At 40.9% G+C, this 115343-nt stretch carries 78 protein-coding genes and 2 pseudogenes; 48 read left to right on the forward strand and 32 right to left on the reverse strand.

Going from position 1 to position 115343, the window contains the following annotated elements:
* Positions 1-316: 316 nt before the first annotated feature.
* The 14 genes and pseudogenes from KKC46_20315 to KKC46_20380 all read right to left on the reverse strand — a co-directional run bounded on the left by KKC46_20315 (position 317) and on the right by KKC46_20380 (position 23123).
* The gene (locus tag KKC46_20315) at positions 317-3010 is read right to left on the reverse strand and encodes a PAS domain S-box protein (GenBank protein MBU1056145.1); all 2694 of its coding nucleotides are present in this window, start codon (positions 3008-3010) and stop codon (positions 317-319) included.
* Between the two features lie 249 nt (positions 3011-3259).
* Positions 3260-3612: pseudogene (locus KKC46_20320) on the reverse strand (four helix bundle protein).
* Between the two features lie 171 nt (positions 3613-3783).
* Entirely contained in the window at positions 3784-4227 is a 444-nt protein-coding gene (locus KKC46_20325) for a response regulator (protein MBU1056146.1), read from the reverse strand.
* Between the two features lie 169 nt (positions 4228-4396).
* Positions 4397-6904, reverse strand: a complete 2508-nt coding sequence (locus KKC46_20330; GenBank protein MBU1056147.1) for a PocR ligand-binding domain-containing protein — start codon at positions 6902-6904, stop codon at positions 4397-4399.
* Positions 6905-7154: 250 nt separating this feature from the next.
* On the reverse strand, positions 7155-7262 hold the full coding sequence (locus KKC46_20335) for a hypothetical protein (GenBank protein MBU1056148.1): 108 nt from the start codon (positions 7260-7262) through the stop codon (positions 7155-7157).
* Between the two features lie 165 nt (positions 7263-7427).
* Positions 7428-9503, reverse strand: a complete 2076-nt coding sequence (locus KKC46_20340) for a response regulator (protein ID MBU1056149.1) — start codon at positions 9501-9503, stop codon at positions 7428-7430.
* 76 nt (positions 9504-9579) lie between these two features.
* On the reverse strand, positions 9580-9945 hold the full coding sequence (locus tag KKC46_20345) for a four helix bundle protein (GenBank protein ID MBU1056150.1): 366 nt from the start codon (positions 9943-9945) through the stop codon (positions 9580-9582).
* A gap of 152 nt (positions 9946-10097) precedes the next feature.
* A complete protein-coding gene (locus KKC46_20350) occupies positions 10098-10460 on the reverse strand; it encodes a response regulator (GenBank protein MBU1056151.1) in 363 nt (120 codons plus the stop codon).
* Complete coding sequence (locus KKC46_20355; protein MBU1056152.1) at positions 10457-11959, reverse strand: PAS domain S-box protein; 1503 nt, start codon at positions 11957-11959, stop codon at positions 10457-10459. Before KKC46_20355 ends, KKC46_20350 begins: the two co-directional genes overlap by 4 nt.
* A 607-nt stretch (positions 11960-12566) precedes the next feature.
* Positions 12567-16394, reverse strand: coding sequence for a PAS domain S-box protein (locus tag KKC46_20360; GenBank protein ID MBU1056153.1), 3828 nt, complete (start codon positions 16392-16394; stop codon positions 12567-12569).
* A 379-nt stretch (positions 16395-16773) separates the two neighbouring features.
* Positions 16774-18438, reverse strand: coding sequence for a response regulator (locus KKC46_20365; GenBank protein ID MBU1056154.1), 1665 nt, complete (start codon positions 18436-18438; stop codon positions 16774-16776).
* Between the two features lie 299 nt (positions 18439-18737).
* The gene (locus KKC46_20370; protein MBU1056155.1) at positions 18738-20189 is read right to left on the reverse strand and encodes a sigma-54 dependent transcriptional regulator; all 1452 of its coding nucleotides are present in this window, start codon (positions 20187-20189) and stop codon (positions 18738-18740) included.
* Entirely contained in the window at positions 20189-21655 is a 1467-nt protein-coding gene (locus KKC46_20375) for a response regulator (GenBank protein MBU1056156.1), read from the reverse strand. The genes KKC46_20370 and KKC46_20375 overlap by 1 nt, the downstream gene beginning before the upstream one ends.
* Before the next feature lie 79 nt (positions 21656-21734).
* Complete coding sequence (locus tag KKC46_20380; protein ID MBU1056157.1) at positions 21735-23123, reverse strand: sigma 54-interacting transcriptional regulator; 1389 nt, start codon at positions 23121-23123, stop codon at positions 21735-21737.
* 210 nt (positions 23124-23333) lie between these two features.
* On the opposite strand from KKC46_20380, the gene KKC46_20385 reads away from it, so the two are divergent.
* From KKC46_20385 to KKC46_20475, 19 genes are all read left to right on the forward strand, one after another.
* Complete coding sequence (locus KKC46_20385) at positions 23334-23603, forward strand: hypothetical protein (protein ID MBU1056158.1); 270 nt, start codon at positions 23334-23336, stop codon at positions 23601-23603.
* 13 nt (positions 23604-23616) lie between these two features.
* A complete protein-coding gene (locus KKC46_20390) occupies positions 23617-24489 on the forward strand; it encodes a methylenetetrahydrofolate reductase (protein ID MBU1056159.1) in 873 nt (290 codons plus the stop codon).
* A 31-nt stretch (positions 24490-24520) separates the two neighbouring features.
* Positions 24521-27562: an FAD-dependent oxidoreductase gene (locus KKC46_20395; protein ID MBU1056160.1), complete on the forward strand. Its 3042-nt coding sequence runs from the start codon at positions 24521-24523 to the stop codon at positions 27560-27562.
* Entirely contained in the window at positions 27562-28029 is a 468-nt protein-coding gene (locus KKC46_20400) for a hydrogenase iron-sulfur subunit (protein ID MBU1056161.1), read from the forward strand. The genes KKC46_20395 and KKC46_20400 overlap by 1 nt, the downstream gene beginning before the upstream one ends.
* Positions 28026-28694 (forward strand): methylenetetrahydrofolate reductase C-terminal domain-containing protein, encoded by a 669-nt coding sequence (locus tag KKC46_20405; GenBank protein MBU1056162.1) that lies wholly within the window; start codon positions 28026-28028, stop codon positions 28692-28694. Before KKC46_20400 ends, KKC46_20405 begins: the two co-directional genes overlap by 4 nt.
* Complete coding sequence (locus KKC46_20410; protein MBU1056163.1) at positions 28691-29620, forward strand: methylenetetrahydrofolate reductase; 930 nt, start codon at positions 28691-28693, stop codon at positions 29618-29620. Before KKC46_20405 ends, KKC46_20410 begins: the two co-directional genes overlap by 4 nt.
* 93 nt (positions 29621-29713) lie before the next feature.
* Positions 29714-30100, forward strand: coding sequence for a response regulator (locus KKC46_20415; protein MBU1056164.1), 387 nt, complete (start codon positions 29714-29716; stop codon positions 30098-30100).
* A 3-nt stretch (positions 30101-30103) separates the two neighbouring features.
* Positions 30104-30604: a hypothetical protein gene (locus tag KKC46_20420; GenBank protein ID MBU1056165.1), complete on the forward strand. Its 501-nt coding sequence runs from the start codon at positions 30104-30106 to the stop codon at positions 30602-30604.
* Positions 30604-31170, forward strand: coding sequence for a hypothetical protein (locus tag KKC46_20425; protein MBU1056166.1), 567 nt, complete (start codon positions 30604-30606; stop codon positions 31168-31170). The genes KKC46_20420 and KKC46_20425 overlap by 1 nt, the downstream gene beginning before the upstream one ends.
* 71 nt (positions 31171-31241) lie before the next feature.
* Entirely contained in the window at positions 31242-32678 is a 1437-nt protein-coding gene (locus KKC46_20430; protein MBU1056167.1) for a PAS domain S-box protein, read from the forward strand.
* Positions 32679-32702: 24 nt separating this feature from the next.
* Positions 32703-34178: a response regulator gene (locus tag KKC46_20435; protein MBU1056168.1), complete on the forward strand. Its 1476-nt coding sequence runs from the start codon at positions 32703-32705 to the stop codon at positions 34176-34178.
* Positions 34179-34354: 176 nt separating this feature from the next.
* Entirely contained in the window at positions 34355-35941 is a 1587-nt protein-coding gene (locus KKC46_20440) for a cytochrome C (protein MBU1056169.1), read from the forward strand.
* Positions 35942-35962: 21 nt separating this feature from the next.
* The gene (locus tag KKC46_20445) at positions 35963-36997 is read left to right on the forward strand and encodes a 4Fe-4S dicluster domain-containing protein (GenBank protein ID MBU1056170.1); all 1035 of its coding nucleotides are present in this window, start codon (positions 35963-35965) and stop codon (positions 36995-36997) included.
* The gene (gene hybB, locus KKC46_20450) at positions 36997-38166 is read left to right on the forward strand and encodes a Ni/Fe-hydrogenase cytochrome b subunit (protein MBU1056171.1); all 1170 of its coding nucleotides are present in this window, start codon (positions 36997-36999) and stop codon (positions 38164-38166) included. Before KKC46_20445 ends, hybB begins: the two co-directional genes overlap by 1 nt.
* Positions 38167-38191: 25 nt before the next feature.
* Positions 38192-38338, forward strand: a complete 147-nt coding sequence (locus KKC46_20455; GenBank protein ID MBU1056172.1) for a hypothetical protein — start codon at positions 38192-38194, stop codon at positions 38336-38338.
* Positions 38339-38352: 14 nt separating this feature from the next.
* The gene (locus tag KKC46_20460; GenBank protein MBU1056173.1) at positions 38353-39864 is read left to right on the forward strand and encodes a 4Fe-4S dicluster domain-containing protein; all 1512 of its coding nucleotides are present in this window, start codon (positions 38353-38355) and stop codon (positions 39862-39864) included.
* 10 nt (positions 39865-39874) lie between these two features.
* Positions 39875-40744, forward strand: a complete 870-nt coding sequence (locus KKC46_20465) for a CoB--CoM heterodisulfide reductase iron-sulfur subunit B family protein (protein ID MBU1056174.1) — start codon at positions 39875-39877, stop codon at positions 40742-40744.
* An 8-nt stretch (positions 40745-40752) separates the two neighbouring features.
* The gene (locus KKC46_20470; GenBank protein MBU1056175.1) at positions 40753-43785 is read left to right on the forward strand and encodes an FAD-dependent oxidoreductase; all 3033 of its coding nucleotides are present in this window, start codon (positions 40753-40755) and stop codon (positions 43783-43785) included.
* A 122-nt stretch (positions 43786-43907) separates the two neighbouring features.
* Positions 43908-45032: a Coenzyme F420 hydrogenase/dehydrogenase, beta subunit C-terminal domain gene (locus tag KKC46_20475; GenBank protein ID MBU1056176.1), complete on the forward strand. Its 1125-nt coding sequence runs from the start codon at positions 43908-43910 to the stop codon at positions 45030-45032.
* Positions 45033-45112: 80 nt separating this feature from the next.
* On the opposite strand, the gene KKC46_20480 is transcribed toward KKC46_20475, so the two are convergent.
* On the reverse strand, positions 45113-45466 hold the full coding sequence (locus KKC46_20480; GenBank protein MBU1056177.1) for a response regulator: 354 nt from the start codon (positions 45464-45466) through the stop codon (positions 45113-45115).
* Between the two features lie 276 nt (positions 45467-45742).
* A complete protein-coding gene (locus KKC46_20485; GenBank protein MBU1056178.1) occupies positions 45743-46459 on the reverse strand; it encodes a hypothetical protein in 717 nt (238 codons plus the stop codon).
* Positions 46460-46755: 296 nt separating this feature from the next.
* On the opposite strand from KKC46_20485, the gene KKC46_20490 reads away from it, so the two are divergent.
* From KKC46_20490 to KKC46_20510, 5 genes are all read left to right on the forward strand, one after another.
* Positions 46756-47874 carry a response regulator gene (locus tag KKC46_20490; protein ID MBU1056179.1) on the forward strand — a complete coding sequence of 373 codons (1119 nt, stop codon included), beginning with the start codon at positions 46756-46758 and terminating at the stop codon, positions 47872-47874.
* 1 nt (position 47875) lies between these two features.
* Positions 47876-49624, forward strand: coding sequence for a sigma 54-interacting transcriptional regulator (locus KKC46_20495; GenBank protein ID MBU1056180.1), 1749 nt, complete (start codon positions 47876-47878; stop codon positions 49622-49624).
* A gap of 404 nt (positions 49625-50028) precedes the next feature.
* Positions 50029-51753, forward strand: coding sequence for a DEAD/DEAH box helicase family protein (locus KKC46_20500; protein ID MBU1056181.1), 1725 nt, complete (start codon positions 50029-50031; stop codon positions 51751-51753).
* 32 nt (positions 51754-51785) lie between these two features.
* Positions 51786-52847, forward strand: coding sequence for a virulence RhuM family protein (locus tag KKC46_20505; protein ID MBU1056182.1), 1062 nt, complete (start codon positions 51786-51788; stop codon positions 52845-52847).
* 36 nt (positions 52848-52883) lie between these two features.
* Complete coding sequence (locus tag KKC46_20510) at positions 52884-56087, forward strand: DEAD/DEAH box helicase family protein (GenBank protein ID MBU1056183.1); 3204 nt, start codon at positions 52884-52886, stop codon at positions 56085-56087.
* Positions 56088-56185: 98 nt separating this feature from the next.
* Here the strand turns inward: KKC46_20510 and KKC46_20515 are convergent, their stop codons facing one another.
* Complete coding sequence (locus KKC46_20515; GenBank protein MBU1056184.1) at positions 56186-56401, reverse strand: hypothetical protein; 216 nt, start codon at positions 56399-56401, stop codon at positions 56186-56188.
* A gap of 150 nt (positions 56402-56551) precedes the next feature.
* Positions 56552-57784, reverse strand: a pseudogene (locus KKC46_20520) (ATP-binding protein).
* A 392-nt stretch (positions 57785-58176) separates the two neighbouring features.
* Here KKC46_20520 and KKC46_20525 point away from each other — a divergent pair.
* The 8 genes from KKC46_20525 to KKC46_20560 all read left to right on the forward strand — a co-directional run bounded on the left by KKC46_20525 (position 58177) and on the right by KKC46_20560 (position 72270).
* Positions 58177-58602, forward strand: coding sequence for a response regulator (locus KKC46_20525; protein MBU1056185.1), 426 nt, complete (start codon positions 58177-58179; stop codon positions 58600-58602).
* A complete protein-coding gene (locus KKC46_20530; protein MBU1056186.1) occupies positions 58595-60898 on the forward strand; it encodes a 4Fe-4S dicluster domain-containing protein in 2304 nt (767 codons plus the stop codon). Before KKC46_20525 ends, KKC46_20530 begins: the two co-directional genes overlap by 8 nt.
* Positions 60891-64271, forward strand: a complete 3381-nt coding sequence (locus tag KKC46_20535) for an FAD-dependent oxidoreductase (GenBank protein ID MBU1056187.1) — start codon at positions 60891-60893, stop codon at positions 64269-64271. Before KKC46_20530 ends, KKC46_20535 begins: the two co-directional genes overlap by 8 nt.
* Before the next feature lie 144 nt (positions 64272-64415).
* Positions 64416-64838 carry a hydrogenase iron-sulfur subunit gene (locus KKC46_20540; GenBank protein ID MBU1056188.1) on the forward strand — a complete coding sequence of 141 codons (423 nt, stop codon included), beginning with the start codon at positions 64416-64418 and terminating at the stop codon, positions 64836-64838.
* A gap of 18 nt (positions 64839-64856) precedes the next feature.
* Entirely contained in the window at positions 64857-66002 is a 1146-nt protein-coding gene (locus tag KKC46_20545; protein MBU1056189.1) for a 4Fe-4S dicluster domain-containing protein, read from the forward strand.
* 9 nt (positions 66003-66011) lie between these two features.
* Positions 66012-69479 (forward strand): FAD-dependent oxidoreductase, encoded by a 3468-nt coding sequence (locus KKC46_20550; GenBank protein MBU1056190.1) that lies wholly within the window; start codon positions 66012-66014, stop codon positions 69477-69479.
* A gap of 180 nt (positions 69480-69659) precedes the next feature.
* Complete coding sequence (locus KKC46_20555; protein MBU1056191.1) at positions 69660-71153, forward strand: PAS domain S-box protein; 1494 nt, start codon at positions 69660-69662, stop codon at positions 71151-71153.
* Complete coding sequence (locus KKC46_20560) at positions 71146-72270, forward strand: response regulator (GenBank protein MBU1056192.1); 1125 nt, start codon at positions 71146-71148, stop codon at positions 72268-72270. The genes KKC46_20555 and KKC46_20560 overlap by 8 nt, the downstream gene beginning before the upstream one ends.
* 11 nt (positions 72271-72281) lie before the next feature.
* Here KKC46_20560 and KKC46_20565 read toward each other — a convergent pair whose 3' ends face one another.
* The 7 genes from KKC46_20565 to KKC46_20595 form a co-directional block, all read right to left on the reverse strand.
* Positions 72282-72530 (reverse strand): zinc ribbon domain-containing protein, encoded by a 249-nt coding sequence (locus KKC46_20565; GenBank protein ID MBU1056193.1) that lies wholly within the window; start codon positions 72528-72530, stop codon positions 72282-72284.
* A gap of 15 nt (positions 72531-72545) precedes the next feature.
* A complete protein-coding gene (locus KKC46_20570; protein ID MBU1056194.1) occupies positions 72546-73373 on the reverse strand; it encodes an MBL fold metallo-hydrolase in 828 nt (275 codons plus the stop codon).
* Positions 73363-73839: a hypothetical protein gene (locus tag KKC46_20575; protein MBU1056195.1), complete on the reverse strand. Its 477-nt coding sequence runs from the start codon at positions 73837-73839 to the stop codon at positions 73363-73365. Before KKC46_20575 ends, KKC46_20570 begins: the two co-directional genes overlap by 11 nt.
* Positions 73840-73968: 129 nt before the next feature.
* Positions 73969-74793, reverse strand: a complete 825-nt coding sequence (locus tag KKC46_20580; protein ID MBU1056196.1) for a DUF364 domain-containing protein — start codon at positions 74791-74793, stop codon at positions 73969-73971.
* A 152-nt stretch (positions 74794-74945) separates the two neighbouring features.
* On the reverse strand, positions 74946-75707 hold the full coding sequence (locus KKC46_20585; GenBank protein MBU1056197.1) for an EF2563 family selenium-dependent molybdenum hydroxylase system protein: 762 nt from the start codon (positions 75705-75707) through the stop codon (positions 74946-74948).
* Positions 75708-76009: 302 nt separating this feature from the next.
* Positions 76010-78283, reverse strand: coding sequence for an RNA-binding transcriptional accessory protein (locus tag KKC46_20590; GenBank protein ID MBU1056198.1), 2274 nt, complete (start codon positions 78281-78283; stop codon positions 76010-76012).
* A gap of 240 nt (positions 78284-78523) precedes the next feature.
* On the reverse strand, positions 78524-78967 hold the full coding sequence (locus tag KKC46_20595) for a hypothetical protein (GenBank protein ID MBU1056199.1): 444 nt from the start codon (positions 78965-78967) through the stop codon (positions 78524-78526).
* Positions 78968-79831: 864 nt separating this feature from the next.
* On the opposite strand from KKC46_20595, the gene KKC46_20600 reads away from it, so the two are divergent.
* The 6 genes from KKC46_20600 to KKC46_20625 all read left to right on the forward strand — a co-directional run bounded on the left by KKC46_20600 (position 79832) and on the right by KKC46_20625 (position 91480).
* On the forward strand, positions 79832-81187 hold the full coding sequence (locus KKC46_20600) for a GGDEF domain-containing protein (GenBank protein ID MBU1056200.1): 1356 nt from the start codon (positions 79832-79834) through the stop codon (positions 81185-81187).
* 661 nt (positions 81188-81848) lie between these two features.
* Positions 81849-84284 carry a hypothetical protein gene (locus KKC46_20605; protein ID MBU1056201.1) on the forward strand — a complete coding sequence of 812 codons (2436 nt, stop codon included), beginning with the start codon at positions 81849-81851 and terminating at the stop codon, positions 84282-84284.
* Positions 84284-86590 carry a hypothetical protein gene (locus KKC46_20610; GenBank protein ID MBU1056202.1) on the forward strand — a complete coding sequence of 769 codons (2307 nt, stop codon included), beginning with the start codon at positions 84284-84286 and terminating at the stop codon, positions 86588-86590. Before KKC46_20605 ends, KKC46_20610 begins: the two co-directional genes overlap by 1 nt.
* A gap of 1322 nt (positions 86591-87912) precedes the next feature.
* Positions 87913-88851, forward strand: coding sequence for an alpha/beta hydrolase (locus KKC46_20615; protein ID MBU1056203.1), 939 nt, complete (start codon positions 87913-87915; stop codon positions 88849-88851).
* A gap of 86 nt (positions 88852-88937) precedes the next feature.
* Positions 88938-90299, forward strand: a complete 1362-nt coding sequence (locus KKC46_20620; protein ID MBU1056204.1) for an FAD-dependent oxidoreductase — start codon at positions 88938-88940, stop codon at positions 90297-90299.
* A 365-nt stretch (positions 90300-90664) separates the two neighbouring features.
* Positions 90665-91480, forward strand: a complete 816-nt coding sequence (locus tag KKC46_20625; GenBank protein MBU1056205.1) for a ZIP family metal transporter — start codon at positions 90665-90667, stop codon at positions 91478-91480.
* A gap of 1 nt (position 91481) precedes the next feature.
* On the opposite strand, the gene KKC46_20630 is transcribed toward KKC46_20625, so the two are convergent.
* Positions 91482-93014, reverse strand: a complete 1533-nt coding sequence (locus KKC46_20630) for a bifunctional GNAT family N-acetyltransferase/carbon-nitrogen hydrolase family protein (protein MBU1056206.1) — start codon at positions 93012-93014, stop codon at positions 91482-91484.
* A gap of 358 nt (positions 93015-93372) precedes the next feature.
* On the opposite strand from KKC46_20630, the gene KKC46_20635 reads away from it, so the two are divergent.
* Genes KKC46_20635 through mtaB form a run of 3 tightly spaced genes read left to right on the forward strand, consistent with a single transcriptional unit; the run spans position 93373 to position 96166 of the window.
* Entirely contained in the window at positions 93373-93798 is a 426-nt protein-coding gene (locus KKC46_20635) for a 4Fe-4S binding protein (protein MBU1056207.1), read from the forward strand.
* Positions 93799-94863: a tRNA 2-thiouridine(34) synthase MnmA gene (mnmA, locus tag KKC46_20640; GenBank protein MBU1056208.1), complete on the forward strand. Its 1065-nt coding sequence runs from the start codon at positions 93799-93801 to the stop codon at positions 94861-94863.
* Positions 94856-96166: a tRNA (N(6)-L-threonylcarbamoyladenosine(37)-C(2))-methylthiotransferase MtaB gene (gene mtaB, locus KKC46_20645; GenBank protein MBU1056209.1), complete on the forward strand. Its 1311-nt coding sequence runs from the start codon at positions 94856-94858 to the stop codon at positions 96164-96166. Before mnmA ends, mtaB begins: the two co-directional genes overlap by 8 nt.
* A 161-nt stretch (positions 96167-96327) precedes the next feature.
* On the opposite strand, the gene KKC46_20650 is transcribed toward mtaB, so the two are convergent.
* Positions 96328-96933 (reverse strand): PEP-CTERM sorting domain-containing protein, encoded by a 606-nt coding sequence (locus KKC46_20650; GenBank protein ID MBU1056210.1) that lies wholly within the window; start codon positions 96931-96933, stop codon positions 96328-96330.
* Positions 96934-97842: 909 nt separating this feature from the next.
* On the opposite strand from KKC46_20650, the gene KKC46_20655 reads away from it, so the two are divergent.
* Complete coding sequence (locus tag KKC46_20655) at positions 97843-97992, forward strand: hypothetical protein (protein ID MBU1056211.1); 150 nt, start codon at positions 97843-97845, stop codon at positions 97990-97992.
* 346 nt (positions 97993-98338) lie between these two features.
* Positions 98339-100579, forward strand: coding sequence for an adenylate/guanylate cyclase domain-containing protein (locus tag KKC46_20660; GenBank protein MBU1056212.1), 2241 nt, complete (start codon positions 98339-98341; stop codon positions 100577-100579).
* A gap of 24 nt (positions 100580-100603) precedes the next feature.
* Here KKC46_20660 and KKC46_20665 read toward each other — a convergent pair whose 3' ends face one another.
* Both KKC46_20665 and KKC46_20670 read right to left on the reverse strand, forming a co-directional pair.
* Positions 100604-102355 (reverse strand): FecR family protein, encoded by a 1752-nt coding sequence (locus KKC46_20665; protein ID MBU1056213.1) that lies wholly within the window; start codon positions 102353-102355, stop codon positions 100604-100606.
* A gap of 14 nt (positions 102356-102369) precedes the next feature.
* A complete protein-coding gene (locus KKC46_20670; GenBank protein MBU1056214.1) occupies positions 102370-103815 on the reverse strand; it encodes a DUF560 domain-containing protein in 1446 nt (481 codons plus the stop codon).
* A 475-nt stretch (positions 103816-104290) separates the two neighbouring features.
* Here KKC46_20670 and KKC46_20675 point away from each other — a divergent pair, with 475 nt between their 5' ends.
* Positions 104291-104752 (forward strand): N-acetyltransferase, encoded by a 462-nt coding sequence (locus KKC46_20675; protein MBU1056215.1) that lies wholly within the window; start codon positions 104291-104293, stop codon positions 104750-104752.
* A gap of 315 nt (positions 104753-105067) precedes the next feature.
* Complete coding sequence (locus tag KKC46_20680; protein MBU1056216.1) at positions 105068-106678, forward strand: fumarate hydratase; 1611 nt, start codon at positions 105068-105070, stop codon at positions 106676-106678.
* A gap of 74 nt (positions 106679-106752) precedes the next feature.
* Here KKC46_20680 and KKC46_20685 read toward each other — a convergent pair whose 3' ends face one another.
* The gene (locus KKC46_20685) at positions 106753-107643 is read right to left on the reverse strand and encodes a hypothetical protein (protein ID MBU1056217.1); all 891 of its coding nucleotides are present in this window, start codon (positions 107641-107643) and stop codon (positions 106753-106755) included.
* Between the two features lie 334 nt (positions 107644-107977).
* Between KKC46_20685 and KKC46_20690 the strand changes: the two genes are divergently transcribed.
* Complete coding sequence (locus KKC46_20690; protein ID MBU1056218.1) at positions 107978-109753, forward strand: adenylate/guanylate cyclase domain-containing protein; 1776 nt, start codon at positions 107978-107980, stop codon at positions 109751-109753.
* A gap of 220 nt (positions 109754-109973) precedes the next feature.
* Here KKC46_20690 and KKC46_20695 read toward each other — a convergent pair whose 3' ends face one another.
* Positions 109974-110732: a lipopolysaccharide kinase InaA family protein gene (locus KKC46_20695; GenBank protein ID MBU1056219.1), complete on the reverse strand. Its 759-nt coding sequence runs from the start codon at positions 110730-110732 to the stop codon at positions 109974-109976.
* A gap of 752 nt (positions 110733-111484) precedes the next feature.
* Between KKC46_20695 and KKC46_20700 the strand changes: the two genes are divergently transcribed.
* Together KKC46_20700 and KKC46_20705 are read left to right on the forward strand one after the other, a co-directional pair.
* Positions 111485-112702 carry a glycoside hydrolase family 3 protein gene (locus tag KKC46_20700; protein MBU1056220.1) on the forward strand — a complete coding sequence of 406 codons (1218 nt, stop codon included), beginning with the start codon at positions 111485-111487 and terminating at the stop codon, positions 112700-112702.
* 65 nt (positions 112703-112767) lie between these two features.
* Positions 112768-113223, forward strand: a complete 456-nt coding sequence (locus tag KKC46_20705; protein MBU1056221.1) for a hypothetical protein — start codon at positions 112768-112770, stop codon at positions 113221-113223.
* Positions 113224-113753: 530 nt separating this feature from the next.
* Here the strand turns inward: KKC46_20705 and KKC46_20710 are convergent.
* Positions 113754-114974 (reverse strand): 4Fe-4S binding protein, encoded by a 1221-nt coding sequence (locus KKC46_20710; GenBank protein MBU1056222.1) that lies wholly within the window; start codon positions 114972-114974, stop codon positions 113754-113756.
* Positions 114975-115343: the final 369 nt, after the last annotated feature.

Below are 115343 nucleotides of genomic sequence, written 5' to 3' on the forward strand. Positions count from 1 at the left end.
ACATAGTCTTTATATATTAATTAACTTAGCACAACCCCCTTTATCCCCCTTTGCTAAGGGGGAATTTGCAAGAAGCATTTGACTTCCGAACCACTTTCAAAACGTTTCAGTTTGGTCAAGCTCAAGGCCGGAGAAAATTTCTACCTCAAAAATACATTTAGTATTTCGAGGATAACGCTAAAGGTTAGTGCTGATGCTTCACTACTTGTAACTTCGTGCGAAATTTGAGTCCAACGCTTAAGATCGGCCAAAATGGGGCGTTTTGGAAATGGCTCCCTATTTTGGTCATTACAATTTGTTTGTGATTTGTATTTTGTTATTTGTTATTTATGACTTGTGATTTGTCATTTCCCCCACAAAGTACTTCAAACAATACCTTGCTCAATGATTGGGCTTCAAAAGGTTTAGGCATTATACCCTTAAAACCGTATTCCTTAAAATTCGACAAAACTGTATCTTCGGAATAACCGCTGGAGACAATAGCTTTAACTTCAGGATCTATCTCCAGCAATTTCTTAATCGCCTCTTGTCCGCCCATTTGGCCTGGAATTGTCAAATCCAGGATAACGGCATCATAAGGCTTTTTGGATTCTTTGGCTTTTTTATACATCTCAATAGCTTCAGTACCATCTTTTGCGAATTCCGGTTCGTAACCCAATTTTTGCAGAATTTTCCCAACTGTTTTTCTTAATGACTCATCATCATCCATTACCAGAATCCTGCCATGACCGGTTATTAGCCTGGCTTCCTCTTTTTCGGGCACAGATTTTTCAGAGGCCGGCAGATAGATGTTAAATGTTGTGCCAACTCCCAACCGGGATTGTACGGTAATATAGCCATCATGCTTTTTGATGATGGAATAGGTCGTGGTTAACCCAAGGCCGCTTCCCTCCTGTTTTGTGGTAAAATATGGATCAAATATATTTGAATAATACTTTTCGGCGATACCTACTCCCTGGTCTTTGATGGATAACCTGACATACCTGCCCGGATTGAGCGGCAAGCCATGCGTTTCGTTTATTATTACATTCTCCGCCGCAACTCTGATAATCCCGCCCTCCGGCATGGCCTGATTTGCATTAATCACAATATTATTGATGACCTGACTGATCTGCCCAACATCAACTTCAACCACCCAGAGGTCTTCTGCCATAAAAAACTCGCAACTTGATTGTGAGCCTCTCAATACAAAGAGTGAGGATTCTTCTACAATTTCTTTTATCGAAGCAATCTCTTTTAAAGGGGCACCCCCCCTGGCAAAAGTCAGTAGTTGTTTGGTCAGTGCCTGAGCCTTTGCAGAAGCTGCCTCAGCTTCACTTAACAGCTCAAATCTTTCATCATCACGCTTTGTCTGCATTCTGGCCAAGGCAATATTGCCGATAATCGAGGTCAGGATATTATTGAAATCGTGTGCAATGCCTCCTGCAAGAATTCCAATGGATTCAAGTTTTCGGGATTTTAAAAGTTCCTCTTCTATTTTCTTCCGTTCTGTAATATCCTGCACAATGGCTATCAGATATTGTTCGCTCTCTATTTCAAAACATTCAATCGACAAAAGAACATGCCGGGCTTCGCCTGACTTACGCCACAAATCTATTTCGTAATTACGTAGTGAGCCTGTTTCCTGTAGTTTTTGCATTGCTTTTTTGCGATTTGCCGGATCTCCCCAGATACCAAGTGAAACCGAAGTTTTACCAACCGATTCGGCCCGGCTGTGGCCAAAAGTTTCTATCCAGATTTCGTTAACCTCAATAATTGTGCCGTCTGCCATCCTACTGATCGTCATGGGATTGGGGCTGGCACGAAATGCTTTGGAAAAGCGTTCTTGTTCAACGTGCAGCGCCTCCTCCACAATTTTTTGTTTGGTAATGTCACTTATCGTGGACATTAGATAAAGAGGTTTTCCTTCCCTGTCCCTTCGTAATGTTGTGCTTACATCAGCCCAGATAACGGAACCATTCTTGTGAAAATATCTTTTTGATAATCGTTCGGAATCCTTTTTACCGGAAAGAAGTAAATCAACAACTTTTTTGGAAAATTCAACATCATCAGGATGGGTAATATCTTGCCATCTCAAGTTTTTTAATTCATCCTGTAAATAACCAAGCAACATATTGAAAGCCTTGTTTGCCTGCATTTCACCGGAAGGAAACGTTATTGATTGCCCAATAACTGAATGTTCAAATATATGCTTAAATTTGTCTTCGCTCTCCCGCAGGGCATCTTCCGCCTGCTTACGTTCATCAATAACATCAAATATAACCACAAAGTGCTCTTTTTTCGGGCTATAAACTGAGATAAAAAACCACTTTGATAATGTTCGTATATATATTTCAAAGGCCTCAGGTATGCCGGTCAGTGCAACACGGCCTAAACGTTCAAACAACTCAGGATCGGCCTCACGTAAGCCCGGAATAACTTCAGATACCCTTTTTCCCAAAGCCTTTTTTAGACCTGTCAATGTTTCAAAAGCCCTGTTAACATCAAGATAAATATAATCCTGCGGCCTGCTTTGCTCAAATATCATCCTGCAATAAGCATATCCGTTCATCATGTTCTCGAATAAGGATCGGTATTTCTTCTCGCTTTCCTTTAGAAAGAATTCGGCTTTCCTGCGCTGTTCTTCCAGAGTCTGTTTTTCGATTGCGGCAAAAATGGTTTGCGGCAATTTCCGGATATGCTTGGGGCGCTTGATTACATAATCGGATGCACCCTGTTTAAGCGCCTTAACTGCAATTTCTTCGGAGCCTGTTCCGGTAACGATAATGACCGGAATGCCTGAATCATGTGCCTGGACAGTCTCTAAAACCTCAAGCCCCTCAAACCCGGCAATGTTAAAATCGCTTAAAACAAGATCAAACTCACGATTTTTTAACAGCGCCTCAAATTCATGCTTATCGGAAGCTTCCGTGACTTCAAATCCGCCATGCTCCTTTTCCAGAACATCTTTGACCAATTCACGATCAAGTTCGTAATCATCGATGTAAAGTATTCTGATTTTGTTGTTCATGATGGTAACTCCGTTTAGTATTGAATATTGTATATTGAAAATTGAATAATTGTAGTATCGCTCCGTTTTAAATTGTATATTGAAAATTTGTGGTGTCGCTCCGTTTAATATTCAATATTGAAAATTGTATATTGAAAATTTGCGGTGTCGCTTCGCTCCATTCCTCGTCTTTCATTTTTCAATTTCCAATCTTCATTATTCAATCTTCAATATTCAATTTTTCATTATTCATTTCTCCTTGTTCATTATTCAATTTCTTCTGGCTGTTTTGCGACTGGCATAAAAAATTGCTGTCAGTTCCTTTGACTCATTCAGAAGTTGTTCAACACGATCAGATTTCTCCAGTCTTTCATCGACAATAAATTCCAGCCAAAATGAAGCCTCGTCCGATTCTTCCAGAACTATGCTGATCTTTGCTATAAAACTTGCCTTGGATTGCGCTAAGCAGGATGCTCTGTAGTTGGGGCAGCTACAGATGTAGAGCAACGGATTAACTGGCCGGCAATATGGTTCTCCAGTCGGCCCTTCGGCAATGCCAAAGCCAATTTAACACATCTATGGGCAAACTCCTTTGTTCTGTTTTTCAAATCCTCGTCTTTCATTTTGCCTCAATTTTCAATATTCATTATTCAACTTTCAATATTCATTATTCAATATTCAATATTCAATTTTCAATATTCATTATTCATTATTCAATTTTCATTATTCATTATTCATTATTCATTATTCATTATTCATTATTCAATATTCATTATTCAATTTTCTATTCCCCATTACTCCATCGGCGGCTCCACATTTAGCGTTAGCCAGTAATCGGAAACTTTTTTGACTACTTCCAAAAACTCTCCAAAAGAAACCGGTTTTACAAGATAGCTGTTTGCACCATTGTCATAGCTCATGGCTCTGTCTCCTTCGTCCCTTGAAGAAGTAAGAATAATTACAGGCAGGCGTTTTAGTTTTTCGGTTTCTTTAATCGTCTTTAGTACTTCATGGCCGTCAATTCCCGGCATCTTTAGATCCAGCAAAATGATATCCGGCAATGGATATTGATTGCGGTCAGAATATTTTCCTTCGCCAAACATAAATTCAAGCGCTTCTTTTCCGTTCCTGACCACCTGAATTTTATTCCCCAATCTGGCCTCTTTAAACGCATCAACGATCAGTTCAACATCCATCGGGTTATCTTCCACCAGAAGTATTGAAGCAGGTTTTATCATTGCGGTCTTCTCCTAATTCATTCGGTTATTGTAACTACTCAGGTTGTTTGGTTCACGGTTCACAGTTCACGGTTGATTGCCTTGAGGTCTTCAAAATGTTCAATTCTAACCGTTCTCTAACCTTGAACCGTGAACCCTTGAACTGTGAACCTGAGTAGTTGCCAGTTATTTATGTGCTTATTGGCTTTAAAAGTTTTATCTTAAAAACGCTTCCTTTGTCCGGCTCCGATTCAACCCAGACCCGTCCATCCATAATCTGAAGCGCTTTTTTAACAGCAGCCAAACCAATACCCGTTCCCGGATAATCTGCCTGGCTATGAAGTCTCTGGAATATATTAAATATTTTTTCATGATACTCCGGTGCAATACCTATTCCGTTGTCGGCAATTGATAGCACAATGTATTGATCGCTAACTTCCAGCCCAACATCAATAATCGGTGTTTCATCCGGTTTATGGTATTTTATGGCATTTTCCAGAAGGTTGATAAAAACATGGGTTATTAGTTTAAAATCACCCTGAACAGCCGGCATCTTTTCAGGAAGAAGGATACGAGTGTCTGTTTTATTTATTTGATCTGCAAGTGTCTCAATTGCTGCTTTAAAAGCTTTGTCAAGCAAAACACTTTCGGATTTTATAGCCTTACGTCCCAAACGGGAAAATTGAAGCAGATCATCAATCAACCCATCCATTTGCCTGCTTGCCTTCACAATATTACCGAAATAGTGCTGGCCTTCTTCATTTAAAGACGCTTTATGCCTGCGGTCAATGATTTCGGCAAAACCGCCGATGGAACGCAGGGGCGCCCGCAAATCATGGGATATGGAATATACAAAATCTTCAAGCTCCTTGTTAACATCTTCAAGCTGGGCAGTACGCTGCCGAACACGCAATTCCAGATCCCTGTTTAGTTTATGAATCTCCTCCTCTGTTTTTTTGCGGTCGGTAATATCCTGGAAAGTGCCATACACTTTAATACAGCAACCTTTCTCTCTTATTGCCCGCCCGATTGCACGGCACCATTTAATATTGCCCTTTGCAGTTTGCAACTGCGCTTCAAAATCCAATGGCCGATCATCTTCAATCAGCGCCTGCATTGCATCAGAAACCAGAGACCGGTATTCGGGAAGATAATACTCAATGTGTTCATCCGGGCCGGGAATGGGCTGATCATAATCAATTTCAACAATATCGTAGGTACCCTGTGTCCATTTGGACATGCTGGTAGTAAGATCCATTTCCCAACCACCGATTTTTGCAATTTTGCCGACTTCGGTTAAAAGTCTTTCGCGTTCTTTCAGCGCTTCTTCAGCAATATATCTGTCAGACTCATCTCTGTAAACGGCTACAATCTCTCCTGAGGGCAGTTTGAAAACCGTATTGTCTACCCATTGGGAAATCCTGCCATCCATATAATGAGCCATCGGCAGCCGCTCTGTTTTTCCTGTCCGGTACACACGCTGTAAAACTTCAAAAAGGCCCAATTCCCTGATACCCGGAAACAAACTGGTTATTGATTTGCCGATGGCATTTTCCTTTTTAACCTTGGAAAGTACCTGGCCGGATAGATTAATATCAACAAACCGAAAATCCTTCCCATCATTTTCAACCGCATAAACAGCAACACCATCATAAAGGTTTTCAAACAATTCCCGAAATCTTGATTCGCTTTCCTTTAAGCTAAGCTCAACATGCTTCCTATCTGTAACATCCCAAACGGTCGATATCATCAATGACTTATTTGGAACCGGCACATTTTGCGCAGAAATAAAAGAGGTCTCTTCACCTTTACGGGTAATCGGCACATCTTCCCAATGTAACTGCGCCGGGTCACCACTGGCGTAATCATCCATTACCCTCTTTTTGATTTCTTCCCTGAACTCATGGTCCTCATAAGCGGCAATCCAAAAAGCGTCAGGGTCGGCAAGTGCTTCTCTTGTTGTTCGGTGTAACTTGAAAAAGTTGTCGTTCATATATTCAAACTTTACGGCAGGAAGTTCAACTGAATGCACAGCTATTCCTATCGGCAGGTTGTCCATGACCGACTTGATAAAGGATTCGCTGTCCCAATGCGCCTTTTCCGTCCGCTTGCGTTCACAAATTTCCTTTTCAAGTTGTATGTTAACGGAACCAATTCTGGAAATATATTTAGTAAACTTAACTAAAAACTGCATAAGATAATTAACGGTTTTCCGGTTAATCCTTGGCACACGTCGTAATGCATCCAAATAGAGATCTTTGTCAAATCCGCATGTTTCTGCCTGTTTGATAAAAAACTCTTCATCGATTTCTTCATCATCATAAAAAAATTGCCCGGTATATATATTTCCTAAATGATTCTCCCCAACATACAAAGGTGTAACAACATCCCATAAACCGTTTTTGCATTTATAATTGATATATTCTCCGGGTTTTAGATTTTTAGCTAAAAAAAGATCGCTTTCGGTGCAATTGCAAGCTGTTTTGGGATATATTCTATGAAATTTGGTACATATATCCTGCCATCCAGTAGCTTCGATTACATTCCCTTTCAGATCAAGTACGGCTGTCGCCATATGAGTCAGATTATAAAAATCTTCCATGATCGTTCGGAGTTCTTCAACATTGATGATAGAACATAGGTCAAGCTCAGCAATATTTTGTTCTGATTCTTGATAGGTTGGTTTTGTTGTCGTCATAAAAGACTCCATCCCAAAAATTCAAAATTTCAATTTGTGTTATAATCAAGCAAATACCATTGCCGTGCAGCACTTTTTATCAATTTCAGGTAAAACTTAAGATGAAGGGAAACGTTTGAAGCTAAATATTAAATCCCAAATAACAAGCATCAAGTTACAATGAAAATCCAAACTCCAAATCCTAAAAATCAATAACCAAGTTACAATGAAAGCTCAAATAACAAGGGGGGCTGACAATCAATGATCTTAACTATTTGCTTTTCTCAAGTATTGATGAAAGAATCTTTTTCAGTTCGTTTGCTTCCTGCATCAAATTTAGGGCTTCATTTGCATTCTTTATCTGATTGGATTCATGAATTAACCTGAGCCAGTAAGCGCTTTCTTTTGCTTCCTTTCTGCTTAAAGATCATATACAGGTTTATTATCTGTCATTTGTTATTTGTGTTTTCCCCTTGTTTGTTATTTGCGATTTGTCATTTGTGATTTTTTTGTATTTTGTATTTTGAAATTTGTTATTTATTTGTTATTTGTTATTTGCGATTTCTCCCTGAAGCACTTCTCTCACTTTACGTCCCAAAGACTCGGGTGAAAAGGGTTTAGCTATAAATGTTTTTCCAGGATCAAGAACCCCATGATGTACAATACTATTATCCATGTAGCCTGACATATAAATGACCAACACTTCCGGCCTACAGGCTTTTAATTTTTGCTCCATGTTCAGGCTGCTTATTCCCGGCATGATAACATCCGTTAATATGAGGTGAATGGGGCCCTTATAATCTCCGGAAACTTTAACAGCTTCTTCTCCGTTTGCGGCTGCCAGAATTTTATAACCATAGCCATGGAGAACTTTTACTATAAAATTAAGTACCAACTCATCATCCTCCACAACAAGAATAGTTTCCGAACCGGTCAGGGAATCTGTTGTTTTAGCCTTCCGCTCTGTTTTAGATGACGGTTTCCCGACCCGGGGCAGATAAATCTTGAATGTGGTTCCTTTTTCAGGCTCGCTGTAAACCCATATATTTCCGCTGCTTTGCTTTATTATACCGTAAACGGTGGAAAGACCCAGCCCGGTTCCCTTCCCTTTTCCCTTTGTTGTAAAAAACGGCTCAAAAATATGGGCTTGATTTTCTTTTGGGATACCTACTCCCGTATCGCTTATACTTAACAATACATAAGAGCCTGGTTTTACTGCCACATGAGCGTTTGCATATTCTTCGTCTATATATATATTTTCCGTCTCTATGGTAATCTTTCCACCCTTAGGCATGGCATCCCTGGCATTTACCACAAGATTCATTATAACCTGCTCGATCTGACCCTTATCGGCCTCTACATGCCCTAAATCAGGGGTAAGTAATGTTTTCAGTTCAATATCTTCTCCAATCATCCGGCAAAGCATTTTTTTCATATCCAAAGCTATTGCATTAAGATTGATTACCGCGGGTTGAAGAACCTGCTTCCGGCTGAAAGCTAAGAGTTGACGGGTCAATGTGGCGGATCGTTCCCCGGCAGCTCTGATCTGCTCAATATTTTCACGCAACGGATCATCCTCCGGAATGCCAATAAGGACCAGATCCGAATTTCCTATAATCGTTGTGAGAAGATTGTTGAAGTCATGGGCAATTCCTCCTGACAGAAGGCCGACAGCCTCAAGCTTCTGAGATTGCAGGAGCTGCTGTTCCAAACTCTTTCGATCTTCTTCAGCTTGCTTCCGCTCCGTAATGTCCTGAACCGTTGCAAAAATTTCGGGTTTTTTCCCCGGCCTTTGCCTGATATTGCCTACAGTACGGACAAATAAAATCTCACCGTCTTTGCGAATGATCCGGTACTCATGTGGAAGCAGTTTGTCCTGACCGGATGCAATACAGTTATTAAGCCATTTAGTCACATGTGCCAGATCATCCGGATGATGGATTTTCTCGTTGACTTTGACATAATCGAAAGCATCGGATTTATCGTAGCCAAGCAGATCAAACAGCGCATCGGACCAGGTGAGTTTTCCGGTTTCCACGTCCCAGGTAAAATCACCCATCCTTGCCAATCTCTGTGCTTCAATCAATCTTGCTTCGCTTTCGCGAAGGGCTTTTTCGGCCTCTCGCCGCACCTGGACTTCTCTTTCCAATTCCATCATCTTCTGTTCAAGCTTTCTTACTAAACGTTCACTGTAAAGCTTGAACATTTCATCTTCATCCACCGGAACCGGCGCTAAAGCAATACTACAACTCCTGGCGGTCATCATTACATCACGAATAGCCTCCATAAATACATCCGGCTCACATGGCTTTAAAATGAACCTGTCCGCACCGATCCTGATGGCAAATTCCTGATCCTGCGGGCCGGTGTATGTGGCAGTATAAATGATGAACGGAATATGACACAAATTCTCATCTGTTTTGACTATTCGGCATAACTGAAATCCGTCCATTACAGGCATGAGAATATCGCTGATGATCAGCTCGATCTCCCCGGCATTGAGCTTTTCAAGCGCCTCTGCACCATTTGCCGCCGCCTCGACATCATGGCCGTTACCCTTGAGCAGTACTTCCAGGAGGTAAAGGTTTTCTTCCATGTCATCTACGATGAGAATTTTCATTATTTTCCTCCTTCCTTTGGTATTTTTGATTTGCGATTGTTGATTTAAAAGCTGTTTCCCAATCGCAAATCCTAAATCACAAATCGTGTTGCTTTCGATTCTGTGAGGTCTTTCTAGTTGCAACAAATATTGATGTCAATTCATGTCCCTCTTTGAAAAGAGGCAAAACCTTTTCCTTTGTCATCAATTTTTCATCCATTATAAACTCGAGCCAGAATTCGGATTCATCTGACTCTTCTATCACGATGCTTATCTTGGCAATGAATGCTGCCTTAGACTGTGAGTGTAGTGTCGCCCGGTAGTTTGCCGCAACGGAAGTGGAACACCGCGTCAACTGACGCTCTAAATGTCTTCCGAGCGTCGTTTTTGGCAAGGCAACAGCAAGCTTCACACAACGATGAGCAAACTCTTTTGTTCTCTTTTTCAACTCTTCGGAATCCAAACAACCCTCCTTATAGATTGATGCTTTTCGATTTATGGATTTCACAAGCAACAATCACAAATCGCCAATCACATATCAACAATCACATATCGCCAATCACAAATCAACAATCACAAATCAACAATCACAAATCGCCAATCACAAATCGCCAATCACAAATATCTCCTGATTTCTTCTGCAAAAGTCTCAGGATCAATCGGTTTTTCGATGTAACCTGCGGCACCGGCCGCCAGGATCTGTTCCCGATCCCCAACCATGGCATAAGAAGTAACCGCAATAATGGGCACGTTCTCCAGTTCTTTGTGTTTCTTGAGTTCAGTGGCGACAGCATATCCGTCCATTTCAGGAAGCTGAATATCCAGCAATATTGCTTTGGGCTTGTGTTGCAGAGCCTTGTCAATACCCTTCCGGCCGTTTTCAGCACCAATTACCGTAAAACCGTTTTTTTCAAGCAGAAAACGCATCATGTAAAAATTCTGCTGATTGTCTTCAATAATCAACAAAGTATTGCTCATGGTAAACCTCCAGCCTGTTCCGGAAATCGTATGGTGAAAATGCTGCCCTTGCCCCATTGGCTCCGGACATCTATAGTTCCACCCATCATATCCAGCAGTTTCTTGCATATGGAAAGCCCCAGACCTGTACCCTCGTGTTTGCGTGTAAGCCCGGTATCGATCTGGTGGAAAGGTTGAAAAAGGCCGGAGAGTTCTTCAGGCCGCATGCCGATGCCGGTATCTGAAACAGACAGAAGATATTTATCATTTTCAATGCGGCATGAAATACTGACATATCCTTTTTCTGTAAATTTTACTGCATTGTTTAGCAGATTAAGTATTATCTGTTCCAGACGACGCTGATCCGTTGTTGCGGTTTTGATATCATCTGCAATGTCAACCCTTAGATCAAGCCCCTTCTTTTCGGCCATAGGCAAAACCAATTTGACCATTTTTTCAATGGTCGGCTTCAATTCAAAGGATGCAACGGAAAGCTCCAATTGACCTGCCTCGATTTTAGAAATGTCAAGCACATCGTTGATCAAAGACAGAAGATGGCGGGAACTGCTTTGCACCATTTTCAATTGCTTATACTGCTCTTCGTTGATAGGCCCTGCCAGTTCCTGGAGCATAATACCGGTAAATCCGATGATGGAATTAAGCGGCGTACGCAATTCATGGGACATGGTAGCCAGAAAGGCGGATTTGATCCTATCGGAGGATTCCGCCCGTTCCTTGGCAATAAGCAACTCTGCGGTGCGATCGGCCACACTTTGCTCGAGGACCTCAGCGTGCAGTCGCAATTCATCATTGAGCCTGTGAATTTGTTCCTCAGCTTGCTTTTGGTCGGTTATGTCGGAGCCAATGCTCAAAACCTCTTTTATCTGTCCCTGCTCATCGAACACCACTTTGTTTGTCCAGTCAATCCATACCCGTTCGCCATTGCGGCGCATGTTCTCATTGATATTACGCTCAAATTTTTGCGGATCAGATAGAATCTCTTCCATCAGCGGGCGTAAATCTCTGCCCGTACTCTCATTTTCCGGTACTATGGTTCCTATCACATGCCGGCCAAGAATCTCCGTTTCCTTATAGCCGAAAAATTTCAGGCCGAAATCATTTAAAAAAGAAATATGCCCATCGCACGACCAGCGCAGGATGATACTGTTAGCCAGCATCACCAGTTCGCGATATTTTTGTTCATTTGCACGCAATTCCCGGGTACGGGCATTCACTTGATATTTCAAAACTATGCTTCCCGCCAGACTTATGAGCAGAACAATGGCCGCAACAAGACCAATGACTTTAACCCAATCCGGCAATTTTAACCGCACCTCTTCAGAAATCCATTGTTTAAGGGACTGGTAGTATATCGACTGTGTGTCTTTTTTCAGATTTATGAGATGAACATCAATAGCGTTCAATATTTTTTGGTTAGTAGCTTTGGGTGCTGCAAAAAAGAGATTGGAGGGATAGAAAATAACCGCTGTATCTTCAAGACCATATTCCTTTGCATGCATAAGCCCATAGAAGCTATTAGATATGGCAGCATCAGCCTCACCTTCGGCAACCTTCTTAAAAACGGTTTGGTAATCAGGCAGTGAAATTATAGTAGTATTTAACCCGAAACCGGAAGCAAGCTGATTAAACACATCCTGCTGAACCGAACGCTCCAAAACCGCAACCCGCTTACCGTTCAGATCCAGTATGGATCGGATCTTGCTGTCTTTGCGGGCATACACCTGAAACCATGAGGACAAAACCGGAACCTTGTGAAAGGAAAAGATTCCTGCACGATCCGCCGTATAGGCAACATCAGGCATAAGATCGATTTCCCCCTTTTCCAGGCGTTTCAAACCCTCGCCCCAGGTACCGTGTACATAGCGGAGATGCCAACCTTCACTATTTGCAATATGCTCTATTATATCAATAAATATACCGGAAGGTTTGCCGGACTCTGAAATGAAAATTTTGGGCGCATTTTCATAGACCCCGACAGTCAGGACTTGATCATCTGCCACTGCAAGCGAATACCCAAAACATATAAAAAACAAAAATATGAACGCCACATACAACCCGAATTTGTGGGCAGCATATGCTATTTTAACTTTTTTCATAGTTTCTTTCTCAAGTTTCTATTTTCTTCAATACTTCTCTCACTTTGCGTCCCAAAGACTCGGGTGAGAAGGGTTTAGCTATAAATATCTTTCCCGGATCAAGCACCCCATGATGTACAATAGCATTATCCGTGTAGCCGGACATATAAAGTACTGACAATTCAGGTCTATATGATTTTAATTCTTCCTCCATGTCCCGGCTGTTTATTCCGGGCATGATAACGTCCGTTAATATAAGGTGAATGGGGCCATGATAGTCTTCGGAAACTTTAATAGCTTCTTCCCCGTTTAAAGCTGTCAGAACTTTATAACCATATCCCTTGAGTACTTTTATTATAAAATTAATCACCATCTCATCATCCTCCACAACAAGAATGGTTTCCGAACCGGTCAAGGAATCTGTTGCTTTAGCCTTGCGTTCCATTTCCGATACCGGTTTTTCAACACGGGGCAAATAAATTTTGAATGCGGTTCCTTTTCCAGGCTCGCTGTAAAGCCAGATATTACCATTACTTTGCTTTATGATACCGTAAACGGTGGAAAGACCGAGGCCCGTTCCCTTCCCTTTTCCCTTTGTTGTATAAAACGGTTCAAAAATATGGGCTTGATTTTCTTTTGGGATACCTACTCCCGTATCGCTTATACTTAACATTATATAAGAGCCTGGTTTTACAGACACGTGAGCGTTTGCATATTCTTCGTCTATATTTATATTTCCTGTTTCTATTGTAATCTTTCCGCCCTCCGGCATGGCATCTCTGGCATTTACCACAAGATTCATTATAACCTGCTCAATCTGACTCTCATCAACCTCAATTTGTCCCAAATCCGGAGATAAAATTGTTTTCAGTTCAATGTTTTCTCCAATCATCCGGCAAAGCATCTTTTCCATATCCAACGCTATTTCATTGAGGTTTACTACCGCGGGTTGAAGAACCTGCTTCCGACTAAAAGCTAAAAGTTGCCGGGTCAGTGTAGCGGCACGTTCACCGGCAACCTTGATCTCTTCTATCTCTTCCCGCAATGGATCACCCTTTGGAAGACCCATAAGAATCAACTCTGAATTTCCCATTATCGTTGTAAGAAGGTTATTAAAGTCATGTGCAATTCCCCCGGATAGAATGCCGATAGCCTCAAGCTTCTGAGACTGCCGCAACTGCTCTTCCAGATTCTTTCTTTCTGAAACATCCCTGGCAACACCCATCACCATTTTCCGGCCTTTTATTTCCAGAGGGAACGTCCTGAATTCAGCATAATTCTGCTTTCCGTCTTTTCGATTGGTAATAAATTCTTCCGGCCCGGCAGGAAGACCCTGGGCATTTTTATCTAAAAATTTTGCTGCTTTTTCGGCTGATTCCTGTGGAATCAGCGATAATTCCGCTAAAGACTTCCCTATGAGTTCTTCTTTGCTGTAACCTATCATCTTCTCTGCAGCCAAGTTGCAGTCAATAAACCTGCCTTCAAGATCATGCAGGTAAATAGCATCGGGTGCATATTCAAACAGAATCTTAAACCGCTCTTGGCTCTCTTTGAGTGCATCATCGGATTTCTTTCTTTCTGTAACATCTGTAATAAAACCCACATTGCAAGGGATTCCATCGATCGATGTAAGTGTTGTATTAAAATCTGCATAGATGATTGCCCCATCTTTTTTGATACATGGGATATTTTTTACCATCCCCCCACTCTTTCTCTCCAGCTCTGTAAATTCCGGAATAAAACTGTCAAAGTCATTTTGGGGGTGAATGTCCATAACATTCATTTTTTTTAATTCATCCTGCGTATATCCCAGCATCTTGCATATAGCCGGATTAGCATACTGGAATTCCCTGTTTTCCATATCAATTATTAAAATACCTTCGGCTGCACCTTCAAACAGGGTTCTGTATCTTGCTTCAGAATAGCTTAACTCTTTGACTATTTCCCTTTGTTTTTCTTCCTGCTCAATATTGTAAAGACCGAAGGCAATGTCATCTGCAACCTCGTGAAATAAGGCCTGTTCTTCCTGATCCAGGGAAAAGGATTGAGGCACTAAATCTGTAAGAATCCCATAGACTTTTCCGCCGTACTCAAGTTTTACACAAAAAGATGCATTACCTGTATAAATGGGTAAAATGGGGCAATCCGAACATTCAATGGGCCTGTTTGTTGTGATCACAACTTCGCTTTGGGCCAGAGCTTTTCGTATGCATTGGGGAAATTGACTCCTTTTAAGAAAATTTTTCAATTGCCCGAATTTTTCCCCGAGGCCTGACTCTGCAATATGTATGGGTTTTCCGGATGAGTCCAAAAGTAAGATCCATGCGCTTGCGAAGCCACGGGTTGCAACAAGATTCTCACATGCACCTTTTACCAGAAGGTCACGATCTTTCTCCTTGGTTATGAGCTGGTTGACTTTTCTAATCGCTTTGATTATAGCGTTTAAATGATTTGCCCGCTCTTCAGCCTGTTTTTTTCCCGTAATATCCATTGAAAGCATAAAGATTCCTTCTGGAACAGGCTGGATGCTCATATAAAACCATGCCTTATCACCATCAGGATAAGTAAATTCATTTTCCATGGAAACAGAACTGCCGGCATCCATACATTTTTTCATAACAGCAAACGCCTTAGTATCTTTGATACCGGGAAACACATCCATTATTGTATGACCAAGCAATTCATCTTTAGTGCGGCGGCATTGTCTGACAGTTTCTTCGTTTACATAAAGATAGCGCCAGTCAAAACCTACAATCTCGCAACCTTCCATCATACTATCAAGTACGCTGCGATAGCGATCTTCACTTGCCCGCAAAGCCTCTGCTGCTTCATATTTCTCCTGATAGAACCTGGACTGCCTGCGACGCCAGATCAGACCTATTCCAATACCGGTTCCGGCAAGCAAAGAACCGATAAGGATAATTATTACCCATAATTGTTCTTTTAGTGGCGCATATATTTCAGTTTTATCCATTTTTGAGACAATAAACCAGGGGGAATCGGGTATAGACCGCACAAAAGCAACCACCGGTACTCCGCGGTAGTCTATTCCTTCAACTATTCCTTCAATTCCCAAAGCTGCTTTAGAAGCAGGCAAATCACTTTTTGGGTTTATGGGAATTCTCAGGTTAAGACTTGTTTTTTTTTGGAATCTTAGCTCGTTTAAGAATAGCACATCACCTGCATCTCTCCTGATTAAAAGAGTTTCAGCAGTTAGACTGTATACTGGCCATGATTGAATTAAAGGATAAAGATATGTATCAGGATTTATTCGAAAGACAAGAACGCCCAAAGGAAGATTACCATTTTCTTCATATAAGATAGGAACAAGGATCGATTGGTAAATAGGACTCCCTGGCGAATCCCGATGGAAACCAAGAAAAGTCACTTTACCTGAGTCAAGTACTGCAGTAATATCCCGCAGAAGATGGGGAGAAATCGGTTCTATTGATTCCGGATCAGACGCACGCACTATACCACTGACATCTGTTAAAAATACCCGGTTATACTGATAGGAAGTCCGAATCTTGCTAAGCCATGTCTTCAGTCTCTTTTTTGCATCAGTGTCAAGGGGTTTTTCAAGATATTTACTTACCAGAGAGGCAAAATTGTCATTTTTATAATATACAGAGGCATCTCCCAGACGTTCCTTTCTCCAATTCACAATTTCCGACACTTTCAAATCCGCAATAGAAGAAAGCTGGCTTTCCACACCGGCCCGGAAATTTTTCTCCTGATTGCTATAGTAAAAATATCCTGCTGCGATAATGCCTATTGTAAGAATTATATAAAGTAAGATAGGAATATATGAATAATATTTCCCAGTGCGATCCATAGTTTTTGATGTGTCAACTATCATTGTGCTTTCCCCCGTTAGCCATACGAAATAGCTTTTTGATCGCTTGAATTAAAGAAAAAGAGCATAATATAGTTAAGTATTCTCCTTAGTAATTAACTATTTGTCAAGAATAATTGTGGTTTTATGCAATAATTATTTATATTTAAAGCCATTGGAATACGGTTGCCTGATAGTTAGTTAATTGAAGATGCTTAGGCTCTATGAATTGAATAAAAGAGTGGACCGATAAGTGTCCTATCAAAAAAAATGTATGAGGAGATGTTTTAAGTCCTACTTAGAAAAACCCTGGTTTGATAAGCTTTTTATCAGTATCAAGGTTTTGAAAAACAAAAGCTGTTTTTCAGAAGGCCCCTAAGCTAAAGGGGCCTTCTGAAAATAGTTATGCTGCGATACGTAACGCTTTTTCGGTTGCGGTTCTCAGTTCGGCAGGAGTAAATGGTTTGGCTATGTAATCTACAGCACCGAATCTGGCAGCTTCAACAGCAGTTTCTATGCTTGCATAACCTGTAACGATTATCACTCTTGCATCAGGCTGATTAGTTCTTACAGCCTTTAAAAGCTCAAGCCCTTCAACACCAGGTATTCTAAGATCAAGCAGAACCAGACCGTAGTGACCTGAGCTGATTTTTTCAATAGCCTGATTCTTGTCCGAAGCCTGATCAATCTTATAACCTTTTTTGGCCAAAATCTTACGCATATTGTTATTTACAGCAACTTCATCGTCTATGATAAGAACGGTGTTTGACAAATCAGCATCTATTTGTTTGATACGATCTGCCTTTTCGCTTTTTTCAAGAAGAGCAGCAACATTCTTTTTAAGTTGTTCATAAGGTATCATAGAAGTGCCATCCGGCTGGAGGTTCATGGCATATTCAACACCTGCAGCCTGGGCAACTTCTTCAAATTCAAACGGCATATCAATACCAATCAACTTTTTGATATCCTGCTTTGGTGCTACATCTCCCGAAACCTTTTTGGCTTTTTTCTTCTGCGGGCAAAGGTTTGATTTTACTCCTGCCTTGCAGGTATTTCCCAGCTTTTTAAATATATCGCAAACCATCTCTCCAAGAAGGCAGTAATTCTCTACAGGTTGCTCCATTTTCACCTCAACTACAGGAGTGTCAGAACGCCCAAGGGTTTCGACATATTCTTTGCCGGTTGCCTTTTCTACTTCATTTCGGTCAAATGGCATGTCAACATCAATCATCCCACCATTTTTTAGTTTGAGACCTGCTACTGTTTTCTTTAATGTTTCATACGGTACAAAAGAAAGCCCCTCATGATGAAGATTGGTTACATATTCAGGTCCGGTGACAGATATTACTTCATCATAATTAAAAGGCATATCAACTCCAATGAGTTGGGATGTATCTGTTTTCCTGGTTTTCCCGGATGATTGTTTTTTCTTTTTCTGTGGGCATGCACTTGTTTTTACACCTGCTTTACAGGTTGCTCCAAGCTTCTTGAAAATCTCGCACACCATGTCACCAGTCTTGCAATAATGCTCCAGCGTTTCAATAGGCTTAGCCTCAACAACAGGCATATCTGAAGGCCCAAGACTTTTCACATATTCTTCACCGGTATATTTGGCTACTTCCTCTGCTTCAAAGGGCATATCAAAATCAATTACATCTATGGTTTCAACTTCTTCAGCAGGTGCCTGAACCTTTGGCAGATCGCCTTTCAATGCATGGGAAACAGTGCTTCTCAGTTCATCAGGAGTAAAAGGTTTAGGCAGATAGTCAAGTGCGCCCAGCCGGATGGCTTTCATGGCCGTGTCGGTAGAAGCATAAGCTGTCATCATTAAAGACTTCATTTCCGGATAATCTTTTTTTACCTTTTTTAACAGCTCCAGTCCGTTCATTTCAGGCATTACAAGATCAGAAATAACAAGCGAATAGGACTCTTCAGACATTTTATCCAGGGCTTCTTTGGCACTAAGTGCACAAGACACATCATAATTATTTTTGGATAATATTTTTACTACATTCTGGCAAATGCCTTGTTCATCATCAACAACCATAATTCTTGGCATAGGTTCCATATCGCTCCTCCTTATCTTGTGGTGTGTTTTATATATAAATTGATATTAAATTTTAAAATTGAATTAAATTTTTACTTTATTTTAAAGCAGAATATATGCCAAAAAATCATAAACGCTGTTTTGCATAGCATTTCAATTATTTATATGATTTGCTTGTGATGTGATTTTTTAAAAAGTGTATAGAAAAGATATACGAAATTTATAAAACAATGGGAGGAATTTGTATGTTCTTATAGAAATATATTGTAATCAAGTGTGTACAAAAAAAATATACAGTGTACAAAAAACGAGTTGGTTAATTAAGAAAGGTTCTTTTTAGGCTGCCTGAGAATTTTATGTTTTTTCATCAGGGCCTGAAAATTCGTACGCTGAATACCGGTTTTTTCCGCCGCAAGAGTTACATTCCAGTTATGTTGTGTTAGTGCGTTTAATATAAAATTTCTTTCAAGCTGTTGTGAAACCTGTTGTCTTAGTTCTTGCTTTTTTTGTTTTAACTCTTCATTGGTCACTGGCGTTACAGCAAGCAGGTTCTCCGGATTGATGATTATAGATTCCGGCTCATTGCTATCAGCAAAAACTTCTATCTCAGGAAAATGATTTGATTCAAGGATTTCTCCTTCACAAAGAATTACCGCCCTTTCTATAACGTTTTTCAGCTGGCGTACATTTCCAGGCCAGTTATATGACATAAGCCTCTGCAACGCTTCAGGTGCAATAGCTTTAACCAATTTATTAATTTGTTCGCTAAAAAGCTTTAAAAAACGTTCCGAAATTTCCGGAAGATCTGAAAGTATCTCGCGCAATGGTGGAGTATTTATCGGATATACCATAATACGGTAGTAAAAGTCTTTGCGGAATATTTTATCTTCAACCATTTTTGCAAGATCCTGGTTAGTAGCAAAAATCAAGCGTATATCTACTTTTTGAACTTTATCTCCGCCTACAGGAATAAACTCCCTGTTTTCAAGGAACCGTAAAAGTTTCCCCTGAATTTCATAACTGATGTTGCTGATTTCATCTAAAAACACAGTACCTTTATTTGCACGCTTAAATATGCCGTCTTTATCCTGATATGCACCGGTAAAGGCCCCCTTCACATGACCGAATAATTCACTGGATAAAAGATTGTCAGACAAAGTTCCGCAATCCACTGCAAAAAACACTTCTTCCTTCCGATTGCTGTTGGCATGTACTGCACGGGCAACAAGCTCTTTTCCTGTACCACTTTCCCCGTAAATCAGAACCGTTGAATCAGTTGGAGCTACTTTCTGTATCATTGAAACTACCTGCCGGATTTTGGGATTTTTTCCTATAAGCTGGTGAGAAAGTCTTTTGATCTGTCCGGCTGATTCATGTATGGGTTGTTTTGTATGTATATGTCTTGCAGAAAGCGCCTGCCGGACAACCGAACGAAGCTCAACAGGAGTAAAAGGTTTAGGCAGGTAATCAAAAGCTCCAAGTTTCATAACCTCAACAGCCGATGAAATCGATGCATATCCGGTAATGATAATCACTTTTGTATCAGGGTATTTCTCTTTTATACTTCTTAATAATTCCATACCTCCCATACGGCTCATCTTAAGATCCGTTATCACTACATCAAAAGGGACTGTTTTCATCATAGCAAGTGCATCATATCCATTTTGGACATAATGGACTTCAAGATCATTTTTTGCCAGAATCTTTAAGCAGGCATTGCCGATATTTACTTCATCATCAACAATCAATACCCTGGGAAGTTTATCATTCATTATTTTTCCTTCAAACCTGTAGGAAGTACTATGGTAAATGTAGTTCCATGCCCCGGTTTGCTGCTCACATCAATAGCACCGCCATGCTGCTCAATAATACCGCTTGTGATGGATAAACCAAGCCCGGTACCATCCTCTTTTGTAGAGAAAAAAGGATCAAATATTTTATCTATTACTTCAAAAGGTATCCCATTACCTGTATCGCTGACCATTATTATGACTTGATCTTTAGCTGATTTATACGAAACGGACAAAGTTATACTTCCTCCGGGATCTACTGCATCAGTAGCATTTAATACCAGATTGATAACCGCCTGCTCAATTTGCCCTTTGTCAAAAAGCAGCTTTGGTATTGAATCAGTACAATTAAAATTAATTGTGATATTTTTAAAAGCAGCTTGTTTCCTGGTAAGCAAAGCGCACTCTTCCATAATCTCACAGATATCATATTGCTTTTTTTCTGGTTTGGATTGGCGGGCAAAATTTAAAAGGCTGGTAACAATTTTACGGCAACGCAAAGTCTCACTGGAGATAATGTCCAGTTCCTGATAAATGGGGTTGTCTTTTTGAAGATCTTCCTGAATCAGCATGGCTGTCGTCAAAATGGTTGTAAGAGGATTGTTTATTTCATGTGCCACACCTGCTGCAAGCCTGCCTATGGAAGCCAGTTTGTCCTGTTGCAGCATGGATTTCTGAGTCTTTACATCACGGGTAACATCTCTTGACAATTCAATTACACCAGTTACTTTTTCATTTTCAATCAAAGGATAGCAGGATATCAGACAATATATTTCATTACTATCTTTATCCAGATGAATATGAGTTGCCTGAGAAGAGCTTCTATTCTCAATAGATTCTACAAGCGGACAGGGATGTTCAAAACCGGAGCACGGAATATCGCGGTGATGAGTAATTTCATAGCAAAACTTTCCTATGGCATCTTCCCGATTGATTCCTAGCTTGTTTAACATCGCGTTATTTATATCCTGAATCTTGTAGTCCGGAGCAATCTTTATTACTTCTTCATGAATCATCTGGTTAATAAGGACATCGCACATTATTTCATTATCATTGTAAAATTTAAGATTCTCACGCAATCTGACTAGTTCTACCGCTCTTTTTATTGAAATTATCAGTAATTCTATATTTACCGGTTTGATTAAAAAATTTGAGGCGCTATTCTTAAGACCCTTTAAGGCCGCTTGAAGATCATCATTTTCCACAATAAACAGAAATTCAGCATCGGGAAACTTTTTTTTCATCTTATCAATCAGTTCAATGCTTTTTGTATCCGACATTATAATATCGGCAATAACAATATTAAGCTTTTTTCTGCCTATAAGATCAAAAGCAGTTTCCATGTTTTCGGCAGCAACAAACTTGTAGCCGACACCGGCAAGTGATTCACCAAGTACTTTATGGATATCCTCATCGAAATTAATCAGAAGAATAGTATAATTGATCATATCATCATTTCCGTTTCATCAAGTTTGATTTAATAATATTTTTTAATCAGGAACAGGGAATAACCAATAACATACAACATCAGGAGGTTTCAACATGTCGGGTGGCGTTGATGCCATATCGCTTCATCCGGTTATAGATGGTGACCCGGGAAACCCCCAGCAGGTCTGCGGCTTTGGACTGGTTGCTGCCGGTTTTATTAAGTGCTTCAATAAGTTCCTGCTTTTCAATTTCCCGCATGTTGAAAGAGGTCCGTCTGGGTTCGGGTCTGCCAGGGCCCTTTTCCCGATAAATAGCCGGTGGCAGATGGCCGGGTAGAATCAGTTCGTCGTGGCAGGCCACAAAAGCGTATTCAAATGCACTTTTCAGCTCCCGGACATTGCCCGGCCAGTCATAGTACATCAGGACATCCATCGCCTGTTTGCTGATTCCTTTGATGTTCTTATCGCTTTTCAACCGGATTTTCTGAAAAAATGTTTCTGCCAGAAGCGGAATGTCTTCCATGCGATCGCGTAAGGGAGGCAGATGAATCGGAATTACATTAATGCGAAAAAAGAAATCCTTTCGAAATTTGCCCAGTTCCACCAGCTTGGGCAAATCCCAGTTAGTCGCTGAAATGATTCGTACATCAACGGGAATCGGGGCGTTAGTGCCCACCCGTTCAACGCTTTTCTCCTCCAGTACGCGCAACAGTTTGATCTGGGTTATCAACGGCAGATCTCCGATCTCATCCAGAAAAATATCCCCTCCGGATGCGGTTTCAAACCGGCCTACACGATCCCGGATTGCCCCCGTATAGGCGCCTCGAACATGCCCGAACAGTTCACTTTCCAACAGGGAATCTGTCAGGCTGGCGCAGTTGACCTTGACAAACGGACCATTGCGGCGCTCTCCTATTTCATGGATGGCCTGTGCTACCAGCTCTTTCCCGACGCCGCTTTCTCCGTAAACAATGACCGGTGCATCTGAGAATGCAGCATTTTCAATCATATCAAAAGTCTGACGCATGGACGGACTGACTCCGATAATGCCGTGAAATCCATCCCGGGATCGCAATTCCTGGCGGAATGCCTCGATCTGGATATCTTTTTCAATTAAATCGGAAATATCCGTAAGTGTGCCCACAGCGCCGATCACGCTTCCGGAGCTGTCTTTCAAAAGCGATGCATTCTGCACCACATTAATAATCCGTCCGTCTCTGGCGCGGATGGTGCATTTACGCGTGTTCAACTCTCCAAAACGAAACAAATCACACCATGGTTTGTCCGCAGAATAATTTTGCCCCTTGCATCCGTTGCATTCCAAAATGCCGCACTCCCTGCCAAGCAGCTCATCCTGATTGTAGCCTGTCATTTTTTCGAAGGCACGGTTTACAGAGACAATGGCACCGCGGGTGCTGACGATCATTATACCATCTTGAATGGTGTTCACCACCGTTTTCCAATACCGGTCCAATTCCTGTTCAGACATAACTGTAAAACATCCTGTAAAGGTTTAACACATGTAAAGGACAAATTTTTATCAGTTTAACAATTTCAGAGCAAGCAGTTTATATGATTCACCTTGGTAATAATTTAGTTAACCTAATGATATCAGATAAAAACAGATAAAAGCTAAAAAGTATTTTTTGGAATGGTCCGAATCTTGCTCTAACCGCTGTAAAATAGGAGGAACTTCAGAGTGAAGGGACAAGTCGACTACATGCTGGATGTTCGAGGAATTATCTCCCCATTCTCTTTATTGAAGGTGTCTTTGATATATCAGCAGATGAAACCCTGCCAGATCATGGAAATCACCGGATGTGATCCGGACATGCAGAGGGACCTGCTTCGAATATTGCCTGATGCATCCTACGAAGTTATTTGCAGGGAACATCAAACAACAGACATGGAAAACATGAAAGTACGTTTGGAAAAAAGAAACCCGATAGACGTCAAGCCGTTGAAATAAGAAGGGAAAAAACATGACTATTCAAAAACGATTACAAAACGGAGAATTCGTCGTTCTGGCGGAAATGAACACACCGAAAGGCGTTGACATTTCGCGGTTTATTACTGACGCCAAGCGCATTAAGGGACGTATTGACAGCATTGTTGTCCCTGACATGGACAACGGCGTGATGCGAATGAGCGCACTTGCCGGCGCTGTTCTGATTCAACAGCAGGGAATAGAGGCAATCATACATATCTATGGACGGGACCGAAACCGGATGGCCCTTCAAGGCGATTTGTTGGCCGCCCATGTTCTGGGTATCAAAAATCTCATCGTGGTCCAGGGAGATGACATGGCTAATAGCGACCATCGGACGGCGATTCCGGTTGATGATCTTGATGAGCTGGGTTTGCTCGCCGCAATCCGGTCCCTTCAGGCCGGAAAAGACCTGGCAGAGTTTGATCTGGACGGACAGCCCGAATTTCATACCGGCTGCCGGCTCTCGCCGTTTGCGGATGATGCCGGGATGAACAGCGAACTGAATATGGCAAAGGATAAAATTGCCGCAGGAGCAGAATTTATCATAACACCGCCGGTGTTTGACATAAATGAGTTTAAGAAATTCATGCAGAAAGCCTCAGATCTCGGTGTACCGGTGATTCCCACAGTCTTTTTGATCAAATCGGTGGCGGTTGCCAGGTATATCGCAACTAATGAACCTGGTGCGCATATTTCCGAAGAGATCATCCGACGCATTCGAAAATCGCCGGACCGTGAAATGGAAGGCATCAAAATCGCCGGAGAAACCATTGCTCAGCTTCGAAAAATGGCGCAGGGCGTTCTTATTCAGGCCATGGGATGGGAACACCGCCTGTCAGCCATTCTGGATGCGGCAGGTATTTGACATGCAACCCTCAAAAAAGAAAAAGAGAAATATGAAAAAAACAGACCCAATTCAAACTATTGACAGGGTTCTGGTGATCGGCGGCGGGGTCGGGGGTATTCGCACGGCGCTGGATCTGGCTGAAGCTCGGAAAAATGTAGTTCTGATCGATAAGGCAAATGCTATCGGAGGACTGATGACGCTTCTGGACCGGACTTTTCCGACCAATAACTGCGACCTTTGCACCCTCTCTCCGACTCTGTCAGAGAGCAGTCGAAACCAGTATATTCAATTGATGACCCTGACAAAAATCGTAAGCCTGGACGGTGAGCCCGGAAATTTTACCGCAACACTGGTAACATCTCCCCGTCATATCGACATGGATAGATGCACCGCCTGCGGGGAATGCCGCAAGCAGTTTCCTGAGTGTGTGGATTTCAATCCGGGCCTTGATCATCGGGCACCAACCTGTATGCGCTATCCCCAGGCCACCCCCCAGGCATTTTCTATTAACATGAGCCGTTGTTCCAATCCTCAGGCAGTTATTGCATGCTGTCCGGCAGGCGCCATTCTTGCTGATGATCCGGAACGTGAAGTCAGGCTCCAGGTGGCGTCAGTAGTACTTGCACAGGGCGCAGAAATATTTGATCCGGCCGGATTAGACAGTTTCAGTTATGGCCATGATCCCGATGTAGTGACAAGCCTGGAATACGAACGCATTCTGTCGGCTTCCGGGCCTACTCAGGGCAAGCTGGTCTGTCCTTCAGACGGCCGGATTCCAGCTAAAATCGCCTGGATTCAGTGTGTGGGATCCCGGGGGCTTCAAAAAGGCGCCGTGTCCTATTGCTCAGGCGTTTGCTGCATGTTTGCACTTAAAGAGGCCATGGTGACCAAAGAGCGCTTTGAAGACAGTATTGATACTGCGATATTTTATATGGACATCCGAACTTTCGGCAAGGACTATGAACGCTATTATGACCGCAGCCGTAACACATCCGGTGTGCGGTTTGTTCGAAGCCGTCCGCACAGCGTATTCCGAAAAAACGGACAGGATCAGCTCAGCATCACCTTTGCGACTGAGGATTCCAGCACGCTTAAGGAAGAGTTGTTTGATATGGTGGTTCTGTCCACCGGCTTTCGGATAACAAATGACCTCCGGCAGACTGCCACTTGCCTTGGAATCGAGCTGAATGGACACGGATTCGCGCAAACCGACGGTTTCGATCCGGTTGTCACATCCCGAAGCGGTGTTTATGTCTGTGGTATGTTTGAAGGTCCTAAGGATATTCCTGAAACCATGATTCAGGCCAGCGCCTCAGCCTGCATGGCCGCAACTCATGTTCCGGCAGCAGCGGCAATCTCCGAGGGCGACAGCGAATTTGTTTCCGAAAGAAATGTGACCGAAGAAGATCCACGGGTAGGAGTGTTTATCTGCGACTGTGGAGAAAATATCGGCGGCGTGATTGATGTTTCCGAACTGGGGGCATTTGCCGCAAAGCTTCCGGGAGTTGCCATTGCGGAGGGTGTAGGACACGGGTGCAGCCGTGAATCCATGAAGCATATCGAGGAGGCGATTGTCAGATACAAACTCAATCGGGTGGTAATCGGCGGATGTTCGCCCCGAACGCACGAAACGCGGTTTCAGGATTTGCTTCGGCGCAGCGGGCTGAATAAATACCTGCTGGAAATCACCAACCTTCGGGATCAGGATACATGGGTTCATAAGGATATGCCAAAAGAAGCCACTGCCAAGGCCAGGCAGTTGATATGGGCATCGGTTCAGTCGGTGAAAAAGGCCAGGGCCCTTGCGGATAACCGCTTGCCAGTCAACCGGGATATTCTGGTCGTGGGCGGAGGCGTAGCGGGCATGAGCGCATCTATGAGATTGGCCGATCAAGGATTTAAGGTTTTTCTGGCAGAGCGGCATTCCATGCTTGGAGGCGTAGCCAATCTTGTACGAAAAACCCTGGACGGCAAAGATGTTCAGCTATTTATTCAGGATCTGATTCAAAAAACTTTGTCCCATCCCAATATTCAGGTGATACTTAATGCATTTATCGTTGATCACAGCGGCATGCCGGGTATGTTTAAAACCGGAATGCAGGTCGGAGCCCGGATGTTTTACCGGCAGATCAGCCATGGCATAACGATTCTGGCAACAGGCGCGCTGCCCAACCGTCCGGAAGGATATTTGCTCGGCCGTCATGCGGCAGTAATGACCCAGCTGGATGCTGATGCGCTGCTGGAGGACATGCCTGCTAAGGTGTCCGACTGGAACAATGTGGTTATGATTCAGTGTGTGGGCTCCCGACTGCCGGATAACCCCAACTGCTCCAGGATCTGCTGCCAGACAGCTATCAAAAATGCTCTCAGGATTCTGGATATCAATCCCGAAGCACGTATTTTCATTCTGTATAGGGATATGCGAACCTACGGATTTCAGGAAGACTATTATCAGACCGCCAGGGAGCGTGGTGTTATCTTTGTCCGGTATGAAGCAGCCCAACCTCCCGAAGTCAGAGAAGCGGAAAAACTCGTGGAAGTCGCCTTTACCGACCCGATACTGGGGCGCCGTATTGAGGTGACTGCTGATGTATTGCTGCTGAGCACCGGCTTTATCAGTGATGATGAATCAAGCGAAGATCTGGCAGCAATTTTTAAAATTCCCCGAACCCCGGATGGGTATTATCTGGAAGACCATATCAAGCTGCGGCCCGTTGATTTTTCCAAGCCCGGGTTTTTCATGGCCGGAACCGCGCATTCTCCACGGTCTATCAGGGAAAGTATTGCTCAGGCTGAGGCTTCGGCTGCCAGAGCCCAGACACTTCTCAGCCGTGACAGCATCAGCATCGGAGCAGCTATTGCCCGGGTCGATTCCAAAAAATGTGCGGCCTGTCTTGTTTGCGTACGGGCCTGTCCGTTTGGGGTTCCATTTATCAATGCGGACGGCTATTCGGAAATTGATCCGTCCAAATGTCATGGCTGCGGCGTGTGCGCCTCTGAATGTCCGGCCAAGGCTATTCAATTAATGCAGTTTGAAGATGACCAGATTCTGGCAAAAATATACGGATTGCTGGAAAGGATGGTGGCATAATGGAAAAATTTGAACCGGTTATTATAGCATTTTGCTGTCATTATTGCGCATATACTGCTGCGGACATGGCCGGAAGTCTGCGATTATGTTATCCGGCCAATGTTAAAATAGTCCGCGTTCCGTGCTCCGGAAAAGTGGATACGATCCATATTCTGAAGGCATTTGAAGGCGGCGCTGATGGCGTCTATGTGGCAGGATGCCTGGAAGGAGACTGTCATTTTAAAAACGGTAATGTCCGGGCAGCCAAACGGGTGGCATATACCCAAAAATTGCTGGACGATATCGGCATCGGCGGCCAAAGGCTGGAAATGGTCAATCTGTCCGCCGGGATGGGGGAGCGTTTTGCTGAAATTGCCCGGCAAATCACTGAAAAAATCCGGAAGTTGGGACCCAACCCAATCCGAAATTTGACCCGGCCGTTGTCCGAGGCCTCGGTCCATATATCAAAGGAGTTACCATTACAATGATTACAGCGGAACCTAAACCCCTGGAGGAAATCATTGAATATATCCGGCCTTTTCAGAAAATTCTGCTGGTCGGATGCAACGAGTGCGTAACGGTTTGTTCTGCCGGTGGTCGCAAGGAAGTCGGCATACTGTCCTCATTGTTGCAGATGTCATTTCTCAAGCAGGGAAAAAATTTGCAGATTCGGGAGCACACCCTGGAACGTCAGTGTGATCCGGAATATATTGAAGAACTTACGCCTATGATCGATGGTGTGGATGCCATAATGTCCATGGCCTGCGGGTGCGGTGTACAAGAGATAAGCCGCCGGTTTAAGGATAAACCGGTGTTTCCCGCGATCAACACAAAATTTATGGGCGCATCGGAACGGCAGGGAGTGTGGGCCGAACGGTGCCAGGGATGTGGTGACTGCCTGCTGGGCATTACCGGAGGCATCTGTCCGATCAGCAGGTGTTCAAAGCAGTTGATGAACGGTCCCTGCGGCGGTTCCACGACCGGGAAATGTGAAATCAGCCCGGACGTTGACTGTGCCTGGCAGTTGATCTGGGATCGGCTCAAGGCGCTGGGATTGGAAGACCGGTATGAACGGATCATCCCGGCCAAGGATTGGAGACCTGGACGGGGCGCCGGCCCCCGCAAAATTATCAGAGAGGATTTGGCAGAATGAAAACCGAAAGCGTACTCGAAAAAGTTTTAAAATCCGGCAATCTTGCAGTAACATCGGAATGCGGCCCACCGCGGGGAGCAGTGCCGGAAAAGGTCCGACAAAAAGCCGAATTACTAAGAGGTTATGTCGATGCGGTCAATGTCACGGATAATCAAACCGCCATGGTTCGCATGTCCAGCTTTGCAGCCGGTGTTATTTTACGGCAGATGGGTCTTCACCCGATTCTTCAGATGGTTACGCGTGATCGAAACCGGCTGGCTATGCAATCCGATATTATCGGAGCGTATTCCCATGACATCAATAACATGATTTGCCTTTCCGGTGATCATCCGAAATTTGGCGATCATCCCATGGCTGCAAGCGTTCATGACATCGACTCCATCCAGTTTGTACAGATGGTGAAAAAAATGCGGGATGAAGGAAAATTCCAGGGCGGTGCGGATATTGAAAATGCACCAAAAATGTTTATAGGTGCGGCTGCTAATCCCTTTGCCGACCCTTTTGAACTCCGGGTTGCCCGTCTGGCCAAAAAAGTGGCTGCCGGTGCAGATTTTATTCAGACCCAGTGCATTTATAATCTGGACAAGTTTGAGAAATGGATGGAAGGGGTTCGAAGCCGCGGCCTCCACGAAAAAACTTATATTCTGGCCGGTGTTACTCCTATTAAAACTGTAGGTATGGCCCGGTATATGAAAAACAAAGTGCCGGGCATGGATGTTCCTCAGGAAGTAGTGGACCGCATGGCCGGTGTTCCCAAGGAAAAACAGGCTGAAGAAGGCATTAAAATCTGTGTGGAAACCATCGAACGCCTTAAACAGGTCAAAGGTGTCGCAGGATTTCATATCATGGCTATCGAATGGGAGCAGAAAGTGCCGGAAATTGTGGAACGGGCAGGGCTTTATCCCCGCCCGGATATTGGGGTTTAAGAAGTATCCGAACTTCAAACAAAGTTACGGATAATTGAAAATCATATCTTTTTAATACTGTTTAACATTGGATTATAAAACGGAGATAAAAACATGAGTGACAAAAAACTTATTCTTGTAGTGGACGATGATCCGGATCTGGTCGAATCCCTGGCTATGAAGCTGGAAAGCGAAAATTTCCGGGTGGCAAAAGCCTATGATGGTGTGGAAGCAATGGATCAGATCAAAAAAGATCGGCCGGCTTTAATCATTCTCGATGTCATGATGCCGAGAAAAACCGGTTATCAACTTTGCGAAGAGCTGAAGAAATCCGAAGAAACCAAAGGCATTGTTATCCTTCTGCTTACCGCAGTGGCTGAGGCTGTGACTTCCACCAGCTATACCCACTGGGAAGGTAAAAGCACACTGGCTGATGACTATATCCCAAAACCGGTCGATCTGGAAAAGCTGATGGAAATTGTCAGGGATTATCTTTCTTAAGCAATGAATCCGACCCTATCCAAATTGCCCATTGGCGGCCTTAAACTGAGTTCGGAGCTGGTCCAGATTCGTCTGCTTCCGAACTCTGATTTTTCCGTAAATGAGATGTTCAGCCGTCTGGCTGAACATAAGATCAATGTAACGATTGTGTCCCTGGATGCCACGGATGATCAACTGACGGGAATCGGCTGTATTTTAGCCGAAGACCGTGCGCTGGCCGAACGCGCGCTTTTGCCGCTTGCAGCCGCCATCGACATGCTTTCACCGGTCGGTGCGATAACAATTTTCCCTCATCAGTCCAGGCTTTTGCTCATCGAAAAAATCTTATCTGCCATGGTTCAGGATGGATTGCCGGTTTATGGCATCGCATCCTCCCATTCGGCTCTGACACTAACCACCGATTACCGCCAGCTCGACAATGCGGTTTCCGCTGTTAGCCGTATTGTATCGCTGCCGGAAAACCATGCGCCGTTTCGGCCTGAATTCAGGGTAAAGCAAATCTGATGGAAACTTTTGCAGTTTACTGGGAACCCATTATAAAGACTTACGATATAACCGAACGCACCGGACTGAGTTTGATCTCTTTCGATTTGGAATTTAACCGGATCTGTGATAAAGAGAGCTGGCTGACTAAAATCGCATCCAGGTTAGATGGTTCGCTGATATTGATTTTTTCAAGACCGGCATTGCCGTCAGGTCTTCGTCTTCATCTGCTTTTTGATAGATCCCTTAAAAGGGTTGAGAAAATTAACTCGGTTGAGGATAAAATGCAGACTGCTCAATCTATGGATATAAATCTTGATAATTCTGACGGTGTCTTTTCAGGACTGCGGATTGATAATCCGGTGGAACTAGTTTATTTTCAGGGCCCGCATTACGGGGACCGCTACGGCATTGTGAATGCGGCAATAACAGTTCTGGCTGAACGCAAAGTGCCTCTTATTGCCGCTGTCTGCACCGGTGCATCGGTATATCTGATCACCCCCGCAGGAAAGGCACGCGAAGCCAAAAATGCCCTCGGACAAGCGTTCAGCACACCAAAAACCGGCAAAAGTGAACCCAAAAAGTGAATTTGAAACTGCCACAGAAAATTGACTGGAGACCACGGGTCTTTGACTCACTGTCTTTCCCTACCCTGATTATGGACTGTAACGGCACTGTTGTATCAGTCAATCAGAAACTGCTTGAAAAATATCATATTTTAAAATCCCAAGTCGTTGGAAAATCCTGCAAGGAAATTTTTCGCAATTTATTTGATGATCCTGATCTTCCTTGCCACCAGGAAACGTGCCCCCTGGATAAAACCATTGCCGAGGGTGTGGGCCACTCCGTTTTGAGACAGATTGAGAGGCAAAATGGTAGCAAGTATTGGGAGGATCGGGTCTTTTCCCCCATTCTGGACGATGCCGGAAATGTTATATATGTGATAGAGTCGATTCGGGATGTGACCCGGACCAAGGCGCTGGAAAATGTTCTACACGACATTCGGGTATTCATGAACCGGCTCGTTCAAAGCTCAGCCAGTGCGATATTGTCTGCGGACCGGTCTGGACGTATTCTGCTGATGAATGAAGCTGCTGAGGAACTGTTCGGCTATGACTTCGATCATACCGCAAATATCAGCGTCGTCGATTTGTACCCTCAGGGAGTAGCCCGGGAAATTATGAAGAAACTGCGGGATGATGATTACGGGGGACGCGGAAAACTCCCGGCAACCCATGTCCACATCCTGACAGCCAGGGGAGAAGCTGTTCCTGTGGAAATGACCGGGGCAATTATTTATGAAGGAGACAATACTGAAACAGCGACCATGGGGATTTACAATGATATCCGGGAACGATTGGCCCTGCAGGACGCCCAGTCCCAGTTGGATCAATCCGAAAAAATGGCGTCTCTGGGCAGGCTGGCGGCCGGGGTTGCGCATGAAATCAACAACCCTTTAACCGGCATCCTGATGTACGGCAACCTGATGAAGGAAAAGATGGAACCGGATCACCCGTTACAGTCAAACATCACCTATATTCTGGAGGACGCGGAACGATGCCGGGAGATCGTGAAGAATCTTTTGGCCTACAGCCGTCAATCCGGTACATCGCAGGAACGTTTTTCAATAAATGTCATGGTAGAAGAAAGCCTTCGCCTGATTCGGGATCAAAGCCTGTTTATGAATCTCACTACTCAAAAAGAGTTTTCTGATGAGTGTATGATGGTTAAGGCGGACCAGAACAAAATGTGCCAGGTTGTTATAAATCTTGTAATAAACGCTATTGATGCCATGAATCCAAACGGAACTCTGACGCTGAAAACATACCGAAGTGACGATCAGAAAAGAGCATGCCTGGAAATAACAGATACCGGGTGCGGCATTCCGGCTGAAGATCGTTTACGGATATTTGATCCGTTTTTTACGACCAAAGACCCTGGTAAGGGAACCGGTTTGGGACTGAGCACCGCGTATGGCATTATTAAAGACAACAAAGGTGACATCGTCATCAAAGAAACCGGTCCCGGAGGAACTACCTTTCTGGTGGAGTTGCCGCTGGACACGGATTCAATGGAATTGATGTCGATTGGATAAAAAGTAGAAAGCATAAGGATTGGAATGACAACTGAAGCACTAGTTCAAACAAATTATACACCCGGAATCCTGGTTGTGGATGACGAGGTCAGAATCCGGGATGCATGCAAGCTGGTTCTGGAAGATTGTGGGTACGGAGTATGTGTTGCTGCTACCGGTGCAGAAGGTCTTGAATTGATACGGGACCGACATTTCGATATAATTCTTCTGGATCTGATGATGCCGGAGATGTCCGGCTTTGATGTATTGGCCAAGGTTAAGGCTTTACATCCGGACACCGTGATAATTGTAATTACCGGATATGCAACGCTGGAGCACTCGCTTGATGCCATGAAAAAAGGGGCGTTTGATTTTATCCCTAAACCTTTTACTCCGGAACATCTTCGTGCCACCATTGCCAAAGCTATCTATTATACACAAACTCTTCGTGATATTTCAGATTCCCGTTCACGGCTTCGAACCCTTGTGAACCGGATTTCGGACGGCGTGATGTGCACCAATCACGAGCATCAGGTTGTGCTGGCCAATCCGGCATTTTTACGGATGGTTGGATGCGCTGCCGAATCGGTGATCGGGAGGTGTACGAACGAATTCATCAACATTTCAAGGATTCGGGAGATGATTCAGGAAACGCTTAACATGAACGATTCAAAATCCATGGAATTGGCAGAAGAAATCCCGGTTTATGGTGATAGAAAGTCCGAAGAGATGATCCTGAATGTCCGGTGCGCCCCATTTCGGGATCGCACCGGCAGAAACATAGGCGTCATTACCGTACTGCACGACATCACCACGCTCAAAAAAATGGACCGTATGAAATCGGAATTTGTGTCCATGGTGAGCCATGAGATTAGAAGCCCGATGAACTCGGTATTGATGCAGATTCAGGTCATTCTGGACGGACTGGCAGGGGAACTGACCGAAAAGCAGCGGGACATTTTAACACGGGCTCATATGAAAATTGAAAACCTATCCAATATGACAACCGAACTGCTTGACCTGGCGCGGATCGAGTCCGGCTTGATCACCCTGGAGCGGGAGTCCGTTGGTATGGCAGACGTTATCCGGGATCAGATCACTTTTTATCTCCCCTTGGCTGCATCCGCATCCATCGAGATGGATATAGATATTCCTGAAGAGCTGCCGCCTGTACTGGCGAACCGTCGGAACATGGAAGAAGTTCTGTCCAACCTTATTACAAATGCGATTAAGTACAGCCCCGGCGGCTGTCGGATCACGGTTTCAGCATCTATCGCCAACGACTATCTGCATATTCGGGTAAAAGACACCGGCATGGGTATCAGCGCTGAAGATCAACACCGGATTTTTGATCGGTTTTACAGAGTAAAAGATAAAAAAACCAGGTATATTAACGGCACAGGTCTGGGCCTGGTAATCGTCAAAAGTATTTTGGAATCCCACCAGGGTCGTATCAAAATCGAAAGTCAGGAAGGAGAAGGCAGCACTTTTTCTGTTTTTCTGCCGATTCTGACCGGCTGATCTTTCTGCCATGATCAGTGGCATCGGGGGTGTTTTTTAAAATAACTGTTCCGATGTCATTGACTTAAGGCAAATTTTCCCCTTATATTGTCTTTTGGTAAAGGCTCATGTTTTAGTTGTTAATTTACATATTGTTTGAATTATTTAAAACTAATATTTTTAAGGAGTGGCGGAATATGAATAAGGGGAAATATCTGCTGGGTTTTGTCTGTATTTTAGCGGTTTCCATTGTTTTTATATACAGCACCCGCATCCTTGGGTCAGGGCAGATTTCAGATGTTTCATCCCGGTCAAGGTCAGATGTAATTCAAATCGATAAAATGACTGCTTTTGGCAGACTTGAAAAACCGCCTGTTGAATTTCTTCACAACGCTCATACCGAAGCCCTGGCCAAAAAGAAAATGGATTGTACAGCCTGCCATTTAACCGATAATGACCGGATTTTTCTCAAATTTAAGCGAATCAAGGATACTGACAGGATAGAGGTGATGAATATTTATCATAAAGGATGCATTTCCTGTCATGGAGAAATGAAAGCAGCAGGGGAGAAAGCCGGGCCGGTTGAATGCGATGGCTGCCATAAGGAAAAAACACTATATTCATCTTCCGGACAGCCGATGGGCTTTGATAAATCCCTTCATTTCCGTCATTCGGAGGTGCAGGATAAAAAATGCGAACGGTGCCATCATGAATATGACGAAAAGGCAAAAAAACTTTTTTATGCAAAAGGTAAAGAAGGAACTTGCCGGTATTGCCATCAGACTGAAACAAAAGATAATTTGATTTCAATGCGCCTGGCTTCACATATTGCCTGCATAGATTGCCACAGGAAAAATCTTTCCAAAAAGATAGCTGCCGGTCCTGTAAACTGTTTGGGGTGCCATGATCGTGAAGCACAACAAAAAATTAAAAAAATATCTCCGGTTCCTCGAATGGATATGAAACAGCCTGATATTGCTTTGCTCAAGACCGCCAAAAAAGGCAGCGGTGTCGATACCATGAGCTTAAACAGGATGAATTTTGTTCCTTTTGATCATAAGGCTCATGAGTCCTATAACGATTCCTGCAGGATCTGTCATCATGAAAGCCTCAAGCCGTGTAATGAATGCCATACTCTTGCCGGAATAAAAGAGGGCAAAGAGGTAAATCTTGAAAAAGCCATGCACCAGGTTAACACAGGCAGAAGCTGTCAGGGTTGCCATGTTTTAAAGCAGGATGATGAAAACTGTGCAGGTTGCCATGCCTTCATGGGAAAGACAAGCAGGACAGAAGATGAGTTATGCCTTCAGTGTCATATGGTACCGGTGTCTGAAAAGAAAAAATTATTAAAACCGGACGACGAAAAAATGTTGGCAACTGCAAAGCTACTTTCAAGAACCCCTGTTACCGGCACTTATAATGAAAACGATATTCCGGAAAAAGTTATTATAAAGAATCTTTCCAACAAGTATGAGGCGGTTGATTTTCCGCATCGCAAGATTATTAATACTCTTGTAAGCAATATCAAAGATAACAAACTTGCAGGATATTTTCACAGCCAGGAAGGAACAATTTGCCAGGGATGTCATCATAACAGCCCTGTTTCCAAGAAGCCGCCTCAATGCGGAAATTGTCATGGCAAAGCCTTTGATGAAAAGAATCCATTAAAACCCGGAATAATGGGTGCATATCATCTGCAGTGCATAGGTTGCCATAAAGAGATGGATATCAAAAAACCTGCCGGGTGTACTGATTGTCATAAAAAAATTAAAGATAAAATGTAAGTTGAGGTGTTTAATATGTCGATATCACGAAGGAAGTTTCTGGGCTGGATTGGTGCGGCAGGTATAGGTTCTACTGTGGGCAAATCGGCTCTTGCTTCCGGCAATAAACATTTTGAGGGCTATCCCGGGAGTTTCGGTGTGTTGCATGACATTAGCCGATGTGTCGGATGCCGGAGTTGCGAGGCGGCCTGCAACAAGGTAAATGATCTTCCTGTTCCCGATAAAGCATTTACGGATATTAGCGTTTTGGATGAAAAAAGGAGAACAACCTCAAAGGCATACACAGTGGTTAATAGATATGATGTTGCTGGTAAAAAAGAACCGGTTTTCAGAAAAAATCAGTGTAATCATTGCCTTGAGCCTGCCTGTGCATCCGTATGTTTTGTCAGGGCTTTCAAAAAAACGCCAACAGGCGCTGTTACCTATGATCCCAACGTGTGCGTGGGATGCCGTTATTGCATGATAGCCTGCCCTTTTGAGATTCCGGCATATGAATACAATAAAGCGCTTGAGCCGCGTGTAATGAAATGCACCATGTGCTATCCCAGGATATCCAAGGGGCAACTTCCCGGATGTGTCGAAGCCTGTCCGGTTGAAGCACTGACTTTTGGGAAACGGGAGGATTTGCTTATGATAGCGCGTGAACGTATCCGAAAATACCCGGACAGATATATTAATCATATATATGGCGAGACCGAAATGGGTGGCACAAACTGGCTGTATATTTCAGGCGTAGCCTTTTCAGATATCGGGATGCGTGAAGACCTCGGTGTTACGCCTGCTCCCGAGTTGACTTCCGGAGCTCTTGCGGCTGTTCCTGTTGTTGCCGGCTTATGGCCTGTGCTTTTGATGGGAATATACGCCATATCAAAACGCAAAGAAAGTATTTCGCAGCAGGAGATTGAAGATGCCGTCCGGGCTGTTTCGGATAAGGCTGATTCAGAACTGGCCCAAGCCCTGGCAAAGGCTCGGAAAGAACAAGAGGCTGCCGTTAGAAAAGAGGTCAGGAAAGCTCTTGAAGAGGCTGCCCGGTCCCGAGACAAGGAGGATATCTGATGTCTGACAAAGCTGCTAATGATGCCAAAACATGGTTTACACCCTTTAATGTCATATCCGGTACTATCATCATAATAGGTATTGTAATCACCATCTTAAGGTTTACCCGCGGATTGGGAGCAGTTACAAATCTTTCCGATAATAATCCATGGGGGATATGGATCGGCTTTGATCTGCTTGTAGGTGTTGCCCTTGCGGCAGGAGGATATGTAACATCGGCAGCCGTGTATATTTTCGGAATGAAAAAATACCATTCTGCGGTAAGACCTGCGGTGCTTACGGGGTTTCTCGGTTATGCGCTCGTAGTTGTAGCTCTTAACTATGATGTGGGCATACCCTGGCGCCTTCCATATCCCTTTATTTATCAGGGAACAACTTCATTTTTGTTTGAAGTGGCTGCATGCGTTGCTTTATATCTGACCGTTTTATTTCTCGAATTTATGCCTGCTCCGCTGGAATGGCTTGGTTTGAAAAAAGTAAGAGAACTTGCCGTAAAGCTGACTATGGTTCTGACTGTATTAGGCGTTATAATTTCCACATTACATCAGTCATCTCTTGGCGCAATTTTTCTTATTGCGCCTTCAAAGCTTCATCCTCTGTGGTATTCTCCCTATCTGCCGACCTTTTTTTTCATATCAAGCATTATAGCCGGATTATCCATGGTTATATTTGAAAGTACTCTTTCGCATCATTATTTTGCGGACAAAATGGACGAAGTGCATATCAAAGAAAATGAAGGCGTGACGCTGGGCTTTGGTAAAGCAGCGTCTTTGGTTCTTGCAGGTTATTTTATGATAAAGATTATCGGGATAGCCGGAGGAAACAACTGGAATCTGCTTGGAACCTCGTATGGACTCTGGTTTCTTGTCGAATTGTTGGGGTTTGTTGCTTTGCCGTCATTTTTATATGCAGTTGGAGTTCGCAATAAAGATTTAACACTTATTAAATGGACTGCTGTATGGACGGTGCTTGGCGTTGTTATCAACCGTCTTAATGTTTCTCTTATAGCATTTAACTGGCAGCTTCCTTCCAGCCAAAGATATTTTCCAAGCTGGATGGAAATAGCTATTTCTGTTTTTGTAGTAACTGTCGGTATTGTTGTTTTCAGATTTATCGTAACAAGAATGCCTGTTTTTTATGAACATCCGGATTACAAAGATAAGCACTAATACTATGTAGAAAGGCAGGAATTTTATGGAAACTATATTTTATACCTATCAGGATTTTTATACACATACCAAAGGAGTTAGCTATCTTCTGATGATTGCTGCCCTGATCGGCATTGCTTTGTTCTGGAATTTTCTGACCGGAAAAGATGACGAGAAAAAAAAGAAACCATAAAGGGAATCTGACATATGTTTTACAATATTGTGCTGTATATTTCTCTTACAGTCTTTGGAATCGGTCTGATTTATAAAATTTGCAGCTGGTTTCGTTTCAGTATCGGAATCAATAGCCAAACTATTACGGCATCGGAAAGATTTACGACTGCTTTGAAAGGGCTATTATCTGTCATATTCAGTCAAAAGCTTTTGACGCTGATCAGGGCTTTTGTCGTGGATGTGCTTTTTCAGATGCGGATACTAAAAGAAGACAAGCTTCGCTGGATCATGCATATGCTCATTTATACCGGTTTTATGTTTCTGCTGTTTATGCATGCTCTTGATAGAATCATAAAGACATCGCTTTTTGACAAGTATTATCTGGCGCTCAACCCCTTTTTGCTTTTTTTCGGATTTATGTTGATTTCAGGTATAGCAATCGCTATTTTTCGACGTTTTGTTTTGAAAGTACCGCGCCTTAAAACCAATGGCATGGATTACTATGTCATCATTATATTGTCAATCGTACTGCTTACCGGCATCACATTGGAATCTACCAAACTCACATCGTATAACCACTATCAGAAGATCTGGTATATACATATTCTTGCATGTTTTTTTGGGCTTGCTTATCTGCCGTTCAGCAAAATGTTCCATATATTTACTACCCCGGTAAGCCTGCTGGCAAATGCCGTCATGGATAATAATTCCGATCCGGCCAATATCATGACCCGCCAGGTAATGGAACTGGATGCATGCATGCATTGCGGAACATGCAGTTACCGGTGTTCTGTTGCGGTTGCTTTTGACAGTATAGGAAATGAAAATATACTGCCTTCTGAAAGAATGGTGTTTCTGAAGAACTATATTACCCGAAAGGATATCGGCGCACGGGGTCTTGCAGCTATTCAACAGGGCATATATCTTTGCACCAATTGTGATCGTTGTACGGTTGTTTGTCCCGCAGGCATTAATCTGCGGGATCTGTGGTATAACGTCAGAGAAGAAATGATTCAACGCGGTCATAGTGTTCCTCTGATGCTGACGCCTTTTTCTTATTGCCGGGGGCTTAAGCAGCAGGAACTTGATCCAAAACAGTATGATATGCCGTTAGAGAAAGCGCAAAAAGCTTTAACAGATCAGTTTGATCTTCTAAACAAAACCGAAGAAGTCATCCCATTGATATCTGAAAACAAAGAATTTAATAAAACAGCCGGCCTTTCCGTACGCGCCGGCACCTATTCTTATTGTTTTACATGTGAAAATTGTTCGACGGTTTGCCCTGTGGTCGAAAATTACAAAGATCCGCAAAATCACCTTGATCTGCTGCCCCATCAGATAATACGTTCCTTAGTTTTTGGTCTCAAAGACCTGGCGTTGGGTTCAAGAATGCTGTGGTATTGTTTAACCTGCTATCAGTGTCAGGAGCACTGTCCCCAGGGTGTGAAAGTGACGGATATATTTTATGAGCTTAAAAACCTTGCCGTAAAAGAGGCAAACCGTTCTTCAGACGGAACCGTTTCTGAGAAACGTGCCGGCAAATAAGGATTCGATGATGAAATTTGCATTATTTATTGGATGTAATATTCCTGTCAGAGTTCAGCAGTATGAACTCTCCGCTAGAGCTGTGCTGGGTAAACTCGGCGTTGAAGTTGTTGATATTCGTGAATTCAAATGCTGCGGCAATCCTATGCGAAATACAGACAACAGGACTTTTGTGCTGATGGCCGCCAGGAACCTTGCTTTAGCTGAAAAACAGGGTTTGGATATGATGGTGCTTTGCAAATGCTGTTTCGGCAGCCTGAAAAAAGCCTTACACCTGATGAAGCAGCAGCCTGAACTTAAAGAAGAAGTTAATGTGTTTCTGGCCGAAGAAGGCTTAAATTATTCGGGAACGGTTAAAATAAAGCATTTTCTTTCCGTTCTTTATCATGACATCGGTGTAAATGCCCTGAAAGAGAAAGTAACCAGAACATTTAAAAGCATTAAAATTGCACCTCATTACGGATGTCATGCCTTAAGACCCAGTGATGTCACAGAGTTTGATGATCCGGTTGCCCCCGTTTTGTTTGACGAACTGGTAACCGCCACAGGCGCCCAAAGCATCGACTGGCCGTTAAAGCTTGAATGCTGCGGTTCTCCGCTTATAGGTGTTAATAACAGTCTTTCCATGGATTTAACCAGGAAAAAACTTGCTGATGGTAAACGGGCCGGCGCTGACTATCTGTGTGTTGCCTGTCCGTTTTGTCAGATGCAATTCGGCAGGGTTCAAAAAATGATGACAGCTTCAAGTGATATGGACAAATGCCTTTTAAGCATCGTATACCCACAGCTTCTCGGACTTGCTATGGGTATCGGAGTGAATGAATTGGGGATTAACATGAATATACTTGATATCAGCAGTATTGAATCCTTTTTGTTGTAGGAGAAAAAATGTCCCAAAAAGAAATTGGCGCTGTGATGGTAGTTGGTGGCGGCATTGCCGGCATGCAGGCGGCTCTGGATGCGGCCGATTCCGGTTATTATGTTTATCTTGTTGAGAGATCGTCTTCCATTGGCGGGCTGATGCCGCAATTTGATAAAACCTTTCCTACCAATGATTGCGCCATGTGCATCGTCTCGCCCAAACTGGTCGAGGTCGGCCGGCACATAAATATAGAGTTACTGACATTATCGGAAGTTCTAAACATATCAGGTGACAAAGGCAACTTTGAGGTATCTCTGAAGCAGTTTCCCCGTTATGTTGATATGGATAAATGTATCGCCTGCGGGCTGTGTGCGGAAAAGTGCCCAAAAAAAGTTATAAATATTTACGATGGCTCCTTAAGTAAACGCAAGGCCATCTATGTTAAATATGCTCAGGCAGTTCCCCTGAAATACGCCATTGATCCCGATAATTGCCTTTTTTTAACCAAGGGGAAATGCAAGGCTTGTGAAAAATTTTGCCCTGCCGATGCCATCAATTATGATGATCAACCCAAAGATATGACACTCAATGTGGGAGCGATTATCCTGTCAGGCGGCTGTGAAACTTATGACCCGAAGCACCATGATGTCTACGGTTACACAAAATCTTCCAACATCGTCACTAGTCTGGAATTTGAACGGATACTTTCGGCGTCGGGACCTTACAGTGGACACATGGTTCGTCCGTCGGATAAAAAAGAGCCTAAAAAAATCGCATGGCTTCAATGTATCGGATCAAGGGATGTGCATATCGGCGCTAAGGGCTACTGTTCGTCGGTTTGCTGCACATATGCAATCAAAGAAGCCACGCTTGCTAAAGAACACAGTAAGGAACCTTTGGATGCTGCAATTTTTTATATGGATATCCGCACCCATGGAAAAGACTTTGAAAGATATTACAACCGGGCCAGGGATGAATACGGTGTCCGTTTCGTCAAATCCAGAATCACGAATATTGTACCGACGGACAGCGGCGATCAGCTGATCCGGTACCTTGACGAATCCGGTAATCGGGTTGAAGAAAAATTTGACATTGTAGTTCTTTCTGTGGGTCTGGAGGTGTCTAAGACTCTATCTTCTCTTGCTAACGCTAATAATATTCGATTGGATACTTACGGCTTTGTCAAAACCAACAGCTTTGAACCGGTCAGCACATCCAGGCCCGGCATTTTTGTTTGCGGCTCTTTCGAGGCCCCGAAAGATATTCCCTCTTCGGTCATTGAAGCGAGCGCATCTGCCGGCAGCGCCGGAAGTTGCCTGACCGAATCCCGCTGGACCCTGACCAGGCAGAAAGAGCTTGCCAAAGAGATGAATACGCGTGGCGAACCGCCCCGGATAGGTGTTTTTGTTTGCTGCTGCGGCACCAATATTGCCGGTGTGATTGATGTTCCGGCAGTCGTTGAATACGCTAAGAACTTGAAATCTGTTGCCTATGCCGAGCAGAACATGTTCAGTTGCTCTCAGGGCACTCAGGACAGCATGTCCGTTATCATCAAAGAAAAGCAATTGAATAGGGTGGTCGTGGCCGCCTGTACTCCCAAAACCCATGAACCTCTCTTTCAGGAGACCCTCACAAATGCAGGCTTAAACAAGTATGTCTTTGATCTGACAAATATCAGAAACCAGTGTTCCTGGGTGCATAAAAGTACCCCTGAAGCCGCAACAGAAAAGGCGAAAGCTCTCGTACGAATGGCAGTTGCAAAGGTTGAACTCATGGAGCCTCTCAAAGAAGCCGAACTTCAGGTCAATCAGGCGGCTCTCGTAATCGGTGGCGGCATAGCCGGAATGACAGCAGCAAAAACTTTTTCAGATCAAGGATACCACACGTTCCTGATAGAAAAAACCGACCGGCTGGGCGGTCAGTCCTTGCATATTCATCAAACCTGGCAGGGAGAGGATGTACAGCAGAATTTAAGCCGAATGACAGCCGGGATCCAGGCGGATAAAAATATTGATATTTTTACAAACGCTGAAATAATCAAGACGGACGGTTTTGTCGGCAACTTCAAAACCACCGTCAGGACAGGAGATAAGACAGAGGAACTGATACATGGCGTTACAGTTATCGCATCAGGGGCGTTGGAACTAAAGCCGGATCAGTATTTTTACGGCAAGGATGAACGAGTACTTACAAGTCTTGAGCTGGATCGTAAACTGATTGAAAATGATCAGGCCGTATCGCAGAAAAAAACAGCCCTGTTTATTCAGTGCGTCGGTTCCAGAATTCCCGAAAGGCCTTATTGCTCCAAGGTCTGTTGTACCCATTCCATCAAAAACGCATTAGAGCTTAAAAGGCTCAACCCGGAAATGGGTATATATATCCTTTATCGGGATATGCGCTCTTACGGGTTACGCGAAGATCTTTACCGGGAAGCCAGGGAAAAGGGGATTATTTTCATTCGATATCATGCGGATCAGGGCATAGATGTCAGTTCCGATGAAAAAGGTTTGAAAGTCAGGTTTACCGACACCGTCATACGCCGCAAAATGGAAATAAATCCGGATATTCTGGTGCTTGCTACAGCCATAACACCGCCCACAAAAAATCCGCTGGCGCAACAATACAAGGCTACCCTGAATAACGATGGTTTTTTCATGGAAGCCCACATCAAACTCAGGCCGGTTGATTGCGCAACGGATGGAGTTTTTATTTGCGGCCTGGCTCACGCACCCAAGCCGATTGACGAATCCATTGCTCAGGCGGTGGCAGCTGCAACCCGCGCGATAACCCTGCTTGCACGTAAAACCATTTATACCAGCGGAACCATAGCCGAAGTTGTTCCTGCGGCATGCAGCAGCTGCGGAGTTTGCGTTTCGATTTGTCCGTACTCGGCTCCTTCTTTTATTGAAGAAACCGCCAGATTCTTCCCCGGCAAAGCCAATATCAATCCGGCGCTTTGCAAGGGATGCGGATTATGCGTGGCATCCTGCCGATCCGGAGCCATCAGGCTTAAAGGTTTTGATAATGACCAGATATTTGCGCAGATATATGCACTGTGATTGTTTGTTGGTTGATACAATAATATCTTATATTGATTTTTGATAAACAAGCTGCTTTTTGATATACTTCTTTTAAATAATAGAAGGCAGCTTCCTATTTTTATACCAAAGAGGAGGTAGCTATGAAAACTTTTTCCGATCTGATTGAGGAAGTTCAAAAACAGGGACTCTGCCAGCGCTGTGGCGGCTGTGTGGCATTTTGCACTGCCCTCAACTACGGGGGTCTGGAGTTGGATGAAGAAGGCAACCCCCGGTATAAAGCTGAAGGAAAAGAAAACTGTATAGGAGGCGGAATTTGCTATTCTATATGCCCTGAGACCCACGAACTTGATGAGGAAGTCAAAAATCTCGTGAACTGGGAGGCGCCTATGGGCCGCACTCTTTGCTCCCTGGTGGCCAGAACTACAAACCCAGCCATTAAGGAACGTGCCACCGACGGCGGGGTGGTAACTGCGCTGCTGCTCAATTTGTTTGAAAAGGGCCATATTGATGGGGCCATCGTCACCAAAGAGTCAGGATTGTTTCAGCGGAGACCTTGGCTTGCCCATAGCAAAGAGGAAATCATTGGATCTGCCGGCTTCCATTTTGATGCTTCTCACGGCCTGCAGCTCTTTTCGGAACTATATTCAACCTATTCCCCTTCCTTTGTTAAAGTCGGCTACATTAGCTCTAAACGTTTAGACCGGGTTGCCTTTGTGGGAACCCCCTGCCAGGTTAATACTATCAGGAGAATCCAGGCCCTGGGGATTGAGCCCGCTAACGCCATTACAATCATTTTCGGACTTTTCTGTACAGGTAATTTCATTTTTGGTCCCGAACAGCAGCACCAACTGGAAAAGATCGGCGGTTTCCGATGGAACGAGGTTAACAAGATCAACGTTAAAGAGCATCTCATGATACATCTGCGCAATAAGGAGATACGTCACATCTCCCTTGATCAGCTTGATTTCATGAAGCGCCATGCCTGCCACTACTGCTTTGATTATAGCGCTGAATTTGCGGATCTTTCTTTTGGCGGCTTAGGCTCGCCGGAAGGCTGGACAACCGTAATAACGCGTTCTCTTCAGGGGCAGGCTGTGTTAAACGATGCTTTGGGAGGAGCTATTGAGACATACGGGCACAATGATCCCCCCATTCTGGCCACTGAAATTCTCGCAAAAGTCATGGAATTGTCCGACAGAAAAAAGCAATCGGCTGCAAAAAATCGTATGAGAGAAGTACAACAGCCTGAGAGAACAGGAGACTAACAGGGCCAATATTCACCATTTTTTCACCTATTCTCATTTTAAACTTATTACCAAACAGATAATAAAATATTTGCCACGCCTTACCCTATTGTTCTTTTGAGTATTCCAAGCAGTTTATCCGGATCAAAAGGTTTAGGAAGATAAGCAACAGCATTTTTAATTGAAAGGTGCCTGCCCGCAAGACCGCTTATTACTAAAACAGGAATATCTTTGAATTCTTCATTTTTTGAAATTTTTCTGTAAAAATTTGTTCCCCATTCTTCATGCATCTGAAGATCAAGAGTTATAAGATCAGGTTTTACCTTTTTTAAGGCTTCGCACCCTTCAATTCCGCTCGATGCGGTTAATGTTTCATAGCCGTTATCATTAAGAATGCTTACAATATATTTTACAATTACAGGATCATCATCAATTACAAGAATTTTTTTTGCCATGGTATACCTCGTTTTTTTCATTAAGAAATATTAAGAATTCGAGTTAGTATATTAATTATACACTATTTTAATTTCATAAATAGCATACAACGTCAAAATAATAAATAAAGTTGTAGGAGCCACTTTCAAAACGTCCCAGTTTGGTCAAGCTCAGGGCGGGAGAAAATTTCAACCACAGGAATACATTAAGTATTTCGAGCATAGCGCTAAAGGCAAGCGCTATACTTCACTACGTGTCACTTCGTGCGAAATTTGAGCCCAACCCTGAGTACCAATCTATTTCCCATAAGGACAAAAATGGGAAAGCCCCAGGAGGCGGGCAGGTCCTGCAATGGAGACCCCAAAAAAAATAACGGGCTTTTGTTTCATAAAAGCGCCTATCGTGTCATTAATAAGTGTAGTTCCTGTGACAATTGCAACATCGCACCAGTTTAGATTTGCTTCCGTCTCTTCCGGGGAATCTATCATCACGCCAAACTTTTGTTTGCCGATATTTTCCGAATCCAGATCAGTAGCCCGCACCTCAAACAGGCCGGACAGCGCCTCCAGCATCCTGGGCTGGAGCCCTACCAGAGCAACTTTGGGTTTTCCAAATTTATTTTGGACATATGCAACCAGTTCACCGGCGCAAAGAACAGGATCATGATCCCGGCAGTGTACAGTTTTTTCAACCATCCCCAGATGTCTCATCACAGCATTAACAGTAGCAACAAATATTGCCCGCCTGAAATTGTTGGTAGGCTCCATTTGAATAACCTGTGAAAGGCTACCGGTAAAATCGCCGAATCTATCCGTAAATGCCTGCCCCAGGGCGCCTTTAAATTCCGCCTGCATTACCCGTTCTTTTCCCTTCTGTATGGGATAATCCTGTTCTTCGGGATTTCCTATCGCCTCTTCCGGTGTGAGAGTTCTGGCAACAACTCTGATCTCTTCGGAACCTAATCCTCTTTTATCAATTATTTCCGAAAATTTATTTCTGATTTTTTCGTACATGTTTATCTCCCTGCATTTTATAATATTCTGATCCATTTAAGCTTAAATGTCAAAATAACAATGCTGCCTTTTTCCAGTCCCATTTCATAAAAGTCTTTCGGGTTAAGTTCGGCAAGAAAAAGGAAGAGATACATTTATCAGTATTTTTATAACAGACATTATTGTCAATACTTTTTGTAAATATGCGGCTTTATCTGCACTTATAAACGTGTTATATTAACTTTAAGCACTAAGATTTCACATCATCTCTTCACAAGGTTGCTAAGCTAATGAAATAATAACTGTGGATAAATCTAATGCCTGATAATAATTCATGGACAGTTGTTGTAATAGATGACGAAGAAGATATCCGGGATGTCATGGCTATGATGCTAAAAGATTCCGGTTACCTGGTTAAAACTGCTTCCGATGGTATCGCAGGAGTGGATCTGTGCAATAAAATACTTCCGCAGATTGTAATAACCGATATCCGTATGCCGGGTATGGATGGTATAAAGGTGCTTGAAACTCTTAAAATAAACATCCCCGATACAGAAGTAATTGTTGCTACCGCATTTGGTGAGATGGATATTGCAATACGGGCTCTACAGCTTGACGCTTCAGATTTTATAACAAAACCGATTGGCCATGATGCCTTTTTTACAGCTTTAACCCGGGCAAAAGATCGTTATACGGCAAGAAAGAAATTAAAAGACATCCAGCATCAGGACAAGATGATGTCGCTTGGACGACTTGCAGCAAGTGTGGCGCATGAAATCAATAATCCTCTTTCCGGTGTTTTAAATTATATAAAACTGATGCATAAGACTCTGGCAAAAGGAGCTTTATCGGAAGAAAGCAGAATAAAATTCATATCTCAGTTAGAGCTTATCGAAAGTGAGCTTGGCCGCTGTACCCAGATAGTATCCGGTCTTTTAACATTTTCCCGCAAGTCTGATCCGGCTTTTATAAAAATCAATATTGAAAATCTTTTAAACCATTGTGTGCTTTTAAGCCGACACAAAATGGAGCTTGGCAAAATTGATCTAAAATTATATACAAGCCCTTATTTACCTGAAGTAAAAGGTGACTTTAACCAATTGCACCAGTGTATCATTAATTTATTATTTAATGCTGTTGATGCAATGCCTGACGGCGGCACTCTTGAGCTAAGCGCTGAAAATGACCCAGATAAAGGTTTTGTGGCAATAAGCGTAAAAGATACAGGACACGGAATTAGCGAAAAAAATCTTGCTCATATTTTTGAACCTTTTTTTACAACCAAAAGAAATGGATATGGTATAGGCCTCGGCCTTCCAACAGTATATGGAATAATAAAGCGACATAAGGGCAGCATTGATGTAAAAAGCCGGCCTGACAAGGGCTCGGTTTTTACTCTTAGGCTACCTTCAGATAGTAAATTACCGGAAAGTTAAAATGTCTCAAAAAACACAAAACAAAAACGACAGGAATATCGAAAGCGATCAGTTGCTGGAATTATTGGATGAATTGAATGTCGGCGCTTTCACAGTAAATATTCACCGCAAAGTATCGTCCATGAACCTAACCGCACAGGCGCTTATGGGGCTTAAAGAAGACGAAGCCGAAAACCAGGATTGCCGGGAAGTATTTTGCGGTGTTCCATGCATGATAAAATGTCTTTTCAAAAGCGGTAAGGCATGGGATGATGATCCGACTACCAAAGTAACTGAAGCCCCGCACAGACTCGTTACCCGCCTTGCAACGCCAATATATGATTCCAAACAGGAACTGGTTGGTTGTTTAACCATTTTGCAGGATCATTATCCTATTACAGATCTGATTAACCGGGTTCATTTTGAAGAAAGAAGCCTTAAAATGATCCTGGAGAATCTTGATATAGGCATTTTCACTGTTAACCGCGGAGGACATATCACTTTTTTCAATAATACGGCGGAAACGATTTCAGGATATGCCAGAAATCAGGTTCTTGGAAAACCATGCGCAACACTGTTTGAAGGGGCAGGAAAAATCGATCTTGAAATGCTGAAGGATTCCATAGAAAACGGCAACACACGCAGCAACCGTAATGGCCGTATGAGAACCAATAACGGTGATATCATACCGATACGCGCAAGCTTTATGGCTCTTAAAAACGAAAAAGGATATATTGTCGGAGGACTTTCAACTTTTTATGATCTTACGGTAGTTTATCAGCTTAACAAGGCTATCAGCGACCGCTATACGTTTCATGACATGATCGGCAAAGATCCTTCAATGCAAAAGATATTTGATATTACGCGTGTTGTTTCAGGTACAAACTCAACTGTTTTAATAGAAGGCCCTACCGGAACCGGAAAGGATCTTCTGGCAAAAATAATACATTCCGAAAGCACTAGAGCCGGCAAACCTTTTGTTAAAGTAAATTGCGCAGCCCTTCCTGAAAACCTGCTTGAATCGGAGATGTTTGGCTATGTAAAGGGTGCTTTTACCGGTGCAGACCGCGATAAACCCGGAAGATTCCAGGAAGCTTCCGGAGGAACAATTCTGCTTGATGAAATTGGCGATCTTCCGCTGTCTCTTCAGGCAAAAATGCTGCATGTGTTAGAAGATAAAAAATTTTATCCTCTTGGCAGCAGGCGTCCCGTTAAAGTGGATATCCGCATTCTATCGGCAAGTAACCGCGGCCTTAAAAATCTTGTTGATAAACATCAGTTTCGCGAAGACCTCTATTACAGGTTAAATGTTTTGCAGATAGAAATTCCTCCTCTTAAAGACAGAAGATCCGATATTCCGCTTCTTATCCGGCATATCATGAGAAAACATTTCGGGCCAAGTATGCACCTTACAAAAGATATTTCGGAAAAAGCAATGGAAGTACTTCTTAATTACAATTATCCAGGTAATATAAGAGAACTGGAAAACATACTTGAACACGCATTGATCATAAGTCAGGAAGAACGAATAGAATTGCACCATCTGCCCAATTATATACTAAAGGATTTTAAATCTTCGTGTACCAATTTTGATGAGAACCAGGATCACAAAAAACCGGCAACAGCAAATAAAGAAAGAGAGACCATTCTAAAAGCCCTGCAAAACAATAAATGGAACCGCACACAAGCAGCAAATGCTTTAAAAATGGAGCGCACCACGCTTTGGAGAAAAATGAAACGTTATAATATTATAAAGCAACTGCCAGAATAATGTTCCGATTGCAGCTGGTTTGAATTGTTTAAATACAGACTTATCAAAGGTTTTATGGCTGGTAAATATCCTGTGGTTATTGAAAGGTATCTGGGAAAATAAATTTCTATGTTAAGCTTTATTTACAATCATGAATATTAGAAACTTAAGTGTAATTTATTCTGCTTCTAATATCCCCATAGTTTTAACTCATTTATGATAAGTTAACTCATCAAAATAACCGGATAAAACGTTTGACAATATATTGTCCGCAAATATATTGTAACGCTGTTCTTTTTGGTTTATTAATGAACAACAATTCATTCTTGGGCTTAAAGATAAGGCAACTTTGAAAATTTGAGAACGACAGAGTAAATAAATTGGTTAAGGCTATCGTTGCACGAAACATAAAAGGATTCGAAGAAATGATAACGGGCTATCATGCAAAGTATTATGCGCATGAACTAAGCCGGGTTGGTGGAAGTGGCATTGTCAGGCTTGGCCGTGCATTATTCGATGCATGCGTTGATTTGAATCCTTACCAGATTGAGGCTGCTCTTTTTGCGCTTCGCTCTCCTATTTCAAAAGGTGTTATGCTTGCTGATGAAGTAGGTCTTGGCAAAACAATTGAAGCAGGCTTGGTGCTTTGCCAGTACTGGGCTGAACGTAGAAGACAAATTCTTATTATATGCCCGGCATCGATACGGAAGCAATGGGCACTGGAATTATCTGAAAAATTCAATCTGCCTTTAATTATACTTGATGCCAAGACATTTAAGGAACAGCAAAAAAACGGAACTCATAATCCTTTTCGGGATAACAAAATAATAATCTGTTCAATGCATTATGCGTCAGGCAAAGCTGAAGAAATCAAAGAAATCGCCTGGGACCTTGTCGTTATCGATGAAGCTCACAAATTGCGCAATGCATACCGGCAAAGTAACCGGATAGGACAGCATATCCGATGTGCTACTGAAGATCGAAAAAAAATCCTCCTGACTGCAACACCGCTCCAAAATTCCTTGATAGAGCTTTATGGCCTGTCAACCCTTATCGATGATCGGCTTTTCGGAGATCTGGCTTCGTTCAGAACCCAATTTATAAATTATAGCGGAGATATCTCTGAATTGCGAGATCGTCTGTCAACTTTCTGCCAGCGCACGCTTAGAAGTCAGGTAACTGAATTCGTACGTTATACTGAACGAAAGCTTATAACTCGCCCTTTTAAACCAACCGAGCAGGAGCATAAACTGTATGAGGCCGTATCAGCTTATCTCAAACGGGACAATAGCTACGCAATACCATCCGGCCAAAAACATCTGCTTATCCTTATAGTCCGTAAGGTACTTGCTTCTTCTCCGCATGCAGTCGCCGGCACTTTGGAAATCATGCGGGACCGGTTGCTTAAACTTAAGGAAGAAACTAAAAAAAGTTTGAATGCTTTGGAGGTTCTAATCTCCGGTGAAGAGCTTGACGACGATCTTATGGATGAACTTCTCGAAGATGAGGAAGATAGCCTTATTGGAAGTGCTTCACAATCAACTGAATTGCCATCTGAAACGGCTTCAAAGCAGGTTGACCTGAAAAAGCTTGAAGCTGAAATCAGCGAACTGAATGATTATATCCGTTGGGCCAGAAGTATCGGTATAGATACCAAGACCAAAGCGCTTTTGAAAGCACTGGAAATCGGCTTCAGCAAGATGGAAGAGTTGGGAGCAAGCAAAAAGGTTATCATATTTACTGAATCGAGGCGTACGCAGAGTTGGTTGAAAGATTTTCTTGAAAGCAAAGGGTATGCCGGACAAGTTCTGACTTTTAACGGCACCAACAAAGATGACACATCAGGACTGATTTACCAGGAATGGTTAACCGCAAACAAAGATAAGGACCCAGCCAATCCCAATAACGGGCAGCGCGAGAAGGTATTGATTGTCTGGCGCAAGCTTACCGGCGATCTTGAGAAAGATAATGCCATGCTGGATGAGTGGTTTCAGAAAAACCGCATCAGCACCCGCGATTTCGAATTCAATACCATCTATGTGAATGGCAGCAATAACCTGCCGAACCTGAAACTGGATGACGAAAACTGGAAGGTGCGTCTCATTGAAGAAGAATTTATGAAACGCATGTGGGATGTGGAGGAAGTGTAATGACTAAACACGATACCCGCAAAAAGCATGAAATGGATACCTCTAAAGGCGAAGTGCTCGTTTATCAGACTGACGACGGTCGGATAAAATTGGATGTGCGTCTGGAAAATGAAACTGTATGGCTGACCCAACAAATGATGACGGAGCTTTTTCAAACAAGCAAGCAGAATATAAGCCTTCATATTCAAAGTATTTATGAGGAGGGCGAGCTGCTTCCGGAGGCAACTGTCAAGAAATACTTGACAGTTCGTTTTGAGGGAAACAGGGAAGTTCGACGAGAGCTTGATTATTATAATCTCGATATGATTATTTCGGTTGGCTACAGAGTGAAAAGCCTGATCGCAACCCGGTTTAGAATCTGGGCAACCCAGCGGCTGAAAGAGTATATTATCAAGGGGTTTGTTATGGATGACGAACGGCTGAAAAATCCTCCCGTGAAGGGTTCCGCCGTTCCGGATTATTTTGATGAAATGCTGGCGCGTATCCGCGATATCCGTGCCAGTGAGCGAAGAATGTATTTACGGGTGAAGGAAATCTTCGCTATGGCATCTGATTACGAACCGTCATGGTCGGAGACAACGAAATTTTTCAGCATAATTCAGAACAAGCTGCATTTCGCTGCTACTGGTATGACCGCTGCCGAGCTGATCCAATCGCGCGCGGATCACCTGCTTCCCAATATGGGTCTGACCATCTGGAACGGAAGCGCAGTTCGTAAGACCGATGTTGGTATTGCGAAAAACTACCTGAAAGAAAATGAAGTCGATGAGCTGAACCGGATTGTCGTTATGTGGCTGGATTTTGCCGAAGATCAGGCCAAACGCCGTAAGCAGGTGTTTATGAAAGACTGGGAGCAAAAACTGGATGAGTTTTTACGCTTCAATGAGCGAAGAGTGCTTCCTAATGCCGGGAAAATAAGCAAACAATCGGCCGAGGATCATGCCGGAGCGGAATATGAAAAGTTTGAAGTGCGGCGCAGAGAATATAAGGAGTCTTTGGGAGAGTCGGAATACATAAAACAACTGGAAGAGGCGGCCAAACAATTGCCTGCCGGAGGCAAAAAAAAGGGAGACAAGAAGCATGGCAAAGCGTAACGCCAAAAGCATCAAAAACATGCCTTCCGCAACAAACTGCTGCTCAACCAGTGGCTTATAAGTCTGTTTGGTATCGATCCTCTTGCCGAGCATAATCTGTACGGTCAAAAATTGCGACCATTCCATTTACTTTCTGATCCAATCAGGAACCAGATAACGGAGGGAGTGGACCATGACAATCTTCACCACTTCTACCATTCACTTGTGGACAGCAATCTTTTCTGGAATGATACTTGCTCATTGAGCAAGGATCAAATACTGCTCTACGAAGAAAACATTGTCCGGCAGACCAAAACCATCAATGAAAAACGTCATCGCCGGATAGTCTGGAAGTATTACCAGTGGCTCACATTGCTTTTTGTTGAAATATACCTTGATCGTTTCTTTAGCAACCGGGAAGGTTTGTTGAATGAACTTAATGAATTTGTTGAGCGTTTCAACCGGCATTGGAACGATTACGCCGATGTACCTTTTTATAACGAGGATGACCTGAACAAACTTTGTCTGCAAAATGCAACCGGCAGCGGCAAGACTTTGCTTATGCATGTAAACCTTTTACAGTACCGTCATTATGCAAAGATGCATCGCAAGGATAAGGATCTTTCCCGCGTCATTCTGCTAACTCCAAATGAAAGACTTTCGGAACAACACGTTTCCGAATTCCAGGATAGCGGTTTTGGGTTTGTCGAAAGGCTTCAGCCTCAAAAATCAGGTTCTTTAAGTAAAATAGATGTTGTAGAAATCACCAAGCTGGCCGACCAGGAAGGCCCTAATACTATAGCCACCCGCAGTCTGGGCGACCAGAATCTGCTGTTGGTGGACGAAGGCCATCGCGGAATGAGCGGAAAGGAAGAAGGTGTTTGGTTTACGCGGCGCGGTGATCTTTGCGCAAAAGGGTTCACATTTGAGTATTCAGCGACCTTTGAACAAGCTGTTAAGGCTTCAGGAAATTCCGACTTTGAAAACAGTTATGCCAAAACTGTTGTTTTCGACTATTCCTACCGCTGGTTTTATGAAGATGGATTCGGAAAGGATTATCAGATTCTTAATCTACCCAAATCCTTTGAAGAAACCTATGCAATATATATGACCGCATGCCTGCTCAAGTTCTACCAACAGCTTCGCATTTACGAAGAAAAGACAAAGGAATTCGAAGCATTCAACCTGGAAAAACCGCTTTGGATCTTTGTAGGAAGTACTGTTTCCTCCGGAAGGATGACAAAGGACGACCAGATCGTGGCTACCGATGTGGCATTGATCATTCAGTTTATTGCCGACTTTCTGGATAACCGGCAAACAGCAAAACGCCGGATACATGAAATCCTTACAGGCAAGGGTCAGGATACCGGGCTTCTGGACAAAGACGGCAACGATATCTTTGCCGGAGCTTATACATATTTGGCCCGATCCTTAAATGCCGGTGAAAACGAAGAAGATCTTTATCGGGATATTCTCTTGCGCCTGTTCAATAACTCCGCAGGTGGAAACCTCACTCTTGAACGCATCAAAGGAGAATCCGGCGAAATAGCGCTGCGTGTAGGTACATCAGAGATTCCTTTTGGCCTGATTAATGTCGGTAATACAAAAAGCCTCTGTGATCATGTAGCCGGGGTCGCCGCTCAAAATGACACCCGTCTTACCGTTGCAGACACTGACTTTACCGAGGCTATGTTTGCATCCGTTAAAAATTCCACATCCCCGGTCAATCTTCTGATTGGTTCAAAAAAATTTGTCGAAGGTTGGGACTGTTGGCGTGTCAGCACTATGGGCCTTATGCACGTAGGCAGATCCGAAGGTTCGCAGATAATCCAGTTGTTTGGCCGTGGTGTCCGCCTGAAAGGTTATGCTTGGAGTCTGAAACGCAGCGGCAAATCCCATGCTCTTATCCATCCTGCATTCATTGAAGAACTTGAAACACTTAATGTATTCGGCATTGAGGCTGACTTCATGGAGAAATTCCGTGAATTCCTCAAAGAAGAAGGTCTTCCGGGTAATGAACGCCGCAAGGTCATCACCATACCTTTGAACGTGACCTACGATTTTGGCAAGAAATTAAAAATGTTGCGCCCCAAACGAAAAGCATCTGATGGCAAGGAATATGATTTCAAAAAAGATGCGCCGGTGCCATCTGTTGGCGCTGTTCCTGATTATATGACGCATAATACGGTCGTAGCAGATTGGTATCCGCGTATTCAGGCCGTACAGTCGCGGGGAACAATGCTTGCGACCAAAAAAGACAGTGTTTTGCTGCGTGAACAGCATCTCACTCTTCTGAATTACGATGAACTTTTTTTTGAACTTGAGCAGTTCAAACGTGAAAAAAGCTGGTACAACTTAAATATTTCCAAAGAAGGCATAAAGGAACTACTGTCCCGAAATGACTGGTACACCCTTTACTTGCCGGAGGCCAGACTGAATCCGGAAGATTTTGATGGTGTTATGCTCTTACAGCAAATAGTTACAGAACTGCTGAAACGATATTGTGAACATTTCTATAACTATTGCAAACGCGAGTTTATTGAACCGCGCTTGGAACTGCGGGAATTGACACCTGATGATGACAACTTGCCAAAGGAAGAGTTTTATCAACTAATCGTTGACGGTGATGAGGAACAGGTTATTCAGGGAATTCGGCAAATCAAAAAAAACCTGGAAGAGAAAAAGGATGAGCTGCTTAAGATAGGTGATTTAAACGCATGTAATTTTGGCAAGCATCTTTTTCAGCCTTTGTTTCATGTCCGGGCTGGCGGAAAGGTTACCGTTTTACCTGTAGCTCTGAATGAAAGCGAATATAGATTTGTAACCGATTTAAAAAAATGGTGTGGCAACCATAAGACCGGATTGGATAAGGATGGTATTGAACTCTTTCTTCTCAGAAATATGAGCCGAGGCAAAGGAGTAGGTTTCTTTGAGGCCGGTAATTTTCACCCCGACTTCATACTATGGATTCTGACCGGAAAAAAACAATATGTCACCTTCATCGAACCACATGGACTTTTGCACGAAGGCCCTGCAAGCGATAAGATATTATTTCACAAGCGCATTAAAGATGTAGAAAAACGCCTGAACGATCCATCTGTAATTTTAAACAGCTTTATACTCTCCTGGTCGAGATATCCACAATTGAAATGGGGCAGCACTCAGGAGGAGCTTGAAAAAATGCATGTCCTATTCATGACTGATGACCCGGACGGTTATATCGATAAGCTCTTAAACGAATTAAGGAGGCTGGCGAAATGAATATCCAACAGGCATCTTTATAAAAGCGCTGATATTGGCATTAGATTTAGAATATGTAATAAAAAAAATTTATTTTGAATAGATTGAGCAATAACATATCAATTTATAAAATAGGAATATTTTATAAATATCACAGTTTCACCCAAGCCTTTGATAAGAAGAATCAGTAAAGCCCGTTCGCAAAAACCGATTTTCTGCTCTTTCAAACAGAAGCAGGCTGCACTACATCCGCCTATTCGAATTACCTTCCACCAAGGTGCAGCAATTACGCGCCGGGTAAGCGGAAAGGTTTGGTCACAGCAATGCAGAAGCATGCACCATCCATAAGGTCGGGGTATTCGTCAAGGAAAGTCCAGACCCCTGGCATCAGAAGTCGTAACACGAGAGGTAGTCTTGTTGATAGCATCCAGCGGCAGTGCGAATTCAACGAGTTTTTTCTTATATATCATGTCCTCTCCATTTATTCAGATCACCTTCCACCAAGGCACAGCCATTACGCGTCGTGTAAGCGGGAAAGTTTGATCACCGCCATACAAAAGTAACGCTCCATCCACAAGATCGGGGTATTCATCAAGAAAAGATTCCAAACCTTTGGCGTCGGCGGTTGTAACACGGGCGGAGGCATTGATCTCTATGGGCAGCAGCTTGTCCGGTGTTTCGATAACAAAATCCACCTCAATCCCAGTGGCCGTTCGCCAGTAGAGCACTTCGGGACGAATTGCCTGCAGATCACGCCATGCTAAAAGGTCCGTAAGTACCATATTTTCCAGGTGAGCCCCCCTCGGTTCAATTTCCCCGGCCAGGAAAAGAGCAAGTCCGGTATCACTCCAGTAGAGCTTGGGCGATTTGATGAGCCGACGGGTTCGATTAACGCCATAGGCGGAAAGGCGCACAGCCTGATAGCTTGCTTCCATGAGGTTGAGAAAGCGGTGAACCTGGGGTTGGGCGATACCTACATCACGCCCCAGTTCGGTCTGATTGACAAGATTACCAATACGCAGACAGGCCGCCCGCATGAGGCGGCGAAAATCAGCAAGGTTTTCCACTGCACGCAGGGCTTGCAGATCACGTTCCAGGTAAGTCTGCACATAACCGGAAAACCAGAGCGCACGATCCTCTCTGTTGGTGAGGCGGTGAGCCGGAACAGGCAATCCGCCCAGAATGGCTGCGTCTTTCCACCCTTCAGGATAGCTTGGCTGAGCATCCAGCATCTCGCGCCAGCCGGAATAGGGTGTTGTCAGCAGCTCACTCCATATCCCGGCGCAACCCAGCCCCAATCGTTCGCGCCTGGTGAAGGGCCAAAGGGTTACATACACCGCCCGCCCAGCCAGTGTTTCTCCGATTCTTTCCAGCATTAGCAGGTTGGCCGACCCGGTGAGAATGAAACGGCCAGGAGTGTGTGCCGGATCGGTATCAACGGCACGTTTAACTGCTATCAGTAGCTCACGGGCGCGCTACACTTCGTCAAGCACCAGACTGTGGGCCCTTGCCACTACAGCTTCGGGTTCCGTCTCAGCCTGAGTGCGCAGGTCAAAGTCGTCCAGTGTGAGGTAAGGTCGTCCTTGCAACAGTGGCAATGCATGCAACAACGTTGTTTTGCCGGTCTGTCGGGCGCCAAGCAGAACCACCACCGGGGCAATACGTGCCGCCCGCTCGATTGCGGAAGCTGCTGCACGTGGTAAAATTGAATCAGGTATTATGGTTCCCATGCATGTATGATAATCATACTTTTAAAGAATATGCAACTTGTTCATATTTTACGATTCACTATTAAAAGAAATATTAATAAATTTTAAAATAGTGTTGCATGCAACACTATTTATGTTGCATCTTTTTGCAATATTATTTTATTTTATAATTATATATAATATTTATATGGTATTCTTTAATAATTAATGTTGCATATTATGTTGCTTTAACTTGACACCCCTTTTCCGGTTTTCCTTTCATAAACAATATCCCATTGAAATTAATAGATATCTTACTACCACCCTTTTTTGGCACAACCTGTGCTGTTTATTTCCATATTAAATACGTAGAACATGATTTTTTATAAACGGAGCATTTCAGTTCGCCGAGGAAAACATTTATGGAACATGGAAATAAAATCAAAAAAATATTAGTTGTAGCTGATGAATTGGATATACTGATTTTTCTTTCAAATCTTTTGCGGGCTGAAGGCTTTGAAGTAGTTGAAGCCAATAATGGTGAACAGGGTTTAGCAAAAGCACGAAAGAATTTGCCTGCTCTTATAATACTTGATGTTATGATGCCTGAAGAATCCGGGATTCAGACTTATCAGGCATTAAAGTATGACAAACGGCTCCAGCGCATCCCGGTTATAATGCTTTCGGCAATAAACAAAGAAACTTTTTCCCATTACCAAAAATTTGAAAGTATAAAGGCAAGGCAAGGCATTCCGGAACCGGAAGCTTTTCTGGAAAAGCCGCCGGAAGCAGAAGAACTTATAAATACCGTGCTCAAATTAATGCCAACGGATAGATGTCATGATTAATAATTCTGTCGATCCAAAACTTTACAATGAAGTTGCAAAATTCGGAGCAATGGATATGGAAATCTGCATGCAGTGCGGAGCATGCAGTGCATCATGCCCTTTATCTGAAGGAAATAATCCCTTTCCCCGAAAAATATACCGGTATCTCCAGCTTGGTTTAAAAGATAAGCTGCTGAAATCATCCGTACCCTGGCTTTGTTATTACTGCGGTGAATGCAACAAGGAATGCCCCAGAGGAGCAGAACCTGCAGAAACCATGATGGCTGTCCGGCGCTGGTTGACTACTCAATACGACTGGACCGGACTTGCCAAAAAGCTTTACCTGTCTACAGCCTGGGAAATCGGCGCATTAGCCTCAGTGGCACTTTTTATTGTATTACTTTTTGTTTTTTTTCACGGCCCCATAATTACCGATCATGTTTCGGTAAATACATTTGCACCGGTTATCTGGATTGAAATCGGTGATCTTTTGATGGCAACAATACTTTCCACTTTTCTTCTTTCCAATGCATTCAGGATGTTTCGATATATAATGGGGGACACAAATGCACCCTTTATTCTTTATATTAAGGAAGCAAAAACATTTATTTTAAACTTTGCCACACAAAAACGCTGGAGTAAGTGCTCAGATGATAAAAGCCGATGGGTGAAACACTTCATCCTTGTAACCGGCTATCTTACCATGATGACGCTTATCATTATTTGTATACGATGGTTTCAGGTAGATGACAGCAGCTGGCATTTTACAAGTATTTTCGGCTACTATGCCACAGCTGTTCTTCTTTTTATAACAGTGGAAATGTTTTTAAGCCGTATGAAAAAGCAGGAAACAATACACCGTTATTCAGAGCTTTCCGACTGGCTTTTTCTGATACTTCTTTTTCTTACAACTTTAACCGGAATAATGATGCATATAGTACGTCTTGCCGGATGGCCCATGGGAACATACGTAATATATGTTATACATTTAGCAATTGCAGTACCTATGCTTGTGATTGAAGTTCCTTTCGGAAAGTGGTCCCACATGTTCTACAGACCGTTGGCTCTGTTTTTATCTGCTGTAAAAGATAAGGCATCAAAGGCATCCGATATAGATATTGAAGAATTAATTGAAAAAGCCGGCGAAACATTTATGGTATGCCAGCAATGCGGAACATGTACCAGCGTATGTCCCGTTAATTTAGTTTCAGATTACAGCCCCCGCCGTATTTTGCGCAAACTTGCATTTAATAACGGAACACAGGAGTCGGTCGAAAATGCCGCATGGGATTGTCTTACATGCAACACATGCGGCATAAACTGCCCGCGGGGGATAGACATAATAGAAGTCATACGTGCTGTAAGAACCCTCAATATATCTTCCGGCAAAATTCATGAATCACTTAAAGCGCCTCTTGACAGCTTGAAAATAAACGGCAACCCATGGAACGAAGATCCTAAGAAGCGAATTGACTGGACAGACGATTTAAGTATCGCATCCTTTACACCCGATAATAAATACTGCCTTTTCACATGTTGCACAACGGCTTATACTGCCGAAAACCAAAAAGCCGGACGTGCTTTATCGCAACTTATGGATCATGCCGGAGTTAATTTCGGCACACTCGGCAATAAAGAAAATTGCTGTAGTGATATCGCCCATAAGGCAGGTGCAGATGATACATTTAGTAAGCTTATCACAAGAAACACCGAAATGTTTTTGTATGAAAACGTAAAAACAATACTTGCAACATCACCTCATTGTTTAAACTCCTTTAAAAACAATTACCCTGGTTTAAAGGGCCAAGTAAACTGTGAGCATTATACCGAACTTCTCGAAAGACTGATTTTAAAGGGCCGTTTAACACCTTTTGGAAAAATCGAATCAACGGTTACTTATCATGACCCCTGCTATCTGGGTCGATACAATAATATTTACGAAGCGCCGCGGCGTATACTGCAAAGCATTCCGGGTCTTAAGCTCGTTGAAATGGGAAATAACAGAGAAGGCAGCATTTGCTGCGGCGGATTTGGCACAGACGCCTGGAATAATTACTACAATAGTGGCCGGAAAAGCAATCAGCTTGGTATGTTGCGAATAGAAGAAGCGCTTGATACAGGCGCTGAAATGATTGTAACCGCATGCCCGTTTTGTGTTCTTACGCTAAATGACGCTGTAGAAAAACTAGGTGTAAAACACCGGATAACCGTTACTGATCCGGCACAATTGCTGCTGCAATCAGTTAATACAGTATACGAAGTTGATATTACAAATAACATCAAGCCGAGTTATAATAAAGAGGTAGTTTATGCCTGATAGAATCGGATTTTATATCTGCCATTGCGGCATTAATATAGCCTATAGGGTTCGCGTGAAAGAAGTTGCCGAATATGCGGCTACCTTACCAAATGTTGTGGTTTCACGTGATTACCTGTTTATGTGTTCAGATCCCGGACAGGAACTTATAGAAAAGGACATTCGCGAACATAATTTAACCCGTGTGATAGTGTCATCATGCTCACCCAGGATGCATGAAAAAACGTTTCGCGCCGCATGTCAAAGGGGCGGCCTTAATCCATACAAAGCATTTCATATGGTATGTGTTCGCGAGCATGTTTCATGGGTAACCGAAAACGAAGATGAAGCCACCGAAAAAGCAAAAACCCTTGCAAGAGCCGGCATTATGAGAGTTGTAAATCAGCATATACTTACTCCTGCTACGTTTCCGGTGTGTACAAACACCCTTGTGGTAGGCGGTGGCATTGCAGGCATGCAGGCATCTCTTGATATATCCAAAGCAGGATATAAAGTATATCTTGTAGAAAGACAGCCTACAGTAGGCGGGCATATGCTGCAATATGACAAGACATTTCCTACCCTTGACTGTGCGGCCTGTATCGGCACGCCGAAGATGGTTTCAGTAGGCCAGGAGCCGAACATCAAATTACTCACTTATAGCGAGGTTGAAGATGTTAGCGGTTTTGTAGGTAATTTCAAGGTAAAGGTCAGAAAAAAATCCCGTTTTATTGAAAAAAACTGCACCGGCTGCGGTGAGTGCGAAAAAGTATGCCCGGTTGAATTTACAAATGATTGGGATGTAAATACTAAAATCAGAAAGGCTATATACCGCCCGTTTCCCCAGGCAGTTCCTATTACTTATTGTATCGATAAATATGACAGAGCCCCTTGTGTCCAGACCTGTCCGGCAGGCACAAATGTGCAGGGATATGTAGCATTAATTAAATCAGGGAAGTACAAAGAAGCCCTGAATCTGATTATGGAACGACTGCCTTTGCCGGCAACACTGGGACGTGTTTGCCCTGCCCCGTGTGAAAAAGCCTGCCGCAGAGGCGAAGTAGATAGCGCTGTTGCTATACGTGACCTGAAGAGATTTGCGACAGATCAAACGGATATTTCCATGCTGCCCACACCTGATATCAAAGATCTTGACGACAAAGTGGCGGTTATAGGATCAGGTCCTGCAGGTCTATCGGCAGCATATTACCTGCGCTTAAAAGGTTACCAAATTACTATCTTTGAAGCCCTGCCGGTCTTAGGAGGCATGCTTCGTGTAGGTATACCGGATTACCGGCTTCCGCCTGATATACTTGATAAGGAAATCAAAAACATCCTGCGGCTTGGTATAGAAGTTCAAACGGAGAAAAAATTAGGAATTGATTTTAGCCTTGATGATTTAAAAAACCAGGGCTTTAAAGCGATTTTTCTCGGAATCGGCGCTCATAACAGTCTTAAACTCGGCATTCCCGGTGAAGAAGGTTTAGAGGGTGTTATCGATGCTGTCAAGTTTTTAAGAAATGTAAATCTGGGTATTATAAAAAAACCCGGTGACAAGGTCGTAATTATCGGTGGCGGCAATGTGGCTATTGATGCTGCAAGATCTGCATTGCGAATAGGTTGCAAACAGGTAAATATTATTTATCGCCGCAGCCGCGAGCAGATGCCGGCTTATCATGAAGAAATCAGGGATGCGCTGGAAGAAGGAATTAAAATCCATTATCTTACAGCGCCAATTTCTATTCATGGAAATAACGGGCAAGTTGATGCTGTTGAGTGTATCAAAAACGAACTTGGTGCGTCTGATGCAACCGGCCGTAGCCGGCCCGTGCCCGTTTCAGGATCGGAGTTTGTCATTAAGTGTGATGCGGTAATTCCCGCAATAGGACAAAAAACGGAAGTAAAATGGCTTGTCGAAGATAAACTTGTGCAAGTTTCAAAACGAAATACCATACATGTAAATCCGCATACCATGCAGACAAATATTTCTTACATATTCGGAGGAGGCGATGCAGTCAGCGGGCCTGCAACTGTTGTTGAAGCTGTATCCGCAGCCCGGAAAGCAGTTGATGCTATCCACTGTTATATTTGCGGAGATGATCTTGATATATTGAGCGCAAACTTAGCTTCAAAGGGTACACCGGGTCAAAACTGGGCTGAAATACCCCAATTTATCCAAAAAAATGACAGGGTAAACTTGCAGCATCGGGAGGTCAGGGAACGCATTACTTCTTTCAAAGAAGTCAGCTTAAGATTAGCGGAAACAGAAGCAATAAATGAAGCTTCGCGTTGCATAAATTGCGGCGGATGCTGTGAATGCAAGCTTTGCGTATCTTCATGCGAAGCAAAAGCAATTAATCATTTAATGAAAGATGAGATAGAAGAAATCGATGTCGGATCAATAATTGTCGCAACCGGTTTCGATCCTTTAAACCCAAGTCCCATGCCTCAGTACGGTTACGGTAAGTATCCAAATGTATTTACCAACCTGGAGTTTGAACGTCTTTCAAATGCTACGGGACCAACAGGCGGAAAAATCCTTAAACGAAACTCTTATGACCGTTTGAAGTTTACGGAACCTCCCAAAAGTGTCGCAATTTTACATTGCATAGGAAGTCGCGACATCAATTTTCACGAATACTGTTCACGTACCTGCTGTATGTATGCGCTTAAATATGCGCATCTTATCAAGGATAAATGCGGGCATGATACCGAAGTATATAATTTCTATATTGATATGCGCTGCTTCGGCAAAGGGTATGAAGAATTTTACAAACGCGTTCAAAGTGAAGGTGTACGCATGGTTCGCGGCAAAGCTTCACGGATTGAAGAAAAAAACGGTCTCCTCACAGTAACAGCCGAAGACACACTTTCAGACAGAATATTAAAAGTTCCTGTTGAAATGGTTATCCTGTGTACTGCTATGGAACCGCGTCCCGATACAAACGAGGTATCGCGAACATTTGGAATAAGTGTTGGAGGTGACGGCTTTTTTCTTGAAGAACATCCGAAACTCGAACCGGTTTCTACTGCTACAAGTGGTATTTTTCTGGCGGGAACATGCCAGGGCCCAAAGGATATTCCGGATACCGTTGCACAGGCAAAAGGAGCTGCCGCCGAAGCCCTGGCCTTAAGTGCTTCGGGAAAAGTATCAGTATCTCCTATGATTTCACATATAGATCCCGATGTATGTATAGGCTGCCGGATTTGCATAGATCTATGCGCCTATTCGGCAATTGAATTTAATGAATTAAAAAGAATAAGCGAGGTTAATGAAGCCGTATGTAAAGGCTGCGGAAGTTGTTCCGGCTACTGCCCAAGCGGCGCCGCCCAGATCCGGCATTTTACGGGCAAGCAGATCTTTTCCGAAATCGACGGCTTGCTGGCAGGTTAATATAACTACATTAACATCAGACATAAAGTTTATCAAAATGGTGCAAGTATTCAAAAGTTCGGGGTTAAAACATAATCAGATTTCACGTGAACCCTTGACCCCTCGAATCCTTGAATCCTAATATTTACTGAAAGGAACTTAAATATGAGCGAGTTTGAACCGACAATTGTGGCTTTTTTTTGCAACTGGTGTACTTACACTGCTGCTGATTTAGCCGGAACTTCACGTCTGTCATACCCTCCTAATATAAAAATCATCCGGGTAATGTGCACCGGCATGGTTGACCCGCAATTTATCATCAAAGCCTTTTTGGAAGGTGCAGACGGAGTGCTGGTCAGCGGCTGCCATCCTGGCGACTGCCATTATATTAACGGAAATTATAAAGCACGCAGGCGAATCAAGCTGTTAAAAGAAATCCTTCCTCAATTCGGATTTGATTCTAAAAGATTAAGATTAACATGGATAGGAGCAAGTGACGGAATTCGTCTGGCAGAAATTATGCGCGAACTTGTATCACAAATCAAAGAACTGGGCCCCGGCCAAGCAAAATTGAATATGGTGATTTAGAATGTATTCGGAGGGAATATGACGGTTACGGCAAAAATTAATATTAAAAATCAGGATATATCGGAATCCATAAGAAGTTTTCTGGAAGATATTCTTAAAACCGGAATTGTTCAGGCAATGCTTGTGCCTCAGCATCTCCCGATGAAAAAAATGGTAATGCCCACGCTGGTAACTGATCCAAAATATTTAGAAGGTGTTGATACTCTTGCACCGGCATTTCCAATGAATGCGGCAACAATTGCCGCCAAACTCACACGCAAGCCAATTGGCGGTAAAATAGCAGCTGTATTGCGCCCCTGTGAGATCAGAGCATTTATTGAACTGGTTAAACTAAACCAGGCCCAAAAAGATGATATTATTTTGATATGCGTAGATTGTTTAGGCGCATTTCAAAATAATGACTATTTAAAATTCTTTAGTCAAAAAACAAAAGAAGCAAGCACCCTGTTTTATAAAAAGGTTATTGAAGAAAATGCTGTTGAAATAGAAGGAGTAAAACTTGCTACAGCCTGTATGGCATGTGAACACCCGGTTTCCGAAAACGCCGATATCCAGATCGGCCTATACGGTATGAAGACTGACGAATCCTTACTGGTTAAGGCTCAATCACAAGCCGGAGATAATATATTAAAACAACTTAATCTTAGCGCCACAAATGAACCTGCGGGCAGACAGAGTGCTATCAATAATCTGATCAAACAGCGCACCGAATATAAAGATAATATGTTCGATAAAACGAAGGAAGCAACCGATAGCCTGGAAAAAATATCCGAGTATTTTGCTTCCTGCGTCAATTGCTATAATTGCCGGGTGGCATGCCCTGTTTGCTATTGCAAAGAATGTGTTTTCGTTACGGATGTATTTAACCATGATCCTTCCCAGTATTTAAGCTGGGCTAAACGGAAAGGTATCATTAAAATGCCTACCGATACCCTATTTTATCATATCACGCGTCTGACTCATATGAGTACGGCTTGTGTCGGCTGTGGCCAGTGCTCAAACGCCTGCCCGAACGATATCCCGGTTATGGAGCTGTTTCGTTCCATAGGCGATATCACCCAAAAGGCGTTTGATTACCAGGCAGGTCAAAGTATTGAACAAAGACCTCCTCTGTCGATATTTAATAAGGACGAATATCAAGAGGTGGTAGGAATAAACGATTAAGAGGTATTTATGACCAAAAAATACGGCAAGGCTCTGGTTGTAGGCGCCGGAATAAGCGGACTTCGCACCGCTTTGGATCTGGCAGAATACGGCTATGGCGTCACGCTGATAGACAAGGCACCGAATACAGGCGGCATATTAAGACAGTTGGATTATCAATTCCCAACGGATACTTGCGGAATGTGCAAGATGCTTCCGCTGTACAATCGAGATAAAGGCTCACAATATTGTCTGCGTAAAGGTTTATTTCATGAAAATATTGAAATACTTCTTTCAACACAACTTACATCGGTTGAAGGCGAAGCAGGACAATTTCAGGCAACGGTAAGACAGCATTCTAACTGGGTTGATCCAAATCTTTGCACCGGCTGCGGTTATTGCGCCGATGTCTGTCCGGTAGAAGTACCTGACGAATTTAACGAGAATATTGGAACTCATAAAGCAATTTATCTGCCTGTTCCTCATGCCATACCGAATCCGTATATAATTGATATTTCATCATGTACACATTGCGGGGCATGCATATCAGCTTGCCCGACAGGTGCAATTAATTTGCCGCAGGATAAACGAAAATCCTTTCGTATACTGGTAGTGGATGATGAACTGATTATGCGTGATTCTTTAAAAGAATGGTTAATAGACGATGGGTTTTTGGTTGATATGGCTGCTTCCGGCGCCGAAGCTCTCGATAAACTGAAAGCACAAGCTTACGATTTAATGCTTTTAGATATCATGATGCCCGGCATGGATGGAGTTGAAGTACTTCAAAAAGCCAAAGAGCTTTTTGATGATCTGAAAGTAATTATGATGACCGCTTACGCAACCGTTGAAACCGCTGTTGAAGCCATGAAAATCGGGGCTCTGGACTATCTGGTTAAGCCGTTTGATCCTGATGTTTTAATCCCGATGATTGCAAAGATATTTCAGGATACCACAGCCGTTGTCGAAGAAAGGCAGCTTGAAGTAGGCGCAATCGTGCTTTGCGGCGGAACCGGTTTTTTCAATCCAAAAAGCGAAAAGAACTTGTTTGGTTATAAGGCTTATCCCAATGTTTTAACAAGCCTTGAATTTGAGCGCATGATAAGCGGAACCGGCCCATGCAATGGTACTCTGTTACGGCCTTTCGATAATAAACCTGTAAAAAAAATAGCATGGATACAGTGTGTCGGATCACGCGATTTGCAAACCAATGCAGATTTTTGTTCAGGAATATGCTGCATGTTTTCAATCAAGGAAGCGCTGCTTGCTAAAAGATCAAGTACTCAAGATATAGAAACAACTATCTTTTATATGGACTTAAGAACATACGGAAAAACCTTTCAGCGTTACCGTAAACAAGCCCAAAATATATATGATGTTAATTTTGTAAGAGCTAAAGTTCATTCGGTTTTTCCGGATACAGCAACAGGTGATTTGATTGTCCGCAATATGGATATCTCCGGCAATTTGAAAGAAGAAAGGTTTGATATGCTGGTGCTTGCTGTTGGCCAGAGACCGGCGCAAGAAACATCTGAAATGGCGGAATTTCTGGGATTAGATTTAAATCAATGGGGATTCGGAAAAACCGAGCCGTTTTCGCTAACTAAAACCGGCATTGACGGAATAACATTCGGAGGTTCTTTTGCAGGACTAAAAGACATCAGCGATTCACTTATACAAGCGTCATCGGCAGCTGTTAATGCTTCACGGATAATTCATTCAAAAGGAGGAGAACTTTCAATAGAAGATAAGAAAAGTCCGCCACAAAATGCCCTGACAAAAGCAATCCCTAAAATTCTGACTGTAATTTGTACTTGCGGTAACAGGTTATCGCAATCAGCAGATTTAGATTATATCAGCAAGCGGCTTAAATCCGACCCCTTAGTTGAGAATATTGAATTTCTGGAACAACTTTGCACAAGACAATCATTGGATACTCTTATAAATATAATTAAAACGTCAAATCCAAACAGACTTCTTATCGCAACATGTCTTCCCTATGTATATAAATTTAAGATAAATGAGCTTTGTAAACAAACAGGCCTTAATCCTGACTTAATTTCTATAGTTGATATAAATACTGATATATCACATTTGCTTCGCCCTAATTCCTGCGATGAAATACAACAATATAATGTTTCAGACACAAAAATATCACATGCTGTCGAACAGCGGCTTTTGTCCGTAATTGAAACCGGTATAGCAAAGCTTAAATGGGCAAATTTCTCGGAAACTCAAACAATTCCTATTTGCCAAAAAGCCCTTGTAGTAGGCGGAGGGATAGCCGGTATGACTGCTGCTATGGCAATTGCCGATCATGGCTTTGAAGTGGATATTATAGAGCAGTCCGACGAATTGGGAGGTAATCTGAATTGGCTGAAAAAAACATTGGATGGATATTCTACAAACGAGTTGCTGGAAAAAACTCTTGATCTTGTTCAAAAACATCCGAAGATCAATACTCATACCCAATCAACAGTAACCGGCTCTTCCGGTGAAATAGGAAATTTTCATACTGATATAAAAGATTCCGATAATCAGGTTCATACATTACAACATGGCGTAACTATTTTAGCTACAGGAGGAAGACAGGCAGACACCCAGTCTTATACTTACGGTGTAAATCCGGTTGTTATCACCCAGAAGGAATTGGAACAAAAACTTTCGGATAATACTATTGACCCTGAAAAACTAAATTCTGTGGTAATGATCCAATGCGTTGATTCCCGGCAGGAACCGCGTAATTACTGTAGCCGCGTCTGCTGTGCAAATGCCTTAAAACATGCGCTTTTTCTCAAGGATAAAAATCCCGCTATCTCGGTATATATTCTTTACAGAGACCTTATGGTATATGGTTTTCATGAAACATATTATACACAGGCCAGGAATGCGGGCATTATGTTTATACAGTATGACACTGATAATAAACCCATTGTTAATGACGAAAACAACAAAACACAAATCTCGGTGTTTGAACCGATACTGGGAAAACAACTACAAATTGAAACCGATCTTGTGGTTCTGGCTACAGGCATTGTGCCGAATATGCCCCGTGATTTAGCAGAAGCTTTAGGTGCATCACTTGATTGTGATAATTTTTTTCAGGAAGCGGAATCAAAATGGAGACCGGTCGATTCACTCAAAGAAGGAGTATTTGCCTGCGGTCTGGCTCATTCTCCCCGTAATATTGCCGAAACTATTGCTACAGCAGAAGCAGCTGCCCAAAGAGCACTTGTAATTTTAAGCCATAAAAATCTGGCCGGAGGAAAGATTAGTGCAAAAGTACATCACAGTATTTGCGCTTTGTGCGAACAATGTATTGACGCATGCCCATACGGTGCACGTAGCATAGATTATGAAAACGAACAAATTATTATCAATCCATGCATATGCCAGGGCTGCGGGACATGTGTTGCGGTATGCCCTAATTGCGCTTCCACATTGGATGGATTCGCCACGCAGCAAATATTTGCAACAATCGATGCTGTGATCAATTAACACAATTATTTAATACGGAGCCACTTTCAAAACGTTTCAGTTTGGTCAAGGTCAAGGCGGGGGATAATTTTAACCGCAGGAATACATGGAGTATTTTGAGGATTAAAATTATCACCCAACGCAGAGATCGGGCAAAATGGGACGTTTTGAAACTGGCTCTACGGAGATAGTATTAATAGTATGCTAAAAGAAACCGGCACAAAATGGTCCGAATTAAATATACATACAAGTGAATACCAGACTTTGTTTGAGCTGGTCCCCTGCCTTATAACATTACAGGATAAAGAGTTCAGGCTTATTCGTTACAATCATTTGTTTGAGGATCATTTCCATCCCGAGCCAGGTGATTACTGTTACCAGGCCTATAAGAAAAGAGATTCAAGGTGTGAGAAATGTCTGGTGGCTATGACTTTCGATGACGGAAAATCGCACTATGGAGAAGAATCCAGTCTTAACAATGACGGTACATTTACATATTGGATAGCGCATACATCTCCAGTAAAAAACGAAAAAAATGAAATTATCGCTGTTATGGAAGTTTGTCTTGACATAACGCACAGAAAAGAACTTGAAGAAAACCTGATAAAATCTGAAAAAAAATATTATTCAATATTCAACAATATTCCCAATCCTCTTTTTGTTCTTGATATAAATTCGCTTAATATCCTTGATTGTAATGAAAGAGTAACATCGGTTTACGGATTTTTAAAAGAAGAAATAAATAATAAATCATTCATGGATCTCTTTATAAAAAAAGAAAAAATTGATTATACCTTCAAAATGAAAGCTTATTCAAAATTAAACCGGGTAAAACAATTAACAAAAAGCGGAGAAACTATCATAGTTAATATAGGAATTACTCCTTCCGAATATCCGGGACAGAAAGTTTTACTTGTAGTAACAGATGATATAACAAAACGTCTCGAGGTGGAGCAACAAATAATACAGGCAGGTAAAATGGCAACTCTTGGAGAAATGGCTACAGGAATAGCACATGAACTCAACCAGCCTTTATCTGTTATTAAAACGGTCAGTAGTTTTTTTATCCGTAAGATAAATGACAATGAGTCAATAGATCAAACCACTCTTAACAATATGCTGGTAAAAGTCGACAATAATGTTGATCGGGCATCCCGGATTATTAACCATTTGAGAAATTTCGCCAGAAAATCGGAAATAGATTTTGAAAAGGTGCAGGTTAATGAAGAACTTGAAAGGGCGTTTTCAATTTTTGCCCAACATCTCAGGGTAAGAGGTATTGAAGTGTTATGGGACACCGACAAAAGCTTGCCGATGATTATGGCTGACCCTCAAAGGCTTGAACAGGTATTTATAAACCTGTTAATCAACGCAAGGGATGCCATTGAAGAAAAATACAGGAATATGAATTCTGCCGAAGCTGAAAAGAAAATCCATTTAAAAACATATATGGATAATAATAATGTTGTCATTGAAGTATCTGATACCGGTGCAGGAATTCCTGAAGCCATATCCGATAAAATATTTGAACCGTTTTTTACTACAAAGGAAGCCGGAAAAGGCACCGGTCTGGGTTTGTCTATCAGTTACGGGATAATCAAGGATTTCGGAGGAACAATATATTCCAGATCGATAGAGGATCAGGGAGCATGTTTTATAATCACTCTTCCTGTACAGGATAATAAAAATGGATAATCAAATACTGCTGGTTGATGATGAAGAAGATATTCGTGATGTTTTAGGCGTTTATCTGAAAGACAAGGGCTACAGTACACTTCTTGCAGAAAACGGCAATGAGGCTTTAAATATTTTCAATGAACATGCTCCGCCTATAGTTATTTCAGATATAAAAATGCCTGGTATCGACGGAATTGAACTACTTAAAAAAATCAAGCGGGATAAGCCTGACACTGAAATCATAATGATAACCGGCCATGGCGATATGGAACTTGCCATTGCAAGTTTACAAGATCATGCGGCGGATTTTATCACAAAGCCTATAAACGTAAATATTTTAGATGTGGCTCTTAAAAAAGTAGAAGAAAAAATTATAGCACGAAGGCAGTTAAGAGAATATACCGAAAATCTGGAAAAATTGGTTAAGGAAAAATCCGAACTGCAAAGCCATTTGTCTTCTTTAGGACTTATGATAGGTTCCGTTTCTCATGGCATAAAAGGTCTGCTTACTTGTCTGGATGCCGGTATGTACCAGGTAGAATCCGGATTTTCGAAAGAAAATTCAGCCGAAATTGAAGAAGGATGGAAAATAGTCAAACTCATGGTTGACCGTATAAGAAGAATGGTTTTAGATATTCTTTATTATGCAAAAGAAAGAGATCTGAACTGGGAAAAAGTAGATGCGTTAAGTTTTTCCGCAGAAGTTGCAGATATTATGGAGAGAAAGATTACATCTGACGATATTGAATTCGTACGCGATTTTGATGACACCCTGGGAAACTTTGAAATCGATACAGGTTGCATAAATTCAGCCTTGATCAATATTTTCGAAAACGCAGTTGATGCATGCATCAAAGACAAGTCAAATGAAAAACACAAAATCATATTTAATGTATCACAGGATAAGAATAATATCTATTTTGAAGTAAGCGATGATGGAACAGGTATGGACAAAGATATATGTGATAAGCTTTTTACATTATTTTTTTCATCCAAAGGCAGTAAAGGAACAGGGCTTGGCCTTTTTATTTCAAATAAAATAATCAAGCAGCACGGAGGTTCAATAAAAGTAGTTTCAGCACCTGGGCAGGGATCAAAATTTACAGTAAATATTCCAAAGACAGCAACTTGTTAAAGTTGCTAAAATCAAGCCTTTCCGCAACAGCTTCCCGGTCCGGAACACTGAGCCTGGTTGGGTGAATTACCGCAGCAAGCCGTGTCTTTTGAACCTGGAAATTTCCCCGCCTGCTGGCCCATATAAGATGAAGGCTTAGAAAGTTGCTTCTCCATACTTTTGCTGCCGCAATATTTACATAATGGCAAATCTTTATCAGCAACAATCAGAATTTCGGTTGTTTTACCACAATCCAGGCAAAGATAATCAAATAACGGCATATAAAAAACTCCTTTTTAAAATATATATTTTGCTCCTGCAAAGCCAGGTTCAACATAATGCTCAAATGCTGTTTTCAATACCTTCATTGCATTATCACCTGTACAGTGACAAGGGTGCAAGTCCATCGGTAAAAACGACTGTAATGCGGAAATGGTCATATCAATACGTTTTTTATCTGCATGAAGCAGATGAAAGCCCCCGATAACCGATAATATCTTCTTTCCCTTGTTCAAACGCGAAATATGGTTTAAAGTATTTATCAATCCGGAATGGCAGCAACCCACAAATACTACAAGACCCTTTTCTGTATTAATCCACAAAGCAAGATCATCATCAATCAAATCTTCATATAATCCCTGCGGATCAAGATAAAACGCCCCCCCGGTATCCTCATAGCTTGTTTCCCTCGGTATTGGACATGCTATGCCGATGTTTTCATTAATTAACACAGTTTGGGTAACCCAGTTTATATTTTGGGGAGGTAAATTTAAAACAGCCTTCATAGAGTCCGGCTGGATATTTATCAGTCTTGCCTTGCCATCACTTATGACATACCGGTTTTTCATAACTGCAGGATTACAATAAACAGTAAGGTTTTTAGAGTTTTCTGTAACCCGGGAAACTCCACCGGTATGATCAAAGTGGCCATGACTTAATACCAGAATTTCGGTAAGACCCAGATCTACCCCCAGTGTATCTGCATTAGATGCAAGTGCGCCTCCCATTCCGGTATCAAATAAAATCCGTTCTTTTCCGGTTTCTATCCATAAAGAAAAGCCGTGTTCCGCCAACAACCCTTCAGCAGCCCGGTTATCCACTAATATTGTAACTTTAATTTTCATATCCCGTTTCAATTATGTGTTCACAATAGCTGTCCCCTGCCGGAATGGATTTTCCAATATAGTATTTCAATTTCGGATTCAATACTTCCACAACTGTTTTTTCCATAGTGGTATGGGCTAAACACATTTTGGGGTCTTTGAAATTAAGAGGGCAATGATCGGCTCTGATTACTGCCCTTGTTTTGCTAAGTTCCACAAGACCTGTATCATCCTTGCCCCATGCCACTGTTTCAAAAATTCTTAATATAAAACCTGCAATTGATTCAAGATCACGATTTTCCAGTCTCTTTTTTGCTCTTGCAGCTATATCCAGACCATATTCACGGCTCATTTCAGATATTAGTTTTAAGCCTTCATCACCAAATTTATTGTAAATAAAATCATAATTACTTCGCAGCCTTGAATACAGGCCACTTACCGCACTTCTATAGATCTGTTCAAGAGAGCGTTCACTGTTATCTTTCATATTATTTATCTTTCGAGCCACTTTCAAAACGTTTCAGTTTGGTCAAGGTCAAGGCGGGTGAAAATTTTAACCGCAGGAATACATAGAGTATTTCGAGGATAGCGCAATGCTTCACTACGTGCAAAATTTTCATCCAACGCTGAGATCGGCCAAAATGGGGCGTTTTGAAACTGGCTCTTTCATCATTGTAAAAAGCCTTATAGAGCCTGTTCTTTTTAACTGCCTGAAATTAGTACCCTCGCTTATATGTTTTAAAGCAATATTTATATCCGTTACTTTACTACCTGATATAATATCAAACCCGAAATCAAATATTACTTCGTTCATCGGAGTAGTTGGTCCCAAAAGCATTTTCAAGCTGTGTTGCGGGCATAATTTTAATAAATTCTGTAAGGTATGGTTTACCAATGTTGTGCTGGATATGGCTATAATATCTGATTGTGGAAGATATTTTTCGGCACTATCTTCAGGATAATCACCTTTTATCGCTCTTTTTTCAATAACCCACAGATTCTTTGCCGTTTTCCTTAAAGCATCGGTAAAAGGGAAATGTCCTATAACGGAAACATTTTTATTTTGACCATATTTTAATAATAACTCACCGGCATTGACATCAACAGTTTTTGATTCGTTAATTTCATTTAATGAATTTACAGCAGCAAGTCCTAATGAAGCTTTCGATATATCATCTGAAAAACAATATTGTGCAAGTTCCATTGCAGTCATATCTGTAAGTGACACAGGGGTAATTTCTTCTCTTGCCTCGTGAGCACAGTGCTCGCCTATCATTGTAGATGAAAGCCCGCAATACCTGCTTACTACAGCAGTCCAGTGAAGACCTATTCTTACTTCCTTTATTTTCTCATCACCATCCAGACTGTCAATAATGGCTCTTAAAATATACTGTCCATTCATGTTTTGAATGCTGCTGTCTTTTAGCGTAGTTTCATCCAAATTATTTAATTCCCCTTGCATCCAGTAGAGACGCAAAATCTTGCGTCTCCAAAATCTTGCGTCTCTACGACCTTACGTCTCTATAATATCGTGTCCATAAAATTCTGCATCTTTACAAACATGTGCCTACATAAATATAGGGCAGTTTCTGTTCACGAAGGTTCATTGTAATAATGCATGATCGCTTCCAAAACACTTCCGCCTATGGCACGAGCCTTTTCAGTAATAGTATAACAATATTCTTTATCGCTTCTCGGATCGATGTCTCCTATCTTTTCATTTTCCGTTACATCAATTTCGCGTATAAGCCCGCGAAGTATTCCATCAATAGCTGACGGCACCGGAGTTTTGTCCACAAAAAGTATAATATCGTCTTTGTTGATTTCATCTCCAAGTCGTTTAACATGCTTTACCTTGCCTTTATGAGGCGCACGCAATACCCGTTCTTTGGTGTAGCCTTTTGTCGGACCGGGAATACCTGTATGCGGTTCAGCCGAACCATTGTAAATGAGCCTGCCAAGATTATGACCTCTGTTGCTTTCAATGATTACATGGGCGTTCTGGGATGCAGTAAAGCCCGGCCCAACACCTATAACCAGAGGTGCTTCATCAATTTTAGTTTTTGTAGTTCGCTTCGCCATTATTGCATCAACTACTATATCAGGCTTTATTTCACTGATAATGGTCCATGAGGGATCTACAATTACCGCAATATTTTCTCTACCCCATACTTTATTAACTTCATCATAATTTACTATATATTCAGCCTTTACACCTTCAACTTCTTTTGTGTTCTCATATACGGCCTCGGAAAAAGCCACCATTCTTCTTACAGTAACCGGTTTTGGAATCTCGGTCATAACAATTTTTTTTAAATTCGACATATATAGTCTGCAAGCAATTCCAGTAGCCATCTCACCTGCACCCTTTATCAATATTTTAAGATCTTTCACCTATCCAAGCCCCCTTAACTGGTAGATTCCTGCTCTATTAAATATCTTTTAAAATAATCAGCATTAATTATGCCACATTCATTAAATGTCAATAATTTGTTGATATATAATCGATTTATATAGATATGTTTGTTTTAATGTGAAAAGCAGATATAAATGATAAGCGCATATATTTGCATATATGCGCTGTTTGCTATACATGGAATTGCATTGATGCAATGTATTAATATCAAAGAATTTCTTGCTGCAATATTTTATCAGGTTCACTTTTTAGGAATATCTAATAGTTTTTCAAATGGATTATTAAATGGAGTATTTTTCGGTTTTACGGGTTGCGCCGGTTTTTTAATAAATTTTTTCCCTTTTATTTCTTCAGTGGAGTTTTCAGATTTTATTTTTTTACCAGGAACTTTTTTCAAAGAAAGTGAAATTCTTTTTCTGTCAACATCAACCTCTATTACCGTTGCCATGACTTTCTGGTGAACTTTTACTACATCGCCCGGATTTTTAATAAACCTGTCCGATAGTTCGCTTACATGCACAAGACCATCCTGGTGAACTCCTACATCCACAAACGCACCAAATGCCGTAACATTTGTAACAATACCCGGAAGCTTCATACCGGCTCTTAAGTCTTCCATCTTTTCAACTCCGCTTTCAAAAGCAAATTCCTCAAGTTCTTTGCGAGGATCACGTCCCGGTTTGGCAAGTTCTTCCACTATATCGTTTAAGGTAGGAATGCCGACTTCTTCCGTTACGTATTTTGAAATATCTATATTGCTTCTTTTTGAAGAATCATTTATCAAATCTTCCACCACACAGGATAGATCTTCAGCCATTTTATACACAATATGATAACTTTCAGGATGTACTGCGCTTGTGTCAAGAGGATTATCTCCTTGGATTATTCTTAAAAATCCTGCCGATTGTTCAAATGCTTTTGCTCCAAGCCTTGGTATTTTTTTAAGCTCTTTTCTTGATTTAAACGGTCCGTTTTCATTTCTGTATGTAATAATGTTTTTTGCAAGCTGAGGGCCAAGTCCTGAAACATAGGTAAGAAGCTGAACACTTGCCCTGTTCACATCCACTCCGACTTTATTAACACAGCTTATTACAACATCATCAAGAGATTTCTTAAGAGCGCTTTGATCAACATCGTGCTGATACTGGCCGACTCCGATTGACTTAGGATCTATTTTAACAAGCTCTGAAAGAGGGTCCATAAGTCTTCTTCCTATTGATACGGAACCCCTTACAGTTAAATCAAGATCGGGAAACTCGTCTCTTGCAGTTTCAGAAGCAGAGTAAATTGATGCTCCGCTTTCGTTAACCATAATAACCATAATTTTCCTTGAAAAATCAATGTTTTTACAAAATGATTCCGTTTCCCTGCCCGCTGTGCCGTTTCCAATAGCTATGGCTTCAATTTCAAAACGTTCACAAAGTTCCTTTGTTTTTACAATGGCTTCTTTTTCGCCTTTTTCGGAAAAATGGGGATAAATTGTATCATGATGTAGAAGTTTTCCCTGCCGGTCAAGACAAACAACTTTGCACCCGGTTCTGAATCCCGGGTCAATTCCCATTACCCGCTTTGCTCCAAGAGGCGGGGATAAAAGCAGATGACGAAGGTTTTCAGTAAAAACCCTTATTGCTTCCAGATCAGCCTTTTCCTTGGTAAGAAGTCTTGCTTCAGTTTCCATTGATCGTGAAAGCAATCTCTTATAGCTGTCATGAACTGCAATTCTCACCTGATCGGAATCTTTGCCGTCGGTTTTAACAAAGAGTTTTTCAAGCAAATTAATTGCATCTTCTTCATTTGGTGCAAGCGTTAAATTAAGAATATCTTCTTTTTCTCCCCTTCGCATTGCAAGTACTCTATGTGAAGGAGCAGAAAACGCAGGTTCATTCCAGTCATAATAATCCTTATATTTTATGCCGTCCTGTTCTTTGCCGCCTGCTACTTTACTTACAAACATGCCTTTTGAAGAAAAAAGATTCCTTAAAGATGAACGCGCCTGTTGATCTTCATTAACTATTTCAGCGATTATATCCCTTGCGCCTGAAAGTGCGTCTTCAACAGTCTCAACTCCCTTTTCTATATCAATAAATGATTCTGCTTCCGTATAAGGATCTGCTCCTTCCTGTGCAAAAATAATCATGGCAAGCGGCTCAAGCCCTTTCTCCTTTGCAATAGCCGCTTTCGTCCGCCGTTTCGGTTTAAATGGAAGATAAATATCTTCTAAAACTGCTATCGTTGGAGCAGCCATTACTTTTTCACGAAGTTCATCTGTAAGATGGCCATGTTGTTCCAATGATTTTAAAACAGCTTCTTTTCTGTTATCCAGTTCTTCAAGTCTTTTCAGCATATCTCTTATGTCAGTAATTACTACTTCATCAAGACTTTCAGTAGCTTCTTTCCTGTATCGCGCAATAAAAGGGACAGTGCCTCCTTCTTCAAGCAATGTTGAAACAGCTCCAACCTGCGATAATTTCAAACTCAGTTCACTTGCAATATTCGATATATGTGTTTCGTTCATTTATTCCCTTATTTTCACACTGTATTTTTTAAGATATGTTGTATGATTTAATGAATTGTGAAAGAAGATTCTTCTTTTTATGAAAAGACATACTTCAGAGCCACTTTCAAAACGTTTCAGTTTGGTCAAGCTCAAGGCGGGAGAAAATTTCAACCACAGGAATACATTAAGTATTTCGAGGATTGAAATTTGAGCCCAACGCAGAGATCGGCCAAAATGGGGCGTTTTGAAACTGGCTCTTCAATTTGACTTTATCTTGGTTCTGTTCAGTCTAATAATTGCATCTTTAAATGAAATATGTTCACCTTGATTACCATAATTTTTATAAGGAACAACGCTGGGTTTTTTATGAACAATTCTTGCAATTCCTTCCCTGAAACTGAAAAATTTTTCCTCATCCTTCTTTGAAAGATATGGCTCTACTGCGGAAGATATCTTTATTTCACCTTTTTGATCATCAGCAATTGGTTCAAATATGAAGCCGTCTTTTGCCGGAATGGCTCTTACTTTTATATTTATTGTTCCGTTTTCAGGTTTTGCGCCAGTTTGGGCTATAGCTTCCCGGCAGAACCTGTTTAACTCATCTATCCTGTTTTTAACCATAGGTTCATTGCCGGCTGATAATGGCAATGAAATTAATATTGTAAAGGATAAAACCATAAGAAATATTAAGATTTTATTCATACAGCCTCCTTATTTATTGTATGGACAATAATTTATTATATGTAAAAGTTTGATGTCTTGCTTTGTACAATATCATTACTGTTTATTTCGGTCAATTTATTGTTTGTTTTAAGCGCTTTTCAGGCTTACGGCGTTATTTTAATGGCTATGGCTATATCGGTTTAAAAGGATAAATTGGGCTGCATATGCATATCTCGAAGATGCATGACAATAAAGAAGACAGAAGCAGATTCAATAGTTTAATAGAATCTTTCTTTCTTGAAAGAAAACAACCGGAATCACTTCAATGAAATAAAATGCTTTTTATGTATTATGTATCTACAAGTCTTTAATGGTGGGTAGTTGTCAGAATAGAGTATAGCAGATGGAAAGAGAGGAACAAATTTCCCAGTTGTGAGGGAACCGTGTATGAGTTGAATATAGTGGAAGTAATTACTATAGTGCCGCACTCATATCGCAGGCTGATTACCTGGAACAAAAAATCGGTATTTTTTTTGTCGATAGCGATGATACTGTCAATCGAGTCAAGAAAATGACGCTTTATAATATTTATCCTTCTTTTCTTGTGAGATATGTTTTTGTCAATTCACAAGCCGGTTCCTAAACCTCAACACCTTAAAAACATTCGATTCTTATCACTCTCCAACCTTTGAATCGTTAACCATTGTGCTGTGAACCTGAGTAGCTACAATATATTTTATCGTCTGATATAGAATTGGCACGATTTCTGCCTAATAGTATATTGATCTTTTTATGCAGATCATATCAATATTGTTTTGATTGGTATTTTTGGGTTCAATTTTAAAAAAATAAATTTCTGACAACTTATTATCTTGTCTTAATTAAGAGAGGAAAAATATAAAAATGGGAGAAGAAATCCAGGCTAAATACGATAGCCTGAAAAAAGAATATTTATCCCTTGAAACAGTTTGTCAAAATGAAAAAGAATGTCTCTTGAAAATTATAAGCACCTTGGGACTCATTGTTGATATTATTCCGAAATATAGTGATAAATATCGGGAAATCAAACAACTGCTAAAGGATGATGATACTATCTTGTCTATAGATAGTATTTCCAAGAAGACAAGCATTTTAAGAAGAAGCATATTTGAAGAAGAAACCAAGGCAGCCGATGAATCCATTGCAGGTAAGAAGGGAAGCCATGATAAGCAATTATTAGAACCATACAAAGTCTTAGACAGGGTTGCCTATGTCCTTACGGATAATTTTTATCCTTTAAACGATGAAATGAAACAACTATCAGAGACTGTCCGTATTAACTACAAAAATGGTGTGTTACCAAAGGAGTTTAATAAAGATAAAGAACGCTTGCTGGACTATATTTATAAGCTGAAAGGAAAAATTTCAGAAGACTTCAAACATAACAGCAAAACATTTTTAAACTTTTTTACGCAAGTCACAGAATTGGAAAAAATATTAACATCAGAGCTTGATGAAGGTGGAAAAGTCGAAGGTTTTGAGGAATTCGAGAAAAAAATTAATAATGAGGTAGGTTCGATTGTAAGTTCCTTTAGCATATATTCCACAATCAACGATGTCAAAAATGAAGTCCTGAACAGGCTTTCAAATATTAAACAGATGTTAGCCAAAAAAAAGAAGGAAGAGGAAGATAAATCTCAAAAGGCTCAGAAAAAGATTCACTGGCTTCGAAAAAAAATTTCCCTGGCTGAAGTTGAGGTTCAGACTCTGTCAAAAAAAGCCAATCAGTTTAAGGAGGAGGCAAACAAAGACGGTCTTACGGGTTTGTATAACCGGAAAGCCTTTGATATGAAAATTTTAGAATTACTTGAATCTCTAAATCAAGGCGGAGCCGCATTTTTGATGGTAATGTTTGATGTGGATAATTTTAAATGGATTAATGATACTTATGGCCATGTGGCAGGAGACAGAGTCCTGCAAAAAGTAGCAGCAACACTCACTAAAACCTTTCGTAAAGATGAATTCATAGCCCGATACGGAGGTGATGAATTTGCAGTCATAATTGAAAACATGCCGGAAGCCATGGCTCAGGAAAGAATTTTGTCTTTTAATGAAAGCTTCAGCAAGACGCGGTTCTTTTCCAACAAAGAAGATATTGTGCAGATCAGTGTTTCAGCAGGAATTTCATCGGCTGCCATTGGAGATAATCCGGATGAACTTATCCACAATGCCGATATCGCAATGTATGAGGTTAAAAAGAACCGCAGCAATAAATTATAATTCCTTAATTCGTTATTACTCACCTCCACACAAGCAAAATAAGAAAGAAAACTGACTGTTACATCCAGTTTCTTCTTTGTTAATATATAGCTTTGTGTTATAAACTCAAATATGAACAGAACACATACAAGCATACACAGAATGTCAGACCATCGGAATGATGATTTCGTTCCAGAAACGCCGGCAGATCGCATTAGACTAGTCTGGATTTTAACCAGAGAAATTACATCATTGAGTAATAAATACGATGCTGAACGAAGATTACAAAGACATATTACTCGCCTTGTCCGACGAGAAGGTTAAATACCTGCTTGTTGGATATTCTTATAAATATTTATGAGCGAATGGTTTTTATTAATACCTATTATAGCAGTAGTATTCTTTGTTGTTAGTTATTCTGCGGATAAGAACAAAACGTTCGAAGAATATCTGATTCCTGAATTGGGAAAATATGGGTTCATTTTTATCTCAACAAATCTAAACAAATAAAATATATAAACAATACTTTTACTTCGACCCGAAAAGCTCGCTTCTTCATCAGGGGCTTTATATAGAAACCACTAAATCACTTGTTGAATAAGATTTATAAGAAGACAGAATATCTTGTGATGAAGCAGTACAATTTATAACATTCATGTAAACTTCTATCTAAGGTGAATTAATGGCAGAAGAAATAAATACTTGTTCGGATGATATCAAAGATCGAAGACAGTTGAAGGGGACATGGCTATGGTTTGTTTTAAATGTTATCCTCTTTCCTGCGCCGGCTCATTTTACTCTGTTAAGAATTAAAGACTTTCGATTTGCAAAAAGTCTTAAACATCTTGGCGGAACATTATTTTTGATTTTTATTCTTCTTATATCAGCATTGTTTCAATTAATATTTCCGTACTTTGGCAGCCTGTGGATGCTTATTCCAGCCTTATCCGGTTTTATTGTTATTTGCGCTAAATATTCTTTAAAAGATAATTTTACACCTTTTGATATAAGTCCTGTTACAAAAACCCATTTACATTTATTTTTGTTTCTTGTTCTGCTTTTTACAGTATTAAGCATTATTCCTGATCTTGATCTTATTGAATTAAATCAAGAATCAGTAAAGGGCTATAAAATCTGGATCGAAGAATTGCCCTTCTGGCAGGATTTGCTGATTCTTGTGTCGGGGATCTTTGTGCTTTTAGCCGGATATATGACAAATGCCAATAAAACCTTTTCGATCAACCGTACTTTTATTCTTTATGCATGTTTTATCGTATTTGTTTTTCTACTTTCAGTTACATTAATTTTTCTTTTCGCCTGGTTAAAGATCAGAGGCGGCTTTTGGACACAGCTTGTACTTGTTTTGCTTTGTGCCATTCTGGCATTGGATTATTGGGATGCCAAGTCTTTCGGCCAGTATACAAGGCGCTTTTTCTTTTTGACATGCACAAAAGGCTTTTGTTTTATTTTTCTGTGGCTCTGCTTTTTGGGACTGCCTCAAAAAGTTGCTTCTACTTTCTCCCTTTATAATTTCAACAAATCAAAACCTGTAGTCTCGCAAAGAATTTATGAACACCTTATTTTTACAGACCGCGACCGTTTTAATAGCGCACATAATGCAGCGCGCCGAATGAGATACCTTTATACCAGAGCGTTTAATTCAAATCCGGAAGAATTGAGTTTGGTTTGCGAACTTTTAAACGGTAAAAAAGATATTATTATTCCTGCTGATGCGGATATTTGCCGACTGGCTGATTTGATAGATAAAAGAAAAGTACAATCATCTTCTATGTCGTTTGACAAGGTACCCATATTCAGGCCAATCCATCCGGACTGGGATGTTATGCTTACTGCACTTTTGATGCAGGGCACAATTTCAAAAGAGAACCTGAACAAGTTTATTGCCGACTTTAAAACAATGCTGCCAAAAAGCTCACATGGCCGGCTTCCATATATCGACATGCCATATAAGGCATCCTATCTATCACTAGCTACCAAAACAAAGGTTGATTTCATTCCACCACGGCTTGAACTTCTTGAAAAGCTTCTTGAAAGAAAATTATGCCCCGTGCTTTGTCTTAAGTTGTCAGGCAAAGAATATTGGGCAGCGCTTCTTCATATCGACCCTCAATCAGGTCTTGCCTGGTTTCGTATACAAACACCATCGGATATGAATAAATCTATTAAAACGCTTTTTGATTCTGATGAATCAAAGGTTCTCAAAGATGAAATTCTTTCACGAACAATGGTTCCTATATCACTTGACTATTTAAAAGATGTTTTGCCACATTATTCCGGAGCAGTTATTGTTTTTACCAAAAAAGGTCTTGATAAAGCCATGCCCGATCTGTTTGCAGAAAAAGATCTTGCAGAGCTTAAGCGCGCAATTAAATTTGCTGTTAACCCAGAGTTTTCAAGCACTCCGGTTATTAATGCCAAACAAAACGGCCTTTTCCCCAAATATGCTAACTATACGCGGGCTGTTGCCTTAATTAAGGCCATGCTTGAGCCAACGCCTTATGAACAGGATCTGTTTTTCCGGCCGAAGATATCATCATTTAATAAAAAAGGATTTGGCCGGATTAAGGAAATTGAAGCACTTCTTCAGCGAATAGGAACCTTGCGGGATTCTGACCGTATTGATATTGCCAGTCTTCTGGTTGAAAATAACCATGTAAATGGAGCACCTGATCTGTTTCTCCGTCTTGTAACCGGAAATATTATCTCAAGCGATCTTGTTGACTGCCATGATGCATTCATAATAGGCCGCGAGCTATTTCTGCTTGGGTATCATGAAAAAGCATATAATTATCTGAAGCTTACTTTTTTGCGCCACCCGTTTAGCTGTGAATACGAGATGTGGTATCATATCGCAGGAGTAAAACTCAAAAAGCCGCCGTCTCCTTTTTACTCACCACCTGACCATGAACCACACCTGTATCTATACTATCAAACTATAGCTGATATAAGAGATGGCCAAAGCAAAACGGCCTTAAAACGGCTAGAAAAGACGCTTAAAAAAGACAGCCATAACAGCCTTGCTGCACATTTACTTAGCAAATATTTTAACAAGCCGTTAGATGAGCGCTACTTCTTACCTGCGCAGGAGGGGCTATAATGAATGAAATGATTAATGATACGCCAAATGAAAAAAAACGACTTAAAGGCTGGAAGATGCTGATGTATGCTCTGTTTCTGGGTCCGTTTTTCCTAGTATTATATTTTAGACAGACACGCAATGCTTATCCGGCTGCAAGATATTTTGCTTGGATTTCTCTTGTTGCAATGACCATTTGCGCTTATCTTATGTTTACATTTACTTTTAGCCCGTTTCTTACGCGCTTCATCTACCTGATAATTTATCTTTCAATATTTGGTCTGGCATTTTTCTATTGCTGGAGCATTGACTCTAAAAGCATAGTCCGAACTACTGGCTTTAAACAAAAATATTCCTTTACGCGTGCATGTGCCTGGATGATAATTATGGGACTCATGTTTCCCGGTATAAGCAACATCGTTCAGGCAATATATTATTGGATTCTTGGGGAGCAGGTCAGCGTATATTTTTCCTCTCAGGCAAATGTATTTAAGTATTGGAGCCTGATCGGAATGATATATGGTTTTTTTTACGGGATAAAAGAAGATAATGACTTTTTTAATAAAGATATTGGCGCAGTTGTCAAATCTGTTTTTTCTATATTTGTATTTATCTTAGTTTACGGCGGTTTTGTATTGGCGCTTGTCATTTACCCATTACAGCGGCTTGCACCAATTTCATATCGTCCTCAATCGGCGGAATATCTTTTTTATGTATTGCTTTTTATTTCCATTTCACTTTCAGCTGCCTACTTTCTAAAAACAATCAGTTACCGTAGCAGCATAAAGTCGGTTGCCATATTATTAATCGGCATCCCTTTTATAGCACTTCATATTATTGTAGTATCGGCATATTCTGTTACAGTCAATCTTACCATTGCTTCTGTGCTGGAAGACAAACACAAGCTCTCTTCCGCTAAAACGCTATATGCTAAAGCCATACCCTATATACGCTACGACGATCTTCTTGCATCACTTCATCACAGGCAAGGTGTTTTACATGTATTAAATCAGGATTATGATTCAGCTATTGATAGTTTCAAGAAAGTGCTCACCGATTATTCGGAAAACTACGAGGTCTTTAAGAAAGCACGCAGATATGTAGATGCCTTCGAAAAGAATAAACCCTTAAAAGATGATGGAAGAAAAATTCTACTTGTTAAGCATAAGACTTTTGAGCAGGCAGCATCATGCTTTCCCAATTCTCTTTCGGTAATACTGAAGTTTTACGAGAAGCAACCGATCAGCACCAGAAAGTTAAGCTATGCGATTAAGGAGAGTTTTTCTTCAGGCACTTTTATCTGGAAGGCCGAAACCTTTTTAGAGAAAAACGGTTATGAGCTGATTACTTCTTTTTGGCAGAACAAGAATACTTTGATTTCTCTTTTGAAAGCCGGTTATCCGGTGCTGGTATATATACCGGGCCATGTATACACGCTATATGGATATGATTCAAACATGGAAATGTTTTTTACTTATGACACGGCCAAATCAAATCGCTGGAATGATAAACCATTCTGGAATTTCCAGCGAGACTGGATGGAGGGAAGCTTTTTAATGAGTGTAGTTGTGCCAAAGCAGGAAAAAACAAAATTCGTTGCTCTCTTCCCGCAAATTGAGCGTTACAGCAAACCTTTCCAAGTGTGGCAAAAAGCCAATATCAGCGATTACTACGAAGCTAAGGGTAACTACTGGAAAGATTATGATCGCTACAGTCTTTCAAAAACCTTAGGCCTTGATCGTTTGAAAATGAATGAGCGCTATTTTCTATTCGATGATTTTTTTCCCTTTCCCTGGAATGCAAAGGAATGGAAAAACGAAGTTATGCCTGTAATGAGCCAACCCTGGGCATTGGATTGGCCCATTACAGAAAAATACATCCTTTATCTTCTCTACAACGGGCAGTATGAAAAGGCTGTAGAACTTATCGATTTATATAAATCCAATTTATCGGTGGAAGCAAAATCTTCATTTTCTAAGCTTTTAGAATTAAAACTTGCCGCTTATCTGGATGCAAACAATAAAAAGGCAATATTATCCGTATCCGATAAACTGATCGGAATTACAGATAATATAAGGGCCGAGTCCTATTGGGGGCATTATTTTAAAGCAAGGCATCTAATGGCAGCGGGTGATCTTAATGGCGCAGTCAAACTCCTGCTTTCGGCTTTAAGCAATTTCAACATAAACTCATATCCAAATTCAAAATCCTTCAGATATATTATTGACGCTTTAAACGAGATATACCGGACCGATCCATCGTTAATAGACCCGGATAAAATGCTTCTCATCAAAGTAGCTATGATTGAGCTTGCTTCAGATCGATAGGAAAGTATAATGAAAAAAGATATCTCCTTTCGGTCGACATAATCCGGAAATTTTGAAGTGAAGTACTTAGCCATCGGCTTACGCCGATGGCCGGCGATTATTATTTATAACATGGTTCAGGGTTGTAGACTCGGCATGGAATATGTTTCAACTTCTGAATAATCATTTGAGCATGATATAATACTGGCCATATCTGTCTGTAATTGTTTCAATATATTGCAATCATCGAAACAATCAGGGAGATTGTTTTTAAACTCACAATCTCTGCAAGGACTTTTTTTAAGATATCCGGTGTAGCATTCAAGTGTTTTCGAGCATGAGCAATCCATCATATCCTTTCCTCCAGTTATTAAATTCTTGATAAATTCAGTAGCATTTGAAAAACAGGTCTTAGTCAACATATGGCAATCATGCAATATCCTTGCCATTATTTGGTATATATATAATAAGCATCGAATCGAAAAGAATGGCCGTCATTATTTTGTCACATCCAATATTTTGTCACATTTGTAATAATAAAAAATCAGGCCCCAGTATGATTTCAACCTTAGGTGTACAATAAAAAGCAGAATATAACTGCTTGGTTTAAAATAATATGTAAAATATATAAGATAAAAAGGATAGCGGCCAGCCGGAATTAATCCGGTTGGCCGCTAAGGAGAAAAGAAGAATTTTTTGGAACTGACATTATTAATTGCAAATAATTTGCCAATTTAGTCTTTTTTTGTCATAAATAATTAATAAAGTTAATTAGTCCTATATATTAGATAGTTATAATTAAATATTCCATTAATTTCTTATTATTTTTTTTAACAGATTTTATATTGCCTGTGGCAAGTTCAATATTTTGAACCGGTAGTTTTAAGTATTGATCTAATATTATGAATTTAAAATGATTATTTGAATTCGTTATTTTGAACCAGGGTATGAATATTATGCATAGTTCTTGGAGCCATATCATAGATAGTTGCCTAATAATAACCATCTGAAATAACACATCCAAAACTGATCAGGTGCTTGTCACTTTTTATGCAAACACTGCAGTATAGCTGTTTTTAAATGCTTTTTAATAAATTATTACTTGCTTTTATACGGACAAAAGTAGGAAAATACAGTGTGTTACAATTAAATCCACTCACAATTCCGTTCTTGCCTTTGGGTAGTGTTTCTGTTAATGATATTAATAATTAACAGAATTCACACACAGGGGGCCTTCACCCCATAAATTCACACTTATGCATAACGTACATAATAAAGTCAATGTACCGAAAGTCTTCAATATGCGGCTGATTAACAGCTTTTGGCACAAAGGAAAATAAATTATGAAAGATGTATCAAAAACAGTTGGTTTTGAGAAAAGTAATTACTGTAAACTTATTGCGAGATATTCGGCAAGTTTAGTTGGCTGCTTGATATTTATTTTATTATCTTTTGGGGCTTTAAGAGCTGAAGCGCAATGGCCTCATGTTGTTTCTTCCAGGGATGGTACTTCTATTTCTTATGAGATGTATGGCGCTGGCGAACCGGTTCTTGTGTTCGTTCATGGTTGGAGTTGCGATGCCCGCTACTGGCTTGAACAGCTGTCATATTTTTCTAAAAAATATCGTGTTGTAGTGCTTGATCTTGCCGGTCATGGTCAATCAGGTTTTACGCGTTCACAGTATAGCATGAAGGCTTTCGGAGAAGATGTTTGTGCGGTTGCAGAGACAACCGGCAGTAGTAGAATTATTCTGATAGGGCATTCTATGGGCGGTCCGGTTATTGCTGAAGCTGCCAGGCTAATGCCGAACCGTGTTATTGGATTAATTGGCATAGATACTTTTGAAAACATAGAATATCCGATGACCCCAAAAGAGCTTGAGCAGATGATAGCGCCTCTGGAAAAAGATTTTTCAGCAGGATGCCGGGAATTTGTTAAGAATATGATTTCTCCTCAAACTGATCCTGTGCTTCGTGATTGGATTCTTTCGGATATGTCAGCTGCTCCACCTGCGGTTGCCTTAAATGCTATGAAGGAGATGATGTCACAATTTATTACAGGGGAAGCGGCTAAAATATTTGATGAGATTCGTATACCTGTTGTTACTGTGAATGCGGATTTATGGCCCGTAAATTATGAAGCAAACCGGAGGCATATGTTTTCATTCGATGCAATTGTTTTAAAAGAAGCGGATCATTTTTTAATGATGGGTCGTGTAAAAGATTTTAACAATGCGTTGGATAAAGCAATAGATATGATTTTGCAAAAAAAGGTTGATTGATATTTTCAAGTTAACAAATATCAGATAAACTGTTTGTTACTATCTTATATTCATAAAAGCAAACAACCTACCCGGAGGATAAAACTATGAGCACAGAAAGATTTGTTGTCATCGGAGGCAATGCTGCCGGGATGACGGCAGCAGTAAAAGCCAGACGTTTAAATAAGAATCTTGAAATTATTGTGTTTGAAAAAAGTCCTCATATATCATACGGCACCTGAGGTATTCCATATTTTATCGGCAGGTTGGTCGATAGTATTGAAAAACTGAAAGGACAAACCGTATCAGAGTTTAAGAAAAATAATGACGTAGATGTGAAATTATTTCACGAAGTAAAAGAAATCGATCTCAAAAAGGGCAAATTACTAGTTCAGGAAAAAGATAATTTAAAAGACCGTTGGGAATCCTTTGATAAACTGATGATATCAACAGGTGCTGTTCCGATTAAACCTCCTGTTGAAGGAATAGATGCAAAAGGAATATTTGGGGTAAACAATCTTGAAAGCGGACTGGCTTTAAAAGATTATATTGAAAAAAATAAGCCTAAAAAAGCTGTAGTTATAGGTGGCGGCTACATCGGGCTTGAAATGGCTGAAAATCTGCTTTTGCTGGGAATGAAAGTCAGTCTCATAGAAAGAGCTTCTGAAGTTATGCTGACTTTAGATACTGACATGGGAGCACTTGTTTCAGATGCTTTGATTGAAGCAGGTGTTAAGCTTTATAGAAACGAAAGCCTTACGGCCTTTGAAATCAACAAAGGCTATGTTCACTCGGTAGTAACCGACAAAAGGACATTTGAGGCCGACCTTGTTATACTTGGTATGGGCGTAAAACCGAATACTTTACTTGTTAAAGATACGGGAATAAAAATTGGAATAACAGGAGCCATTGAGGTTGACACTGCAATGCATACAACGGCTGACAATGTTTGGGCCGGAGGTGATTGCGCCGAATCTTTTCATCTGATCAGCAAAAAGCCAGTAAATATTGCTTTAGGTACCGTGGCAAACAGGCATGGCCGGGTGGTTGGGACTAATGTGGCCGGAGGAAATGCTGCTTTTACCGGCCTGGTAGGTACTGCTGTTACAAAAATAGGTAAGGTCGAAGTTGCACGAACCGGTCTTGCCGAAAAAGAGATTCAGCAAATCGGGATGGAATATATTACATCTGTTACAAAAAGCATGACCCGCGCGGATTATTATCCGAATGCAGGTCCTATCTCGGTTAAAATACTTGCTGAAAAGAAAAGCGGTAAGCTTTTGGGTGCCCAGATAGTTGGAGAAGCCGGTTCCGCTAAACGTATTGATATACTTGCAACGGCACTGCACGCTGGTTTAACGGTTGAAGAAATATCCGATCTTGATTTAAGCTACGCTCCTCCAATTTCTCCCCTGTGGGATCCTGTAGTTATTGCCGCACGCATTGCAATGAAAAAGTTGAGTGGATAACATTTGAAAAATTTCTGATAATTACATAAACTTCTATTTTGGTGCAAATGAAAAAATACAGATATCTGCTATTTTCAACGTCAATCGCGTTATGTTTTTTCGGGATATTTTTTACGCTTATCCGGATGTTTTATTATAAGGCTACTCCGACCTTAAATGAGTATATATATACGGATTAGAGCCAACGGTAATCAATAAGCATGTATGGAATGTCAGAGTCTTTTATCTTTTTGATCCTGAAGGACACCGCATAGAAATATGGCAATCCTTCAATATTTAAAATCTGAATGCATTCATTGGGAACAATAACGACAAATATAGCTTCTATAATTTAATTGCATTAAACATTAAACAAATGAAATAAAATGGGCTATTTCTTCCAACAATTCGATCCTGTTACACAGGCATTTATTGCCACACTTTTTACTTGGGGTGTCACTGCTGCCGGGGCTTCAATTGTATTATTTACAAAAGCTGTAAACCAAAAGCTTATGGACTCAATGCTTGGCTTTGCTGCAGGCGTTATGATTGCCGCAAGCTTCTGGTCTCTTCTCGCACCAGGCATAGTAATGGCGGAACAGTTGGGGCACACTCCATGGTTGACGGCAGTCATCGGATTTATGGGTGGCGGAATTTTTATGAGACTGACCGATAAATTTCTGCCTCATCTTCATCCTGGCCTCAGTATTGACAAAAAAGAAGGGGTAAAAACCTCATGGCAACGAAGCACACTTCTGGTACTTGCCATAACTCTCCACAATATACCTGAGGGCTTAGCAGTAGGTGTTGCATTTGGAGCTGCTGCAGCTAATCTTCCTTCCGCCACAATCGGGGGAGCAATTGCTTTGGCAATCGGGATTGGAATTCAAAACTTTCCAGAAGGGACCGCTGTATCAGTGCCATTAAGAAGAGAAGGGATGACTAAGGGCAAAAGTTTTTTCATGGGACAAGCTTCTGGCATAGTGGAACCGATTTCCGGAGTAATCGGAGCAATATTTGTTCTGAAAATGCAAAACATTCTTCCATACGCACTCTGCTTTGCAGCAGGAGCCATGATTTTTGTAGTAGTGGAAGAACTGATTCCGGAATCTCAAAGAAACTATGCAAACATAGATCTGGTAACAATGGCAACAATGGCCGGTTTTTCAGTAATGATGATTCTTGATGTGGCTTTGGGGTAAGCTATTTGAGCCACACCACCTTGTAAAGGTCTTTGCGCCGATTTTCAAGATTTCGCACACTCCCCTGCTGCCGTAATTCTTTGAGTAAATCAAGATCCAAATCAACCATAAGAGTCATTTCGGTGTTGGGTGTCGCTTCTGCTGCAATAGCATCGTGCGGAAAAGCAAAATCCGATGGTGTGAATACAGCCGACTGAGAATATTGAATGTCCATGTTTTCAACTTTCGGCAGATTACCAACACTTCCTGATATCGCCACATAACATTCATTTTCAATGGCACGGGCCTGAGCACATCGCCGAACCCTGAGATATGCATTTTGGGTATCTGTAAGGTACGGAACGAATAAAAATGTCATGCCCTTATCCGCCAGATACCGCGCCAACTCGGGGAACTCGACATCATAGCAGATGAGAATGCCGATTTTGCCTATATCGGTATCAAATATCCGGACTTCATCGCCCCCCTTCAATCCCCAATATTTTTCTTCGTCCGGCGTAATATGCAACTTGTACTGCGCCTCCCACGTACCGTCTCTACGGCATAAAAAGGATACATTGTACAAAAACTCATTTTTTAGTTGAGGAACACTGCCTGCGACTATGTTGATGTTGTAAGTAATAGCCATATTGACAAATGCCGCCCGAATATCATCGGTATATTCCGCAAGGGATCGCATGGCTTCAGCCGGATTTTCCTGATTGAAATTTGTTAACAGTGGCGCGTTCATAAGCTCCGGAAACAAAACAAGATCCGAATTATAGCCTGCAACCGCATCCACAAAAAATTCAGCTTGCTGCAAAAACTCATCCAAATCATTAAAAGGGCGCATCTGCCATTGGACAACCCCTATGCGCGGATAGGATTTTCGTCCGCCGAATAATTTTTGCTTTTTTTCATAATAGATATTGTTCCATTCCATCAATACCCCATATGCCTGGGACTGGGTATCTTCAGGTATATAATTTTTTATTATCTTTTTTATGTGAAAATCGTTTGAAAGCTGAAATGACAATACAGGGTCATAGATTTCATTGGCCTTGACTTTTTGAATATATTCGGAAGGAGACATAGCATCCGAGTGTTCACCATAACCGGGGATTCGTCCGCCAAAAATAATGCATTTCAAATTCAATTTTTCGCATAATTCCTTACGGGCATCATATAAACGCCTTCCGATGCGCAAACCACGGTAATCCGGGTCAACAAAAATGTCGACACCATACACTGCGTTTCCATCAGGATCGTGGCCTGTCATTTTGCCACCGCTAACAACATCCTCATAGCTGTGCCGGCTCTCAAACTCTTCCGCATTTACAAGAATAGAAAGAGCAGCAGCTACAACAGCACCTTTATCTTCGATACAAATTTGCCCTTCAGGAAAATTATCGATTAATGCGTTGTATTCATCCTCCTGCCAGGCACCACCCATTCCTGAATATACTTTATCCATTATTCGTTTGATGTGAGGGTAATCGTGGCGGGTTAACCCGCGCAATATTAATTTATACTCAGCTTGATCAATTTCATTCATACTTGCTCCGTATATTTGCTTTTGATTTTTTAACTATGCTTTAAGATTAAACCATAGTTGTTGTGAATGCAAATCCCATGTTATATGAATTTCTAAACATTGCACACATTATGGCAATTGTTGTAAATTCGATCGCACTGTCAACATCGTCAGTGTAATCGCATTTGGATTTAATATAACCACCCCACCCTAATAAAGAAATTCAAATGAATTACATCATAAAGGGAGCGCAGCTTTAATTCCCCCTTAATAAAGGGGGTTGTTTCGTCTTTTACCCTGTAAACATCGTTCTCCAATCTTGACATTACCTTCAAATACGGTAATATCATTTTTAAAAAATATAACCGGAGGTATTAAAGTGTATTCGAGAATACTGATTCTCAGATTTCCTGAAACTGAAGTGCAAAAACCATTAGTGTGTTCTCTTGTTAAAAATTATGATCTTATGTTTAATATCTTAAATGCAACTATTCTTCCGAAAAAAGAAGGAATCATGGTTCTTGAGCTTTTCGGTTCAAGAAAAAATTTTAATGAGGGAGTCAAATACTTAAAAGACCAGGGAGTAAAAGTACAAAACGCTTCCCAGGAAATAAAACGGGATAATGAAAAATGCACCCATTGCGGAGCATGCACCGCAGTATGCCCCACCGGTGCCCTTTCTATTCAGCGCCCTGAAATGATCATAGTGTATGATCAGAGCAAATGCAGTGTTTGTGAGCTCTGCGTCCCGGCCTGCCCACCACGCGCAATGAAAATGCGCCCTGTAGATAATAATTTTTTTTGAATGCAAAAAAAAGCTGCTATTGCCTTAAGCGGCGGAGTTGATTCGCTTTTTGCAGCATATCTTCTGAAAGAACAAGGATATGATGTTACAGGAATACATTTTACAACCGGTTATGAATATAGCGACAATTCTGATACAAGTAAAAACATAACTTATCATCGTAAAATAGAAGATCTTGGAAAACAGATCGGCATCAAAATTGAATTCATTGACTGTAGCAAAGAATTTAAAAAAAATGTTATAAACTATTTTACACAGACTTATAAAGCCGGAAAAACTCCCAACCCATGCCTGGTATGCAACCCGTTAATTAAATTTAAAACGGTTCTTAAGTTTGCCCAAAAACTCGGATGCACATCTCTTGCTACAGGACACTATGCCGGTAAAATTTTAGGAAAAGACGGCCTGTTTCATCTTTTAAAAGGAAAAGATACAAGAAAAGATCAGTCTTATTTTCTTTCTTTTCTTAGTCAAGAACAGCTTTCATGCGCATTGTTTCCTTTATATGAATTTACCAAAAAAGAAGTAATCAGACTATCGGAAGAAAAAGGATTACACCCTGTTGTCCAAAAAGAAAGCCAGGACATATGCTTTATCAAAGACAATGACTACGGGAGTTTTCTTGTAAAAGAGACAGGGTTTGAACCCCAGTGCGGGATAATTGTTGATTCAAGCGGAAAAACAATAGGAAGCCATAAGGGAATTCATCTGTTTACTATAGGACAAAGGCGTGGGATTAACTGCCCTGCTCCAAATCCTTATTATGTTCTTGGCATAGATACCGATTCCAACCGTGTAGTAGTCGGATCAAAAAATGATCTTTTAAAAACCCATTGTAAAATAGCAAACATAAACTGGATAGCAAAATCATTTTCATCTTCGGTTAAAGTTCATACACGAATAAGATACCGTAATAAAGCGGTTCCATCCACACTTTTTCCGGAAGCGGATAATTGTGCAACTATAGAATTTGAAACTTCACAATCTGCGGTAACTCCCGGACAAGGCGCAGTTTTTTATATCGGGGATGAAGTTATAGGCGGAGGTTTTATCGAAAATGCCTAAATTTGTCACCACCACTCTTGGTTGCAAAGTAAATCAATGTGAATCCGAATATATTTCAAAAGGCCTTTCCTTATCCGGTTGGTCATCGGCAGAAGATGGCGCTAAACCTGATGTATGCATAATAAATACCTGTACCGTAACCGCAAAAGCTTCCATGCAGTCAAGACAGGCCATAAGAAAGGCGATACGTTTACATCCTGAAGCAAAAATTATTGTAACCGGCTGTTATGCCCAAACAGAACCTGATGAGTTAAATAAAATAAAAGGCGTTCATCATATTATCGGACAAAAGGAAAAACATAAAATCATTTCTGTAGCAAACAGCTTTTTTTCCGATACCTCCCCTGCCCTGTTTAAAGAAAATCTGATTGACAATAAGGGATTTATGCAGCTTCCCGCTCTTCATTCCGAAAGCAGGACAAGGGTTTTTCTTAAAATACAGGATGGCTGTGAAGCTTTCTGCTCGTATTGTATAGTTCCTTATACACGAGGCAAAAGCCGCAGCATGCCTATAGAAACCGTGATTGAAAGTATAAAAAATATTAAAAAAGCAGGGCACCGTGAAGTAGTACTTTCAGGAATTCATATCGGAAAATACGGTCTTGATCTGTCTCCGAAAACTTCTTTGCTTGAATTGCTTACATTATTAGACTCTTTAAAAATAATTGATCGTATTCGCATAAGTTCGATAGAACCTAATGAACTTGTTTCTGAAATCATCAAGCTTTCCGCAAAATCTGACATTATCTGCCCCCATTTTCATATTCCGCTTCAAAGCGGAGATAATGAAATACTTAATAAAATGCGAAGGCCCTATACTCGTGAATTCTTTAAAGACCTTATAACAAAGATAAATGACCATATGCCGAATGCTGCAATAGGTGTAGATATTCTTGCAGGGTTTCCCGGTGAGACAGATGAAGCTTTTGAAAATACATATTCCCTTATTCAGGAACTGCCGGTAACTTATCTTCATGTTTTTCCTTTTTCACCTCGCAAAAATACTGTTGCAGAGAATCTGCCCGGAAAGGTTTCTTCAGATATTGTAAAGGCAAGATGCGCTAGTATACGAAAACTTGGCAATTTAAAAAAAGCAAGTTTTTATAAAAAAGCAATAGGGACAGATCTTGATGTATTAATAGAAGAAAAAAGAGACCCGAAAACCAACCTGCTTAAAGGACTGTCCTCAAATTACATACCCGTACTTATAAGCGGTGATGACCGTTTAAAAAATACGATAGTAAAAGTAAACATCAAAAAAGCTTTTGGAAATTATGTTGAAGGATCAATTTTGAGCACATAATTACGATACCACTCCCAACGGACATTGTAAAAGAGCTTGTTTTGAACATCTGATTGACGACCCATCCTAAGCTTATATCCGTAATAATTTGTATTATTATTTTTAACAGAAGTATATTTAACTTTCAAGCAGTAATATAAATAAAGTGGCTCTGAAGTGTATTATTTATTAAATCGTCGTTTGAGCCCGGCCAAAGAGAATATGCCTGATCCAAGAAGAAGCATGGTAGCCGGTGCGGGAACAGCACTACTACTTCCAGAATTATAAGTAATATCATCAATACATACGTGAGCGTTATTACCACCGGCCCCCGAAAAAATCTCTATTTTGTCAATATTATCCCATTCGGTCGTGTCATGAACCGACGAAAAGTCAACAAAGTATTTAAAACTATGAATGCTATCATTGATTTGAGATGTACTCGCAACTACAGAACCTTCCAAGTAACCTAAAATAGTAATTGTGTAATGATCGGCATCCGTGTTAACAAATAAGCTGTCCAAGGAAAATGCGGTTGAAGTTGATATTACAACAGGATTGAAATATTTTGAATTAATGGAATAACTGCCATTGGTGCCATCCCACCTATAGTTTCCGTCATCAATGGCCGGTTTCGCATAAGAATCGGCCGTAAAATTAAAACCATGGTATGGATTGGTAAAAGAGATGCTGTTCAAATCTTCAAAATCCAAAACATCCGCAAAAGCAAACCCGGTGCCAAATAATAAAAAAGCAACGACAGTAAACAACATAATTAATCTTTTCATATTTTACTCCTCTCTAATGGTTTCAATATCCGATAAATAATATTTAATTACTTAAAATTCACATAGAATAATAAATCACATAATCGCTACAGGCGATTTCGCCTCTATAGGTCAAAATTATCCTTTACTAAGCAATATTCGTTCCATTCTTATATCTATTTGATTTTAAAAAGATTGCTTTCAGCCAAATTATTTACTGGGAACAAAGTGTAAAGATATCCGACAATATTTATTGATTTGGAGGCTTCCGAAGGAATGCAATATAGCTTAAATACACTGCCACAAAGCTTTTAAGACAAAATTCGAAGATTGTAAAATATCCCGACAGTTTTAAATAAAACCAAGAAAGATATCCTCATCAAAAAGTTACCCCGGTAAACTATGAATCGTGACCTATGGCAGGCAACATTATCCATAAAATTTAGAATTAATTGATATAACTGGAATAATATTTAGTATTCTTCGAACAGGCCTTCGCTAAAATTACGATAAACGATGTTTTCCGAAAAGAAAGCCCAATAACCGTAAAAAATCCTTTATAGTTTCTCTTTATGCCACAATAGTCATAATTACAGATGTTTATCATATATTTTCTCACATCTCAAGAGACATTATAGCAAAATGTCGGATTTCTTTACAATCCGCCCTTCTGTAAATATATGACAAAAGTACGGCTATAAAAAATATTGGTAGTATTAGGTACTAAACTATTAAACTTGATTAATGCTGGCTGATATGTTCGATAGAGTTTTATGCTAGGAAGAATCTTATTTATTGGAACTGGTGCGCTACATCCATCTAAACACTCTAAGGGCCGGGCTTGTTCCTGATTTAACAACGTTGCACAATTATCCATACTGCGGGCCATAGTGTATTGATGGCAAAGGCTTTTGAGAAAGGGAGAGGATTTTGGGAGATGGGAAATTTGTTGAAAGTGTGCTTAAAGCTGCTGACGAGCAAATGAAAAATACATATGATCTTCTGGCTCGCGGCTTTAACATAAACGGGGTAGCAACCAGAATTGCCGAAGTTCTGGCGGTTGAACCTGATAAAGTTTGAGCTGCCGGGAAACAGCGGGAAATTGTTCAGGCGCGCAGCCTATTGTGCTATTGGGCAGTCAGAGAGTTGGGGCTAACAATGGTATCTTAGAATGGCCTTGACACTAGTTTCAATAATTTACCTGCCGGGGCACGGAGTGGAGCTTTAGCGCTATCCTGTAATTTCATTTAGTTCCGGATACCGGATCAAGTCCGGCATGACGGTTTAGGATGTTTGAAAAAAACTATTATTTCCAAATGCGGTTACCATGTTTTTTTATTCCGTCAATATTGACATATTGCACAAGTTACAATATTATCCCAGAAGAATCTTAAGCTACCGGAAACAATATAAACATTTGATTAAAATGAATAAAATAAAACTAAATCCTATCATAATTTCCATACTCGTTATTATAGTTGCAACTATATCTTATGTTTTTGGCATAAACTTTCTGGATTTCATGGAATTAAAGACTATTGATTTACGATTTGAATCAAGGGGAATTGTTACACCATCGTCGGATATTGTTCTTGCGGTTGTTGATGAAAAAAGCATAAGAAATGAAGGCACATGGATCTGGCCAAGGTCAAAAATGGCAGACCTTGTAAATAAACTTTCGGATGCAGGTGCAAAAGTAATTGCATTTGATATAGGATTTCTTGAAGCTGATGAAAAAATCACTGTAAAAGCAATAGAAAGCATTCAAAATAAAATAAAAGAATCAAATCAATTAAATCCTTCATTATCAAAATACCTTGAAGATCTCAAATTTCAAACAGACAGTGACAGGCTGCTTGCCACCGCAATTCATAATTCCAAAGCAAAAGTCATACTCGGATATTTTTTTCAAAACGATGATTCCACGACTAATGATATTGATGAAAAAGAAATTGAAATGCATCAGGCAAATGTGCAAAGCTCTGAATATAATACAATATTATATTTATCAAAATCTGCCCCAAAAGCACCGCTGATTGAAACAGTATTTCCTCAATCCAATATTAAGGAAATTTCGGATGCAACCAATTATTCCGGCTATTTTAACATGTTTTCCGATAAAGATGGGGTAGTCAGAAGGCTTCCTGCCGTATTAAAATGCAAAGAGGCTTTGTATGCTCCTCTTGCTCTTATAACTGTTAGCGCTTTTCTTGATAAACAACTTTCTCTTAAAATATATGAATATGGCGTTGGAGAAATTGCTATTGGAAAACACTTGATACCAACCGATGAATTAGGACATATATTAATTAATTACAGGGGCCCGGCACAAACTTTTAAGCCTATTTCAGTTACAGATATATTAAAAGGAAATGCGGATCTTAATCTTATAAAAGATAAAATTGTGCTTGTAGGTGTTACTGCAATAGGAATTTATGATCAAAGAGTAACGCCCTTTTCCAGTATTTTCCCGGGGCTTGAGATTCATGCAAATATTATAGACAATATTTTATCAAATAATTTTTTGTATCAACCCAGCTGGGCCATTATCTCTGATATTTTTGCAATAATTTTTGCAGGTCTTACGCTTGGATTAATTGTACGAAGAACCAACCCTATAACAAGCGTTGGTGCATTATTGTTCTTATTTGGCGGATATATTATTTTATGTCAGCTTCTTTTTTCACACAAAGGATGGATATTAAACATTGTGTATCCGCTCTCAACAATGGTTATTGTTTTTGTCAGTATAACCCTTTTTAAATATTTAACGGAATCAAAACAGAAAAAATATATAAAAGATGTATTTTCAACCTACCTTGCGCCTTCGGTAGTAAAACAGCTTATAGAATTTCCCGAAAAGCTTGATCTTGGTGGTCAGGATAGGGAAATTACTGCATTTTTTTCAGATATACAGGGCTTTACAACTATATCCGAATCGCTTTCACCTAAAGAGCTGGTTGAATTATTAAATGAGTTTCTGACTGAAATGACAGAAATTATTTTTGAACATGAAGGAACCGTAGATAAGTTTGTTGGTGATGCAATAATAGCTTTTTTCGGAGCCCCGAACGATTTACCCAATCATGCCGAAGTTGCCTGCATGGCCTGTATCAAGATGCAGAAAAAACTGGTTGAGCTTAGATCAAAATGGAAACATGAGAATAGAGCTGCCCTTAAAATGCGCGTTGGAATTTGCAGTGGGCCTGCCGTTGTTGGTAACATGGGATCAAAAACCAGAAAAAACTATACAATGATGGGAGATACCGTAAATATTGCTTCAAGGCTTGAAAGCGTCAACAAAATTTACGGAGTATATTCATTAATTAGCGACTCAACGGCAACAGCGCTTGGAAGTAATGTTGTAACACGCGAAATAGATTCCGTAAGTGTTGTTGGCAAAAATGAACCTGTAACTATATTTGAGCTTGTAGGGTATTTAGAAGAAGTAACAGACAGGATGCAAATGACTTTTGACTTTTACGCAAAAGGGCTTTTGGCATACAGGAAGAAAAACTGGGATCAGGCAATATCGTATTTCATATCCGCCCTTGATATAACAATAAGCGACGGGCCAAGCAAAACAATGCTGGCCCGCTGCAATGAATATAAAACCAACCCGCCGCATAACGGCTGGAATGGGGCATATGTGATTAAATCAAAATAAAGCCCAACCCTCTCACCTTAATTATCAAGGAGCTGCGGTAGATCCTTGATTTGTTCCATGGAATATACCTGTGGCATGGTCATTATCTGCTGATATTGGCTCTATAGCCCATGCTCCTCCAATACTATTTGCCGCAGGCCCATACAAAGACCCATTGGCAGTGAATTCCACCGATGTATTAGCATCAATTTTAGCTGCCCCTCCGCTAAGCTGAAACTCAGGTGATTCGTTTGTTAAACGGCCGCTTGCGTTTTCAACGCTTGCAATGAACCCGTCTTTTGAAACAGAAAGATTAAATTCTTCAATGGCACCATCCATAAAATTTACCTTGGCATCGAATGAACCGGTCATATCTACGCCACCGGAATTTGTCCAATAGGTTCCCTCTGCACCTCCGGCATATGACCACCAGCCTGAAGTATTATGTAAAGTCATCATATCGGTTGTTGAGGTGGGATCTCCTGTAATATAGTATCCCTTATTATCAACATAATAGGTGTAAGAAATTCCGGCCATCGGTTCAGTCTGTGTCCAGTAACCCCATTCCATATATGCATTATGCCCAAGTTCTGCAAAAATTGCAGGATAACTGCCGGAAATATTATCATGCTTGGTATTAACATCAAGATCAGTTAACTTAGCATTGCTCATTCCGCCTGAAGCGTCTAATTTCATATCTCCATTAGGCGTGTCACTTGCAACTGCATCAGGGTTATCAAAATTCTGTACAGATCCGCTTATATATGTTCCTTCATAATATTTAGTGCTATCCATCCTTGTTAGCATTGCCGTAAAATAACCCAATGTATTGACAGGTCTATCGGTTTCACCAATTACCAAACTGGTTAAGTTTTGGGTAATATTTTCCACATTGCCATCTGTAGTATCAGTACCGGCTGTATTAATAATATTATCTATTATATCTCCAGCATCGTCTGCACCCGAACCCAAGATCCCGGCAAGAACAAACCCACCTCCCTCGGTTTGCTGAATAAACTGATTCGCAATATTGGGGTCTGTGGGTTCAACATTACCCGCACCAAGATTGTCAACAAAAAGACTTTCACCTGCTCCAACAGTGTTTGTACTGCCATCGGCATTTGAAGTTACACCAACACTGCCGTCAAAACCGTGAATTATGGTTTCAAAATTTTCAGAACCATTTTCAGCAAGATAAATCAGGCTTTCGTCAGAAAGATCGGCTATTTTTTCGCCGGCTTTTCTTACTTCAACACCAAACTTGGTGCCTCTTACACCCATTACGGCAGTCGGCGTCTTAACAGATGCTGAAATTTTTCTATATTTAAACAGGCGCACAACATAAAACATGGCTTTGCCCCTAAGCATGCTCATAACGGATTTTTTCTCTTTGGCAGCACTGTCTTCAGAAACTTCTTCAACTATAATCTTGCCGTTTTCACCCATAGTTATAATATCTTCCGTTTTAAACCTGATACGGCATCTGGAATCCTTTAGGGTATAAAAAACATCCTGCTGATAAACGGCATCTCCGGTAATTGCATAATAAGCTTTATTTGAATCCTTATGCAGTACTACAACATGGCCGGAGGCTTTTTGAATGGTTCCCACATCCGATTCATTTGATTTAATAAAATTATCTTCAATTTGCATGGTTTTAAGCTCTGCCGGAAGAAAACCAACGTCTACTGATTTACCACGGGAACTTTTAGTATTGGTATTATTATCAGCTAACAATAAACCTGCCCATACCAGCAAAAACATAACCGTAAATATAAATATTAAGCGTCTCTTCATAAATTTCTCCCTGATTAAAAACGGCAGCCTAAACTCAAAGTGTAAGTTGTCCGATCATAATCATAAATATCGGCGTTTGAATTGTTATCAGTATATGCAAAAGCAAATGAAGCATAAAAGTATTTTAAAAAGCCCTGGCTAACTATGGCGGTTAACCCATCCCGTTTATCTTGCCTGCCTTCGATATAAAGAAGAGGTTTTTCATCAAAGTCTTTCTTTGTCCACAAATACTGCACAAAAAATTCCGTTTTAGTGGGAAACCTCGTAAAATAAGACAAACCGAGGTATGGTCCATCATAGGTAAAACGGTCATCATCAGCATCCATGTAGTCATATCCGGTTGTAAGAGAAAAAACATGCTTTCGGTTATCAAGATAAAAAGTAGGAACAAGTCCAAAACGGTATCTTTCATTATCAAGTCCGGATCTGCTGGTATAATAAAAATTCTCCGTAGTGTAAGAGAAAAGACCTTTTATGCTGAAATACTGACAAAAATGATGCTCGTATTCCGGATCAGCATGAAAAGAATATGAAAGACGATCGCTTCCGTATTCTCTTTCAGTATAACCTATAGGAAGTTTAAAAATATCCCTTCGCGCTACCCACCATGGTCCTGTACTGACATCAATTGATAAGAAATCAAATTGGCTATAATCAAGATGTGCTTTGTTATAAAAAGAAAGCGAGGTATTCCACATAAACCCTTTTGCTTCTCCGGCATCGAAAAGAAGATTTCCTGCAACACTTGTAACCATAGCTTCATCTCTGAGCTTGGCAGTCAATTTGGCAGGGGTAAGAAATCCTCCAAAAACCTGATAGGTATCCAGATCGGGGCCTGAATTTATATTATCGTCCCAAACAAACCCTTCTGCAACTCTGAGATTCCAGGATATTTTTTTGGTTTTTTGATCAATCGCAGACAACATTTTTGAGATATTATCAAGCACTGCTTTCGGAGGAGAAGCAGCCTTCACGATTTCAAGCTCACTGCGCGCTTTTTCAAAGTTTCCCATATTAAAATATGCTGCAGCAAGTTCAAGCCTGACTCTGTTTAGTTTCGGATCAACAGAAAGCATTTGTTTGAATTTCTTAACCGCAAGCTCGCTCTCACCTGTTCTCATAGCACTTGTGCCGATCCAAAACATGATATCCATGGTTTCGGCCTTACTGGCAATTTCCATAAAAATCGGAAGCGCCTTGGCAAAGTCTCGATCGTAATAAAGAATAAGGGCATCAGCAAGTTTTTTATCGAGAGCACTGATTTCTTCAGGATTCATTTCACTAAGCTTTTTAACAACTTTTTTATCGACAGCATCGGAGCCGGTTTCACTACCAATTGTTTTCACACTCTCAAGTGAATCTTGTGTACCATCAGGCTGAGCCACAGCTATACCGTTTAGCATAAAAATAAATAAAATAATGACTACAAAAAAAGAAGCCGGTTTAATCTTTAAATGCATAAAAAAGTCTCCTTTTAGCTAAATAGACAAAACGAATGAAAAGATATATTAGGATATAATTATCAGTATAGAAAATTATTAATAAGATCAGCATTATTAAGAAAGCGAAATGTAAAAATAAATAGAATAGCAAATATCTTATATATTCTATTTTACAGTTTTATAATTATCTATGTCAAATCTTTTTCCAATTTAATTTATAATACTATAAGAAATAACACGAGCCACTTTCAAAACGTTTCAGTTTGGTCAAGCTCAAGGCGGGGGAAAATTTCAACCACAGGAATACATTTAGTATTTCGAGGATTGAAATTTGAGCCCAACACAGAGATCGGCCAAAATGGGGCGTTTTGAAACTGGCTCACACGCTTTTGGTTTTTTGATTTCAATATTGAACAAAAAATAATAATATTTCAGCCGGCAACACTTCAATTTATTGCTTGATTTAAGTAAAAACATTGCTATAAGGAGAGACATGATCAGAAAAGCAAAAATAAGTGACATAAAAGCTATTTACAACCTTCTCCAGATATACAGCAGCAAGGGGGAACTGCTTCCTCGACCTTTCAGCAAACTCTATGATCATCTACGTGATTTTATTGTTTATGTTGATAAGGATAGTGATACAATAATAGGATGTTGCGCTTTGCAGTTTTGCTGGGAATATCTGGCCGAAATAAGATCTCTTGCCGTTCATCCTGACTATTTAAAAAATAAAATAGGCACTGCTCTTGCTGAAACAGCACTTTCCGAAGCAAAACTTTATGAAATAAAAAAAGTTTTTACTTTAACATACAAACCTGAATTTTTTGAAAAGATTGGGTTTGTTAAGGTAGATAAAGAGGAACTGCCCCTTATTAAAATCTGGTCAGATTGCTTGCTTTGCGTCAATTTCCCCAATTGTGATGAAATAGCTCTAATTAAAGATATTACCTGAGCCAGTTTCAAAACGCCCCATTTGGGCCGATCTCTGCGTTAGGCTCAAATTTCGCACGAAGTGACACGTAGTGAAGCATAAGCGCTAACCTTTAGCACTACCATCGATATACTCCATGTATTCATGCTGTTAAAATCCCACCGCCTTGACCTTTACCAAACTGAAACGTTTTGAAAGTGGCTCTGAAACATCAAATCATATAAGCTGTTATCCCATGTTTATATGTCTTTGTTGAAACTTCTTGACATCAGCAATTCATATATTTAAGTTCCTGTATAAGTTAAACACATCTTAATATCACCGGAGAAAATTTAAATGGCAGACTTTATATATCAGGAAATGTTTCCACTTGGCAAAGATGAAACCGAATACAGATTGCTTACTAAAGATTATATTTCTACTGATAACTTTGGTGGCAAAACAATTGTAAAAATTTCTTCTGAAGGACTAACTATTCTTACCGAACAGGCATTTAAAGACGTATCCCATATGTTAAGAGCCTCTCATTTAAAGCAGCTTTCAAAAATTTTCAATGACCCCGAAAGTTCCGAAAACGATAAATATGTTGCCCTTGAGATGATTAAAAATGCCGTCATCGCTGCAGAAGGGATCTTTCCTCTTTGCCAGGATACCGGTACTGCTATTGTGCTTGGCAAAAAAGGGCAGCAGATATGGACAGGTTTTTCCGATGAAGAGGCCATCTCTAAAGGTGTTTTTAACGCATATACAAAAAACAATCTGCGTTACTCCCAGAATGCACCTCTTACAATGTTTGATGAAAAAAACACTGGCTGTAATCTTCCGGCTCAGATTGAACTATATGCTGTTGAGGGTGATTCCTACAAGTTTCTTTTTATTGCAAAAGGAGGAGGATCAGCAAATAAGACCTATTTGTTCCAGGAAACAAAGGCAACGCTTAGCCCGGAAAAGCTGCTTGATTTTATGAAGGCAAAGATAAAGACTCTTGGAACAGCAGCTTGCCCACCTTATCACCTTGCTTTTGTTATAGGAGGAACATCTGCTGAACTGAATTTAAAAACAGTGAAACTCGCTTCAGCAGGTTATCTTGACTCTCTTCCAACAAAAGGAAATGCTTTAGGTCATGCTTTCAGAGATATTGAGCTTGAAGAAAAGCTTTTAAAAATATCACAGGAACTGGGAATCGGAGCCCAGTTCGGAGGCAAATACTTCTGCCTTGATACAAGAGTAATACGCCTTCCAAGACACGGCGCATCATGCCCCATAGGTCTTGGGGTAAGTTGCAGCGCGGACAGAAACATAAAAGCAAAGATCACAAAAGCCGGGCTCTTTCTTGAAAATCTTGAAAAAGATCCGGCAAAATATCTTCCCCAGACAAAAGAAGCCGAATCAGGCGCGATTTCGATTGATCTTAACAGACCGATGGATGAGATAAGAGCCATACTAAGCAAACATACTGTTGAAACAAGACTTCTTCTTTCAGGAAAAATCGTGGTAGCAAGAGATATCGCCCATTCAAAATTAAAAGAACGGCTTGACAGAGGAGAAGAACTTCCGCAATATTTTAAAGATCATATCATTTACTATGCAGGCCCTGCAAAAACCCCACAAGGATATCCTTCAGGTTCTTTCGGACCTACTACAGCAGGAAGAATGGACTCCTATGTTCCCGAATTTCAAAAGCACGGCGCATCAATGGTTATGCTTGCAAAAGGAAACCGTTCAAAAGATGTAACCGAATCATGCAAGAAACACGGCGGTTTTTATCTTGGCTCCATAGGCGGCCCTGCGGCAAGACTTGGTAAAGAATGTATTACCAACATTGAAACAATAGAATATCCTGAACTTGGAATGGAGGCTATATTCATGATTACGGTAAAAGACTTTCCGGCTTTTATAATAGTAGATGATAAAGGAAATGATTTTTTTGAAAAACTGCTTGGATAATTATAAATGCAATAATATCGAACCTTAGTTCTTTTGTGATTTGAGGAATGGGGAAGTCCGAAAAGAACAGGCTGCTAAGCTTCCACCATTGAAGACTCGGTTTCCATATTTGTTAATCCATCTTCTACCGGAGCCGGGTCCTCAACAATCTCAGGCAAGTCTTCATTCACCGGTTCCAATTCTAAAGACCCTTCTTTTGCTTCTTGTAATTGCTTTATCCTCTCCAGTAGTTCTGACCTCATACTTCTGCCCATTTCAATATGCTTTGGATGCTCATGGTCATCATCTGAATTTTTATCAAGTTGATTGGATAGATACCGGTTTAGCGGTTTGATAAATTTAGACGGTTTTACCCCTGAATGCTCCATAATGTCCATTATTTGATCGGCTGCCTGTTTTAAAGAATCCCGATTTACAATACTTTCTTCAGTCTCTCCGCCTGACGGTGATTCAACTGTTTTTTCAGCCACCATCATAAGCGCCTGTTCAACAACCACACTTTTCTTTGATTCAATATTAGCCTCAAAAGAGGCAATGGACTCAAGATTTCCAACCTTGTTTACCATGGCCATAGCATTTTTCAAATTACCCGAAAGAGTAGATTGCATGATTTTATCAATGGCTTTCATGGCCTTTTGTATATCTTTTACTTCCTGTTTGTTTAAATCCCCTTCTACCAACATTAAAAACTCGCTGCTACTGTCTGTTGAAATACTTTTCCCTTGCAAATTAAGTGACATGTTATTTACACGGGCAAAACCATTATAAGTACTATATTGGCTTGTGCTTTGGGAATCAGCCAAAATAGTTACTTTATCTCCTTCTGCCGTAAGGATTGTAATGTTCCTGCTTTCTTCCTGAGATGTTGTAACCTGATTGAATTGGGCAAAATAGAATTTACTGCTTTCCGTTGAATACCCGGTAAAATCTTTAGAAACCAACGTGTTTGGGAATATTGCATTCATTTTTCATTCTCTCTTTTTATCGGGTTTTTAATATAATTAATATCGTGTTACTCATTATATCGGTGTAATTCAATAAAACTTGATTTTTTTCAATCCATTAATTTACTATAGAAGTCGTATTGGGGTTTAAATTACATTTTTTTATTTTCCAAACTACTTAATATTGACGTACATTGCCATATCGAATATTCTAATAGCAGATTATAATTATAGATGGCGCTCTTGATTGGAAAGAGGATTCTTTTTGTGCTTTCAGGGAAAAGCTTATATGCAATTTCGGACAATGAAAGCTTTTTAGATCATAATTAATTATTTAAAGGATTAAAACCCCATCATGTTTAACATTGACCAAACCCAGAAGGATATTAACGCAATAAAGGATGCCTTTAGCGCCATTGATATTAAAGGTTCCCCTGAACAGATTTTTAAACTCCTTGCAGAGTTCGAACAAAAAACAGCTCAATACACGGCGTTTCCCCATTTAGATGCAATCATCAAATGGCATAAAAATCTCTTTTTTCAAAAAGCATGTCTGTTTCAACGCGCCGAGGAGCTTCTGGATGAAGCCTTAGATGCTATTGAAGAACGTAAAGAACCTCTGTTTCAGAAATGGAAGGTGAAGATATACATTTCTCTGGGATATATTCACAGAGCTCAATGGAACTATCTGGATGCTGAGTTCTATCTCAGCAATGCCCTAAAACAGGCAAAATCCCTTCCTGAACTCAGTAACTTCCTGGGTGAAATCTATGCAGGTCTTAGTCAGGTCAGCCTTTTTCTGACACGACACCACCAGGCCAATCAATATGCAGCTTTAGAAAAAAAGGTGTGTTACGAAAACTACAATACAGACCCCTCAAATGAAACCCACTGTATTATCTATGCCTATGCATTGATCAATCATAATCGTATCAAACGGCTTTTAGGAATGGTTGAACAAAAAGATCTCAAAGACCTTGATGACGCTGTCGCCCTTGCATCCCGGTTCAGCACTGAAAAATGTAAAATATTGTGCAATCTGGAAAGGGCGGAAGCCAAATTCAGTATTAATCAGGCTGATCAGGCGTTGGACATGGCACTGGAGCTTGAGTCGAGCTTAAAGGAACTGGGGATGACCCAGGAGAGTATGCAGGCTGGCCTTCTGGCGGCAAAGGCATATCGCAAACTCTATGATTACGAATTTGCCGAACAGAAACTCAAAGAAATTCTTCATCTGACCCAAAACAATTATTTACAGCTAGGACAAATTATCGCGGAAACCCTTTATGAGTTGGGATTGACCTATTACCAGATAGATCAGGAGAAAAACGCCTATAACTGTTTTCGTGAATCCGCAAAAACGGGTATGGTGCTCGGCATCAAAGATATCATTATCCGTGCCTTTGATGCTGCAAAACGCATCGATAAATATACAGCACGGGAGCTTTTGTCATCCAATCTGGCTTACCAGGATGCCACTTTTGTGAAAAACAGCCTAAGCCGGGAGTTCAACCCTTTTAAAAGCACCAGAGCAAAAACACGGCTTTATGCCACCACGCTTTTTGTAGATATCGTGGGCTTCAGTCACTTGATGAAAAAGTCGGATGAAAGTATGACCATTCAGATGGTGGACGAATTTATTGACCGTATGTCCTTGATCATCTATCAGAACCACGGCTATATTGACAAGTTTCTGGGAGACGGTTTTATGGCTATATTTGAACATGGACAGACTGTTTCATCTGAAATGGTAATGAATGCCATCCGCTCCGGTATCGATATTTACCGGGCATTGAAACATAAAAACCGGAAGCTCGGAACCGTGTATGGGGAAGATAGTAAAATCAATGTGCGCATCGGTATCAGCACTGGAGAAATATTTGCAATGGTTTTAGGTAACTATATTAAAACGGAGTTCACCTACCTAGGCAATTCAGTCAACCTGGCATCAAAACTGGAAAGCCATGCCAAACATAAATGCATGTTGATAGATGAAGAAACTCATCAGCAGGCTAGCAAACTCATCTTATCGGAACCTGAAACCATAATCATTCCCGGCCTTGGCGAAACTCAGGTCCACAAGGTGCTGCGCCTTGCCCGGATGAGAGAACGGCCGGCAATAAAAGCTTAATAAAAGAGCCGGTTTCAAAACGTCCCATTTTGGCCGATCTCTGCGTTGGTTGAAAATTTTAATCATCGTAATAACCCATGTATTCCTGCGGTTAAAATTTTCACCCGCCTTGACCTTGACCAAACTGAAACGTTTTGAAAGTGGCTCAAAAGCAAATAATAAGCAGATCCACAAATCATTGCCGACAATTCTACACCATAACCCATTGCCAAAAGAATATTTAGCGAGCTATCTCTCTATATATTCTTTTGGAAGTAAAATGCCTGTCATTTATCTCGTTCAGGTAATTGCTTATAAAGCCTTTGATTTCTTCACGAGTAAAGCTGTAACCATCGCGCAGGGTTCGCCGGTAGGCCCGGGCCAGAGAATTTATGCAACGGTGTTTTAAAAATATTGAAGACCATGGTTTACTTGTTTCACGGTCGATTAAAACAAAAGAATACTTATCATCAATATATTCACAGAAAACATCTTTGAGTCTAACAACCTGAAAAAATCCTTTGCGATGCAGCTGGCCGACAAATTTCCCGAATCCCTCCATCAACAAAAATCTCTCGCTGGAAGTACTTGAAGAATAAAGTGTGGCCAAATCTGTTCCCTCAACACCTTCTACCAGCAAAAAACCCTTAACCGGCAAACAGTACTTTCGCTCCTCTCCCCAGGCCATGGGCCGCATCACAGGAATGCCGGCTTTTGTCAGGGAATCTATCAACATTTTTTCGCGCAGAGGTCCTGAGCAAGGCTTTCTTCCGAAAACAAGCATGCGCAACAATATTCCTATCGACTCACGCCCTATACGTTTAAGAAATACATGGCGTGTCTGACCGTTTTGTGAAATGCTGATCCGGCGTAATTGCCTAAGCTCTTTCCCCTTCACTAATAATTCACCAACCGGTTCATCCATTAAGGCTTCAAAACTCCCAAGCCCGATTACATCGAGTTCTGCTCTAAATGACTCATCTGCCTGCCACCAGATCACTTTCTAATTCCTTGCTTTGTTACTAATGTTATAAAATGAATTTCTTTGCAATTCATTTTTTCAGTTATAACTCCATCAATATTTGAGTGTTAGTAATCAAAACACAAAGCACATTCCCCCAGACACTGGCAGGGCAAAATACTCTACTGCAATAACTTTATTGTTTTGGATTCGAAATATAGTGTGACCGGCTTTGTGTGTCAATATTAAATGGCTGAAGATGATGTTGCCTATTGTCTGATTTGCATGTGAATGATAAATATCGTTATTAACCCATCACATGGAGACACCAGGATCTGAAGACAACCCAGATTTATCTCGGCAAAATTATTGATTCAGAAATAATCCGTTAGATGAACATCCTGCATGCTGAAATAGAATTGCTCAAACATTAGTCCTTTGAAAGAGAAAAGTCCTTAAGCTAATATCATACATATATGTCAAGACGATTATGATTTATATAGTATATTGATTGCTATGATAGCTTCCTGAAAGTGATAAGCTGACAGATGTCTATGCTTTACAAGGTTTCATTCAGTAATCAACGCAAATGAAATCAATCGGACAAAATCCTGTGTTATACGTAATACGTGTTAAAAGATTATAAATAGCCATTACAGAATAACACACTAAAAATTTGACAAAAACTATAAATACCAATATAAATTAACTACTTTTCATACAGATTTTTTTCCGGCATCCATCAAAGACATATTACATATATTAACTGTTATGATTTCTGAGAAATTGAAGTGAAAAAACATATTTTTACATCTGTCATTATAATATTACTATGCATAAACATTGTATGGGGAGCTAATTTAAAAGATCCACACTTACTTTTTATTAGAGATATCGAACTAGTATTATTCTTAGTGTCAGCATTTTCTTTTCTGGGAATTACACTCTTACATAGGAATATAAAGTTCAAAGTTTTCACTTTTTTGTGTGTGACAGTGTTATTGGTTGTTGTATCTTTTAACGAATACGAATATCAGAATGACTATGAACGTATAGTTGCCAATCCTTCAAATCGATACTCAAAAATAAACCGTCGCCTCATCATTGGATTTAAGGATAAAGATGAGGCAATACAGCTATCTAAAAATGGGATAGCAGGAATATTTCTCACTAAGAGAAATATTCAAAATGAGACCTTTTCATCCTTGAAAAATTTTATATCAGGGCTTCAACGTACAAGAAAAGAACTATGTCTACCATTATTGATAATTGCTACCGATCAGGAAGGCGGCCCTGTTTCACGTTTGTCCCCGATAATTAAAAGACAAGAAGCTCTTGCCTTAGTACATAAAAAAAATCAATCAAGTCTTGATTATGGAAGGAAGCAAGGAAAATTACTAAATGAACTTGGAGTAACAGTCAACTTCAGCCCCGTAGTAGATTTAAAACCACAGCTTCCACCGAGCAAATTAGACTTCCATTCATTAATTGCAACTAGAGCTATATCCTCAATCCCACAAGAAGTGATAAATGTAGCGTTACCATATATTGTAGGCTTAAAAGAGAATGGGGTTACAGCAACACTTAAACACTTTCCTGGGTTAGCAAGAGTTCAGACGGATACACATCATTTTTCTGCATCAATAGATACAGACCTTGTCATCCTAGAAAATACAGACTGGCTCCCATTTACTGAGTTACTTAAAAAGAGTAACTCATGGTTGATGCTATCTCATGTAATATTAAAACAAGTAGACCCTATAAACCCTGTGTCCACTTCAAAAAAAGTAGTCGACGAATTATTGCGATCTAAATTGAAAATCGATAATATTTTAGTAACTGATGATTTAACGATGGGTGCTACCTATAATCGAGGGTTCTGCAAAAGTGTTGTAGAGTCTTATTTAACTAGTATCAATTATTTATTAATTGCCTACGATTATGAAAAATACTTTGACGCAGTGATTTGCATCGACAATCATGACAAGTCAAAGCACGCGGAATTGTGAATGCCGGCGGCATTCACAATCCGGTGTTTGAGGGTTATGTGACCATCTAAATCGGGAGTACATTTATGAAATTATTATCTTATCTGATAGTAGTTGTTTCACTTTTGTTCTTGATATTCTATGCTTATGCGGGAGATTACACTAATAAAAAAAATGAATACAGTGTAAAAAGAATACCTACCGAGTTAGTTACTTCTTTTTTCGAAAAAGCAAACTTTGCATGTGACACAAAGAATAGTGAAGTTTTTATGGATCTTTATACTGAGAAAGTACAAATTTGGCTGCAATCTTATAAAGGAGAAAAACTTGATAATTATATGGCACTGATATGTAGTCAGCTAGAATCTTTTTATAAAGGACTTGAGGTTGAATCCAAAAAATATTCGTATGGATTTGTAAGCTATAAGAAGCCTTATTCAAAGAAAGCGACGACTGGGATTTGTGTATTTAAAAAGGGAAATTGCATAGAGGTTCTTCCTGCAATTATCGAAAATGGTCAAATAAAGATTAATGAACATTGACTAATATAGTTATTGCTAAACAAAAAATGCGCCAACAAAATGAATTCACATAACATCCTGCTGCAAGGGGCGGCGTAAAAAAACGCGCCGCCCCTGAGCAGACCGTACTCTCTTTCCTTTAGTAATAAACAGTTCCTAAAGAATCCGATAGCATTTCTTTGTAGCATTTTAACCCGAAGCCACGTACTGGGTTATTACCGGGTTATTAATGGAAGAAACCTGCTCTTTCAATACGGTCTATCAGTGTTGTTTCTTAGGAGGTGTAAGAGTACTTTTTTGGCAGTTTGGTGATCTCAAAAATATCTTGATGCGGTTTTCTAATTGAATTCATCCTGAAATACAGTAAGTGGCAGTTTTTATAAGCCTGCATCATTTTAATCGGAAATAGACTGTTTCCGTGTACTCTCTTTTGGATCGCGGACTCATGATTATCCATCCTTGGGAAGTTGGTAATCGAGATCATCCGATCATGAGCCAACGATCATTTACAATCACCCTTTGGGTAGCATTTTGTTTGAATCAATTTACTATCATCCTCTTGCAATTTTTTTAACAAGCTCCACGTTTTCAAGCCATAAAGCCTCTTGCGTGCAATCGCAGACACATATACCGCAACCTTCGCATATCTCTTTTTCTATTTCTACTGTACCGTCTATTACTTTTATTGCTCCCCAATTGCAGACCTCCTCACACACTCCGCAACCAACACATTTTTCCTGATCCGCAGAAACCACTATCTTTCCTTTTGTTTTTCCATAGGTCGATAGTACTTCGTCAAAGGTGAGCAGTTTTGGAAGGATGGCTCCTTTCATTTCATTTATTGAACTAAAACCCATAGAATCCATATAATCCGATATGTTTCTTTTTAACTTTTCAATCAAGCCCATTCCCTCCTGTAAGAAAAGGGTTTGAACCTGAACGGAACTCGCTCCGTACATAATAAACTCAACAATATCGCTCCAGGTCTGTGTTCCTCCTGTAATAGAGATATGAATATCCTGATATTGTTCTACCTGACTTAAAAGCGCCACAAAATTCGTGTGTTTTGCCACCTTTGAACCGGAAAGGAATACGGATGTGGGCATTACTGGCTCAATCTTATCAAGCTTTATACCTGGAGCTGCAGGGAAAGCCATAACTATTGTCAACCAATCCAATCCTGCTTTTCCGGGTATCTGCAAGGGAGCCTGGTCAAATGGATTAAACATCATTTTCACTCCCACCGGAATACTAACCGCTTTTCTGACTTCGCCACAAATTTCTTCGGCAATTGCAGAATTGTTTGAGGCTCCGCCCACATAAGGATGAGGCGTTAAAAAAGGCAAAGGACAAGCAAGACAAAGCTCAATCGCTTCGGCGCCTGCCTCTTGAAGCATCTTCGCCCCCTTAATATACCCACCAATGGATATTGCCATTAAGCTGGCTATAACAGGGGTTTTAATCTCTTTAATATTATCTTTGAACCATTTTGCCCAGGCTTCAACCGGAATTGGAGATAAACCGCACATAGTAAGTAAGCCATCTCCGGTTGAGTGAAAAGCCGACCTTGCATCCGGAAACAAGCCGGGAGCATACGGCTTTACAACTTTTTCGTATTCTTTTTCCAGAAAACCGCTTTTTGTTACAACGGCTCCTGCTCCAAATTCATCGCATCTCTTAATATCATCGCCTGTTCTGGTAAAATGCCCGGATGAAATGATGATAGGATTTTCAAGCTCCAAACTTCCCATTTTTACTTTTAAATCAGCCATTTTTACCTCCTTGTTCAAATGTAAGATTATTTTTATTTACAAATAGTTCTTACAGTAATTGCATTCTTCCGGAATGCCGGTTTGTTAAAAAACTATCAGCCTGCCTTTAAAAACAAACCGATTTACTCTATTGTATAAGCTTAAATCATGCCAACATTTCAATTCTATTTATATTCAGGGTTCGGGGAGTTCCCAAAATCAAGTCGCTGAATTGATAATCACTTGCCAATCTTTATGAACAAGCGCTTATGGTTTCGTGTTGCAAGTGCAGAAAAACAGCTGGCTAACAGCTATTTAAGATACAGTGGCTTTCAATCTCAAGTTATGCAGGGATAGGTGCTTGCCAAACGATTTCTATTTTTCTCAAAT

The organism is Pseudomonadota bacterium (assembly GCA_018817425.1).
GTDB lineage: Bacteria > Desulfobacterota > Desulfobacteria > Desulfobacterales > RPRI01 > RPRI01.

Bases quoted from the DNA above. Each gene is read 5' to 3' on its own strand.
- KKC46_20490 (MBU1056179.1), top strand. From the start codon at position 46,756: ATGCCTGATAATAATTCATGGACAGTTGTTGTAATAGATGACGAAGAA.
- KKC46_20350 (MBU1056151.1), bottom strand. From the start codon at position 10,460: ATGAGCAATACTTTGTTGATTATTGAAGACAATCAGCAGAATTTTTAC.
- KKC46_20400 (MBU1056161.1), top strand. From the start codon at position 27,562: ATGGAAAAATTTGAACCGGTTATTATAGCATTTTGCTGTCATTATTGC.
- KKC46_20670 (MBU1056214.1), bottom strand. From the start codon at position 103,815: ATGCATTTAAAGATTAAACCGGCTTCTTTTTTTGTAGTCATTATTTTA.
- KKC46_20380 (MBU1056157.1), bottom strand. From the start codon at position 23,123: ATGTCTGAACAGGAATTGGACCGGTATTGGAAAACGGTGGTGAACACC.
- KKC46_20365 (MBU1056154.1), bottom strand. From the start codon at position 18,438: ATGGAACCTATGCCAAGAATTATGGTTGTTGATGATGAACAAGGCATT.
- KKC46_20680 (MBU1056216.1), top strand. From the start codon at position 105,068: ATGGCAGACTTTATATATCAGGAAATGTTTCCACTTGGCAAAGATGAA.
- KKC46_20570 (MBU1056194.1), bottom strand. From the start codon at position 73,373: ATGAAAATTAAAGTTACAATATTAGTGGATAACCGGGCTGCTGAAGGG.
- KKC46_20530 (MBU1056186.1), top strand. From the start codon at position 58,595: ATGATTAATAATTCTGTCGATCCAAAACTTTACAATGAAGTTGCAAAA.
- KKC46_20630 (MBU1056206.1), bottom strand. From the start codon at position 93,014: ATGAATGAAATTGATCAAGCTGAGTATAAATTAATATTGCGCGGGTTA.
- KKC46_20325 (MBU1056146.1), bottom strand. From the start codon at position 4,227: ATGATAAAACCTGCTTCAATACTTCTGGTGGAAGATAACCCGATGGAT.
- KKC46_20555 (MBU1056191.1), top strand. From the start codon at position 69,660: ATGCTAAAAGAAACCGGCACAAAATGGTCCGAATTAAATATACATACA.
- KKC46_20455 (MBU1056172.1), top strand. From the start codon at position 38,192: ATGGAAACTATATTTTATACCTATCAGGATTTTTATACACATACCAAA.
- KKC46_20470 (MBU1056175.1), top strand. From the start codon at position 40,753: ATGTCCCAAAAAGAAATTGGCGCTGTGATGGTAGTTGGTGGCGGCATT.
- KKC46_20560 (MBU1056192.1), top strand. From the start codon at position 71,146: ATGGATAATCAAATACTGCTGGTTGATGATGAAGAAGATATTCGTGAT.
- KKC46_20485 (MBU1056178.1), bottom strand. From the start codon at position 46,459: ATGTACGAAAAAATCAGAAATAAATTTTCGGAAATAATTGATAAAAGA.
- KKC46_20535 (MBU1056187.1), top strand. From the start codon at position 60,891: ATGCCTGATAGAATCGGATTTTATATCTGCCATTGCGGCATTAATATA.
- KKC46_20375 (MBU1056156.1), bottom strand. From the start codon at position 21,655: ATGATCAATTATACTATTCTTCTGATTAATTTCGATGAGGATATCCAT.
- KKC46_20600 (MBU1056200.1), top strand. From the start codon at position 79,832: ATGGGAGAAGAAATCCAGGCTAAATACGATAGCCTGAAAAAAGAATAT.
- KKC46_20370 (MBU1056155.1), bottom strand. From the start codon at position 20,189: ATGAATGATAAACTTCCCAGGGTATTGATTGTTGATGATGAAGTAAAT.
- KKC46_20425 (MBU1056166.1), top strand. From the start codon at position 30,604: ATGGAAACTTTTGCAGTTTACTGGGAACCCATTATAAAGACTTACGAT.
- mnmA (MBU1056208.1), top strand. From the start codon at position 93,799: ATGCAAAAAAAAGCTGCTATTGCCTTAAGCGGCGGAGTTGATTCGCTT.
- KKC46_20480 (MBU1056177.1), bottom strand. From the start codon at position 45,466: ATGGCAAAAAAAATTCTTGTAATTGATGATGATCCTGTAATTGTAAAA.
- KKC46_20410 (MBU1056163.1), top strand. From the start codon at position 28,691: ATGAAAACCGAAAGCGTACTCGAAAAAGTTTTAAAATCCGGCAATCTT.
- KKC46_20330 (MBU1056147.1), bottom strand. From the start codon at position 6,904: ATGACGACAACAAAACCAACCTATCAAGAATCAGAACAAAATATTGCT.
- KKC46_20495 (MBU1056180.1), top strand. From the start codon at position 47,876: ATGTCTCAAAAAACACAAAACAAAAACGACAGGAATATCGAAAGCGAT.
- KKC46_20590 (MBU1056198.1), bottom strand. From the start codon at position 78,283: ATGAACGAAACACATATATCGAATATTGCAAGTGAACTGAGTTTGAAA.
- KKC46_20675 (MBU1056215.1), top strand. From the start codon at position 104,291: ATGATCAGAAAAGCAAAAATAAGTGACATAAAAGCTATTTACAACCTT.
- KKC46_20595 (MBU1056199.1), bottom strand. From the start codon at position 78,967: ATGAATAAAATCTTAATATTTCTTATGGTTTTATCCTTTACAATATTA.
- KKC46_20585 (MBU1056197.1), bottom strand. From the start codon at position 75,707: ATGGCTACTGGAATTGCTTGCAGACTATATATGTCGAATTTAAAAAAA.
- KKC46_20405 (MBU1056162.1), top strand. From the start codon at position 28,026: ATGATTACAGCGGAACCTAAACCCCTGGAGGAAATCATTGAATATATC.
- KKC46_20565 (MBU1056193.1), bottom strand. From the start codon at position 72,530: ATGCCGTTATTTGATTATCTTTGCCTGGATTGTGGTAAAACAACCGAA.
- KKC46_20660 (MBU1056212.1), top strand. From the start codon at position 98,339: ATGAATAAAATAAAACTAAATCCTATCATAATTTCCATACTCGTTATT.
- KKC46_20430 (MBU1056167.1), top strand. From the start codon at position 31,242: ATGGACTGTAACGGCACTGTTGTATCAGTCAATCAGAAACTGCTTGAA.
- KKC46_20340 (MBU1056149.1), bottom strand. From the start codon at position 9,503: ATGAAAATTCTCATCGTAGATGACATGGAAGAAAACCTTTACCTCCTG.
- KKC46_20465 (MBU1056174.1), top strand. From the start codon at position 39,875: ATGAAATTTGCATTATTTATTGGATGTAATATTCCTGTCAGAGTTCAG.
- mtaB (MBU1056209.1), top strand. From the start codon at position 94,856: ATGCCTAAATTTGTCACCACCACTCTTGGTTGCAAAGTAAATCAATGT.
- KKC46_20665 (MBU1056213.1), bottom strand. From the start codon at position 102,355: ATGAAGAGACGCTTAATATTTATATTTACGGTTATGTTTTTGCTGGTA.
- KKC46_20540 (MBU1056188.1), top strand. From the start codon at position 64,416: ATGAGCGAGTTTGAACCGACAATTGTGGCTTTTTTTTGCAACTGGTGT.
- KKC46_20545 (MBU1056189.1), top strand. From the start codon at position 64,857: ATGACGGTTACGGCAAAAATTAATATTAAAAATCAGGATATATCGGAA.
- KKC46_20460 (MBU1056173.1), top strand. From the start codon at position 38,353: ATGTTTTACAATATTGTGCTGTATATTTCTCTTACAGTCTTTGGAATC.
- KKC46_20390 (MBU1056159.1), top strand. From the start codon at position 23,617: ATGACTATTCAAAAACGATTACAAAACGGAGAATTCGTCGTTCTGGCG.
- KKC46_20525 (MBU1056185.1), top strand. From the start codon at position 58,177: ATGGAACATGGAAATAAAATCAAAAAAATATTAGTTGTAGCTGATGAA.
- KKC46_20610 (MBU1056202.1), top strand. From the start codon at position 84,284: ATGAATGAAATGATTAATGATACGCCAAATGAAAAAAAACGACTTAAA.
- KKC46_20505 (MBU1056182.1), top strand. From the start codon at position 51,786: ATGGATACCTCTAAAGGCGAAGTGCTCGTTTATCAGACTGACGACGGT.
- hybB (MBU1056171.1), top strand. From the start codon at position 36,997: ATGTCTGACAAAGCTGCTAATGATGCCAAAACATGGTTTACACCCTTT.
- KKC46_20360 (MBU1056153.1), bottom strand. From the start codon at position 16,394: ATGATAGTTGACACATCAAAAACTATGGATCGCACTGGGAAATATTAT.
- KKC46_20575 (MBU1056195.1), bottom strand. From the start codon at position 73,839: ATGAAAGATAACAGTGAACGCTCTCTTGAACAGATCTATAGAAGTGCG.
- KKC46_20605 (MBU1056201.1), top strand. From the start codon at position 81,849: ATGGCAGAAGAAATAAATACTTGTTCGGATGATATCAAAGATCGAAGA.
- KKC46_20550 (MBU1056190.1), top strand. From the start codon at position 66,012: ATGACCAAAAAATACGGCAAGGCTCTGGTTGTAGGCGCCGGAATAAGC.
- KKC46_20440 (MBU1056169.1), top strand. From the start codon at position 34,355: ATGAATAAGGGGAAATATCTGCTGGGTTTTGTCTGTATTTTAGCGGTT.
- KKC46_20685 (MBU1056217.1), bottom strand. From the start codon at position 107,643: ATGAATGCAATATTCCCAAACACGTTGGTTTCTAAAGATTTTACCGGG.
- KKC46_20515 (MBU1056184.1), bottom strand. From the start codon at position 56,401: ATGCTTCTGCATTGCTGTGACCAAACCTTTCCGCTTACCCGGCGCGTA.
- KKC46_20395 (MBU1056160.1), top strand. From the start codon at position 24,521: ATGAAAAAAACAGACCCAATTCAAACTATTGACAGGGTTCTGGTGATC.
- KKC46_20650 (MBU1056210.1), bottom strand. From the start codon at position 96,933: ATGAAAAGATTAATTATGTTGTTTACTGTCGTTGCTTTTTTATTATTT.
- KKC46_20475 (MBU1056176.1), top strand. From the start codon at position 43,908: ATGAAAACTTTTTCCGATCTGATTGAGGAAGTTCAAAAACAGGGACTC.
- KKC46_20615 (MBU1056203.1), top strand. From the start codon at position 87,913: ATGAAAGATGTATCAAAAACAGTTGGTTTTGAGAAAAGTAATTACTGT.
- KKC46_20710 (MBU1056222.1), bottom strand. From the start codon at position 114,974: ATGGCTGATTTAAAAGTAAAAATGGGAAGTTTGGAGCTTGAAAATCCT.
- KKC46_20625 (MBU1056205.1), top strand. From the start codon at position 90,665: ATGGGCTATTTCTTCCAACAATTCGATCCTGTTACACAGGCATTTATT.
- KKC46_20500 (MBU1056181.1), top strand. From the start codon at position 50,029: ATGATAACGGGCTATCATGCAAAGTATTATGCGCATGAACTAAGCCGG.
- KKC46_20705 (MBU1056221.1), top strand. From the start codon at position 112,768: ATGAAATTATTATCTTATCTGATAGTAGTTGTTTCACTTTTGTTCTTG.
- KKC46_20315 (MBU1056145.1), bottom strand. From the start codon at position 3,010: ATGAACAACAAAATCAGAATACTTTACATCGATGATTACGAACTTGAT.
- KKC46_20435 (MBU1056168.1), top strand. From the start codon at position 32,703: ATGACAACTGAAGCACTAGTTCAAACAAATTATACACCCGGAATCCTG.
- KKC46_20420 (MBU1056165.1), top strand. From the start codon at position 30,104: ATGAATCCGACCCTATCCAAATTGCCCATTGGCGGCCTTAAACTGAGT.
- KKC46_20355 (MBU1056152.1), bottom strand. From the start codon at position 11,959: ATGCATGCAAAGGAATATGGTCTTGAAGATACAGCGGTTATTTTCTAT.
- KKC46_20690 (MBU1056218.1), top strand. From the start codon at position 107,978: ATGTTTAACATTGACCAAACCCAGAAGGATATTAACGCAATAAAGGAT.
- KKC46_20415 (MBU1056164.1), top strand. From the start codon at position 29,714: ATGAGTGACAAAAAACTTATTCTTGTAGTGGACGATGATCCGGATCTG.